104 protein-coding genes (2 of these 104 only partly in view) are annotated in these 115343 nt (G+C 33.7%); 38 read left to right on the forward strand and 66 right to left on the reverse strand.

What is annotated here, in order from left to right:
* A protein-coding gene (locus KWG70_RS17925) for a polysaccharide lyase family 7 protein (RefSeq protein ID WP_317206742.1) crosses the window boundary here: on the reverse strand, positions 1 to 403 show its start. 1652 nt of this gene lie to the left of the window's left edge; only the first 403 of its 2055 coding nucleotides appear in the window; it begins with the start codon at positions 401 to 403; its stop codon lies off the left edge, out of view.
* A 67-nt stretch (positions 404 to 470) separates the two neighbouring features.
* Positions 471 to 1415 (reverse strand): polysaccharide lyase family 7 protein, encoded by a 945-nt coding sequence (locus KWG70_RS02820; RefSeq protein ID WP_230934477.1) that lies wholly within the window; start codon positions 1413 to 1415, stop codon positions 471 to 473.
* Between the two features lie 262 nt (positions 1416 to 1677).
* On the opposite strand from KWG70_RS02820, the gene KWG70_RS02825 reads away from it, so the two are divergent.
* From KWG70_RS02825 to KWG70_RS02840, 4 genes are all read left to right on the forward strand, one after another.
* Positions 1678 to 2091 carry a flagellar basal body-associated FliL family protein gene (locus tag KWG70_RS02825; protein WP_230934478.1) on the forward strand — a complete coding sequence of 138 codons (414 nt, stop codon included), beginning with the start codon at positions 1678 to 1680 and terminating at the stop codon, positions 2089 to 2091.
* A 484-nt stretch (positions 2092 to 2575) separates the two neighbouring features.
* On the forward strand, positions 2576 to 3052 hold the full coding sequence (locus KWG70_RS02830; protein WP_230934479.1) for a VOC family protein: 477 nt from the start codon (positions 2576 to 2578) through the stop codon (positions 3050 to 3052).
* Positions 3053 to 3492: 440 nt separating this feature from the next.
* A complete protein-coding gene (locus KWG70_RS02835; RefSeq protein WP_230934480.1) occupies positions 3493 to 4209 on the forward strand; it encodes a VIT1/CCC1 transporter family protein in 717 nt (238 codons plus the stop codon).
* Positions 4210 to 4339: 130 nt separating this feature from the next.
* Positions 4340 to 5047 carry a hypothetical protein gene (locus tag KWG70_RS02840; RefSeq protein WP_230934481.1) on the forward strand — a complete coding sequence of 236 codons (708 nt, stop codon included), beginning with the start codon at positions 4340 to 4342 and terminating at the stop codon, positions 5045 to 5047.
* A gap of 76 nt (positions 5048 to 5123) precedes the next feature.
* Here KWG70_RS02840 and KWG70_RS02845 read toward each other — a convergent pair whose 3' ends face one another.
* The 13 genes from KWG70_RS02845 to KWG70_RS02905 all read right to left on the reverse strand — a co-directional run bounded on the left by KWG70_RS02845 (position 5124) and on the right by KWG70_RS02905 (position 23608).
* Positions 5124 to 7250: a c-type cytochrome domain-containing protein gene (locus tag KWG70_RS02845; protein WP_230934482.1), complete on the reverse strand. Its 2127-nt coding sequence runs from the start codon at positions 7248 to 7250 to the stop codon at positions 5124 to 5126.
* Positions 7250 to 8035: a chitobiase/beta-hexosaminidase C-terminal domain-containing protein gene (locus KWG70_RS02850; protein WP_230934483.1), complete on the reverse strand. Its 786-nt coding sequence runs from the start codon at positions 8033 to 8035 to the stop codon at positions 7250 to 7252. The genes KWG70_RS02845 and KWG70_RS02850 overlap by 1 nt, the downstream gene beginning before the upstream one ends.
* The gene (locus tag KWG70_RS02855) at positions 8032 to 9075 is read right to left on the reverse strand and encodes an NHL repeat-containing protein (protein ID WP_230934484.1); all 1044 of its coding nucleotides are present in this window, start codon (positions 9073 to 9075) and stop codon (positions 8032 to 8034) included. The genes KWG70_RS02850 and KWG70_RS02855 overlap by 4 nt, the downstream gene beginning before the upstream one ends.
* Position 9076: 1 nt before the next feature.
* Positions 9077 to 10537, reverse strand: coding sequence for a DUF1501 domain-containing protein (locus KWG70_RS02860; RefSeq protein WP_230934485.1), 1461 nt, complete (start codon positions 10535 to 10537; stop codon positions 9077 to 9079).
* A 5-nt stretch (positions 10538 to 10542) separates the two neighbouring features.
* Entirely contained in the window at positions 10543 to 12888 is a 2346-nt protein-coding gene (locus KWG70_RS02865; RefSeq protein WP_230934486.1) for a PSD1 and planctomycete cytochrome C domain-containing protein, read from the reverse strand.
* Positions 12889 to 12972: 84 nt separating this feature from the next.
* Positions 12973 to 14046 (reverse strand): PA0069 family radical SAM protein, encoded by a 1074-nt coding sequence (locus KWG70_RS02870; protein WP_230934487.1) that lies wholly within the window; start codon positions 14044 to 14046, stop codon positions 12973 to 12975.
* A 385-nt stretch (positions 14047 to 14431) separates the two neighbouring features.
* Positions 14432 to 15214: an enoyl-CoA hydratase/isomerase family protein gene (locus KWG70_RS02875; RefSeq protein WP_230934488.1), complete on the reverse strand. Its 783-nt coding sequence runs from the start codon at positions 15212 to 15214 to the stop codon at positions 14432 to 14434.
* Positions 15215 to 15228: 14 nt separating this feature from the next.
* Positions 15229 to 16683: a sensor histidine kinase gene (locus tag KWG70_RS02880; RefSeq protein WP_230934489.1), complete on the reverse strand. Its 1455-nt coding sequence runs from the start codon at positions 16681 to 16683 to the stop codon at positions 15229 to 15231.
* Positions 16684 to 16728: 45 nt separating this feature from the next.
* Entirely contained in the window at positions 16729 to 17277 is a 549-nt protein-coding gene (locus tag KWG70_RS02885; protein WP_230934490.1) for a CopD family protein, read from the reverse strand.
* A 67-nt stretch (positions 17278 to 17344) separates the two neighbouring features.
* Entirely contained in the window at positions 17345 to 20437 is a 3093-nt protein-coding gene (locus KWG70_RS02890; RefSeq protein WP_230934491.1) for a VPS10 domain-containing protein, read from the reverse strand.
* A gap of 48 nt (positions 20438 to 20485) precedes the next feature.
* Positions 20486 to 21838, reverse strand: a complete 1353-nt coding sequence (locus KWG70_RS02895) for an MATE family efflux transporter (protein WP_230934492.1) — start codon at positions 21836 to 21838, stop codon at positions 20486 to 20488.
* Entirely contained in the window at positions 21838 to 22872 is a 1035-nt protein-coding gene (hemH, locus tag KWG70_RS02900; protein WP_230934493.1) for a ferrochelatase, read from the reverse strand. Before hemH ends, KWG70_RS02895 begins: the two co-directional genes overlap by 1 nt.
* A gap of 133 nt (positions 22873 to 23005) precedes the next feature.
* Entirely contained in the window at positions 23006 to 23608 is a 603-nt protein-coding gene (locus KWG70_RS02905; protein WP_230934494.1) for a hypothetical protein, read from the reverse strand.
* Positions 23609 to 23759: 151 nt separating this feature from the next.
* Between KWG70_RS02905 and KWG70_RS02910 the strand changes: the two genes are divergently transcribed.
* Positions 23760 to 27272 (forward strand): TraB/GumN family protein, encoded by a 3513-nt coding sequence (locus KWG70_RS02910; protein WP_230934495.1) that lies wholly within the window; start codon positions 23760 to 23762, stop codon positions 27270 to 27272.
* Here the strand turns inward: KWG70_RS02910 and KWG70_RS02915 are convergent.
* Entirely contained in the window at positions 27269 to 28189 is a 921-nt protein-coding gene (locus KWG70_RS02915) for a helix-turn-helix transcriptional regulator (RefSeq protein WP_230934496.1), read from the reverse strand. The genes KWG70_RS02910 and KWG70_RS02915 overlap by 4 nt on opposite strands.
* 170 nt (positions 28190 to 28359) lie before the next feature.
* Between KWG70_RS02915 and hemA the strand changes: the two genes are divergently transcribed.
* Genes hemA through hemB form a run of 9 tightly spaced genes read left to right on the forward strand, consistent with a single transcriptional unit; the run spans position 28360 to position 36565 of the window.
* The gene (gene hemA, locus KWG70_RS02920) at positions 28360 to 29622 is read left to right on the forward strand and encodes a glutamyl-tRNA reductase (RefSeq protein WP_230934497.1); all 1263 of its coding nucleotides are present in this window, start codon (positions 28360 to 28362) and stop codon (positions 29620 to 29622) included.
* A complete protein-coding gene (gene hemC / locus KWG70_RS02925; protein ID WP_230934498.1) occupies positions 29615 to 31189 on the forward strand; it encodes a hydroxymethylbilane synthase in 1575 nt (524 codons plus the stop codon). Before hemA ends, hemC begins: the two co-directional genes overlap by 8 nt.
* Before the next feature lies 1 nt (position 31190).
* A complete protein-coding gene (gene hemE, locus KWG70_RS02930) occupies positions 31191 to 32216 on the forward strand; it encodes a uroporphyrinogen decarboxylase (protein ID WP_230934499.1) in 1026 nt (341 codons plus the stop codon).
* Between the two features lie 25 nt (positions 32217 to 32241).
* Entirely contained in the window at positions 32242 to 33009 is a 768-nt protein-coding gene (locus KWG70_RS02935) for an EI24 domain-containing protein (RefSeq protein WP_230934500.1), read from the forward strand.
* On the forward strand, positions 33009 to 33542 hold the full coding sequence (locus KWG70_RS02940) for a GNAT family N-acetyltransferase (RefSeq protein ID WP_230934501.1): 534 nt from the start codon (positions 33009 to 33011) through the stop codon (positions 33540 to 33542). The genes KWG70_RS02935 and KWG70_RS02940 overlap by 1 nt, the downstream gene beginning before the upstream one ends.
* A gap of 6 nt (positions 33543 to 33548) precedes the next feature.
* Positions 33549 to 33896 carry a 5-carboxymethyl-2-hydroxymuconate Delta-isomerase gene (locus KWG70_RS02945; RefSeq protein WP_230934502.1) on the forward strand — a complete coding sequence of 116 codons (348 nt, stop codon included), beginning with the start codon at positions 33549 to 33551 and terminating at the stop codon, positions 33894 to 33896.
* A gap of 1 nt (position 33897) precedes the next feature.
* A complete protein-coding gene (gene hemF, locus KWG70_RS02950; protein WP_230934503.1) occupies positions 33898 to 34800 on the forward strand; it encodes an oxygen-dependent coproporphyrinogen oxidase in 903 nt (300 codons plus the stop codon).
* Positions 34801 to 35571, forward strand: a complete 771-nt coding sequence (locus tag KWG70_RS02955) for a hypothetical protein (protein WP_230934504.1) — start codon at positions 34801 to 34803, stop codon at positions 35569 to 35571.
* Positions 35572 to 35575: 4 nt separating this feature from the next.
* Positions 35576 to 36565, forward strand: coding sequence for a porphobilinogen synthase (gene hemB / locus KWG70_RS02960; RefSeq protein ID WP_230934505.1), 990 nt, complete (start codon positions 35576 to 35578; stop codon positions 36563 to 36565).
* Positions 36566 to 36613: 48 nt separating this feature from the next.
* Here the strand turns inward: hemB and KWG70_RS02965 are convergent, their stop codons facing one another.
* Both KWG70_RS02965 and KWG70_RS02970 read right to left on the reverse strand, forming a co-directional pair.
* Positions 36614 to 37825 carry a hypothetical protein gene (locus KWG70_RS02965; protein WP_230934506.1) on the reverse strand — a complete coding sequence of 404 codons (1212 nt, stop codon included), beginning with the start codon at positions 37823 to 37825 and terminating at the stop codon, positions 36614 to 36616.
* 2 nt (positions 37826 to 37827) lie between these two features.
* Complete coding sequence (locus KWG70_RS02970; protein WP_230934507.1) at positions 37828 to 38280, reverse strand: hypothetical protein; 453 nt, start codon at positions 38278 to 38280, stop codon at positions 37828 to 37830.
* Positions 38281 to 38834: 554 nt separating this feature from the next.
* On the opposite strand from KWG70_RS02970, the gene KWG70_RS02975 reads away from it, so the two are divergent.
* From KWG70_RS02975 to KWG70_RS03015, 9 genes are all read left to right on the forward strand, one after another.
* On the forward strand, positions 38835 to 40229 hold the full coding sequence (locus tag KWG70_RS02975; RefSeq protein ID WP_230934508.1) for a sensor histidine kinase: 1395 nt from the start codon (positions 38835 to 38837) through the stop codon (positions 40227 to 40229).
* 8 nt (positions 40230 to 40237) lie between these two features.
* A complete protein-coding gene (locus tag KWG70_RS02980) occupies positions 40238 to 40924 on the forward strand; it encodes a response regulator transcription factor (protein ID WP_230934509.1) in 687 nt (228 codons plus the stop codon).
* 107 nt (positions 40925 to 41031) lie between these two features.
* Positions 41032 to 41673, forward strand: a complete 642-nt coding sequence (locus tag KWG70_RS02985; RefSeq protein WP_230934510.1) for a hypothetical protein — start codon at positions 41032 to 41034, stop codon at positions 41671 to 41673.
* A 64-nt stretch (positions 41674 to 41737) separates the two neighbouring features.
* Positions 41738 to 42868: a CNNM domain-containing protein gene (locus KWG70_RS02990; protein WP_230934511.1), complete on the forward strand. Its 1131-nt coding sequence runs from the start codon at positions 41738 to 41740 to the stop codon at positions 42866 to 42868.
* 1 nt (position 42869) lies between these two features.
* On the forward strand, positions 42870 to 43343 hold the full coding sequence (locus KWG70_RS02995) for a methylated-DNA--[protein]-cysteine S-methyltransferase (protein WP_230934512.1): 474 nt from the start codon (positions 42870 to 42872) through the stop codon (positions 43341 to 43343).
* Positions 43343 to 43864: a PaaI family thioesterase gene (locus KWG70_RS03000; protein ID WP_230934513.1), complete on the forward strand. Its 522-nt coding sequence runs from the start codon at positions 43343 to 43345 to the stop codon at positions 43862 to 43864. The genes KWG70_RS02995 and KWG70_RS03000 overlap by 1 nt, the downstream gene beginning before the upstream one ends.
* A 10-nt stretch (positions 43865 to 43874) precedes the next feature.
* Entirely contained in the window at positions 43875 to 45035 is a 1161-nt protein-coding gene (locus KWG70_RS03005) for a serine hydrolase domain-containing protein (protein WP_230934514.1), read from the forward strand.
* A 75-nt stretch (positions 45036 to 45110) separates the two neighbouring features.
* Entirely contained in the window at positions 45111 to 47342 is a 2232-nt protein-coding gene (locus tag KWG70_RS03010; protein ID WP_230934515.1) for a S41 family peptidase, read from the forward strand.
* A gap of 29 nt (positions 47343 to 47371) precedes the next feature.
* On the forward strand, positions 47372 to 48085 hold the full coding sequence (locus KWG70_RS03015) for a 3'-5' exonuclease (protein ID WP_230934516.1): 714 nt from the start codon (positions 47372 to 47374) through the stop codon (positions 48083 to 48085).
* A 79-nt stretch (positions 48086 to 48164) separates the two neighbouring features.
* On the opposite strand, the gene KWG70_RS03020 is transcribed toward KWG70_RS03015, so the two are convergent.
* Both KWG70_RS03020 and KWG70_RS03025 read right to left on the reverse strand, forming a co-directional pair.
* The gene (locus KWG70_RS03020; protein WP_230934517.1) at positions 48165 to 52859 is read right to left on the reverse strand and encodes an immunoglobulin-like domain-containing protein; all 4695 of its coding nucleotides are present in this window, start codon (positions 52857 to 52859) and stop codon (positions 48165 to 48167) included.
* 240 nt (positions 52860 to 53099) lie between these two features.
* Positions 53100 to 55322, reverse strand: a complete 2223-nt coding sequence (locus KWG70_RS03025) for a M43 family zinc metalloprotease (protein WP_230934518.1) — start codon at positions 55320 to 55322, stop codon at positions 53100 to 53102.
* Positions 55323 to 55489: 167 nt separating this feature from the next.
* Between KWG70_RS03025 and KWG70_RS03030 the strand changes: the two genes are divergently transcribed.
* Positions 55490 to 57181, forward strand: coding sequence for an ABC transporter ATP-binding protein (locus KWG70_RS03030; RefSeq protein ID WP_230934519.1), 1692 nt, complete (start codon positions 55490 to 55492; stop codon positions 57179 to 57181).
* Between the two features lie 387 nt (positions 57182 to 57568).
* On the opposite strand, the gene KWG70_RS03035 is transcribed toward KWG70_RS03030, so the two are convergent.
* The 6 genes from KWG70_RS03035 to trhO form a co-directional block, all read right to left on the reverse strand.
* A complete protein-coding gene (locus KWG70_RS03035; protein ID WP_230934520.1) occupies positions 57569 to 58222 on the reverse strand; it encodes a CoA transferase subunit B in 654 nt (217 codons plus the stop codon).
* A gap of 2 nt (positions 58223 to 58224) precedes the next feature.
* Positions 58225 to 58926: a CoA transferase subunit A gene (locus KWG70_RS03040; protein WP_230934521.1), complete on the reverse strand. Its 702-nt coding sequence runs from the start codon at positions 58924 to 58926 to the stop codon at positions 58225 to 58227.
* Between the two features lie 86 nt (positions 58927 to 59012).
* Positions 59013 to 61370, reverse strand: a complete 2358-nt coding sequence (locus KWG70_RS03045) for a penicillin-binding protein 1A (protein ID WP_230934522.1) — start codon at positions 61368 to 61370, stop codon at positions 59013 to 59015.
* Positions 61371 to 61372: 2 nt separating this feature from the next.
* Complete coding sequence (locus tag KWG70_RS03050; RefSeq protein WP_230934523.1) at positions 61373 to 61876, reverse strand: gliding motility lipoprotein GldH; 504 nt, start codon at positions 61874 to 61876, stop codon at positions 61373 to 61375.
* Positions 61863 to 63038: a PSP1 domain-containing protein gene (locus tag KWG70_RS03055; RefSeq protein WP_230934524.1), complete on the reverse strand. Its 1176-nt coding sequence runs from the start codon at positions 63036 to 63038 to the stop codon at positions 61863 to 61865. The genes KWG70_RS03050 and KWG70_RS03055 overlap by 14 nt, the downstream gene beginning before the upstream one ends.
* A gap of 143 nt (positions 63039 to 63181) precedes the next feature.
* Positions 63182 to 64246, reverse strand: a complete 1065-nt coding sequence (trhO, locus tag KWG70_RS03060; RefSeq protein ID WP_230934525.1) for an oxygen-dependent tRNA uridine(34) hydroxylase TrhO — start codon at positions 64244 to 64246, stop codon at positions 63182 to 63184.
* Between the two features lie 447 nt (positions 64247 to 64693).
* Between trhO and recA the strand changes: the two genes are divergently transcribed.
* The 4 genes from recA to KWG70_RS03080 all read left to right on the forward strand — a co-directional run bounded on the left by recA (position 64694) and on the right by KWG70_RS03080 (position 68390).
* A complete protein-coding gene (gene recA, locus KWG70_RS03065; protein WP_230934526.1) occupies positions 64694 to 65692 on the forward strand; it encodes a recombinase RecA in 999 nt (332 codons plus the stop codon).
* Between the two features lie 128 nt (positions 65693 to 65820).
* Complete coding sequence (locus tag KWG70_RS03070) at positions 65821 to 66231, forward strand: hypothetical protein (protein ID WP_230934527.1); 411 nt, start codon at positions 65821 to 65823, stop codon at positions 66229 to 66231.
* A gap of 21 nt (positions 66232 to 66252) precedes the next feature.
* Positions 66253 to 66795, forward strand: coding sequence for an RNA polymerase sigma factor (locus KWG70_RS03075; protein WP_230934528.1), 543 nt, complete (start codon positions 66253 to 66255; stop codon positions 66793 to 66795).
* A complete protein-coding gene (locus KWG70_RS03080; protein ID WP_230934529.1) occupies positions 66795 to 68390 on the forward strand; it encodes a hypothetical protein in 1596 nt (531 codons plus the stop codon). The genes KWG70_RS03075 and KWG70_RS03080 overlap by 1 nt, the downstream gene beginning before the upstream one ends.
* Positions 68391 to 68471: 81 nt before the next feature.
* Here the strand turns inward: KWG70_RS03080 and KWG70_RS03085 are convergent, their stop codons facing one another.
* The gene (locus KWG70_RS03085) at positions 68472 to 69209 is read right to left on the reverse strand and encodes a lysophospholipid acyltransferase family protein (protein ID WP_230934530.1); all 738 of its coding nucleotides are present in this window, start codon (positions 69207 to 69209) and stop codon (positions 68472 to 68474) included.
* A gap of 111 nt (positions 69210 to 69320) precedes the next feature.
* Between KWG70_RS03085 and trpS the strand changes: the two genes are divergently transcribed.
* Positions 69321 to 70289 (forward strand): tryptophan--tRNA ligase, encoded by a 969-nt coding sequence (gene trpS, locus KWG70_RS03090; RefSeq protein ID WP_230934531.1) that lies wholly within the window; start codon positions 69321 to 69323, stop codon positions 70287 to 70289.
* Positions 70290 to 70310: 21 nt separating this feature from the next.
* On the forward strand, positions 70311 to 70829 hold the full coding sequence (locus tag KWG70_RS03095) for a hypothetical protein (RefSeq protein WP_230934532.1): 519 nt from the start codon (positions 70311 to 70313) through the stop codon (positions 70827 to 70829).
* Here the strand turns inward: KWG70_RS03095 and dprA are convergent.
* Entirely contained in the window at positions 70822 to 71925 is a 1104-nt protein-coding gene (gene dprA / locus KWG70_RS03100) for a DNA-processing protein DprA (RefSeq protein ID WP_230934533.1), read from the reverse strand. The genes KWG70_RS03095 and dprA overlap by 8 nt on opposite strands.
* A 97-nt stretch (positions 71926 to 72022) precedes the next feature.
* Here dprA and KWG70_RS03105 point away from each other — a divergent pair, with 97 nt between their 5' ends.
* The 3 genes from KWG70_RS03105 (at position 72023) to KWG70_RS03115 (ending at position 73877) form a co-directional block, all read left to right on the forward strand.
* Positions 72023 to 72961, forward strand: a complete 939-nt coding sequence (locus tag KWG70_RS03105; protein ID WP_230934534.1) for an HU domain-containing protein — start codon at positions 72023 to 72025, stop codon at positions 72959 to 72961.
* Positions 72962 to 73101: 140 nt separating this feature from the next.
* Positions 73102 to 73611, forward strand: coding sequence for an acyl-CoA thioesterase (locus tag KWG70_RS03110; protein WP_230934535.1), 510 nt, complete (start codon positions 73102 to 73104; stop codon positions 73609 to 73611).
* 53 nt (positions 73612 to 73664) lie between these two features.
* Positions 73665 to 73877, forward strand: coding sequence for a DUF6515 family protein (locus KWG70_RS03115; RefSeq protein ID WP_230934536.1), 213 nt, complete (start codon positions 73665 to 73667; stop codon positions 73875 to 73877).
* Between the two features lie 126 nt (positions 73878 to 74003).
* On the opposite strand, the gene KWG70_RS03120 is transcribed toward KWG70_RS03115, so the two are convergent.
* From KWG70_RS03120 to KWG70_RS03230, 24 genes are all read right to left on the reverse strand, one after another.
* Complete coding sequence (locus tag KWG70_RS03120; RefSeq protein ID WP_230934537.1) at positions 74004 to 75221, reverse strand: murein hydrolase activator EnvC family protein; 1218 nt, start codon at positions 75219 to 75221, stop codon at positions 74004 to 74006.
* Positions 75211 to 75993: a DUF4292 domain-containing protein gene (locus KWG70_RS03125; RefSeq protein ID WP_230934538.1), complete on the reverse strand. Its 783-nt coding sequence runs from the start codon at positions 75991 to 75993 to the stop codon at positions 75211 to 75213. The genes KWG70_RS03120 and KWG70_RS03125 overlap by 11 nt, the downstream gene beginning before the upstream one ends.
* A 5-nt stretch (positions 75994 to 75998) precedes the next feature.
* Positions 75999 to 77360 (reverse strand): tetratricopeptide repeat protein, encoded by a 1362-nt coding sequence (locus KWG70_RS03130; RefSeq protein ID WP_230934539.1) that lies wholly within the window; start codon positions 77358 to 77360, stop codon positions 75999 to 76001.
* A 39-nt stretch (positions 77361 to 77399) separates the two neighbouring features.
* A complete protein-coding gene (locus KWG70_RS03135; RefSeq protein ID WP_230934540.1) occupies positions 77400 to 78419 on the reverse strand; it encodes a sugar phosphate nucleotidyltransferase in 1020 nt (339 codons plus the stop codon).
* 19 nt (positions 78420 to 78438) lie between these two features.
* Positions 78439 to 78873, reverse strand: a complete 435-nt coding sequence (gene dut, locus KWG70_RS03140) for a dUTP diphosphatase (protein WP_230934541.1) — start codon at positions 78871 to 78873, stop codon at positions 78439 to 78441.
* 26 nt (positions 78874 to 78899) lie between these two features.
* Positions 78900 to 80330 carry an oligosaccharide flippase family protein gene (locus KWG70_RS03145; RefSeq protein ID WP_230934542.1) on the reverse strand — a complete coding sequence of 477 codons (1431 nt, stop codon included), beginning with the start codon at positions 80328 to 80330 and terminating at the stop codon, positions 78900 to 78902.
* 57 nt (positions 80331 to 80387) lie between these two features.
* Positions 80388 to 80849: a hypothetical protein gene (locus KWG70_RS03150; RefSeq protein WP_230934543.1), complete on the reverse strand. Its 462-nt coding sequence runs from the start codon at positions 80847 to 80849 to the stop codon at positions 80388 to 80390.
* Between the two features lie 27 nt (positions 80850 to 80876).
* Positions 80877 to 81335, reverse strand: coding sequence for a hypothetical protein (locus tag KWG70_RS03155; protein ID WP_230934544.1), 459 nt, complete (start codon positions 81333 to 81335; stop codon positions 80877 to 80879).
* Positions 81336 to 81478: 143 nt separating this feature from the next.
* Positions 81479 to 82033: a hypothetical protein gene (locus KWG70_RS03160; RefSeq protein WP_230934545.1), complete on the reverse strand. Its 555-nt coding sequence runs from the start codon at positions 82031 to 82033 to the stop codon at positions 81479 to 81481.
* A complete protein-coding gene (locus KWG70_RS03165; RefSeq protein WP_230934546.1) occupies positions 82030 to 82518 on the reverse strand; it encodes an RNA polymerase sigma factor in 489 nt (162 codons plus the stop codon). Before KWG70_RS03165 ends, KWG70_RS03160 begins: the two co-directional genes overlap by 4 nt.
* Positions 82519 to 83364, reverse strand: a complete 846-nt coding sequence (locus tag KWG70_RS03170) for an alpha/beta fold hydrolase (RefSeq protein ID WP_230934547.1) — start codon at positions 83362 to 83364, stop codon at positions 82519 to 82521.
* A 148-nt stretch (positions 83365 to 83512) separates the two neighbouring features.
* Positions 83513 to 84373: an ATP synthase F1 subunit gamma gene (gene atpG, locus KWG70_RS03175; RefSeq protein WP_230934548.1), complete on the reverse strand. Its 861-nt coding sequence runs from the start codon at positions 84371 to 84373 to the stop codon at positions 83513 to 83515.
* A gap of 51 nt (positions 84374 to 84424) precedes the next feature.
* The gene (gene atpA / locus KWG70_RS03180; protein WP_230934549.1) at positions 84425 to 86005 is read right to left on the reverse strand and encodes a F0F1 ATP synthase subunit alpha; all 1581 of its coding nucleotides are present in this window, start codon (positions 86003 to 86005) and stop codon (positions 84425 to 84427) included.
* A 39-nt stretch (positions 86006 to 86044) separates the two neighbouring features.
* Positions 86045 to 86581, reverse strand: a complete 537-nt coding sequence (gene atpH / locus KWG70_RS03185) for an ATP synthase F1 subunit delta (RefSeq protein WP_230934550.1) — start codon at positions 86579 to 86581, stop codon at positions 86045 to 86047.
* Positions 86582 to 86586: 5 nt separating this feature from the next.
* Complete coding sequence (locus KWG70_RS03190; RefSeq protein WP_230934551.1) at positions 86587 to 87081, reverse strand: F0F1 ATP synthase subunit B; 495 nt, start codon at positions 87079 to 87081, stop codon at positions 86587 to 86589.
* A 77-nt stretch (positions 87082 to 87158) separates the two neighbouring features.
* Positions 87159 to 87368 carry an ATP synthase F0 subunit C gene (atpE, locus tag KWG70_RS03195; protein ID WP_230934552.1) on the reverse strand — a complete coding sequence of 70 codons (210 nt, stop codon included), beginning with the start codon at positions 87366 to 87368 and terminating at the stop codon, positions 87159 to 87161.
* Positions 87369 to 87387: 19 nt separating this feature from the next.
* Entirely contained in the window at positions 87388 to 88473 is a 1086-nt protein-coding gene (gene atpB, locus KWG70_RS03200; RefSeq protein ID WP_230934553.1) for a F0F1 ATP synthase subunit A, read from the reverse strand.
* Between the two features lie 127 nt (positions 88474 to 88600).
* Entirely contained in the window at positions 88601 to 88999 is a 399-nt protein-coding gene (locus KWG70_RS03205) for a hypothetical protein (RefSeq protein ID WP_230934554.1), read from the reverse strand.
* A complete protein-coding gene (locus KWG70_RS18005) occupies positions 89000 to 89284 on the reverse strand; it encodes an AtpZ/AtpI family protein (protein ID WP_394801618.1) in 285 nt (94 codons plus the stop codon).
* Entirely contained in the window at positions 89199 to 89660 is a 462-nt protein-coding gene (locus KWG70_RS03210) for a bactofilin family protein (RefSeq protein WP_230934555.1), read from the reverse strand. Before KWG70_RS03210 ends, KWG70_RS18005 begins: the two co-directional genes overlap by 86 nt.
* 10 nt (positions 89661 to 89670) lie before the next feature.
* Positions 89671 to 92229 (reverse strand): type IX secretion system periplasmic lipoprotein PorW/SprE, encoded by a 2559-nt coding sequence (gene porW / locus KWG70_RS03215; RefSeq protein ID WP_230934556.1) that lies wholly within the window; start codon positions 92227 to 92229, stop codon positions 89671 to 89673.
* A 125-nt stretch (positions 92230 to 92354) separates the two neighbouring features.
* Positions 92355 to 93062 carry an ABC transporter ATP-binding protein gene (locus tag KWG70_RS03220; protein WP_230934557.1) on the reverse strand — a complete coding sequence of 236 codons (708 nt, stop codon included), beginning with the start codon at positions 93060 to 93062 and terminating at the stop codon, positions 92355 to 92357.
* A gap of 16 nt (positions 93063 to 93078) precedes the next feature.
* Positions 93079 to 94560, reverse strand: coding sequence for a DUF5687 family protein (locus KWG70_RS03225; RefSeq protein WP_230934558.1), 1482 nt, complete (start codon positions 94558 to 94560; stop codon positions 93079 to 93081).
* Between the two features lie 27 nt (positions 94561 to 94587).
* Positions 94588 to 94992: a DUF2059 domain-containing protein gene (locus tag KWG70_RS03230; protein ID WP_230934559.1), complete on the reverse strand. Its 405-nt coding sequence runs from the start codon at positions 94990 to 94992 to the stop codon at positions 94588 to 94590.
* 111 nt (positions 94993 to 95103) lie between these two features.
* Here KWG70_RS03230 and KWG70_RS03235 point away from each other — a divergent pair, with 111 nt between their 5' ends.
* Positions 95104 to 96159: a ferredoxin--NADP reductase gene (locus KWG70_RS03235; RefSeq protein ID WP_230934560.1), complete on the forward strand. Its 1056-nt coding sequence runs from the start codon at positions 95104 to 95106 to the stop codon at positions 96157 to 96159.
* A gap of 190 nt (positions 96160 to 96349) precedes the next feature.
* On the opposite strand, the gene KWG70_RS03240 is transcribed toward KWG70_RS03235, so the two are convergent.
* Both KWG70_RS03240 and KWG70_RS03245 read right to left on the reverse strand, forming a co-directional pair.
* A complete protein-coding gene (locus KWG70_RS03240) occupies positions 96350 to 97369 on the reverse strand; it encodes a glycosyltransferase family 9 protein (RefSeq protein ID WP_230934561.1) in 1020 nt (339 codons plus the stop codon).
* 48 nt (positions 97370 to 97417) lie between these two features.
* Positions 97418 to 98026 carry a DUF4254 domain-containing protein gene (locus KWG70_RS03245; protein WP_230934562.1) on the reverse strand — a complete coding sequence of 203 codons (609 nt, stop codon included), beginning with the start codon at positions 98024 to 98026 and terminating at the stop codon, positions 97418 to 97420.
* 71 nt (positions 98027 to 98097) lie between these two features.
* On the opposite strand from KWG70_RS03245, the gene upp reads away from it, so the two are divergent.
* The gene (upp, locus tag KWG70_RS03250) at positions 98098 to 98757 is read left to right on the forward strand and encodes a uracil phosphoribosyltransferase (RefSeq protein WP_230934563.1); all 660 of its coding nucleotides are present in this window, start codon (positions 98098 to 98100) and stop codon (positions 98755 to 98757) included.
* Here upp and KWG70_RS03255 read toward each other — a convergent pair.
* The gene (locus KWG70_RS03255) at positions 98746 to 99669 is read right to left on the reverse strand and encodes a DUF6427 family protein (protein ID WP_230934564.1); all 924 of its coding nucleotides are present in this window, start codon (positions 99667 to 99669) and stop codon (positions 98746 to 98748) included. The two genes, upp and KWG70_RS03255, sit on opposite strands and share 12 nt — an antisense overlap.
* Positions 99670 to 99767: 98 nt before the next feature.
* Between KWG70_RS03255 and KWG70_RS03260 the strand changes: the two genes are divergently transcribed.
* Positions 99768 to 99995, forward strand: coding sequence for a DUF6341 family protein (locus KWG70_RS03260; protein ID WP_230934565.1), 228 nt, complete (start codon positions 99768 to 99770; stop codon positions 99993 to 99995).
* Here the strand turns inward: KWG70_RS03260 and purD are convergent.
* Entirely contained in the window at positions 99990 to 101261 is a 1272-nt protein-coding gene (gene purD, locus KWG70_RS03265) for a phosphoribosylamine--glycine ligase (protein ID WP_230934566.1), read from the reverse strand. The two genes, KWG70_RS03260 and purD, sit on opposite strands and share 6 nt — an antisense overlap.
* Positions 101262 to 101317: 56 nt before the next feature.
* Here purD and KWG70_RS03270 point away from each other — a divergent pair, with 56 nt between their 5' ends.
* Together KWG70_RS03270 and KWG70_RS17930 are read left to right on the forward strand one after the other, a co-directional pair.
* Positions 101318 to 102655, forward strand: coding sequence for a phenylacetate--CoA ligase family protein (locus KWG70_RS03270; protein ID WP_230934567.1), 1338 nt, complete (start codon positions 101318 to 101320; stop codon positions 102653 to 102655).
* Between the two features lie 51 nt (positions 102656 to 102706).
* Positions 102707 to 103864 (forward strand): glycosyltransferase family 4 protein, encoded by a 1158-nt coding sequence (locus KWG70_RS17930; protein ID WP_230934568.1) that lies wholly within the window; start codon positions 102707 to 102709, stop codon positions 103862 to 103864.
* Here KWG70_RS17930 and KWG70_RS03280 read toward each other — a convergent pair.
* From KWG70_RS03280 to KWG70_RS03325, 10 genes are all read right to left on the reverse strand, one after another.
* Entirely contained in the window at positions 103861 to 105216 is a 1356-nt protein-coding gene (locus KWG70_RS03280) for an undecaprenyl-phosphate glucose phosphotransferase (protein WP_230934569.1), read from the reverse strand. The two genes, KWG70_RS17930 and KWG70_RS03280, sit on opposite strands and share 4 nt — an antisense overlap.
* A gap of 1 nt (position 105217) precedes the next feature.
* Positions 105218 to 106204 (reverse strand): UDP-glucuronic acid decarboxylase family protein, encoded by a 987-nt coding sequence (locus KWG70_RS03285; protein ID WP_230934570.1) that lies wholly within the window; start codon positions 106202 to 106204, stop codon positions 105218 to 105220.
* Positions 106205 to 107515: a UDP-glucose dehydrogenase family protein gene (locus tag KWG70_RS03290; protein ID WP_230934571.1), complete on the reverse strand. Its 1311-nt coding sequence runs from the start codon at positions 107513 to 107515 to the stop codon at positions 106205 to 106207.
* A 74-nt stretch (positions 107516 to 107589) separates the two neighbouring features.
* Positions 107590 to 108804, reverse strand: a complete 1215-nt coding sequence (locus tag KWG70_RS03295; protein ID WP_230934572.1) for a WcaI family glycosyltransferase — start codon at positions 108802 to 108804, stop codon at positions 107590 to 107592.
* Between the two features lies 1 nt (position 108805).
* A complete protein-coding gene (locus KWG70_RS03300) occupies positions 108806 to 109345 on the reverse strand; it encodes a putative colanic acid biosynthesis acetyltransferase (protein WP_230934573.1) in 540 nt (179 codons plus the stop codon).
* Positions 109346 to 109523: 178 nt separating this feature from the next.
* Entirely contained in the window at positions 109524 to 110606 is a 1083-nt protein-coding gene (locus KWG70_RS03305; RefSeq protein WP_230934574.1) for a glycosyltransferase, read from the reverse strand.
* A 27-nt stretch (positions 110607 to 110633) separates the two neighbouring features.
* Complete coding sequence (locus KWG70_RS03310; protein ID WP_230934575.1) at positions 110634 to 111368, reverse strand: O-antigen ligase family protein; 735 nt, start codon at positions 111366 to 111368, stop codon at positions 110634 to 110636.
* Between the two features lie 505 nt (positions 111369 to 111873).
* Positions 111874 to 113193 carry a hypothetical protein gene (locus KWG70_RS03315; RefSeq protein ID WP_230934576.1) on the reverse strand — a complete coding sequence of 440 codons (1320 nt, stop codon included), beginning with the start codon at positions 113191 to 113193 and terminating at the stop codon, positions 111874 to 111876.
* Positions 113194 to 113300: 107 nt separating this feature from the next.
* Complete coding sequence (locus tag KWG70_RS03320; RefSeq protein ID WP_230934577.1) at positions 113301 to 114557, reverse strand: oligosaccharide flippase family protein; 1257 nt, start codon at positions 114555 to 114557, stop codon at positions 113301 to 113303.
* Positions 114558 to 115343, reverse strand: partial view of a CDP-glycerol glycerophosphotransferase family protein gene (locus tag KWG70_RS03325; RefSeq protein ID WP_230934578.1) — the 3' portion only. 408 nt of this gene lie beyond the right edge of the window; 786 of the gene's 1194 nt are visible here — the last part of the coding sequence; the start codon falls outside the window, past its right edge; the stop codon is at positions 114558 to 114560.

The following is a 115343-nucleotide window of genomic DNA, read 5'->3' on the forward strand; positions in this document are numbered from 1 at the left end:
CAACATTCATTACTTTTAGAGTAGCATTCATTTTAGCTTTGGTCATAGGTGACCACTTTTTTAATTGTGCTAATTCGGTTCTTGTATTGTTAGAAGTACCATGAGTATTGCCTGCATTGGGTGTTTTAAATACGACCCAATCTTCTTTGTCATCATGTGCAGTGTAAAAGAAGTCTTTATGCTCATAATTGACAGCCTGACCTACATTAGAACCATCACCTAAAATTAAATTCCAATGTTGAAAAAATGGTATTATATCATTAGCGTTACTAACTTTCACTATACTTTCAGAATTGTTTGTACCATTTTGTTTTTTGCTTTCAGCACAACAATTAAATAGCAAAACGATGCTTATCATTAATGGATAAGAGATAAAAACTGATTTGAATATTTTAAAGCTCATAGTGTTCGGTTTATAGCGTAATAACTTTACTAGGTTGTGTGTTTGAAACTACATCAATTAAATGTATTTAATGAGTTATTGTTAAGTTGTAATACTTCACATAGGAAAAAGCATTTTCATCTGTTGATGTTAGATAATTGCCTGCTTTAAAATAATTCTCATATGGCCATTTATCAAGGCTTATATCTTGATAAACATAAGGCGTTTCATTATTAAGTTGTATTTCTATTCTCGCATCTGTGGCAGAAATTCTAAAATCAAAAGCATCAAAACCTACATAACCTAAGTTCACCTTAATATCATACCATGTATTATTAGATGTTTCAAGCAAATCATCACCATCTGTATCCTCATCAATAAGTGATTTTTTATGAGACCAGACATAACCATCTTTCCAATAGATTTTAATTAATGGTGGACCGTTATTAGATGAAAAGCCATGGATATCCATATCTTCTTCTGAAATAATCCCATGAATTTGCATGACGATAACTTTATGATAATCATCACTAGATTGGTTATTTTGAGACACCTCAGAAACTTTAAGTCGTCCAATCATTTCTCCTCCTTCAAGTAATGTCCAATTTTCACGTGCATTATCTGGGTTTATAAGTTCTCTTAATTCTGTTCTAGAATATGAACTATTGGTAGTAGATACATCTGGATAGGTATAAAAAACAAGAGACGAATCGATGGTATCATCGTACATAAATGGTTGAACCGGCTCTAGCGTTTGGTATCCAAAATTCATTAATTCATCAGGTTGATACTCGTCTGGACTTCCGTTATTATTTGCATCAATGGGAAGTGTGACCTTCCAATTAGAAAAATCGATATCTGCATAAGCAGGTGTTTCCTCTTCCTCTTCTTCCTCTTCTTCTTCATTTTCAAGAACCTCATCTAAAATATCAGTATCATTAGGTGTTTCGTTTCCACTTGAACACCCAACTATGACTAAAAGGAAAAGAAAAAAGACTAATCTAGAGCTATCTGTTTTTATTGTTAATCTCATGGGTTATTCGTGAATTATAAAATTGGTTTACCAGATTGGTTTACCAAATATAAATATATTTTTGAATTGAACAAACTTTGCACCCATAATTAACAGGTCTTGTCTTATGAATATGTTGATGCTTAATCTTATTCGCTACAGATACTAATGTTACAAATTCTGTAACTACCATCAAAACTTCCTGTTTTTGGGAACATAGACCTCAAAAACGTGTATATTTATCTCCATATATCCAGTTGTGAGCACATTTAAAAAACTCTGTATGAAAAAAATAACACTTCTGTTAACCTTACTAATTTTGCTCAATTGCAAATCTAAAAACGATTTCGAAGGACAATTTCTTTCTGTAATGGAAACGACTACTCTTGATGCTAATGGAAATACAGTTGAATTTAATATTGGATTTACTGTGGAATTTGAACAAACAGAAAATCAAGACTGTTTGGTGGAATCAAAAGATGAACTAAACTCAACGCTAATCGAACCTATGATTAGAAATGTAATTAGAGGTTACGTTGGTAAACTAGACAATGAAGGAATTGAAACAATAGACAAAGAAGACGTAAAAGCTGAAATTAATAACCAATTGTCCGAAGGAAATATTTCATTGAATGCAAAAAGTTTTGTGGATTGTCCTTTGAAAATTTCCATGTTCACAATAACCAGACGGAACTAAAAAAACGTGCTACAACAATGCAATAATTCATTGAGGTATTATACTTAACTAAAATAAAAATATTATATGAAAAAGCACTTTGCTTATTTAATTATTTCGATAGTTTTTGTGGTCACTTCAATATTTCGATTTAATTATATCATTAATAATCAAGATTGTAGACACGGATGCATACCAATAATTGCAGTTTTTCTTTTTATAATTGGCATCATCCTGCTTTGCAAAGGAATCTATTCTTATTTTAAAAATAAACACGCATAAAATATAATTTCAACCAATTTTATTAAACTCCTTGGATTGAACATTTAATGATTATATTAGTCTTAGATGAATAAAAACGTGCTACAACAACGTGTATAGTTAATAGTGTTTAATGTTAGTTCGGTAAATTCAGTAGAATTTCCGCGCTCTTCATTCTTTTTGCTAACTTACTGTTTCAACACTACTAACCATACACAAACACGTTAGCCACAATTTATAAGAAATGAGAAAATTAATAGTTGTTTTAAGTTTGATATTAATGTCTGTAACGAGTCATGCCCAACAGGAAGACATTCCTGAACTTAAAGCTCATTTTTCGGCTATTATTGTTACAGAGATAGATTCTTCAATAGTTTGGTATACAAAAATGTTAGGCTTTGAAATTATTAATAAAAGAGAATTTGCAGAAGCCGGGTTTAAGCAATCTAACTTAAAACGCGGAACTATACTTCTAGAATTGATCGAACTCGACTCTGCTCTTGAACCTAAAAAGGTTATTGCCAATTATAGTTCAAAAACTCGAATGACTGGACTATTTAAAATTGGGTTCCTAGTTTCAGATTTTGATAGATTAATACAACATTTAAAAGAAAACAATGCCAAGTTTCATGGAAATATTGTCGTTGATGAAAAAACTGGAAAGCGGATGGTAATTATTAAGGATCCTGACGAAAATAGGATTCAACTATTTGAAAATTAAACTTTGGTACCAACAACGCATATAATTAATACTGTTTAAAAATGATTTGGAAAATTCTACCCAATTTTCACACGCTTCATTCTTTTTTCTAACTAACGGCTAACACTACCAATCTTGCACTAATACACTCTACACCATTTAAAAACAAGGCATTAGATGATTAAAATCATTTCATAAGGAGACTCACTTCAGTAATTTGCTCTTAAAACATATTATATCATGAGAGCATTAATTTTATCTGTCTGTTTCGCACTACTCTTTAATTACTCCTTTGGTCAAGCAGATAATCAATCAACAAAAAATATTAGCATAGGTTTTGAGCTAGATGCTGTACCATATATATTCCAAGTGTATTACTCTTACAAGAGCTGGAACTATGATTATTGCTGGATCGGCTAAATATCACTTATAAAATTAATTCAAAAAATTAAACAGCACAGATGGTAGAAAAATTAGAGGAAATAGATGATTATCTAGATCCACATTATATACAGCGAAGTAATTGGTTAAGAGCTGCTGTTCTAGGAGCAAATGATGGAATTTTGTCAACGGCAAGTATTGCGATTGGTGTGGCAGCTGCAAGTGACATAAGAGACCCTATAATTTTGGCAACATTAGCTGGATTAGTTGCTGGCGCCTTATCAATGGCTGCTGGAGAATATGTTTCTGTAAGCTCACAAACAGATGTAGAAAAAGCCGATATAGAACGTGAAAGACAAGAACTAAAAGAAATGCCAGAAATTGAATTACAAAGACTAGCGGAGATTTATGAAAAAAGAGGGCTAAAAAAAGAAACAGCAAGAAAAGTTGCGCAAGAATTAACCGAACACGATGCTTTAGGAGCACATGTTAGGGACGAATTAGGAATTAATGACATTAGTCAAGCCAAACCTATGCAGGCAGCATTGGCATCTGGAGCGGCATTTACAGTAGGAGGTTTACTTCCCTTTTTAGTCACGCTCTTTATTCCATTGGAGAGTTTGGAATATTCACTTTACGGTTTTTCCCTATTATTTCTAATAATATTAGGAGCATTGGCAGCAAAAGCAGGTGGCTCTAGTATTGGAAAAGCAATTCTTCGTATCACATTCTGGGGAACTGTGGCCATGGGACTGACTGCTTTAGTAGGACATTTGTTTAATGTAAATGTCGGTTAAAATCCTACAGATGTTCCTCTGGTTCGTTTTCTTTTACTAATTTCGTTCTAATTAACACAACACAAGAGCATAATAAACAGGTAAAGTATCGCATACACGAACTCCTTGTAGATCATTAAAACCCCTAAACTTGAAACATAAAATCAGATTAAGATTTAAGAATTGGAAAAAATATGTATTCGAATTTCTATCCGTTTTTTTTGCAGTTACTTTCGCTTTTTTATTAGACAGATGGAATGAAAACAGAAAAGAAAGATTTACAGAAAAAACAATTCTAACAGAAATCTATAATGGTTTAGAAAGAGATAGTATTGATTTAGATAATGACGAGAAATCAATAAAATATAATATTAAGGCTGTCAATTATTTTAGAAAAATTGTTGACAATATAGAAGTTGATAATGATTCCTTGCCAACGTATTATTTTTATCTAACTAGAGATTTTTTAACCATTCAAAATACATCTGGATATGAAACTTTAAAATCTATAGGTTTAGAAATAATAGAAAATGACTCTTTGCGAAAAACGATAATTGATTTATATGAAGTGCGTTATAAATTACATAGAAAATTTACCGAGGAATATGATGAAAATAAGTATATGAGGAATTATTTTGAAAAAATCAATACCTCAATTTCTCCCAACTTTATTTATGACATTCGTGGCAATATAACTGGAATAAAGCAGCCATTAGACTTAAACGAAAAAGAAAAAAACTTGATAAAAAGTTATTTATGGAAACTAGAAATTAACAGACTTGACCGTGAAAGTGCCATAAAAAGGAATAAATCTAGAATTGGAGAAGTAAGAAACTACATTAAAGAAAATTTAAAATAAAGCCTAGTATTCTAATAGGAGTGTAAGTTAAATAGTAAAATCATCAAGTAAACACATAAAAGTTAAAGAATCTTCGCTACCAAAAATAAACCTCATCAACAAAAAGCCAAGATGGATTACCAGCACTTGGATGCCAACTAGGTAAGGCGTCATGGTTATTAACAACAATCTTAAAGTACCTTGCCGTGGTCTCAGGTAATGCTATTGTGAATTTTTCTTTTCGAGGGTCTACATTTTTGGTGCTAGGTGCATTTTTTAGGTCTCCCACTTTTTTGTAAACGCCTTTTTCGGTAGTAGATGTAAAAACAGTAATATCTGTTGGGTATAAAATCCAACTCCCAATATCTTCAAGACAACTAACAGAAATATGATTTACAGTTTGCTGTTCTTTTAGGTCAATAGTAATCTGCAAATCATTACCAAAATAACCAATCCAATGACCATCCCTAAAATCTGTACTGCCTTCTTTCATATCAAACACCTTTAGAGGATCTGGGTAACGATCGTCAGGCATGTCTTCTACTATAAAGTCTGTCACAGCATACTGCACTTTTGCATAGTGTCTTGTAATCACATCACTTGGCTCCCAGCCATCTTTAAACGCAGCAATTTTGAGTGTTTTTGAAGTGTTTAAAATCAGTTTTTCATTAAAAATTTTAGACGTAGAATCTGGCACATCTCCATTGAGCGTATACCGTATCTCCACATTTTTTAACCGACTCAACACATTCACATGAATTGTATCGTTGAACAAAGTTTTACTCGGACTTATTAGTGGCGGTTCTAACTGACTTCTATCTACAAAACCTACAATATCATTTTGAATGCTAACGCCAAAGGTGTTGGCTAGTCGTCGTGCATTATCATTATCAACATTAGTATTCCAGGAGTAAATACGTTTAGGTTGTATTGCTGTTAATAGGTTTTCAAGTCCGTCTTCGGAAATAGCAGTATTGTGAATATTAAGCACTTCGAGATGCTCTAGTGCTTTAAGGTTTTCAATGGTTTTATCTGAAATTGACGTGCCCTGTAAGCGAAGTGACTTGAGGTTTTTGAACTTTTTAAACCCTGAAGTCAATTCATCTGTTAGTCCCGAATTACTAAAATCTAATTCAATGATTTGTTCATCTAAAGCTAAAAGGGTTTCCATCGTGTTTTTAGTTGGAACACTATCTAAATATTTGACATTAAGTTCTGCTTGACCTGGAACCAATTCTAACACACGAAACCCAGCAGCTTTTACCTCATCAATATCATCTTGAGATGCTTTAGGAATATTTACTTTGTTAAAAACGAGATACTTGTTTAGTTTCTTTTTTAAGGTGTCATTTTCTGAATTAGCAGTCGCATAATTTTCAAAATCTAACCCATTTTCAATCCAATGTTCAATTAACCAAATCTCATCTTTTGTTAATTGATCCTTCCCTTCTGGAGGCATATGCTCCTCATCGGAAATAGGAAGCAACACTCTTGAATACAATAAACTTTCCGAAGCATTTCCACTAATAACACTCAACCCGCTCGCACCACCTTTTAAGATCTGCTCTTTTGTAACTAGTGACAATTCTCCTTTTTGCTTTGAGGCATTATGACATTGAATACATTTTTTATCCAAAATCTTTACAACAACATCATTGTATAGTTTTAAACTATCAATGTCTTCAATCGTTCGCTCTTTTTTCGAAACGCTTATGTATTCGGTTAAATACTGATCGCCATGTGTTAAAACACTTCCATAATGACCAGCAACACTAATACTAATTACAGTTGCTATAAACAATGGAAGAAAGATCTTATTCGACTTAAAAGACGGCTTTAAACTCATAAAGAAAAGAACAACAGCTAATAGTGCTGTAGCAATTCCTGTATAAAAATGAAGGTCTAAGGTCTCCTTTTGATAACCGCCTTCTAAAGATAAAAAGTAACCCAAAAAACAGGTGATGATTGCAAAAAGCGAAGTGAAACCGAGCAAACTCTTTATGGTGTTTTCTGGATAGTTCTTCTGAAATCTTCCTAAAACATCAATAAAAAAAGTGACTATCAATGCACCAATTGGTAAATGTAAAAGCAATGGATGAAAACGCCCTAAGGCTAAAATAAATCGAGGCGATTCATCTGTTTTTATACCATACAATGTTAGTACTCCAAATAGGAGTAATACTATTAAAAAAACACTTTTATATATCTGATTATTATTTGTCATTAATTAAAAATCCATTCGTCCATAAATAACCATGCTTTGAGTCCTTTTCCTGGATGCCATTCTGGTAATTCTTTGGTATTACTTATCATTACCGATAGTGATTCAACATCTTTTTCTATTGAAATTCGAACATCATCTAATGCTAAAACCTCTTTGGTTTCTGGTTGAGGCATTTTTACTTGTACTGTATCTGTTTTATTAATTATTACAGAAACGACCTCTGGCGGAAAAATCCAAGACTTTGTATCCACCAAATAGCCTATAGTCACACTTTTAATGTACGTGTCTTTTGCAAAATAAACATTGGCTTTCACAATAGTATCAAAACCTAACCATTGTTGATCTCTAAAATTTAAAGCAGCTTTTTGATGATTTACAAGCGTTGAATCACCCAAACCTTGATAGGTACTATGTGCTTTGGTCTTCCAATCGATACGAAGAGGCGTTAGTCCTTTTTGATAGACTTTCAATTCTGAAACAGCACTAGGTTTCCAATCGGGATGAAAGGCTTTAAACTTATAACGCCCTTCATCACTTACTACTAAAGCCGATTTATAGGCCTCTGAAGATTGAGATGGTTCGGAACCATCAGATGTATAAAATATCTCAACCCCTTTCATACGTAATTCTGAAGTAATCACAACTGAAGAATCAATAATCGTATTCGATGCTTTTACTCTGGGCTGCTCCAATTGAATATCTTGCTGTTGAACATAAGGACTCTTCTCTTTTTTAGCACAACCAAAAAAGCAAAGCATGACCAAAACCACAATGTTCACTTTCATACTCGTGTTAATTTTATGGGATAGGTTTGACCCGAATTCCATTGTGCAACATACATATTCTCATCATCATCAATACACACATCATGCGGATGTTGAAATAATCGAATCGTTTGATATAACTCTTCCAGATTGTGATTTTTATAAGAAGGAGCTGTAGCTCCAGGACAAGATATGACTTCATTATTCTCATTCATAATTAAGATAAAGCCAGATTTTGAGCGCAATGAATTTTTAGACCTCAACACGGCAAAATAAATGTCCTTTTTATGAATCACAGGACGACAAATTAAAGCGCCAGGCACATTTATAGTTTCTAAAAATTCACCCTTCAAACTAAATCGTTTTAACTGATTTAATTCTCTTGCAGATATTAAAAGTGACGGATTTTGTTTATCTCTATCGTCATAACAAATACCATGAGCATTTAAAAACTGTCCGTTTCCAGTTCCTTGTCCTCCAAAAATATTCAATAACTCCCCTTTGTGATTATAATGTATAATGTGCTGCTTGCCATAACCATCTGCAACATAAAAATCACCATTCTCAACCACAGTAGTCTCCGTTGGTTTGAAGTCTTCTTTTGTCGCGTACTTTCCTGTTTCCGACGGAAAATCTAAAGTAAATACAACCTTACCGTCTATAGTAGTTTTAATAATTTGGTGACGTTCATAATCGGTAATTAATAAAAAATCTGTTCCATTTTCTTTCACTAAGGTTAATCCATGTGCGCCAGGATACTCTGTTCCCCAAGTTTCTAATAAGGTTCCAGATTTATCATAGATGATTACATTATTCTTAATATGATTGGTCAATAACACAATTCGTCCCTTCGAATCTTGAACCATTTCATGACAATCATTAACAGGTGTTTTTAATGAATTAAGCTGTCCCCAATTAAGATTGACTTTATACTTATGAGAGTTGTGTCCAACAATAATATCTTCGGTCTTACTAAACGAAAAAGCACTACTATACATAGGATACGTTAATAATCCCATAGCAAGACATGACGATTGCTTTAGAAATTTCCTCCTACTCATATTAGCTTATCAAATCATTAATAACATGTCCAGAAACGTCAGTAAGTCTAAAACGTCTTCCTTGATGTTTGTACGTAAACTTGGTATGATCTATTCCCATTAAATGCATCATTGTGGCTTGTAAATCGTGAACATGCACTGGGTCTTTTGCAATATTATAACCAAAATCATCTGTTTCCCCATATGTAAACCCTGGCTTCACACCTCCTCCTGCCATAAACATGGTAAAGCATTTTGGATGATGATCTCTGCCGTAATTTGTATCGGTTAATGTGCCTTGACTATAATTGGTTCGGCCAAATTCTCCTCCCCAAACCACTAGTGTGTCTTCTAATAATCCGCGTTGTTTTAAATCCATAATCAATGCAGCAGTAGCTTGATCGATATCTTTAGCTTGTTTTTCAATTTGAGATGGTAAATTTTCATGTTGATCCCAACCCATATGATACAACTGCACAAATCTTACATCCTTTTCTACTAAGCGTCTTGCTAACAAACAATTTGCAGCATAGGTTCCAGGTATTGCCGCATTAGAGCCATACATTTGAAGAATATGGTCTGGTTCGTCTTCAATATTCATAGTATCTGGCACAGATGTTTGCATTCTATAAGCCATTTCATACTGCGCAATTCTACTGTTAATCTCAGGATCACCAAATTCACGCTCTTGCTTCTCATTTAATTCGCTAATATGATCGAGCATTTTACGACGTTCAGACCTTGTCATTCCTTCAGGATCTTTTAGATATAGTACTGGATCTTTACCTGAACGAAACTGTACACCTTGATGTAATGAGCTTAAAAAGCCATTTCCCCAAAGTCTTGAATATAAAGGTTGCGCAAGTGGTCGCCCTGTTCCTCTCGACAACAATACTGTAAATGTAGGCAAGTTATCATTTAAGCTACCTAAACCGTAACTCATCCAAGAACCTATACTTGGTCGTCCTGCCTGCTGAGAACCTGTTTGGAAGAATGTTATTGCTGGATCATGATTAATAGCTTCAGTATGCATAGACTTCACAAAACAAAGCTCATCTACAATCTTGGCAGTATAAGGCATTAAATCGCTAACCCAAGCTCTGGATTCTCCATACTGATTAAACTTAAACTGACTACCAACTAAAGGAAAACTATCTTGACCTGAAGTCATCCCTGTTAAACGCTGACCTTGCCTCACAGAATCTGGTAGGTCTTGACCACGCATTTTATCAAGTAGAGGTTTGTAATCAAATAATTCTAATTGCGATGGACCACCACTTTGAAACAGATATATCACACGCTTTGCTTTTGGTGCAAAATGAGGTAAATTCATGCCAGCTAAAGGAGATCCTTCGGCTTCAACAATTGAAGAGAAGGGATCTAGCATAGACGCAGCAGCCAATCCACCAATACCTAAACCCAATTTTTTGATAAATTGTCGTCTGTTATTATTCAAAAAATGTTTTGAAACTTCATCTTCCATAGTTACTATCCTTTTACAATGGCTTCGTCTAAATTAAAAATCAAACTTGTTAATGTGCTCAATGCATATAATTTTTCTTCTGAAATATCTTCTCGTTTTTCCGTTAACTGAATCCGTTTTGTATCATCATAATTTGCTTCTGAGTCTGATAGAAAGTTTAGAAGGTTATCAACTTCAAATTCCTCTGGAGCTCTAGACGTAATTTTTCTAAAAATAATCTGGATTCGTTTTTTATCTGTTAAATTCTTATCCTTAAGTAATTGAGTGGCCAGAACAGTTGAAGCTTCAATAAGCTGAGGATCATTAAGCATTACTAAAGCTTGCAATGGTGTACTTGTTTTTTGGCGTTCTATGGTACAAAAATCTCTAGTTGCTGCATCAAAAGTGAGCATTGCCGGAGGAGGAACCGTTCGTTTCCAAAAGGTATACAAGCTTCTTCTATATAAATTCTCGCCTGTGTCCATAATATATTCTGTAAGTCCTTGTCCTGATGTCGTTTCAGCCCAAAGCCCCTTGGGTTGATATGGTTTCACACTTGGCCCACCAACTTTTTCTACCAATAACCCACTAACCGCAAGTGCATTATCTCGTATCATTTCTGCAGTTAATTTTTGTCTTGAGCTTCGAGCCAGCCATTTATTATAAGGGTCAATTTCTAGTAATTCTGGAGTAGCTTTTGATGTTTGTTGATAAGTGCTAGACATGACCATTCGCCTCATCATCTTTTTCATATCCCATCCATCTTCCCTAAATGTAATCGCTAACCAATCTAATAATTCGGGATGTGATGGTAGTGCTCCCTGATTCCCAAAATCTGAACTTGAAGCGACAATACCAACTCCAAAAATTTGTTGCCATAATCTATTGACGGCTACTCTGGCTGTCAATGTGTTTTTCTCATCAAAAAACCAATTTGCCAACCCTAATCTGTTTTTTTTAAAACCATCAAAAGGAAGTACAGCTTTTGGTGTTGCTGGCTCGACCTCTTCACCATGCGCATCATAAGCTCCTCTTTTGAGTACATATGTTTTTCTATTAGGCGCATCATCTCGCATAACCATCAAATCAATCTCTGGAATCGAATCTGGTTTATTTATAAATGACAGTACCTCATCAATTTCTTTTTCAGTAATCTTAATATTAGGTTCTGGAATTTCACCATAATCCATTCGTCCTTTTTCCTTAACTTTATTAAAGAAACTGTAAAAACTGAAGTATTCCTTTTGCGAAATAGGATCGTATTTATGATCATGGCATTGTGCGCATTCCATAGTTAATCCTAATAAAGATTTTGAAACTGTATTGGTTCGATCTAAAACATACTCTACACGATATTCTTCATCTATCACACCACCTTCTTGGGTAATCTTATGATTTCTATTAAACCCTGTCGCTAGAATTTGCTCTAATGTAGCATCGGGTAATAAATCGCCAGCGAGTTGCCATTTAATGAATTCATCGTAGGGTATATTTCTGTTAAACGCACTAATAACCCAATCGCGCCAAGGCCACATAACACGCTCTAAGTCATCCTGATAACCATGTGTGTCTGAATATCTAGACACATCCAGCCAACTTGCCGTCATATGTTCTCCATATTGTGTGGAGTTGAGTAAACGATCAACTATTTTTTCATAGGCAGTATTAGAATTATCAGCTAAAAAAGCATCAATATCTGCTAGGCTCGGAGGTAAACCCGTTAAATCAAAATAAACCCGTCTTATCAGCTTTTCCTTACTTGCTTTTTCAGAAAGCGACAATCCTTGTTCTTCTAATTTTTGAATGATAAAATTATCAATTTCATTTACAACAAGGTTGTTGTTTTTCACCTCAGGAATCTTAGACTTCTCAGGAGCAACGAATGCCCAATGATCTTTCCAAACCGCACCTTGTGCTATCCATTTTGTAAGCACTGCTTTTTCATAGGTATTTAATGACAAATTAGAATCTTCAGGAGGCATCATTTTTAAAGGATTAGTAGAATTAATCCTATGAGCCATTTGACTCAAAAGTGTATCTCCTGGGACAACAGCAAATCGGTCTAAGTTTTCACCAATAGCCGCATAAGCACCTTCCTTAGTATCTAATCTTAAATTCGCTTCACGTGTACCATTATCTGGACCATGACACAAATAGCAGCGATCAGATAAAATAGGTTTTACGTCGAAAATATAATCGACAGTTTCGGGTACTTCTTTAGTAGAATTAGCATCGGTTAAACCTGATGAATCAACAGTCACATAGTCGCTCTTTGGCGTCTTTGAAATGTATTTATAACAAAGCACTAAAACAAACGGTATTGCAAAATACAATATCCATTTAAATGGCTTGTTTTGTTCTTTCTTTTTCAATTTTTAGCTGCTTACAAAGCCTTTAGGGGCAATATTAAACTAATGCCCTACAAGATAGTAATCTGTACTAGTAAAACCAAAATATTAGAACAATCGCATCTGTCCATCTTTAAAAGGTTCGTGTAGCTCAATATTTAACTTAGGCATTGTTTTTCCTTTGAAATATTTGAGTCGAGCTAATTTAACTAGATCATGAATTTGTTTTGCAATTTGGCCTTCACCACTCATTCGTTTTCCAAAGCGAGACTCATTGAGTTTACCTCCATGACAATTTTCTATTTGATGTAATACCTTTTCGGCACGATCGGGAAGCGCTTTATGAATCCAATCTGTAAAAATTTCACCAATAGCTCCATTTAATCGTACAATTGTATGCGCTATACTTAATGCGCCAGCCTCAGAAACAGATTTAGCCAAGGGTAAGATCTCATGACTATTAATTGAAGGAATAATTGGCGCTAACATCACATTTACAGGAATACCATGTTCACTCAATATTTTTACAGTCCTTAATCGTTTCTTAATGGATGCCGTTCTAGGTTCTAAGATTCGTCTTGTTGTTTCAGATAATGATGTTATGGATATATTTACACTAACTAGGTTGTCTTTCGCTAATTCTTGTAGAATATCCAGATCACGAAGAATCAAAGCGTTTTTAGTAATGATACCTACTGGATGTTTATACTTCAAAAATACCTCTAAGCATTGTCTAGTAATCTTAAATTTTTTTTCTGCAGGTTGATAGCAATCTGTATTTCCAGACATCACTATAGGATAGGCTTTCCAACTTTTACGTTTTATAAAAGCTTCTAATAACTTTGACGCATCGGTTTTAATTAAAATACGACGCTCAAAATCCAATCCAGCACTAAAGCCCCAATACTCATGACTATTTCGTGCATAACAATAAATGCAACCATGTTCACAGCCTTGGTACATATTCATAGAATAAGCCATTCCTACATCTGGACTTGTGACTTTATTGACAATCGTTTTTGGAAAAACAGGAAGATATAATGTCTTATTTTGATCGGCTTGCTCACCTTCTTTTGCACAATATTCTAAAAAATCATCACGTTGCTCATGACTCAATTCAAAAAAACGATTGTGTACATTCTGTTGAGCGCCTCGGCCTTTTATGATTGATTTTTTAAACATATTTTGTATTTTTTTGTAAAATTACAAAATATTTATGAATCATCAACCTATATAATTAGCATCATTTAAAAGTAATAATAGTTTTATTGGTTATTGGGTTTTAACCAAATAGCTATGTTTATAAATAGTAATGTATTGAGGCCCAAAACAAGAGAAACTACAAACCAACTGTTTATACTTAGTCTATGCTTTTTGCATATTTCAACAATACCAATGGCAACAGCTAATCTTTCAACAAGAATGAATAGCACAAAGAAAACCCAAAAATCTGATGTTAAATTTTCCGCTAAGAAAGGCCTTAAAAATATATAGACAACAAGCAAAGATAAAAACCAAACTAGTATGGGTAAAAAAACGAACGCTGTTTTGTTGCTCATTTAAGTCATTATTTTCCTGGGAAATCCGCTTTACGCTTTTCTAAGAATGCTGTTGTTCCTTCTGTGAAGTCTTGGGTACCAAAGCATTTTCCAAATTGTTTGACTTCGGTTTTATAACCATTAACGCCATCTTTATAATTAGCATTAATAGATTTAATAGCAGCTTTAATAGCCACTGAAGAATTACGCATGATCTTACTTGCAATCTTTTCGGCCAAGGCAATTAATTCACCTTCAGCAGTGACATGATTTACCAAACCATACTGTAATGCTTGATTGGCATCGATCATTCCTGCAGTCATCACCATTTCCATAGCACGACCTTTTCCTACTAACTGAGGTAAACGCTGTGTTCCACCATATCCTGGAATAACACCTAGCGACACTTCAGGCAATCCCATTTTAGCATTAGCACTAGCAACTCTAAAATGACAAGCCATAGCCAATTCTAAACCTCCTCCTAGTGCAAAACCATTAACAGCCGCTATGACTGGAGTTCCTAAGTTCTCGATATAATCAAATAAAAGTTCTTGCCCCTTTGCAGCTAATTTCTCTCCATTCTTGACATCAAAATCTGCAAATTCACTAATATCTGCACCTGCAACAAATGCTTTTTCACCACTACCAGTGATAATAACAACTTTCGTCTCATCACTTTTGTTCGCTATTTTAAGTGCATCGTGCAACTCTTGTATCGTTGCTTTATTTAAAGCATTGAGTTTACTCGGTCTATTAATTGTAATTGTGGTAATTCCGTTATAGGTATTGGATAAGATGTTTTCGTAACTCATGGTGTTTTGTATTGTTATAACTTCGGAAATGTAACTGAAAATGTTGTTCCAGCTCCTTGTTGAGATGTAAAGGTAATATTTCCTTTATAAGTTTCAACAATATTTTTAACCATAGCTAAACCTAATCCCATTCCACTTGTTTTTGTCGTAAATTTAGGTTCGAAGATCAATGGTTTATTCTCTTCAGTAATTCCAACCCCATTGTCTTCTACAGTAATTTTAACCATATCATTTTCGGAAGTGACCTTAACTTCAATTCTTGGGTTTTCTTTATCCTCAGGAATGGCCTGAATTCCATTCTTAACTAAATTGGTAACAACACGTATTAACTGGGTACGATCGAAATTTGCTACAATATCTTCATCTTCGGAAGAAAAAATAATATAATCTTCACTAAAAATATCCAGTCCCAATTTTACAATATTAGTAACGTTTAATGTTTCATTTTTTTGAGCAGGCATTTTGGCAAAATTTGAAAATGCCGAGGCTATAGAGCTCATTGTATCTATTTGCTGAATGAGTGTCTGGCTATATTCGTCTACTTTTTGATGAATATTCTCATCATCTGGATTAAACTTACGCTGAAAACTTTGCACACTCAAACGCATTGGTGTTAATGGGTTTTTAATCTCATGAGCAACTTGTTTTGCCATTTCTCTCCATGCTTGTTCACGTTCACTTGTTGCTAATTTTACAGCACTTTCCTCCAACTCGTCTATCATACTATTGTAGGAGTTAATTAGCGTCGAAATTTCTTCGCTAGAGGATGCAATATCAATTTTCTTATTCCGCTTTTCTAATCGAGTTTCATTTATTTTATCTGCAATAGTTTTTAAGGTTCTAGTGATATATTTAGATAACAACAACGCCAGAATAATGGCAATAAGCATCATAAACAAATAGGCATAAGCAAGTCGCTCTAAAAACTCATCTAATTCTTTATTTAAGAAATCATCATTCTCAAGATATGGTAAATTTAAAATAGCTAAAGGCTTCGATTTAGAATCAAGAATATATCGATACGATGATTGAAACGTCTCACCATTTTTTTGGATCTTTTCTACAAAACGGTGTTCGGCAGTATTTGAAATTTCGTTTAAAACATTAGTATCTATACATTGAGATATTGAGTCATTGGTAAAGCTTGCTTTAGACGTAATGAGCAAAGTCCCATCTAAATCGTACAAATTAATTCTTAAACTGTGAATTTCTGCGATTCTATAGATTTCATCTTTAAAAATCAAAGGTACCTTTTCTGTTTCAACAAGATAGGTCGTTTCTTTAATCACATAGTCTATATCACTAATTATAGCCTGTTCTTTTCGTTCTAAACGGCCCTTATGATAATCTCTAGCTTCTTCATTATATTGGTAAATAGTGACACCTGCAATAAGTATAGATGCAATAAGCACCAATAATATCATGGCAAAAAAGATACGGACTCGTAAAGACAGTTTGTTTAACTTCATCTCAATTTTTGTAGTGCAATAAATGTAACAATAATTAAGCCAATATTAAGCTTCAGGATTTTTACGTCTAATATTCTTATAAATCTTGAAACCTAACATCAATAAAACAGCTAGTACAACAATCCCTATAACGCCAAAGATCCAATTAATAGCATTTTTCAGAATAACTAAAAATACTACAGCAAATAAAATAAAGGTTGCACCTTCATTCCATAAGCGCATAAAGTTTGAGGTTTTCTTTACCTCATCACGTTGTAATTGCTTATAAAACTGATGCGTTTTTAAATGGTATAAAAGCAATAGCACAACAAAAGCAAGCTTAACATGCATCCAAGGTTGTTCTAACCAAACAGGCTGCAATACAATGAGCCAAATGGCAAATAGTGTTGCTAAAATTGCAGATGGCCATGTGATGATGTTCCATAAGCGTTTAGCCATTAGTTTTAATTGTTTTCCCAAGATTTCCTTTTCAGGAGATGGTTTATGGAAGGCTTCAATTTGATACACAAATAATCTAGGAATATAGAATAGACCTGCAAACCACGTTACAACAAAAATAAGATGAAGGGCTTTTATATAATTGTAATATTCCATTTAAATATCATTAGTTAAATAAATTCTTAGTAGAGATATCTCGACTGCGCTCGATATGACAACAAAATTAATCCTCGACAAATAAATAGTTTAAGTTCTTAGCATTAAAGTCTGCATTAAATTGTTTGATTTTATTGGATATCAATGTGTTAAATGCATTCAATTGTTCATCTATTTTAGCCGTCAGTTCATTTTTTACAGCTATATCCTGATCGGTTGGTGGAAAATCTCCCATACTTACTAAAGAGTTCAAATGCCCTAATTTGTTGGTCAACCTAATTGGGAAATTTAAAGGGTCTTGACCACTTCTGTTTTTGGTTTGATACAAAGCTTCTTCAATTGTTGTAAATTCTTCCTTGAGCTTTTTTGCGTCTTCCAATAACTGTTTCAGGTCGTCATTCCCTTTATATTGTGCTTCAAAAGCTGAAAGCTGTTTTTTAATTTTTCTAATAGTCTTGATGGATTTATGAGCGTCATCCATAGTTTTATTGACATCTTTTATAAAATCAAATTGCTTTTGCATATCGGCTTGTGAACTTTCTGCACGAGGATCTGCGACAATATTAAACGACTGTGGAGTTGCTGTTCCATTCACATTAAGATGTACTTTATATGTTCCTGGAATAGCTCTTGGACCATTTAAGCTTGCCCACCACAAAATCATACCATCTAAACGCTCGGCGCCCTCATAAGTCATATTCCACACAAATTGATTCATGCCTTGTTTGACTTCGAGCTTATCCTTTTTTTTGTTTTTAGTTGAAAACGTCTTAATCGTATCGCCCTTAGTATCAAAATAAGTAAGTGACACTTCATCATTTTTTGCGTCATAGCTTTTTAGATTAAAATATGTGATGACACCATTTGGGTGGTTCGTTCCTTCTGTCTTACTTCCTTTGCGACTACCACCACGCATTCTATAGGTATCTTTAGGTTTGAATAACCTGTTGTCTTCCGTATTGGAACTGTACAATTGATGTATAACAGTCAAGTCATCAATAATCCAAAGACTTCTTCCTTGCGTTGCAACAATTAGGTTGTTGTCTTTTAAGGTTATATCTGTAATTGGAACTATTGGAAGGTTTAATTGAAAAGGCTTCCAATTCTTTCCATCATCAAACGAGATATACATACCTGTTTCTGTTCCAGCATATAGCAACCCTTTTTGTTTTGGGTCTTCGCGTAGTACTCTTGTGAAATGTTCTGGATTAATACCATTAGTAATCTTCTTCCACGTTTTACCGTAATCGGTTGTTTTATAAAGGTAAGGTGCAAAATCACCTGTTTTATATTTTGTTCCAGCCACATAACACGTTCCAGCATCAAAAGCACTAGGTTCTATACTATTAATCATCATCCATTCTGGCATCCCTTTAGGTGTAACATTCTCCCAATTTTGTCCGCCATCTCTTGTGATATGAATTAAACCATCATCACTACCAACCCATAGTAAACCTTCAGTAATTGGCGATTCTTGAGCGGCAAAAATTGTGCAATAATACTCTACAGACGTATTGTCTTGTGTAATTGGCCCTCCAGAAGATTTTAATTTTTCCGGGTCGTTTCTAGTCAAATCCGGACTAATAATTTTCCACGACTGTCCTTCATTTTCAGTAACATGAACATGCTGAGAAAATGTATACAATCGATCAGGATTATGCTTAGAGAAAATAATAGGAAAGTTCCACTGAAAGCGATACTTCATCCCTTCGGCACCATGACCCATAGGGTTGTCTGGCCAAACATTAATCGCTCTTACCGTACCTGTTTTATGATTCACTCTGGTTAAAAACCCATCATAACTTCCTCCATAAACAATATCATTATCTTCTGGGTCTACAGCAATATGAGCCGATTCTCCTCCCGCTGTACTTTCCCAGTCGTCTTCAGAAATCGATCTACCATCTGTTCTATGTGGAATTCTAATAGTAGAATTATCTTGTTGTGCTACATAAATACGGTAAGGAAAATGATTATCTGTCGTGACACGATAAAACTGTGAGGTTGGTTGATTTCTATAGGTGCTCCATGTATCGCCTCCATCATAAGTCACTTGAGCCCCACCATCATCACCAATAATCATTCGGTTTGGGTCTTCAGGTGCAATCCACAAATCGTGATGATCTCCATGTGGCGCATTATAAGTGCTAAATGTTTTTCCACCATCTGTACTTTTATGATAGCGTACATTTAAAACATAGACCACATCTACATCTTTAGTATCTGCATATACTCTAGTATAGTACCATGCACGCTGACGCAATTTACGTTCGCTATTAACCTGTTTCCAAGTTTCGCCTCCATCTTCACTTCTATATAAACCACCCTTATCTTTATTTTCTACAATAGCCCAAACACGTTGATTGTTTACAGGCGATACTGTAACACCTATAATCCCTAAAGTTCCTTCTGGAAATCCTTTTTTAGTTGAAATCTCGGTCCAGGTTTCACCTTTATCTGTGCTTTTCCATAACGCAGAACCGTCACCACCAGAACTTAGACTGTAAGGTGTGCGCTGTACACGCCATGTTGATGCATATAATATTCTAGGGTTTGTTGGATCTATAATTAAATCAACAACACCAGCATGTTCGTTAGAAAACAATGTTTTTTTCCATGTCTTTCCACCATCTGTACTTTTATAAACACCACGTTCTTGAGTTGGTTTGTAGATATTTCCGAGAACACCTGCGTATACGATATTATGATTTGTTGGATCAACTGCAATTCGAGGTACGTGACGTGAGTTTTTCAAACCTGAAGATACCCATGTTTTTCCTGCGTCAACACTTTTCCAAATCCCATAACCTGAAGACACATTTCCACGAACTGTTTTTTCTCCTCCACCAACGTACATTACATTAGGGTCACTTTTTGATACTGTAATTGCACCGATACTTCCGCCGAAAAATCCGTCAGAAATATTATCCCAAGACCGTCCGCCATCTAATGTTTTCCATATCCCTCCACCTGTTGCTCCAAAGTAATAGAGGTTTGGTTTATTGGGAACGCCTGTAACCGCAGCACTTCGTCCACCTCTAAAAGGGCCTAAAAGTCGATACTCCAGCGCGTCGTATTGTGATTCATTAAAAGATTGGGCTTCAAGTTGTGCTATATTTCCGAAGAAAAAAAGACACAACAATACAGTGATTAGTCTCATTTTGTTGGTGGTTTTATTAATAGCTTTAAAAATAAGCATAAAAAAATATTATGCCATTGTCTTATTCAATTTTAACGTCACTTCTCGACGTAAAAAGAAGGCTGTTACGATTGTCGATAATACATCTGATATTGGAAATGACATCCAAACCCCTAACTCACCATAATAAGCTGGCAGAATGAAAATTAGAGGGATAAAAAATATGCCTTGTCGTGTTAGTGTTAGCAATAATGCAGGAATAGCTTTTCCTACTGCTTGAAAATATGCAGCACCAATAAGTTGGATAGCTATAATTGGTGTTGCAGCAAATACCCAACGCATAGCTGATGGTGTTTCTTTAATAACTTCGGCATCTGTGGTAAATAATTTAGTGATGGCTTCTGGAAAAATCATAAGCATTATAAAGACCAAAGTTGCTAAACCTGCAGCATATTTTAAAGCTGTATAAATCGTTTGTTTTACACGATCGTACTTTTCGGCTCCATAATTAAAACCTGCTATTGGGAGAAATCCTTGAGTAATTCCATAAACAGGAAAAAGTGCAAACATCAACATACGACCAACAATCGCATAGGCTGTTACCGAAGTTTCACCTCCGAGATCAAATAAGATATTATTCATGAATAAGTAAGTAACACTTACAATAGCTTGTCTTGATAATGTTACAAAACCTAATGAGCCTATTTCTTTAACAATAGGTAGTCGTAATTTAAAATAGCAGTTCGTTAGTTTTAATTCAGAGTTTTTAGAAAGAAAAAACCATAAAATAAATGCAAAACACAAAAGATATGATCCTGTAGTAGCCCAAGCAGCTCCTTCCATTCCAAGATCCATGATATTAATAAATACATAGTCTAAAATCAAATTTCCTATAGACGGAATCATCATAGCATACATGGCAAACTTTGGTTTCCCTTCAGCTCTTATAACTGTATTGCCCATCATACAAAATGCTAGAAAAGGAATACCATAAAGTACAATGGTGTAATAAATTTTAGCAGGTTTGAAAATACCGCCTTTTCCTCCAAAAGCAGGTATAATATCGTTAACAAAATACAGCCCTGGTACAACCAATGCCACTGTGAGTAGTAATGTTAATGTAATTTGATTACCAAATGTTTGAAGTGCTTTGGTCTCGTTATTTGCGCCCAAAGCTCTTGAGATAATAGATGACCCTCCTATACCAATAGCCATACCTAAAGCAGCAATAAAAAAGGATACTGGAAGCACAACATTAATAGCTGCAATAGCCGTAGCACCAATCCATTGCCCTACAAAAATTGTATCAACTAATATATTGAGCGACATCACTAAGATTCCAATTGAAGCAGGAACAGCCTGCTTAATTAGTAATTTGCCAATAGGTTGAGTTCCTAAATCTTGTGATGATACTTTAGCCATTACACAACAACGGTTTCAGTTGTTGCCCACTGGTTAATCCATTTTGATATTAGATCAACAAACTCTTGATCGTCATTTAAACACGGAACAGTTGTAAATTCCTTTCCACCCATTTCATGGAAAATCTCTTCTCCTTCCATTGCGATTTCTTCAAGGGTTTCTAAACAATCACTAACAAATGCTGGTGTAACAATGGCCATTTTTTTCACACCTTCTTTACCCAAGCGTTCAATGGTTCTATCAGTATAAGGTCTTAACCATGGGTCAAATCCTAATCGCGATTGAAAGGATGTAGAATACGTCTCTTCTTTGAGGTTTAGTTTTTCAGCAACCAATCGTGTCACTTCTTTACATTGGTGTCTGTAACAAAATTCATGAGCAGGTGATGCAGTTGCACAGCAGCTCCCATCTATTTTACAATGTGACTTTGTGATATCGCTCTTTCTAATGTGTCGTTCTGGAACACCATGATACGAGAATAGTAAATGCTCGTAATCTTTATCTTTTAAATGTTTAGCAATAGAGTTTGACAACACTTCTATATAATTTGAATCGTTGTAGAATGCCTTTAGATCTTGGATTTTTATCTGCGGAAAATGTGCTTGACGTATCTCTTCGGCCAACACCAAAATCGTTTCAGTTGTTGCCATGGCAAACTGAGGATACAAAGGAATCAAAAACACCTCATCAACGCCCTTATCAACCAATTCTTGGAGTCCTTTTTTTATGGTCATGCTCCCATAACGCATGGCTAAACTCACAGGTAGATCTGTTTTTTTCTGAATTGACTTTTGCAATCGTTCTGAAATGACAATTAAGGGTGAACCTTCATCCCACCAAATTTTTTGATACGCTTTAGCTGATGCTTTAGGTCGTGTATTTAGTATAATGCCTTTAACAAGTAATGTCCTTGCCCAAAGTGGTACATCTATCACGCGTTCATCCATTAAAAATTCCCCTAAATACTTTTTTACATCTTTAGGTTCTGGGCTATCTGGAGAACCAAGATTTACGAGTAAAACTCCTTTTTTCATTTACATATTTTTTGTAGCAAGTCATTAAGACCTGTAATTCGATACTATTTGTTTGAAAATTCACATTAATCGTCATTCCAAAACAAGATATAGTATCACATACTTTTGCATAAACTCATCAATAAAGCTAGGGTTACTTCTTTTCTTTAAGCAATGTTGTTCTTACGCTTTCTGGAATTATTGAATTTACTAATTCTTTCATTGTGTCATCATTACCTATAAACTTCCAACCGTCATATTTTGGGTCTTTTATAGCGAACATATTGGCATCCATATTTATCAATAATGACACTGTTTTTAAATCAGATGTGACATTGGTCTCACCAAATTGAGTTTTCATGATCCCTTCCATAAATTCTAAAAAGGTTTTTTGCTCCTCTTCTGATTTGTCTTTTTCAGAAATAAATGTCATTCTCATTTTACTATTATAAAAAATAGCGGCATAGGTTATATTTTCCACTTCCATCTTATCCGTAACATCAGTTACAGTGTTTGATACAAACTCAATTTTCATGTCTGGCGAATTGAACATTTGTTCCATTCCAGCTTTCATTTGTTCTTTAGATGCCGTATCAAATACCTTTGGATACATGTAATCCAAAACACCATCAAAGTTTTGATTGGTCATATACTCATAATAAGTCTCAGCATTTTTAGTGATTTCTTCTTTGTGAGATTGAGAGAAACTTGAAAATGTAACTAATAAGGCGAATAGTAATGTTGAAAATAATTTCATAATTGTGTTTTAATTTGTTTTTGCAAAAATACGACAGTATTTCATAATAGACAGAATATTTGGACGTTCACTATTTAAAAAGAGGAGTTTACTCATTATAATTTTCACTACTAGTCATCTTATTCTATATTTACAACTCTAATTAAGCTTTATGAAAAAAATAATACTATCAGTCCTAATCACTTTTTTTACAACTTTAGGCTTTACTCAAAATAACAGTTTACTCTGGGAGATTTCAGGCAATGGTTTATTAGAGAGCTCTTACATTTACGGCACAATGCATGTTAGTAAAAAAGTGGCTTTTAGATTAGATGATGTGTTCTATGAAGCCTTAGAAAAAAGTGAATGCGTGGCTTTAGAATCTGATCCAACACAATGGCTTGAGCATTCTTATGAGGATTTAAATATGATGTATAATGACTACAATGGTTCTTATGGCGATAATTTTTATTCAAGATTATTTAAGTTGAAACCTGTTGATGAGCTCATGGTTAGAAATATTATCCGTTTTGACAACAATCTTATAAATGGCTACCTGTATAGAAAAAATTCATTTTCTGATAATTTTGAAGAAGAAACCTATCTTGACATGTTTATTTTTCAGGCTGGAAAGAAAAACAACAAACTAATTGTAGGCCTTGAGGATATTAACGAATCTCGTTTTTTAACCACTAAAGCAGCATACAACCCTATCAAAAAGGAACCTGACGCATGGTTTAGTAAGCTTATAAAAACTGAAAACCCGTATTTACTTCAGGAGAATGTTTACAGAGAGCGAAATATTGCTTTACTAGATTCTATTGGATCTGCTACCAACACAGAGTTTTATAGAGAGCATATGCTTTTTAAGCGAAATGAAAATATGGTTATTGTTCTTGACTCTCTCATGCATAAAAAGACGGTTTTTTCTGGTGTTGGCGCTGCACATCTTGCTGGAGAAAAAGGAATGCTACAAATGCTTAGAGATAGAGGTTACACAGTAAAACCATTAACATCTAAGCAGACGGATTTTGCTAAAAACGAAAAAGAAAAATTAGAAAACTTATTCACTAAACCCGAGTTATCTTACCACTCAACTCCAGATCAATTTATTGAAATTAAAAGCTTTGATAAGTTAAGAGAGTTCACCTTCAATAGAGTAAAATATTATATAGCACCAGATATGACTAATGGTGCTTATTTAACTATCAACAGACTAAGTACTTACGAATATTTACCTAGTGAAAAAGAAAAAGTAAGTCTTGATTATATTAAAAACTTACTATATGAGGATATTCCAGGAGATATTATCGAAAAAAAAGAATTTGATCTTCCTTTTCCTGGTATTAGTATTTTAAACAAAACCAAAAAAGGGGATTATCAAAAATATCATATTTATAAAACCCCATTAGAGATTATAGTTGTAAAATTTGGTGGTAAAAAAGATTTTGTTTTGAACTATCATGAAGAAATCTTTAATTCTATCAAATTCAAAACAACATCTTCAGAATATATTAATTTTACAGATCCTCTTAAAAAATATACCTTTAAGTTTCCTGAGTATTATATTACAGATAACTTAAAAAACTCTGGAAAGAAATCAGTTCAAGGTTATATTGATTCTGACTACTATTTCTTTCAAGAATCACCAAATCACGATATTCAATATATCGAAGAAGATGACTTTGAGGCTAAATTTATTCACACCAATTTTTATAAAGAATTAGATATCGACGAAATCGAGGGAGCTCTAAAAAAAGGGACATACAGTAGCTATGTGTCTTCGGCAGAAATCGACTCTATAAGTCATAAAAAAATATGGTTGAAATCTGTAGTTAAAGACGGAAGCTACTATTTGCTTGGTTATGCAGGAATACAAGAAGATAATGCCAACGCGTATTTTGATTCTTTTGTAGTTAATACGGCTCAATACGAACCATTTGAAACAGTCACAGACACAACCTTATTGTTTACCGTGAAATCACCTACTAAAGCACCTTTGGTGTTTACAGGTTATACCATGCGTAAAAACAAACCTTATGAGCAAAATATTAAAAGGAATACGTTTACCTCAAAATCTAATGAAGAAATATACGTCTCTAGAACTAAGTTTCATGATTTAGAAATGTATGAAAATGTAGATAGCCTTTGGAATAGCATCACTAGGAGAAAACGCCTTAAAAACTACTACAATAAAAACAAAAAAGTCTTTACAATTCATGATGAAAAACGATCCTCTAAAAATGGCTATAACATTTATACCTTAAAATATCGGGATTCGTTAAGTAGCAAAGAGATTCTAGTTAAATACATTCAGAAAAAAGGAACACTTTTTAAATTATCTACTCTTAAAGATAGTATTGCTAAGCCTTCTAAATTTGTAACAGAATTTTACGAATCGTTCACACCAATGGACTCTTTATTAGGTGAAGATATTTTTGCTGACAAAACAGCCAGATTTTTTGAGGCTCTTAAGGCAAATGACAGTATTGTTTTTAAAGGGTACACCAAAATAAACTTTAATAAATCTCATGCATCAGCAATTAAAGATATTATCGAAAATCATGACTTCCCCGAAGACAAAGAAAACATAAAAACAAATCTTGTTGGTCAACTCATAAGAATTGACCAAAGCCCAGCAACAATAGATTTTATAAAGAAGCTTTATGAAGATTCATATGCCAAACCTTCAATTCAAAACAGAATTATAAGCACCTTATTATCTAGAACTTCAAAATCTTCTAACGAACTCATTAAAGAGCTCATGCAAATAGACATTCCTTTAGGTAGTCGATATTCTGGATTTAGTTTTTATGACATTAGTTCAGATTCATTGAAAGTGATGAAACAGTTGTATCCTAACATGTTGCAATACGCCTCTATTCAAGAATACAAAAAACCTGTTTACGGACTATTAGTTAGGCTTTTAGACAGTAATATTGTGAAACCTAAGGTTTACAAATCAACTAAAAAGCAACTCATTAATGATGCTAAAATTGAAATCAAACGAAGTTTAAATAAAAGCAAATACGCAAGGTTTGATGAAAATGATATGTTAGATGGTTATACCAAACTCCTATTTCCGTTTAGAGAAGAAAAATCTGTTGCTGCATTTTATGACAAACTTATTCTTAGTAAAAATATTCAGGCATTAACAACTTATTATGCACTTCTTAAAAAAGAGAGAGCAAGCATTCCAGAACAGCTAAAAAAGGAAACCATTTATAATGAAAAGGCTCAAGCGATGCTAGTTGCCAAACTGCATTTTTTAAAGCTATTGACAACCGATGTTTTAAAAACAATTGATTTAGAGACCTACGCTAAGTCGGGTCTCTTAATTAGTAACAACAGTATTAAGAAAAAAGATTCTATTGTGTTATTTGAAAAGCGTCAATTGGAAACAGATACCAAAAAACCATTAACCGTATTTATTTTTAAAAGAACAAGAGCAAATGAGTCTAGAGAATCTGAGTATCTACATTTTGTAGCTTTTGAAACACCTACTAATGATCGATACAATGTAGAACCGTATTACACATCTAGAAATAATGGACGTTTTATTAATAATGGTACAACTGAAGAAGATATCATTGAAGATGTGTTGTTATTAATTAAACATAAAACACGAAAGCGGGTAAGCATTAATACAGATGATTATATTGGTGGCTTAGATCTCGATTTTTAGCCCAAGGCCATTAAGTATTTTTTTGGCGTAGTACCATATTTCTTTTTGAATGCTGAAATGAAATGACTCGATGTACTATAGCCTACTTTAAGTCCAACTTCATTTACATTATGATCACCAGCCTCTAACAATTTCCTTGCCACTTCCATCTTATAGTCAAATAAGAAACTAAATACAGAGTCTCCATAGATTTGTTTGAAGCCCTCTTTTAGCTTTTTAAGACTTAAGCCTATCTCTTCCGAAAGTTCTTGGAGAGTAGGTGGCTCTGCCATACGAGCAATGATAATATCCTTGGCTTTTCGTATTTTAATCACGTTTGTTTCGTCAACAAGAAACGGACATTGTTCAATATCTGCGTCTTCACTTCTATTAAAATACAAACTCAATAATTCTAAAGCTTTTCCTTTGAAGTATAGATTTTTAATAGAAGAATTCAAATTATAATTAATCAATTGATTGAGTACAATTGCCATAGATGGCGAAATCTTACCGTCCTTATAATACTTCTTATCCTTGTTGTCCTCACTTAAAAATGTGATATAATCTGCTTCTTGAGAAAACAAGCCATGAAACTCTTTAATGGAAACCAAAACAGAAACCAACCAAGAATTTGGATAGACTTCTAAATGAATGGGTAAATCACGCTGAGGGTTGTACAATAATAGTGAGTTTTCCTCTTCAATCTTTAAACGATAATTTCCATTATTGAAAATGAACTCGCTTGAACCTTTAATACAAAAGTGAAATTGAATAAAACTGCTATCAATCTCACGTTCAAGGGTTTGAATGTGAGACGCTTCATTTTGATAGGTTAGTACGAAAAATCCGTCGTCTAATTTTGTTTCATCAAATGAACCTCTAGCGACATTTTTTGGGCCCTGAAAATTAGAATTATTTTTGTTGTTATTTAGATTCATTCTAAACTAATAGCTTTTAAAGTACTGTTATTACTGCAAAAGTATGACATTTATCATATAATATTAAGAAATGAGTTTAAAAAACCACAAACGATACTTAAAGTTCTCCTAGCGTTGTTTTTTTTCGATTGTCCTTTTTATTTTTGCTATCGTAATTTTCCAAATCAGGTATGGAGCACTACAATATGTCGAAAGGCACAACATTTTATGCAATTGGTCTCAGCTATAAAAAAGCCGATGCCGAAGTGCGTGGTCATTTTAGTTTAGATGAAACGTCTAAGCTTGCCGTTTTAGAACAGGCAAAACAAAATGGTATTGACAGCTTAATTGTGACTTCAACATGTAATCGAACCGAAATCTACGGTTTTGCTCAACATCCCTTTCAACTCATTCAATTGCTTTGCGATAACACTAAAGGTACTGTTGAAGAGTTTCAAAAAGTAGCATATGTCTATAAGAACAAAGATGCTATTTCCCATATTTTCAGAGTTGGTTCAGGGCTAGACAGTCAAATTCTTGGTGATTTTGAAATTATTAGCCAGTTAAAAGTTAGTGCAAAACTATCTAAGAAACACCAATTATTTAATCCGTTTTTAGAACGTTTGGTCAATGCCGTTATTCAAGCATCAAAACGAATAAAAACAGAAACCAACATTTCATCTGGTGCAACGTCTGTATCATTTGCCTCTGTTCAATACATCATGAACACGATTAAAAATGTTTCAGAAAACAACATTTTATTGTTTGGAACTGGGAAAATTGGAAGAAATACGTGTGAGAACTTAGTAAAACATACTAAAAATGAGCATATCACTTTAATCAACAGAACTAAAGATAAAGCCGAAGCAGTTGCTGGAAAGTTCAATTTATTGGTTAAGGATTATGCAAATCTTCAGGAAGAAATCAATGCATCAGATATTTTAATTGTTGCTACTGGAGCTCAAAACCCAACAGTAGACAAACATTGCATTCAAACTACAAAACCATTATTAATTTTAGATTTATCCATTCCGAAGAATGTAAATGATAATGTGACAGATTTAGATAATGTGACATTAGTTCATCTTGATGATTTATCTCAAATTACCGATGAAACTCTAGAGCGTAGAAAAGCACATATTCCTGTTGCCGAAACTATTATTGAAGAGATTAAAACCGACTTTAATGCTTGGTTAGCAACTCGAAAATTTGCACCAACAATAAAAGCATTAAAACATAAGCTCACCAATTTTGCTAATGCCGAATTGGATACACAACGAAAAAAAATGAATGATTTTAATGAAGCGCAAGCCGAATTGATTAGCAATAACATCATTCAAAAAATTACCAATCACTTTGCACACCATTTAAAAGGCGACGATGTATCTACAGATGACAGCCTTGAACTCATTAAAAAAGTGTTTCAACTAGAAGCAACTACAGACAATGTCTAAACTTATAAGAATTGGAACTCGCGATAGCGAACTTGCGCTGTGGCAAGCCAAAACCGTTCAACAACAGCTCGAACATTTAGGTTACAAAACACAACTAGTCCCAGTTAAATCAACAGGAGATTTAGTACTTAACAAGCCTATCTATGAACTAGGTATTACTGGCGTTTTTACAAAAACCCTTGATATCGCAATGCTTAATGAAGAGATTGATATTGCAGTGCATTCACTTAAAGATGTACCTACCGTATTACCAAAAGGGATTGTACAAGCTGCTGTTTTGAAACGTGGTAATGTTAAAGATTGTTTAGTGTATAAAAACAATGAAGAATTTTTATCACAACGCAACGCTGTAATTGCCACTGGAAGTCTACGTAGAAGAGCGCAATGGTTAAATCGTTATCCTACACATAGCTTAGTTGATTTACGCGGAAATGTAAATTCTCGGTTACAAAAGCTAGAAGACAACGATTGGAATGCCGCTATTTTTGCGGCAGCTGGCCTAGGACGTATTGGGCTACGACCTGAACAAAGTTTTAATTTAGATTGGATGCTTCCTGCTCCTGCACAAGGCGCAATTATGATTACAGCGCTCGAAAATGATGAAGAAACAAGGGCTATTTGTGCTGAAATCAATCATGAAGACACCGAAACATGTACCTCTATTGAGCGTAAATTTCTAAACCTTTTAGAAGGTGGGTGTTCTGCTCCTATTGGTGCTTTGGCATTTATTAAAAATGAAGAAGTTCACTTTCAAGGCGTATTACTAAGCCTTGATGGCAGCAAAAAAATAGAAGTTCAACGCACAGTCGCTTTAGGTAAGCATGAAGAGTTAGCTGAGTTTTGTGCCAACTATATTATCGAGCGTGGCGGAAAACGTTTAATGGATGATATTAAAGTTGCATCAAAAGACGTAAACATCTACTCTACCAAGACCTTAACCGATGATCAAAAGCAATTATTTCATGATGATGTGGTTTCTGAAAGTTCAGACTTTATAAAGATTAGCTTGAACCGTATGACATCAAAGGTCTTAAGACCTATGCCAAAAAATGTCATTATTACGAGTAAAAATGCAGTAGAGGCATTACTTATGAATTTTGCTCCTCAAGAATTACAATTTGAGAACATCTATTGTGTGGGAAGACGTACCAAACGTCTAACAGAACGAAAAATAGGAAAAGTTAAGCATACAGAGAACAACTCAAAAAAACTCGCCGAGTACCTAATAGAGTATATTGATGGTACAGAGATCACTTATTTTTGTAGTGATATTCGTTTAGACGACTTACCAACGATACTCAAAGACAATCATATTGAGGTTAATGAGATCACGGCTTACGAAACCAAATACGACGCCGTAAAAATTAAAGACTCTGTAAAAGGTGTCATGTTTTATAGCCCGTCAACAGTACAAAGTTATAAACAAGAAAATGATGATGATGTCATTGCGTTTTGTATTGGAGATACCACAGCAAAAGAAGCAAGTAAACACTTTGAAGATGTAAGGATTGCTAAAGTTCCTACTGTTGAAAGTGTTATTGAATTAGTAAACGAATATTACGTTTAACATGATAAAAAACGATTTATTTTTAAGAGCATTAAAAGGAGAAACCGTTGAGCGTCCACCTGTTTGGATGATGCGTCAAGCTGGTCGTTATCTTCCTGAGTTTATGGAAATCAAAGCTAAATATGATTTCTTTACACGTTGTCAAACACCTGAATTGGCAAGTGAAATTACAGTGCAACCTATTCGTCGCTATGGTATGGATGCTGCCATCCTATTTAGCGATATTTTAGTGATTCCTCAGGCCATGAATATCGAGGTACAAATGAAGCCTAATTTTGGTCCGTATTTGCCCAACCCAGTGCGCTCACAAAAGGATGTTGATAATGTGATCGTACCAGATGTCAAAGAAGCATTGAATTATGTATATCAAGCGATAAAAGCCACTAAAGAAAAATTAAATAATGAGATACCATTGATTGGTTTTGCTGGCTCTCCATGGACAATTTTATGTTACTGCGTACAAGGGCAAGGCAGTAAAAACTTTGATAAAGCCAAAGAGTTTTGCTTTACAAATCCAATTGCTGCACATCAGTTATTACAGAAAATCACAGATACTACCATCGCTTATTTAAAAGAAAAGGTAAAAGCAGGTTGTAATGCTGTACAAGTCTTTGATTCTTGGGGAGGCATGTTATCTCCCGTAGATTATCAAGAGTTTTCTTGGCAATACATTCAGCAAATTATCGATGCTTTAAAAGAGGACGCTCCTGTAATTGCTTTTGGGAAAGGGTGTTGGTTCGCCTTAGGTGAAATGGCAAAATCTGGAGCCGCTGCTTTAGGTGTAGATTGGACCTGTTCTGCAAAAAATGCGCGATATTTAACTGGCGGAAATATAACTTTACAAGGCAACTTTGACCCTACACGATTATTCTCTCCTCCTTCTGAAATTAAAAAAATGGTGCACCAAATGATCAACGATTTTGGTAAGGATAAATATATTGTAAATTTAGGTCATGGTATTTTGCCTAACATTCCGTTAGATCATGCCAAAGCATTTATTGATGCTGTAAAAGAGTACAAAGTTTAAAAGTTCTACTTTTTCTCAATATATTATGATAAAAAATATAATTCAAGGTATACAGGCATACACAGGCTCTTTGGCATTAATTTCAAAGCTAAATCTTTGGAAATTCTTTTTCATCCCAATTGCCATTAGTATCATAACCATAATCGTTATTGGGTTCTCTGCTTATGGATTATCTGATAATATTGGAAACTATATCGCTAGGATTTGGCCTTGGGAATTTGGCAAGGAGACCTTCACTTCTATTTCAACATTTATAGGTGCTATTGTAGTTCTAGCTATTGGATTAATTCTTTATAAACATATCATCATGGCTTTGTCTGCGCCATTTATGAGTCCTGTTTCTGAAAAAATTGAATCTTATCTAACTGGTGTAGAGAAACATAAACATAGAAACACAACCTCTAGAGAACAGTTATGGAGAGGTATTAGAATTAATGTGAGAAACTTAGGTAAAGAATTACTGTTTACCATTCCTCTATTAGTACTCAAATTTATACCAGTAATTAATATTTTCTCAACAGCACTTTTATTTTTATTGCAAGCATATTATGCAGGTTTTGGTAATATGGACTATACCTTAGAACGTCATTTTAAATATAGAGAGAGCATTCGGTTTATAAGAAAAAACAGAGGTGTAGCTATTGGTAATGGTATTGTATTTATGCTCCTTTTGTTAGTACCTATTATAGGATGGATTCTCGTTTTACCTCTAAGTGTTACAGCGGCATCATTAAAAACTGTTAAGCTCATTCAGCAAGACAATTTACTTCCAGAACATAAACCAGTAGTGTAATGATTGCGCAATTTGACGGTTTTGAAATTAACCCAATTCATGAAGGTGATGCCTGGAAAACCTGTGACCTTATGGTCGCCAATGCTGATCGTTTTAAACGTTATTTTCCAAAGACATTAGAGCAAAATTTAAACCCAACGCTATCACAGTTCTTTGTTGAAAAAAAAGCCAAGCAGTTTCAAAAAAAAGAAGAGTTTTTATTCACTTTAAAACATTCTGAAACACGCCAACTTGCTGGACTTATATATATCAAAGAATTAGATTGGAACAAAAAACAAGGAGAATTTGCCTATTGCATTGGTTACCCCTTTAAAGGACAAAAATTAATATCGAAATCGATAAACGCTTTGTCTGCATATGCTTTTGAAACACTACAATTAAATACAATGCAAATTATTGTTAACAAGAATAATACCTCTAGTGTTAAGGTTGCAGAACATAATGGTTTTAAATGGATAGAAACATTAAAAAATGAATTTACTCCAATTGGCGAACAACCTTTAGATATGGAATTATACGAATTATATAAATAACTCATTATGCCTCATTTTGTAATAGATTGTTCAGAAAACGTGCTAAACTTAAATGCTCCAGACCATACACTTTTGACAGTACATCAAGCTGCCGTTGCATCTGGATTATTTGATGAAGGTGACATAAAAGTGCGATTAAATCCCTTTAAAGAAAACTATATGGTTGGAGGAAAAGAACAAGACTTTATTCATGTGTTTGGTAATGTAATGGAAGGTAGAACTAAGGAACAAAAAAGCAAACTTTCTAAATTGATAGTGCAGCAACTTAAACATATATTTCCTTCAATAGGTTTTATAGCGATTAATATCAGAGACTTTGAAAAAGCAACCTATTGTAATAAAACAATGGTATAAGATGAAAGATAAATTCTTCAACTATATAAACGAACTTCAAGATACCATCACTTCAAAATTAGAAGCTATTGATGGCAAGGCAAAATTTCAAGAGGATATTTGGAAGCGCCCAGAAGGAGGTGGCGGACGAACTCGTGTGATTGAAAACGGAGGCGTTTTTGAAAAAGGCGGCGTCAATATTTCTGGTGTTCATGGAAAATTACCAGACTCCATGCAGACATATTTTGGTGTTGAAGATGCCGATTTCTTTGCTTGCGGATTAAGTCTCGTACTCCATCCTAAAAGCCCAATGATACCAACCGTTCATGCCAATTGGCGTTATTTTGAAATGTATGATCAAGACGGTAATATTGTAGATCAATGGTTTGGTGGCGGACAAGATCTTACGCCTTACTATTTATTTGAAGACGATGCTACACATTTTCATTCGGTTTGTAAAACTGCATGCGATAACCATCATCCAGAATTCTACTCAAAATATAAAGCCCGATGTGATGAATATTTCTATAATGCACATCGCAATGAAGGTCGTGGTATTGGTGGTTTATTTTTTGATTACTGCAAAGCAACCAACGACATGAGTATGCAAAATTGGTGTGATTTCGTTACTGAAGTTGGCGATAGTTTCCTAGACGCTTATGTGCCTATAGTAGAAAAACGTAAAGCTTTAGAGTACACAAAAACACAACGTGATTGGCAGGAGATTCGTCGTGGTCGTTATGTAGAGTTTAATTTGGTACATGATAAAGGCACATTATTCGGACTCAAAACCAACGGACGTATTGAGAGTATTCTTATGAGCCTACCGCCTCATGTACAATGGGTTTATGATCACCATCCTGAACCTGGCAGCGAAGAAGAAAAATTAATTAATATATTAAAACAACCTAAAAACTGGGTGTAAATGAAATTACTTAAACGTGCATTTTTAATCATTAACTGGAAAACATTTGTTATCACAGGATTAGCAATAGCTTCAACAGCATTTTGCATACATTTTGAAATCAAAGCCGATTTTCCTTTAACACTTATTGGTACAGCCATTGTATTTCCAATTGTATTCTCTATTGGTGGTGCTTATAAACGCCGTGAAGTTGCATTGGATGAATACGGATCTATAAAAGCTCACGGTAGAGCACTGTATTTTGCAGTTTCCGACTGGCTGGAAAATCCGCCTCAAGAACTCAAAGATGAATTAAAAAGTCATCTTAAAGGGCTTTTAAACTCTTGTAAGCATGTATTTAATAATCCTATAAATGAGCTAGATGAAAACGAAAAAGCAGTGTATACTAGTTTTGAAGGTTTATCTAAATTCATCAAAAGTATGCGATCTCATGGTTTACCATCTGGAGAAGCATCGCGTTCCAATCAGTTTTTAAGTAAAATGATGATATCTTTTGAACGTATTAAACACATATATCAGTATAGAACACCAAGAACCCTTAGAACCTATAGTGATATATTCATTGTAATTTTACCTGTTATTTATGGACCACACTTTGCGCATAATGTGACGAGTTACAATTTTGGATTACAATATGCTGTGCCTATCATGTTTAGTGTTATTTTGGTAGCCTTAGATAATATTCAGTCACATTTAGAAAATCCATTTGATCAGCAAGGTGAAGATGATGTTTATATCAATGAAGAAAAGTTTATAAGAAATTTAGATTAGAACTATGTATCCATTAAGACGAAACCGAAGATTAAGAACCAACGACGCTATTAGAAGCTTAGTTCGTGAAACAATTATTTCTCCAAACGATTTTTTAGTTCCACTTTTTATAGTTGAAGGTAAAGGAATCAAGCAAGAAATCGCTTCTATGCCAAATTACTATCGTTATAGCTTAGATCTATTAGAACAAGAAGTAAAAGAACTCTGGAAACTAGGGTTAAAATCTGTGCTCTTATTTGTTAAAGTTCCAGACCACCTAAAAGATAACAAAGGCACCGAAGCTTTAAATCCAAACGGACTCATGCAACGCGCCATCAAAACCATTAAAAATGTGTGCCCAGGAATGTTGGTGATGACAGATGTGGCCTTAGATCCTTATTCATCATATGGTCATGATGGTATTATTGAAAATGGGAAGATCGTCAACGATGATACGGTTGATGTTTTAGCGGAAATGAGCTTATCTCATGCTCAGGCTGGAGCAGATTTTGTAGCGCCAAGCGATATGATGGATGGTCGCATTTTGACCATTAGAGAAGCTTTGGAAGACGACGGATTTACAGATACTGGTATTATGAGCTACTCGGCAAAATATGCCTCTGCTTTTTATGGTCCGTTTCGTGATGCATTAGATTCGGCTCCTGCTGATGTTAAAGATATTCCGAAAGACAAAAAAACCTATCAAATGGATTTTGCAAATCGTTTTGAAGCGCTTCGAGAAACCGAAATGGATATTGATGAAGGTGCAGATATTGTGATGGTAAAACCAGGTTTGTGTTACTTAGATATTGTTCGTGACATTAAAAATGAAGTTGATGTTCCAGTAGCAGTGTATCAGGTTTCAGGCGAATATGCCATGCTTAAAGCTGCTGCCGAAAAAGGATGGTTAGATCATGATGCCGTGATGCTTGAACAAATTACAGCCATTAAACGCGCTGGAGCAGATGTAATTGCAAGCTACTTTGCGAAGGATGTCGTGAAGCTATTGTATTAAAAATAAAAGGATTAATTCACACGCCAAACCAATCCTTTTTACTTTACACTATTTAGAGGGCAAAGACTCGTTGGAAGTTAATGCCCAATTTATACCAAGAACTGTAATTAGATTGTCCTCACCAACAGGAAAATCTTTACCAAAACCTCCTGTTAAGCTCATTTTTTTATTGATTTGATACGTAATATTACCCACAGATCTGTATTGTTCATCATCACCATCACGTTGTAAATATTCATAGGATAAATTGAACTTTCCTAACTCCAATTCAAGTTTTCCTCCAATATCCCAAAAACTTGTATCAAAATAATTCTGCTCGGCATCGATGTTAAAGCCATTATCAATATATCGGCTAATAGCATATAAATGGAAGTAGTTTTTATCATTAAACGGAAGTGCCAAATCTAGTGTAACCCATCCTCCTAAACGCTTTGCTGTATTACTATCAAATGTGTTTTCTTTAAAAAGTAAACTGTATGCTACAGCACCATCCAATCGTAAAACCGGTTTAATGTTTTTAGGATTATAATAGAACTTCACAATTCTCTCAGTGATTTCATCAAAGTAAGCAGTCGCTAAACTTTTCCCATCTACATAGGTTGACTTATAGTCTGGATTTTGATTTAAAACGGTATTAGCAATATCAACATAATTTTGCGGTATCGTTTTATTCTTGACGTACTCATCTGCTATTTCCCTAGTTACAATAACATTAGAAAAAACTAAGGTTCCATTATATTTATTAAGTGCATCATTAGAATAAGGCTGACCAATATCACTTAAAATATTAACTATTTTATCCGTTTGTTTTCTACTAAATAATTGAAATAAGGTCGTTCTCAAACCTATTGCTGCAACCTTTTTTTCTTCTTCAAACCCTTGAAACTCTTTGTTGGTATAGGCTATTGAAAAAGACGTGTTGGTCTGTAGTGCCTTAAACGGATCAATAACGTATTCCCCTTTTCTATTTTTTTTTAATCCACGATAGTCTTCGTAAGATTTATCCTTTGTATTGGGAATAAGCCAGTAAGGATTGGTCTCTAAAGCAATGTTTCCATTAGAAAATCCATTAGACACATACAGAGCTAAGCTCTTGATGTTATCAGGTGTATTAATTGCTGTTGGCGACTCTTCGATAATTGTAAATGCAGGGTTAGCAGTACTCTCGAAATTGAAATCGTTAATTGATGCTTCGTTTTCTTCTTGCGCATTTACAATTAATGCACTTAAACTAAACAAAAAGATAAGAACTCTTTTCATAATTACTGATTTAATGATTTAACAAATTCTCTATGGTTATTCTTCAGGTCCTCATTTAAAACAATTTCAATAGTCTTTTCCACTGAAAACTGTTCAGCAGAAATATCTTTAAACTCATCTTCAAAATCTACAAGAGTAGAATAATAGGTTTTACGATTATCCTGGTCATAAACGCTATATCGAATAAGTGTTCGTTCTTTAGCTTTCTGTTTGTTTGGCTCTTGATTTACATCTACAATAAAAACAAATTTAGCAGCTAAAATTGCACGCTGTAGAGCCTTCTCTTTTGAGAAAGATGCAGAATTAGAGACATTATCCAGAATTTCAAAATCCATAGGGTCACTCTTTTTTTTAAGTGCAAAGACTGTAGGTCCAACTTGTTTCGCAATGGATTCCACATCAGTGATATTTATCGTTATCTTCTGATTGTTGTTGAATGTTTCAAAGGTTTCCATAATTATATGTTGATTATTGATTGGTTTCTATTAAATCTTAAGTACTAGACATGTGGTTACTCTTTCAGGAGTAACTAGCTACTAAATTCTATATTAGGGAGGAAAAAATCAATACCTGTAACAAGGTATATTGATAATTATTATAAAGTTACAAAAATAATCCATTGGTTTTAGTGAAACCTTGAATGTTAACAGAAAACATACAATACCATCAAACACTTATAATACCTACTGTTTTATGTATACCTAGGTTAATGCTAGGTTAACCTATAGTTTTTTTAGGGTTTTTCTAAATCTTCGCTCTAGATTTGTATCATCATCAATCATTAAAATCAATATATCATGAGAACTTTAAACAATGATCTAATCACAGAAACAAACCAAGGAACTAAATCACACAATTGGAATTCTAAAAGGCGTTACAGGTCTATTAAATAAAACCTTATGAATTCATCAATCAAACAATCAACCTTTATGACGAGCATAGTGTCTTTTTAGACAATATGCTCTCATTTATCAAAGACGATTCTTAATTTTAAGGCACTATGAACCGCATGAAGAAAAAAATAAACCTCTTAATTATTGTTTCAGTTCTGGGACTAATAGCTTTATCTATTATTCAAGGCTACTTGATTAATAACACCTACAAGCTAAAAAAGGAGGCTTTTATTACAGAAACAAGACGGTCCATTTCACAAATTGATGACTTTTCTCCTGCCTTAGATTCGTTATCAGATATTTGGCAAGATAACTTTCTAAATACCATAGCAGATTATAAAGCCAATACAGCTACCAGAGCTGATATTTTAGATGGGTTACAATTTGTAATTGATTCTATTAACGATACCTATCGCAGCGAGTATCAAAAAGAATTAGTTAAAAATAATATCCCTTATGGTATTAAGTTTCATAAAAGGGTAAAAGCTATTGTTTTACAAGATTCTATTAAGAATGACACTATTTTCGATTTTGAAAAAACACCTAAGCGTATTGTTTTAGGCGATCCTATTTCCGAAGATAAAGAAATTGGCGTAAGCACAACATTATGGCAAACAGACCATACTTCAAGTAGAATAATTAATGGTGAAAACAAAGAAATTGTATTTTACTTATTGTTCCAAACTCAAGATAAAATGGATATAGACGGCTGGGAAAAGATTGTCTTTAAACAAATGTCTGGATTACTTCTACTCTCGCTTTTAATCTTCTCTGTTGTGATTGGATTATTATATTATTCTATAAAAAGTTTAATCACTCAGAAAAAGATCGCAGATATTAAAACCGATTTTGTCAATAATATTACGCACGAGCTTAAAACACCATTAGCCACCTTGACATTGGCAACAAAAATGCTAAAAAGCAATGAGGTACAGCAACAACCTCAACTTGTTGACAATACAGTAAATACCATTGAACGCCAAAATAAGCGACTTCAAAAACTCATTGACCAAGTTTTAACCAATAGTTTAGGCTATAATGAAATACAACTACACAAAGAAGAGGTGCATATTGAAAATTATATCAATACCATTTTAGATGATTTCTTACTAGCAGTCAAAACAGAGCATGTCACTGTGAACAGACAATTTCTAGGATCAAAACAAACAATTCAACTCGATAAATTCTATATCACTACAGCTTTACTGAATATTCTTGAAAACGCTGTAAAGTATGCAAGTGACAACATTATCATTGATTGTAAAGTTAAACGTAATAACGAGTTGAAGATTTCAATAAAAGATAATGGTGTTGGTATTTCAGAAAAAGATAAAAAACAAGTCTTTGATAAGTTCTTTAGAGCTGGAAATAAAGAAATTCACGATGTCAAGGGCTTGGGCTTAGGCTTGTATTATACAAATCAAATTATAAAAGCGCACCACGGAAATATTACGGTTGAAAGTAAAGAAGGGAAAGGGTCAACGTTTATCTTAACTATTCCATTTAATTAATTTAAAGCATGAAACATATTCTTTTAGCAGAAGATGATTTAGACTTCGGACATATTTTAAAGCAATATCTAGAAATTTCGGGTTACCAGATTACTTGGGCAAAAGACGGAAAAGAAGCGCTGGAACAATTTAAAAAAGAGCATTATAATATTTGCGTTTTCGATGTTATGATGCCAAAAATGGACGGGTTCACATTAGCTGAGAATGTCATTAATATCAATCCAGAAACACCTTTCATTTTCTTAACAGCTCGTAAACTTAAAGAAGATAAAATAAAAGGCTTAAAATTGGGCGCCGATGATTATATCGTTAAACCTTTTGAAGCCGACGAATTGGTGTTGAGACTCAATAATATCCTAAAACGTACCGAAAAAGTTGTAAATCAATTACCACAACAAGATACCATCAAGATTGGCAACTATACATTTGACACTAAGCGTTTAGAGCTCTCGTGTAATGACTATAATAAACAACTCACGTTAAAAGAAGCTGAGTTAATTATCTTTCTTTTCGATCATAAAAATCAACTTTTAAAACGCGAAGACATTCTTAAAGCGGTTTGGGACAGTCATGATTTCTTCTCAGGACGAAGTATGGATGTTTTTATAAGCAGACTTCGAAAATATTTTAAACAAGACCCTTCAATTTCTATCGAAAGTATTAGAAATGTTGGCCTAGAATTTAAAGTAAGTTAATACAACACAACGTGTTGGTTAATGCTAGGTTAACGCCTAGCATTTTCTTTTTTAGACCCTTACTGTCCTGTACATTTGTATCAAACAATCATTAAAAACGAACAGTTATGAATTTTTCAAAATCAAAAGACAGACAAAACAGCATCAGAATTATTGATGTAAAAAAAGGATTAAGTTTAGCAATTATTTGTGCTTTTCTCTCAATACACACATTAAATGCACAAACAACTCCAGAACCTCCAACACCTCCACAAACCAACACAACTTCTGGAACATCATACTCTATTTCAATAGATAATGATGATGACGAAACTTCTAATAGTTCAATATCTATAAAAACAACAGATGAGTATTATAAGTTCAGGGCAAGTTTTCACAAGTCTAAAAATGAACGCGTAAAATCTATGATCATCAAAAATTTAGGTAATAACAATTTAAAAGTTGAAGGTAATACCTATCTATGGACCGATAGTAAAAATGGAGACGAGGTTTTTGAATGTAAGTTAACTAAAGGCCATTTAAGAATGTCATTAGATAGTGAAGTAGCATCTCAAGGTTTTACACAAAAAATCACCGAGCTTGGAAGAGAATTAAAATATTTCATCTCTGGTACAGATCGTAAAAAAGAAGAGCTTAAAAAAGCAGAGAGAGCCAAGCGTGACCTAGAGAGAGCACAAAGAGATTTAGAGCGTGCAAAGCGCGATTTAGAACGTACTGAAAGAGATGCTAAACGAGCAAAAGGCAATTAAAACCAATCAATCAAAAGAATATTCTATAATATTCTATAAATTAGCCATTAAATAAACTTATTTAATGGCTTTACTTTTATTATTTGCATTTGTTTCTATTTTCTTTTCTTTTTTATGTTCTATTCTAGAAGCTGTATTGCTAAGTGTAACACCAACATTCATCAACGTTAAGAAGAAGGAAGGCAAAGCCTATGCAAACGCTTTAGAAGCCTTAAAGAAAGATGTTGACCGCCCTTTAATTGCCATACTAACATTAAACACTATAGCGCACACGGTTGGTGCTATTTTAGTTGGTGTGCAAGCCAAGGTTGCTTATGTCGAATTATACGGTTCTCAAACTAGCCGTATTTTTGGCATTGAATTTACCGAAGAATTAATGGTTGGTGTTGTCTCATCCATTATGACTGTTTTAATTTTAGTTGCTTCAGAAATTATTCCAAAAACCATAGGAGCTACCTATTGGAAGCAGTTAGCAAACTTCACCACCAAAGCTTTAAAGCTTTTGATTATCCCATTAAAATACACTGGGATTTTATGGATCTTGCAATTGACCACAAAACTTATTGGTGGTAAAGGGCATCATGGAAGTGTTTTAAGCCGTGAAGACTTTCATGTTATGGCAGATATGGCACAAGAAGAAGGTGTGTTTCAAGAAAGCGAAAGCAAGATCATCAAGAACCTTTTAACGTTTAAAGAAGTCTTTGCTAAAGATGTCATGACACCTCGAACTGTAATGAAAGCCGAAGATGAAACAACAACTGTTGAAGATTTTTTCAACAAAAATATGAACCTGCGATTTTCAAGAATCCCAATTTATTTAGACAATCCAGATAATATTAAAGGCTTGGTTTTAAAAGACGAAGTATTCAAAGAAATGGCGCTTAATAACGGTTCTAAAAAATTATCTGAACTTAAGCGACATATCATTGTTGTTGAACGCAATCTACCTATTCCTAAATTATTTGAACAGCTCGTTGAAAGTCGAAACCATATGGCTTTAGTTGTCGACGAATACGGTTCGGTTAGTGGTTTAGTTACGATGGAAGATGTGATAGAGACCTTACTAGGTATGGAAATCATGGATGAAAGTGATAATGTATCCGATCTTCAACACATGGCAAGAAAAAGTTGGGAAGCAAGGGCAAAAAAACTAGGGATTTTAGACGACACTAATTCTGAAGATAAAGAGGAATAATATGGAAACCTGTATCATCAACTCCCCTTTAGGATATACCAAAATTATTGGTAATGAAGATGGTATTGCCCAAGTCAGTATTTTAAATTCTGAAGAAAAAGAAACAGATATTATTCCAACAGCCTTAGAAGATTGCGTTATTCAACTTAGAGATTATTTTGAAGGCACACGAACTAAATTCGATTTAAAATTAAATCCGCAAGGCACCGAATTTCAGAAATTAATATGGACGCTTCTTGAAGAAATTCCATACGGAAAAACCATCTCATATTTACAATTATCAAAACGCCTTGGAGATGTAAAAGCCATAAGAGCTGTTGCCAATGCTAATGGTAAAAACCCTTTGTGGATTATTGTACCATGTCATCGCGTGATTGGAAGTGACGGAAGTCTCACTGGTTATGCTGGTGGATTGCATAGAAAAAAATGGTTGCTAGAACATGAAAGTCCGTACAAACAGCAATCCCTATTTTAATGTACAAAGTTGCTACACGATTTTTAGAGCGTTTTTTTAAACCTGCTACCATTTATAAATATGGTTTTAATTGGTCTCCTATGTATAGGCGAACCACAGCGAAAGTCATTGAGGTTAGTGATGACCTATATAAAGTTGTCATTATGATGAAACCTAATTGGAAAAATCGAAATTTTGTAGGTACAATCTTTGGCGGAAGTATGTTATCTGCCACAGATCCCATTTATATGATTCAGTTGATGCAAATCTTAGGTGAAGACTATGTCGTTTGGGATAAATCGGTTGAAGCACGTTATAAAAAACCTGCAAAACATAAGATTTATGGAGAGTTTATATTTTCTGAACAGGAAATCGAAACCATTAAACAACAGATACTAAATAAAAATGAAATAGATATCGTTAAGACTATGAGTCTTGTAGATGTCAAACAAAATATAATTGCTACTTTTAATAAAACACTATATATCGCAGATAAGCGTTTTTATAAAGAGAAACTAAAACAACGTCAAGCTAACACATAACTTACTTCCTATGAAATTTATTAAAAAATTCCTTAAAGTCTTAGTATTGCTTTTCGGCTTAATCATTCTTGTGTTATATATCACAGATACCGATTACCTTATAAAAGCAGTAAGAACCATTTATATGAAAGGTCATACTACAGCTTTTTTAGAAGATTATAAAGAATTTGACAATCAAGCGATAGAAGCCTCAGATGCTCCTCAACCTTGGGTAAATCACAAAGACTATAATTCGGTAACTACAACTCCAAAGCTTGAAAAAGTGAACCAAGAATGGGGCACAATTGCTTACCTCATTATTAAAAATGACAGCATTTGGTTTGAAAAGTATTATGATGGCTTTAATGAAGACTCTAAGTCTAATTCATTTTCTATGGCAAAAAGTTATGTTTCTGGATTAATGGGAAAGGCAATTATGGATGGTTATATTAAGAGTTTAGATCAGCCAGTATGTGATTTTCTCCCAGCGTTCTGCGACGGAAAAGCAGCGAAAATGACTGTTGGAGACTTATCATCAATGGCATCTGGAACCAATTGGGATGAAGCCTATTATTCGCCTCTATCCATTACAACACGCGCATATTTTGATGACGATCTCGCGAAAGTGATGAACGGCTTAAAAGTCGTTGATGAGCCAGGACAAGGGTTTAAATATGCTAGTGGTGACACCCAAATGCTAGCCATGGTTATTGAAAAAGCAACAGGTAAAAAACTGTATGATTATTTCGAAGAAAGCTTCTGGAAGCCTCTAGGATCTGAAAATGCCACGCTTTGGCAAGTTGATAGTGAAGATCATGATTTGGTAAAAGCCTATTGCTGCATTGCTAGTAATGCAAAAGATTTTGCGCGTTTTGGTAAACTTTACAAAGACCATGGTAAATGGAATGGTAAACAAATTTTGGATTCTGCATTTGTTGCAAAATCTGTTAGACCTCGTTTCCCTGAAAGCCCAGAATATGGTTATGGTTGGTGGCTTCGTCAAATGGGTGACAAACACTTTTTTATGATGCGCGGTCATTTAGGACAATATGTTTTTGTAGAGCCAAATGACAATGTTATTATTATACGATTAGGGCATCAAAAATCACCAGATATTGGTACAAAAACATTTACTGACGACATTGGTCTGTACATCGAAGAAGGCTACAAAATGCTGAATGCAAAGTCTTAATGTTTTGTTATTTAACAAATCGTTAGACGAGCTTCTACGTAATTCTTTCTTTTTTTGATTTAAAACTAATCAATCATGAAAAACATATTACTTACACTATCTTTTGTGAGTATTGCTTTTATTAGTATTGCTCAGAACAACCTTAACTTAGATTTTGAAACTCTTGACAATGAAACATCCAAAGACTGGACGTCATTTGGTGATGGTAGTTATAAGATAGGTTTTGACACCTCTATTGTTCAAAACGGAACGGTTTCAGGAACTATAGAAAGCATCTCAGGTCAAAAAGGTTTTAGAGCGTTATCTTATAAAATACCAGCCAATTTTGGAGGAAAAAAGATAAAACTTACCGGCTATCTTAAAACTGAAAACGTCGAAGGTGGATGGGCAGGATTATGGATGCGTATTGATCCAAATGTAGGGTTTGACAATATGCGATCTAAGAGACTTCAAGGGACAAACGAATGGGAAAAATATGAAATAGAACTCAAATTAGAAGATAGTGCTGAAGAGGTCCTTGTGGGAGGTTTACTTGTAGGTACTGGAAAAATATGGGTTGATCATCTCGAAGTTACAGTAGATGGAAAACCGCTGGATCAAGCACCTAAAAAAGCACTGTCCAAAGCACAAATGGATAAAGAGTTTGACAAAGGCTCTAATATTACATTTAATGCTTTAAGTAATACACAAATTAAAAATTTAGAGTTGTTAGGGCGTGTATGGGGCTTTTTAAAATATCATCATCCTGAAATTGGTAAAGGGAACTACAACTGGGATTATGAATTGTTTAGAATACTTCCTAAATACCAAAAAGCAACAACTCATAAAGAGCGAGATAATATTCTTGTTTCTTGGATAGAAAACTTGGGAGAGGTAGCACCATGCAAAAATTGTAAAAAGACGAATAAAGATGCCTTTTTAAAACCAAATATAGACTGGATAAAAAGTGATGAGATCTCAAGTACATTAAGTGAAAAACTGTTGTACATCCAAAAAAATAGACATCAGGGAACTCATTTCTATATTGGTATGCAACCTAGTGTAGGAAATCCTAAGTTTAAAAATGAAAAATCATACTCTGGAATGAAGTATCCTGATGCTGGTTTCAGATTGCTTTCTGTGTACAAATACTGGAACATGATTAATTATTTCTTCCCTTACAGACATTTAATGGACAAAGATTGGGACACGTGTTTGGAAGAGTATATTCCTAAGTTTATCAATGCAAAAAATGAACTTGAATATGAGTTAGCAGCCATTCAAATGATTGGTGATATCAAAGATACACATGCTAATCTTTGGGGTGGAAATAATAAAATTCAAGAGGAACGAGGTGATTATTATGCGCCTGTTCACGTCAAGTTTATTGAAAACAAATTAGTAGTTGATGATTTATTTGATGATGAAAAAAGTGAATCTTGTGGTCTAAAATTAGGCGATGTAATTACATATATCAATGGAAAACCTGTTGCCGAAATGGTTTCAGAAATGAATCCTTACTATCCAGCATCTAATCAACCTACACGATTACGTGATATTAGTTTTGACATTTTACGCTCTGTAGATAATACGATAAACCTCAAAGTTAAACGTCAAGGAAATCATTTTGACAAAACCTTAGATCTTTATTATAAAAATAATATAAAAGGTCACTATAGTTGGTATAAGGAACGAACAGAATCTAGCTTTAAAAAGCTGAATGATAATATTGGTTATGTAACGTTGCAAAACATCAAAGAGCAAGATGTTGATGCACTCAAAGAAGCTTTTAAAGACACTAAAGGTATTATTGTGGATATACGAAACTACCCTTCTACCTTTGTTCCATTTACGCTTGGAAACTATCTCAACTCTAATCGCACAAATTTTGTTAAATTTACATCTGGAAGTATTGATAATCCTGGTGAATTCACTTTTAGAGATGGTGCCAAAGTTGGTATAAAAAGAAATTGGTCTTACAAAGGACAAAAGGTCATTATTATTGTTAATGAAATCTCTCAAAGTCAAGCAGAATATACTGCAATGGCATTTAGAGCTGGTGAAAAAACGACCATAATTGGAAGCACAACAGCTGGTGCAGATGGTAACGTTTCTCGAATTGATCTTCCAGGTGGATTACGAACAATGATTTCTGGAATTGGTGTATATTATCCTGATGGAACTGAAACGCAACGTATAGGTATTGTTCCAGATGTTGAAGTAAAACCAACCATTGAAGGCATTAGACAAGGTCGTGATGAATTGCTTGAAAAGGCCATAGACCTCATTAATCAATCAATTGCAACAAACCAAAAAATTAAAGATTAATTAAACATTTCATTTAAACCGAAATAGGCATGATAACAAAATTAAATATAGAAAATATTCTATTTTTAGATATTGAAACGGTTCCAGAGTCTGAACAGTTTTCTGATCTTGACGAGACCAAACAAGAACTTTGGGAACATAAGTCTCAATACCAAAGACGTGATGAATTTACTGCAGAGGAATTCTATGAACGCGCTGGTATATGGGCAGAATTTGGAAAAATCATCTGTATATCTGTTGGGTATTTTAAAATGGAAGGAGATATCAGAACGTTTAGAGTGACGTCTTTCTATGGTGATGAAATAAAGATTCTGAAAGATTTTAAAAACCTATTGATTACACATTTCAGTAGTAACAAACACTTACTTTGTGCGCACAATGGGAAAGAATTTGATTTCCCGTATATCGCTCGTCGTATGATTATTCACAACATAGAATTGCCATATAAGTTAAATCTCTTTGGAAAAAAACCTTGGGAAGTACCTCATCTTGACACTTTAGAGCTTTGGAAATTTGGAGACTATAAAACTTATACCTCATTAAAGCTATTAACTAATGTTCTAGGGATACCATCACCAAAAGATGATATTGATGGTAGTCAAGTGTATCACGTCTACTACAAAGAAAAAGAAATCGATAGAATCATCACGTATTGTGAAAAAGACACCATTGCTGTTGCTCAGATTTTCTTGAGGCTAAGAGGTGATGACTTATTACATGATAACGAGATCATTCATGTTTAAGATGGTATTTATAGCTGATGCAATAAAAAAAGTCCAGACAAAATATCTGGACTTTAAAAATTAGTTAGTTAATTAATTTTTATTGTTTTATAAATCGTTTAGTAAACGTTTCGCCTTCCGAAGTAAATCGTATTTGATAAATAGCACCATCTAAATGACTTATATCTATGATATCATTTTTAACGATTCCTTTTCCTACGAGCTGACCAACTGTATTATAGATTTCGTATTGAATATCTGAATAATCAGACTTCACATTTAACACGTTTCCTTTAACAGGGTTTGGATATAAAGTAATGTCTTTAACATCGCTTAGTTCTGGTCGAGCAGTTACTCCTTTTGCAGTACCTGTTGATAGGTTAATATTATCAATTGCAATATCTGCCTGCCATGTACTTCCAGTTAATCTGTTAAAACGTAATTGAACACTTCCACCAGTATAAGCAGATAAATCTACACTTGCTGATTGCCATGAGTTTCCTAAGTTACCTGAACTATTCCAGATACTTACCCAACTTGCACCATCATCATTACTAGCTTCTAGGTCAATTGTTCCCATATTACTAGAACCAAATTGGTGGTAATTGAAACTAAATGTTGCTGTAGTTTCTCCACTCAAATCAAAACATGGTGAATTAACGATAGCTCTTTTATTTGGGTATCCAGTATTATTTCCTGAGGCCTCCACATAAATATAGAATGAGCCCTCAATAGCACTTGATGGTCCAGTACCACTTGACGGTGTACCATTAGCATCTCTAGTCCAATTTAAATCATCTGCTCCAGACTGTGTCCAAGCACCTAAAGAGCTTTCAAAACCTTCAGTATAAGGATATGAAGTAATTCCTCCAGAACAGCCGTTAACCACAACTTCTCCATCAATTAAACTAATATCATCAATGGCGATATCTGCTTGCCAAGTACCTCCAGTAACTCTGTTAAAGCGTAATTGAACACTTCCTCCAACATAAGCATTTAAACTAACGTTAGCCGTTAACCATTGGTTACCTTGATTACCTGTACTATTCCAAATAGAAGTCCAACTAGCACCATCATCATCACTTATTTCTAAGTCTATACTTCCCATATCTGATGAGCCAAATTGGTGGTATTTGAAACTAAATGTTGCTTCAGTTAATCCAGACAAATTAAAACAAGGTGAATTTAATATGGCTTGTTTATTAGGGTAACCAGTGTTATTCCCAGAAGCTTCTACAAAAATATAGAATGACCCTTCGGTAGCGCTTGATGGTCCTGTTCCATTAGATGGTGTTCCATTAGCATCTCTTGTCCAATTCAAATCATCACCTGTTGCTTGGGTCCAAGCTCCAAAAGAACTCTCAAACCCTTCAGAATAAGGGAATGTTGAAATTCCTCCTGAGCACCCTGATGATGGATCTGATACATTTACTGTTCTTACTGCTTGTGCATTGTTTCCAGCAGAATCACTTACACTATAGGTCACTGCATAAGATCCGGCATTTGCAGTATCTACAGTTCCTGAAATAACAATACTAGAGGTTAAGTCCCCATCTTGATTATCTGTTGCTGTTGCGCCTTGCTCGTTATAGGTATCTCCAACTGTTAGATTTATAGTTGATGCTCCTATTAAAGTAATTACAGGTGGCGTTGTATCTGCCGTTACATTAACAGTTCTTGTAACTTGATTTGCTGTATTGCCAGATGAATCACTTACATTATAATTCACAACATACGTTCCAGCTGTGGATGTATTAACTGAACCTGTAATAACAATATTTGATGTAAGATCACCATCAAAATTATCTGTTGCTGTTGCACCTTGTTCATTGTATGTGTCTCCAACATTTAGATTAATAGTTGCAGCTCCAATAAGTGTAATAACTGGTGCTGTTGTATCAGCAACTACAACTGTTCGAGTCACTTCAGTTGCAGCATTCCCAGCAGCATCGCTCACATTATAGGTCACTACATATGTTCCAAGTATATTAGTGTTTACTGTGTCACCAGCAATGATAATATTTCCTGAAATATCTCCATCAACATTATCGGTAGCTGTTGCTCCTAATTCGTTATATGTATCTCCAGGGTTTAAATTAATTGTTGATGCACCATTTAAAGTAATTACTGGAGCTTCAGTGTCTGGTCCAGAACCTTGGATTATAACTGTATAATCTTCTACTTCTCCATACGTGAATGTTTCACATGATGTAGGTAAAGCATTATATTTCATTGACACACGCATTCTCGTTGAATTTTCAACCGCTCCAGATGGAATTGTAAAACTTCCACTTACTGAAGTAGCTTGCGTGTTTCCTTGTGTAAATACTTGCTCTCCTGCATCTGTAAAATCACCATCTCTATTATAATCAATCCAAACAGAATACGCTTCATTATAGACTGTCCCAGTCCACGTTGGTGTTACAGTAATAGTATATTGAGAACCTTTAGTTAAAGTTGTTGAAATACTAGTGAAATCTGAATAAAATTGTGGGCCAGAAGCATTATCAATTGTATTTAATTGTACTCGACTTATATACTCATCATTTGTATTTGTACTTGCAGAATTACAATAGTTCAATTGCACATCTGTTGTCGTAAAGTTTACAGAAGAGCTATACGCTGAATTACTGCCTCCAGAACATTTACTTCTTACTTGCGCCTCATATTGAGTTAATGTGGTTAATCCAGAAATATTTGACGAGATTCCAGTAATAGCAGTTGTTGTCCAAGTTGATGTTCCTGTTTGACGGTATCTTAGATCGTAAGTCGCTCCAGGAACGGCATCCCAACTTAATGTTGCCGTTGTAGCTGCCACATTAGATGCAGCAAGACCTGTTGGTACATTTGCATTACAAACAACTTGGCCTGCGATAGTAAAATTAGAATTAGAAATATCAAAGAAAATATTGTTAGCTCCTTTTACCATGACTCTATTTTGATTTCCTTGATTATTTGGAACAACAATATCATGAGACCCATCATTAGCAACTCCAGAAGCAAGCGTTATAGGGTAAGTGTCACCTCCATCAGTAGATAAGAAAATATCAACGTTTGCTGCATTAACACCATTTCCAGTAGTCCCTGCAACATTCCAAGTTACCGTTTGAGTAGTCCCTGCATTCCAGGTTACATTAGTATTTGGCGAGTTCACTACAAAAGGTCCTGCAGTACCATTAACAGTTACAACCATATCGTCACTATTGTTGGTTGCTCCACCTGCTCTATTATCTCTTACTGTTAATCTAAAATTTAAGTTACGAGCTACATTAGGAACTGCTTCCCATTGCCAAGATGTGGCACCTGTTTTAATAGTCGATAATCTTGGGAAATATCGTTTCGTATCTGTAGTAGGATTGAAAGATCTAAACGCCACTCCAGATGTTGCATTAACACTTGGGTTGGTTGTTGCTGCATTGTTTTCATCATACTGCTCCCAACAATAGGTCAATACATCTCCTGCATCTGCATCTGTTGCCGAACCATCCAATACAAATGCTGTTCCTCGTGGAATCGTATAATTAGCACCCGCATTCACTGAAGGCACTGAATTCCCTGTAGCTGTGTTGGTTTGACAGCTCGTTGTTTTTATATAATTTGTGATTTGCTCTATTGATCTCGCATGAAAATACGGATCACTATTAGATTGTACATCTGTTGCTCCAGTAATTCCGGCATAACCCATAATTGTAGATCCGCTTCCTGGTTCCATTTGGGCATTAGTTCCTTCATTTCCTCCATGCGTCCAAGTATGGTTTCCTCCAAACTGATGTCCCATTTCATGAGCGACATAATCAACATCAAAAGGATCTCCTTCAGGAATCGTAAGAGATGTCCATCCACTTCCTTTTTGTCCATTTACACAAACACAACCTATACAACCTGCATTACCATTATTTTGCAAGTTTGCAAATAAGTGCCCGATATCATAATTAGCTTCTCCAATTACATTTGTCAATGTATTTTGAAGTTGTGTATTATATCCTCCTGTTGTATTTCCATAAGGATCACTCCCTGAATTTGTATAAATCACATCATCAGTATTACTAATGAGAACCATAGTCACATTAAAATCATTCTCAAAAATACCATTAACACGTGTCATGGTCGTATTAATTGCTGCTAAGGCTAAAGCCTTAGTTCCGCCGTGATACGCCGTATATTCACCAGTGGTCGAAACAGCTAATCTATAGGTTCTTAAAATACCATCATCGGCATTTCGCAATGCAACATCTCCGTTATCCAATTTTTGATTGACTTGGTCAGTTACCTCACACTCAAAATCATTGTTATAATTTAATTTGTCTGCTCTTTTGTAAGCCGTGTATAGTGTTAAGTCTTCGGTATATGGTTCAATAAATGTCGCAGGCATATTTGCTGATAAGCGCATACTTTGAAACCCTAAAGGGGACACGCTAAATCTAATAATCGCAGATGGATCATCAATCCCTTGTCCAACATAAGATCTAATTTCAGGATATCTTGCTTGTAGATCAGGAGTCATTGTCGAAGCTTCGGCTATTTTAAACCGTTCAAGCTTACCTTCATCATTTGGAAATGATAATACAACTCCAGAAGATATGCCGTATTGGCTATTTCGCTGTGGCGCATTAGCTAAGGATTGTTTTAAGGCATCTATATTTAATGTAAATGTCTGTGTCCTTGGTAAGTCTTGCTTACTTGCCTTAACTTGTTTTGAATTGTCAATTGTTTGTTTTTGCCAAAGTGTTTTACTTTGTGACATTGCAAAGGATACGCTCATTATAAAAATGAGCAAAAGTAGTCTCTGTTTCATCTGTCGAAGGATTTAAAATTATAAATTAATAGCTTTGAAAGTTTATTCAAATTCACTTGAAGTTAAATATATTTTATTGTAACATCTATAGACAAATCCTTAAAATTTTACATTTAACCTAATATTTGTGGTTTTTCCGTAAGTCATTTTCGGATTTTACTTACAAAACTTAATAAATACGTAAAAAAAAAAGTCCAGATTTAAAATCTGGACTTTTGACATTAAGTAAACGGTTAGTGTTTATTGCTTAATGAATTTTTTAGTCATTGTTTCTTCACCATCATTAACTTCAATGAAATACATTCCTGATTTCAGACTAGAAACGTTAATCTCTTTCACAGAATCTCCTTTCATCATTGTTTGACCTAACATGTTCATGATTCTATAAGAAGCACTTACATTTCCTGATAACTTCACAAATAATGTGTTTCCTTTTACAGGGTTAGGATGGATAACGAAATCTTCCTCAGACATAAATGAATTATCTGGTCTGTGATCCGTTCCAAGTGCTCTAATAGTATCTACTCTACCTGCACCATTGATACCTCTAATAGTTACTTGATCAATATAAACTTGATCTGCATTAGCTGATGCATCACACTGGAATCTAAATCTAGAATTGGATGCAAAATTAACATCTGAAGCATTTAATGTTACTGTCGCCGTATAGAACGTATTGTTATTAAAGTTAGTTCCACTAGCATAAGATGCCACTGTACTATAAGACGATCCATTATAGTAACGCAACCAGAAATCTTCTCCTGTTTCCATACTGTTTGCATAGAAATAGAATTCTACTTCAACTTGATCATAAGATGTCAAGTCTAAAGCTGAAGATGTCATTGCCGATGCCGTTCCAGAATTATCTCTTAATCTAATTGAATAGTTCCCTTCATAAGACCTAGTTCCAGAATATCTGAAGCAGTCACTTCCACCATCAGACCATCCGTCCCATCCAGTCTCGAAGTAACCTTCACTTAAAACTGTAGTTCCAGGTGTTGAACAAGGTGCACAAGATGAACCTCCACAGTCTATTCCTGTTTCATCGCCATTTTGGATTCCATCTGTACATGTTGGTGCTGGTGCTCCTCCTAAACAGAAATCTGTTGCTTGAGAGCTTGTAAACGATCCTCCAGAGGCAAGAACTCCTGATGAACCTGTAAGGCTGTAAGAACCATTTCCGTAAGAACAGCAAATACCATCTCCATAAACATCTGTGATTGTAAATGTATAACATCCATCAGGTAAACATAAATCTTCTGTATATGTAGAACCGTCTGCCTGGCTACCATATGTTCCTCCAGAGGCTACTGTTTGTCCGCCACTGTTTGTTAATGTCCAAGCAGTTTCTTCTGGGTAGTTATCGAAAGTAATTGATAAATTTACTTCATTATCAGAGCAAGCTGTTTGGCAAGGTGCACATGATGAACCTCCACAATCTACTCCTGTTTCATCACCATTTTGGATACCATCTGTACATGTTGGTGTTGGTGCTCCACCACCACATTTATCAGATAAAGCTAAGCTTCTTCTCACGCCTCCAGCTTCTAAAACTGCACGCATTCTATCTTTTTGACCTTGAGTGAATAAGTTCATACAAGAATCGTCGGTATAATCCATATAGTTCTGTACCATATCTGTAGAACCACAAGATACTTGTCCAACAGGACATCCGCCATTAGAAGTTTGGTGTGTTGGTGTATCTGCTACAAAATCATTTCCACAGTTAGAATCTCCCCAAATGTGACGCAGATTAAAATAGTGACCAACCTCGTGAGTCGTTGTACGACCACCATCAAAAGGTGCAGAAACATTTCCTACTCTTCCAAAGTAATTGTAAGCCATTACAACGCCATCAGTTGCAGCATTACCTCCAGGGAATTGTGCGTATCCTAAAATTGTTCTTCCTCCACTTGTCATTCTTGGTACAATCCACATATTTAAATACTCACTTGTATCCCATGGATCAACACCTCCAGAAGATGATCTTTTCATATCGTCACTGGTTCCCCAATCTTGTCGTGTTGTTGACTTTCTTGTAATACCAGTCGTTGCATTTCCATTTGGATCTACCGTTACTAAACAGAATTCTATCTCAGAATCTGCAGCTTGAGACCATGTATTATCAGCATCTGGATTTGTACGTCTAAAATCTTCATTTAGAACATCTAGTTGTGATTGGATTTGTGCAACACTAATATTTTCAGTGCTATTGCGATATAAAACATGTACCACTACTGGAATAGTAATGATGTTACCATCAACTCTATTCATTTGCATTTCTTGAACCTTGTTTTGAGTAAAGGTTTCAATTTTTTGCATTCGAGCTTCTAAGCCTGGATCTAATTGTTTTCTTAATTCTAAGTTTTCCATCGCTCCACAATTTCGTTCAAGAGTCTCTTGAGCAAAAACGGAAAACATTGATAGAAAGCACAATAGTGTTAGTGTAAATGTTTTTTTCATGTTAAATGTTTAAAAAATTAGTGTTAATGTTAAATTTTCGATCGTGAAAGTATTAAAATTTTGTTAATATCAAAATTTAACTATTACGTTTTCGTTGAACTGCAATCATAAAAAATTTGGTTACGGTTTTTCCGTAAATCAATAACAGAAATTGACTACATTTACCTATGCAAAAACCAAAATTGTTAGACATAAAAGATCTCTCTATTTCTTTTTTTTCGGAAGGAACTGAGAATGAGATTATTCACAACATATCATATCATTTACATACTAATGAAGTCCTGGGTATTGTTGGAGAGTCTGGCTCTGGAAAATCGGTCTCGTCATTGGCTATTTTGGGTTTACTTCCGAAGAACATTTCAAAAATCACAAAAGGATCAATACAATTTAATGCACAAGACCTCACCTTACTCAATCAAAAACAGTTTCAGAATATAAGAGGTAAAGAAATCGCTATGATTTTCCAAGAACCCATGAGTTCTTTAAACCCTTCGATGACCTGTGGAGAGCAAGTATGTGAAATAGTATTGCGCCACACTAAACTTTCAAAATCTGAGGCTAAAACTGAGACCTTATCGCTTTTTGAAAAAGTAAGACTTCCCTTACCTGAACGTATTTATAAAGCCTATCCTCATGAAATTTCTGGCGGACAAAAACAACGTGTAATGATTGCCATGGCTATTTCGTGTAAGCCAAAAATTCTAATTGCCGACGAGCCTACTACGGCATTAGATGTGACTGTACAAAAAGAAATTATTTTACTATTGAAACAGCTACAACAGGAAGAACAAATGAGTATTATTTTCATTTCGCACGACTTGTCATTAGTTTCAGAAATTGCAGATCGCATTGTGGTAATGTATAAAGGTGATATTGTAGAACAAGGTAATGTATCTCATATTTTTAAATCTCCCGAACAGCTATATACTAGAGCGTTGATAAACTCTAGACCTTCTATGGACAGCCGATTAAAACAATTACCAACTATTGATGATTTTATAAATGGTACGGCAAATTCTGAAATTATTACTTCGGAAGAAAGAGCGTTACAACATAAGCGAATCTATAATGAGCACCCTCTTCTAGAAGTTAAAAATCTAGAAAAGGAATTCATCTCAAAATCGGGTTGGTTTTCAAAACCTGAATCTTTTAAGGCTGTTAATAATGTATCTTTTAAATTATATAAAGGTGAAACTCTGGGCTTGGTAGGGGAATCTGGTTGTGGTAAATCAACACTTTCAAATGCCATTCTACAATTAGATAAAGCTACTGCTGGTTCTATACACTATAAAGGAGAAGATATTACTAAGCTCTCTAAGAGTGCCATACGAAAACTTAGAAAAGATATTCAAATCATATTTCAAGATCCTTATGCCTCTTTAAATCCGAGGCTTACAGTGGGTAAAGCGATTATGGAACCTATGAAAGTACATGGTATTGGAAGTAATGATAAAGACAGAAAAGCAAATGTTTTAGAACTACTTTTAAAAGTTGGATTGGACGACACTTATTTCAATCGATACCCTCACGAATTTTCTGGTGGACAACGGCAGCGCATTGGAATCGCCAGAGCGATTGCTTTAAAACCTCAACTTATAATTTGCGACGAATCAGTTTCTGCATTAGACATTTCTGTTCAGGCTCAGGTATTAAATCTATTGAACGAACTTAAAGATAATTATAGTTTTACATACATCTTTATATCTCATGACTTGGCAGTTGTGAAATACATGTCAGATCAATTGATTGTTATGAATAAAGGTGAAATTGAAGAACTAGATGATGCAGATGAAATCTATAGTAATCCGAAAAAAGAATACACTAAAAAACTTATTCATGCTATTCCAAAAGGATTATAGCATGAATATTTTTTTAGTTAAAGTTAAGATGTTTTTGAGCAATCTTAGGGTGTTTTGAAAACCAGTTATAAACTTGTTTTCAGTAGGTGTAGGTTTTGGTAGATTTGGGGCAAAAAAGTTCATTCGGTTAAAATTTATGATAGATTTGGGGCAAATCATAAATGTTAGTAAATAGTAAATTTGGTTGTTTCGATTTGGTTCTGCTAATATGAAACTTATTTTCAATTAATCAGTTAAAACGCCTAATAAATCGATGAAATACATGTTTTTTTAACATTTATCTGTCGTAAAATAGAATTTTCCTACAATTAGCATTGTTCTTTTTTATTTAATAATAAAAAAAGCCACTTAAAAAAGTGGCTTCATGTTTTTATAGAACTCTTCTTTTTATAAATTCATTTCGGGAATGTCGTCTTCAATAATTAAGGTTCCCTCTGTTGCATTTTTTATATCATCTACAGAAACTCCTGGAGCACGTTCCAAAAGTTTAAATCCGTTAGCAGTTACTTCTAAAACTGCAAGATTAGTAACAATCTTTTTTACGCAGCCTACACCAGTCAAAGGAAGAGAACATCGCTTTAATAATTTAGAAGCACCTGCTCTATTCGTATGCATCATAGCTACTATAATATTCTCTGCACTAGCTACTAGATCCATAGCTCCTCCCATGCCTTTAACCATTTTTCCAGGAATCTTCCAATTGGCAATATCGCCGTTTTCTGCTACTTCCATTGCACCTAGAATAGTTAAATCTACATGTTGTCCTCGTATCATCGAAAAGCTAGTAGCCGAATCAAAAAAACTAGCGCCTGGTAAGGTGGTAATTGTTTGCTTACCAGCATTAATTATGTCTGCGTCTTCTTCACCTTCAAAAGGAAATGGTCCCATTCCCAATACACCATTTTCACTTTGAAACTCAACTTCTATATCATCTCGCACATAGTTAGCCACTAATGTCGGGATACCAATACCAAGATTAACATAATACCCATCTTGAACTTCTTTCGCTATTCGTTTTGCGATTCCATTTTTATCTAACATAATTAATCTCTTTGTCTAACAGTTCGTTGTTCGATTCTTTTTTCATAACGTTCTCCTTGAAAGATACGCTTAACAAAAATGCCTGGAATATGAATTTGGTTTGGATCTAATGTTCCAACCGGAACTAGTTCTTCAACTTCGGCAACAGTTATTTTTGCCGCACCGCACATATTAGGATTAAAGTTTCTAGCAGTTCCTTTAAAAATGAGGTTTCCTGCTTCATCTCCTTTCCATGCTTTCACAAAAGCGAAGTCTGCCTTAAAAGCATACTCTAACACATACATTTTCCCATCAAACTCTCTGGTTTCTTTACCTTCAGCAACTTCAGTTCCATAGCCTGCAGGAGTATATACAGCCGGGAAACCCGCTTGTGCAGCTCTACAACGTTCGGCCAAAGTGCCCTGCGGAATCAACTCGACCTCTAATTCTCCAGACAACATCTGTCTTTCAAACTCGTCGTTTTCTCCAACATATGAAGACGTCATTTTATCTATTTGCTTGCCCTGTAATAATAAGCCCAAACCAAAATCATCTACGCCTGCATTATTAGAAATACATTTTAAGCCTTTGACGCCTAAACGCACCAGTTCGGCAATAGAATTTTCAGGAATTCCTGATAATCCAAAGCCGCCAAACATAAATGTCATATTATCTGCAACACCTTTAAGTGCCTCTTGGACATTAGCTACTTTTTTACTAATCATTTGTCTTTAATTTAGCATTGGAAAATTACGAAATAAAAAAGCCATTCAAAAATGAATGGCTTGCGATTTTATAATAAAATAAAGCTTTAAAAATCGAGTACATCATCAAGTTCATCTGAAGGATCTGTACCTTCTCCATCGTTACCCTTCCACTTACTACAATCTACTTCAATAGAAAGGTTCGCAGGTTTTTCAAAATTATCTTTTGAAATCCCTAGTTCTTCATCTGCATAACATGCCTTCATGTACAATGCCCAGATTGGTAAGGCCATAGAAGCTCCTTGTCCATACGCAATTGTTTTAAAGTGTGCAGCTCTATCTTCGGCACCTACCCATACACCTGTAACTAGGTTTGGAACCATTCCCATAAACCAGCCATCACTTTGATTTTGTGTTGTCCCTGTTTTACCTGCTATTGGGTTATTCAATTCGTATGGGTATCCAGTAATAATTTCTTTGTATAATGCTTGACTCGCTCTCCAACTGCCTCTTAATCTACTTCCTGAACCAGACTCTACAACACCTTGCATTAAATTAACGGTTGTATAAGCTACTTCGGCACTCAAAACATCTTTGGTCTCTGGAGTGAATTGATATAACACTGTTCCGTTTTTGTCTTCAATTCGTGTGACCATAACAGGTTTGTTATAAACACCTTTATTCGCAAACGTAGAATATGCTGCCACCATTTCATAAACACTAATATCTGGTGTGCCCAATGCTATTGCAGGTACGGGAGGTATATCAGAATCAACCCCTAAGTTTCTGGCCATATCAATTACGGGTTCTGGCCCAACTTTATCCATTAAACGTGCGGTTGCTGTATTAACCGAATTAGCTAGAGCATCTTTTAATGTCAGAAAACCATCATATCGACCATCTGAGTTTTTTGCTGTCCACGGTTCTGGATTTCCATATTTATCAGCTTCAATAGTAATTTGTTGCCTTGGTATTGTATCACATGGTGATAAATGCAATTGATCAACTGCTGTTGCATACACAAAAGGTTTGAATGTTGAACCTACTTGACGTTTACCTAATTTTACATGATCATACTGAAAGTGTCTAAAATTCATACCACCAACCCAAGCTTTCACATGGCCTGTTTGAGGGTCCATAGACATCATTCCAGGTTGTAGGAAAGACTTATAATAACGCATAGAATCAATAGGTTTCATAACCGTATCTATTTCGCTAGGCTTTCCGTCAATCCAAGCAAATACACTCATTTGTGTTGGTTTTTGAAAAGAGTCTCTAATTTCTTTTTCAGACTTACCATTTGCTTTCATAACACGCCAACGCTCTGATCGTGTCATGCTTCGGTTCATTAAGTCTTTAATTTCGTTTTCATCAAGCTCTAAAAAGGGTGCTGTTTTATTACGCTTAGGTGTATTTTGATTGTCAAACTCTGCTTGCAACCTAGGCATATGGCGTGCTACAGCATCTTCTGCATATTTCTGCATACGCGAATCGATGGTCGTGTAAATTTTGAGTCCGTCGTTATACAAATTATACGTCTCGCCGTCTGGCTTTGGATTGTTTTTAATCCAGTCTTTCATAAACTTATCGAGATACGCTCTAAAATAAGTTGCTGTACCTTCGCGGTGTGTTTCTGGAGAAAAATTAAGATCTAGCTCTGTTGCTTGAAGACTATCTTTTTCTGTTTCTGAAATGTATTCATACTTATACATTTGTGCTAAAACAACATTACGTCTGTTCTTTACGCCAACAGGATTACGAGATGGTATTGGATTGTACAATGATGAGTTTTTGAACATCCCAACTAACATAGCAGACTCTTTTAAATCGAGGTCTTTAGGTTCTTTTCCAAAGTAAATACGAGTTGCGCTTCTAATCCCGTCGGCATTATTTCCGAAGTCATAAATATTGAAGTACATCGCAATAATTTCCTCTTTAGTATATTGACGTTCTAAACGAATGGCAATAACCCACTCTTTTATTTTTTGAGTAACAGCTTCAAATAAATTTTTTGAACGTACACCAACAAATAATTGTCTTGCTAATTGTTGAGAGATAGTACTTGCGCCTCCTTTTCGGCTCAAGTAAGCAAAAGCTCTTAAAGTTCCTCTAAAATCAATACCAGCATGCTCATAATACCTAATGTCTTCGGTAGCTACTAAAGCATCGACTAAGTTCTGAGGTAATTCATCATAATCAACAGGTGTTCTATTATCATCTAAGTAAAATTTACCTAAAGTTTTATCGTCAGAAGAAATAATCTCTGTCGCTAAAAATGTTTTAGGGTTTTCGAGAATCGTATGGTCTGGCATATCACCAAATGCGCCCCATGATGCTAGTAAGAACATTAAGAAGAATGCGAAAACGCCTCCTGCAAAAATCATCCAAAAACGTCTTACATATTTTGAAAAATCTTGAGCTGAGCTATTTGTAGCCTTCTTTTTTTTAGTCGTTTTTTTTGCCATAATCAATTTGTTTTTGAATGCTCTATTCTAAAACCTATATCTGTAATCCCTTCTAATTTGTCGATGCCGTCAACACTTCCATTTTGTCTCATGGCGTGTTGTATATTGATTGTATATTCTCCTAATTCGTCAAAAACAAAAGGGTCATCATAACCTTTATACCACAATTTATTTTCTTTAACATCGGTAAAACCTGTTCCTAAAAACGTACCATCGGGATTTGCCATATCATACTCTAGAGTATCTTTTAAGGTTTTTCCGTTTGGGTAATTAAGCTCGATTATGAGAAATAAATTACTGTATTTGTAATCTTCGGTGTTTCTCAAATTAACGAATAAATTATAGTTGTTTATTGAATCTGGAGGTGTGACCTTAAATTCAATCAAATTATTCTTATCCCATTGATCAGGAACAGATTTGTATTCGTCAAACACTTGACTAGAGTCACAAGAGATTGTAATGACTCCTAATAATAAACAAATGAACCAATACTTATTTTTTTGCATTGTTATTATTCGATTTATGACGTCGTCTTTGTTTCCCTTTATTATTTCTACGTTTGTTTTTACGTTTTGGATTATCAAAACGCGTTAAACTATCTTGACCAACAACGTTTTCAAACTCTGTTTTAGTATCTTCAATTAGTTCTGAAGCGTATTCTTCTAGACTAGCTACTTTTTCTTTCCGCTTGTTTTTTTCTATAATTTCATTGGCTTGGGTTGTGGTTAGTTTATGCCAATTCATCCATTCACCTTCATAAGCATACCACATATGTCCTTTGAAAATATCTGTTTTTTGACAAACAGCTTTTCCTTTCTCTGTATATAATCTTGTTTCGGTTTTAGGAAATGCTTTTAAAGCATCTAAATACGCATCGAGCTCGTAATTTAAGCAGCATTTTAATTTTCCACATTGGCCTGCAAGCTTCAATGGGTTTAAAGACAATTGTTGATATCGTGCGGCAGAGGTACTTACCGATCTAAAATCGGTCAACCAAGTTGAACAACATAATTCTCTTCCACAAGAACCAATACCACCTAATCGTGCAGCTTCTTGACGAAAGCCAACTTGTTTCATTTCGATACGTGTTCTAAATTCGCGAGCAAATACTTTGATGAGTTCTCTGAAATCTACACGTTCTTCTGCCGTATAGTAGAATGTCGCTTTACTTGCATCGCCTTGGTATTCGATGTCTGAGATTTTCATCTGAAGTTTTAAATCAATTGCAAATTGTCTTGCTTTGACTTTCATTGGTTCTTCTTTATCTCGTGCTGAAGACCAAATGTCGATATCTTTCTGACTAGCCTTGCGATAAATTTTTAAGACATTTTCTTCGTCGTCGATATTGATTTTTTTACGCTTCATCTGCACCCTCACCAACTCTCCAGTAAGTGTCACCATGCCAATATCATGACCAGATTTGGCTTGTGTGGCTACAATATCTCCTATGCTTAGTGTAAGGTTTTCGGTATTTCTATAGTATTGTTTACGTCCGTTTTTAAAACGAACTTCAATCCCTTTAAAGGGTTCTTGTCCTTGTGGTAACGACATATTGGCTAACCAATCAAAAACAGTAAGTTTATTACAGCTATCGGTGCCGCAGGTCCCATTGTTTTTGCATCCTTTTGGTTGTCCATCCTTTCCAGTTGAGCAACTGTTACAACTCATGAAATTTTATATATAATTCGGCAACTTAGATAGTTGCCGAATGACGATTAGTATTTATTTTCAAATGTAAAGATACTATTATTTATTAAGTAAAATAAATGAGCTTCTAAGTCTTAAACTTATACTAATTAAGGCTATATGACTTATTTAGAAAATGAGTCAAAAATATTTCTCAAATCCTTTTTATAAGGTAAATGATCTGCACGTCCTTTTTTAAAGATATCGTTACTATTTCCTTGACCTTTTCGTAATGCTTTTTGTTCTTCATAAGGTAATCTATTGACTTCCATACAAGATGTAGAACAACAGTTTTCCATTTTTTCCTTACATGCATCACACTGAATAAATAGTAAATGACAAGCTTCATTAGCACAATTGGTATGAAGATCGGCAGGTTCACCACATTGGTGACAGTTGGCAATGACATGATCACTAATACGTTCTGAGCGTCTTTGATCAAACACAAAGTTTTTGCCTAGAAATTTATTCTCTAAATCATTAGCTTCTACTTGCCTCACATAGTTGATAATACCACCTTCTAATTGAAACACATTTTTGAACCCTTTATGTTTGTAGTAGGCACTAGCCTTTTCACAACGAATTCCGCCAGTACAATACATCACAAGATTTTTATCTTCTTTATGTTCTTTTAAATCTTCTTCTATGAGATCTAACGATTCTCTAAACGTATCTACGTCTGGTGTTACTGCATTTTTAAAATGACCAATCTCACTTTCATAATGATTTCGCATATCAACCAAAACAGTATTTGGATCTTCGATAAGTTCGTTGAATTTTTTGGCACCTACATGAACGCCTTTATTGGTGACATCAAAAGTGTCGTCATTTAAACCATCAGCTACAATTTTTTTACGCACTTTGACTTTCAGTTTTAAAAAGGCAAAATTATCATGCTCAACAGCAATATTTAATCTTACATTTTCTAAAAAGGTAATCGTGTCTAAGTGGTTTTTAAAGGTTTCAAAGTTTTCTGCAGGAACAGATAATTGCGCGTTGATTCCTTCATGAGCGACATAAATACGGCCTAAGACCTCTTGTTCGTCCCAAGCTAAAAATAGGTGGTTTCTAAAAATTTCGGTGTTGCCAATTTTGGCGTACTTGTAGAAAGAGATGGTCAAGCGTTCTTTTCCTGCTTGTTCGATAAGTTCTGCTCTTTCTTTAGCACTTAAGTTATTGTACAGTTGCATGCTATACTAATTTTAAGGTTAAAGATTGATTTAAGTTGCAAAGGTATTATTTTTAGTAGAAAAACAAATAAACAGCATAAAAAAGCCCTTTAGTTTGACTAAAGGGCTTTTTTGAGGACTAACTCGTTATTAATATTTTTAAAATGTTCATCTTAAAAATAATACGAGTTAACCTCCATCGGCTTTACAGTTACTGTTTACTGTTACAGCTCCTGAAACACCTAATGTCTTGTTAAAAATAATTTTTCTAAAAAATCTCATCCCTCTGTAAGAATTGAATTTAGGATAAGCCAGTTAAGGCTTGGTTATCATAGCAAGATTTCCCAATCTCAATTAGTAGATGCAAAAAGTTAAAAAAGGTTGCGTCATAACCCTAAAAAAAATTAAAAGTTGTTGTATTTTAGCTATCCGCTTCAAACAAGTATTCAATTAAAAATATTCAGATCGATGAGCAGTGAAAAAGACGCAAAATTAAAAGCATTAAAACTAACTTTAGACAAACTAGACAAGGCCTACGGAAAAGGAACCGTTATGAAAATGAGCGACCAAGCAGTCGTTGATGTAGATGCGATTTCTTCGGGATCTTTAGGACTAGATATCGCTTTAGGCGTTGGTGGTTATCCTAGAGGAAGAGTGATAGAAATATATGGTCCAGAATCATCTGGTAAAACCACATTAACCTTACATGCTATTGCCGAAGCTCAAAAAGCTGGAGGTATAGCTGCCTTTATTGATGCAGAGCACGCCTTTGATAGAACATATGCTGAGAATTTAAATGTAGATATCGATAACCTCATCATATCTCAACCAGATAATGGCGAGCAAGCTTTGGAGATTGCAGATAATCTGATTCGTTCAGGAGCGATTGACATTGTAGTGATTGATTCGGTTGCTGCATTAACACCTAAAAGTGAAATTGAAGGTGAAATGGGAGACTCTAAAATGGGGTTGCATGCACGTTTAATGTCTCAAGCACTTAGAAAATTAACCGGTTCCATAAGTAAAACTAATTGTACCGTTATTTTCATTAATCAATTGCGTGAAAAAATTGGTGTGATGTTCGGAAACCCCGAAACGACCACTGGAGGAAATGCGCTTAAATTTTATGCTTCGGTTAGATTAGATATTAGACGATCTACACAGATAAAAGAGTCTGATGGTAATGTTGCAGGAAACAAAACAAGAGTAAAAGTGGTGAAAAATAAAGTAGCTCCTCCTTTTAAAATGTGTGAGTTCGATATTATGTATGGCGAAGGTATTTCTAAAGTAGGTGAAATATTAGATATTGCTGTAGAACTTGAAATCATTAAAAAAAGCGGCTCATGGTTTAGCTATGGTGACACCAAGTTAGGTCAAGGTAGAGATGCCGTTAAAGCATTAATCAAAGATAATCCAGAATTGATGGAAGAACTTGAAGAAAAAGTTCGAGAAAGCATTAATTCTTAAGTCGAAAGACTAACATAATATAAAAAAATCCCTCTTTTTGGGATTTTTTTTGTTTTTAGACGCAACCTTTTGTTATGTTGTGCATCTAATAATAGAAATCGATACGTATTTCTAAATTTTAAATGAATATGAAAAAGATATTTTTATTAAGTTTTTTGATGTTTTCGTTGTTCTCATGTAATATCTCTGACGACAACAACCCAAATTTTTATTATGAAGCGCTACCTATTGAATCTGTGGTTATTCCAGAAACATTTCAATTTGGTGAAACCTACGAGATTTTGTTGACTTACATTAAGCCAACAGATTGCCATGTTTACAATAACTTATTTTATGAAAGTGATTTAAATCAACGTGATATTGCAATAGTAACTGCTGTATTTCCAGATAATGGCTGTAATGATCTTAATGAAGAAGAAGAAGTCTCTTTTAATTTTAAAGTGACTAACACAGGAACTTACACCTTTAGGTTTTGGCAAGGTAATGACGAGAGTGGTCTAGACACGTATTTAATTGTTGAAGTTCCAGTAGAAGAATAAAAACTAACTAAACCTAACCATTTGAGTTTAGAACAACTCATAGAGCGATGTAAAAAAAATGATGCTCAAGCACAAAGTCAACTATATAAGCTATATGCGAGTAAACTGTTTTCGATTTGCTTGAAGTATTCACGTAACTATGCAGAAGCAGAAGATAACTTGCAAGACGCTTACATTACGATTTTTAAAAAATTTGATCAGTTTAAAAATCAAGGCTCTTTAGAAGGTTGGATGAAACGTATAACCATCAACACTGCTCTTCAACGCTACAGAAGTGCTGGTGTTTTTGACATTATTAATGAAGATCAAATTGAAGATGTAAGCGTAGAAGTTGATGATGATAATATAAGTATCGATTTTTTGCTGAATATTATTCAAGAATTACCCGATCGTTATCGGTTGGTATTTAATTTATATGCTTTGGACGATTATTCGCACAAGGAAATTGCAAACCTGTTAGATATTTCGACAGGGACATCAAAATCAAATCTAGCTAGAGCTCGATTGATTTTAAAAGATAAAATAGAACAATACAAAGCGAGACCCAACTCGCAAAGTTTATAATGAGTGAAAAGAAAAACATAGACAAACTCTTTAAGGAGCAACTCAAAGATTTTGAGGTTGCACCTCCTGAGGCTGTCTGGGAAAATATAGAACAAGAACTCCACAAAGACAAACGTAAACGTAGAGTTATTCCTATTTGGTGGCGAATAGCAGGTGTTGCTGCTGCATTACTATTGTTGTTTACTGTAGGAAACACTTTATTTAATACTAATGGTGATAATACTATCGAACAAGAAGTTGTTGATACTGATAAATCGAATACTAATTCTATCAATGATAGTAATGATGTTACAAATCCTTCAGATTTAAACACATCAAACAATCAAGATAAGAACCCGATTGTCGATAACGATAGTTCTAAAAATGAAGAAGGCATTAATAATTCTTCTGAACAGTTAAATGATAATTTAACGACTACTGACGATTCAACCACTAAAACTAATGTTGCATCTTCTAATGAAGACGAGAAAAAATCATCATCTAAAAACTCCTCTTTAATTAAAAACAAATCTTTAAAAGAAAATGCTGTTGCAAATCAAAACAACATTAAGCTTAATACTACGAATAAAGATAAAACTAAGGTGTCTATTGATAACGAAAAGAATGCTGTAGTCAATAGCTCTAATACGCCTAGATCGAATAACAATATAGATTTGAATCCTGTTAAAAAGGAAAAGTCTGAAATTGACAAGCTTATTAAAAAAACAACATCATCTAAAGAGACTCAGGTAACTTCGGCAAATAATTCTGAAAAAGAAAACGGGACTACTACTATAGATACATCTAAAACAAAAGACGTTTTTAAAGAAGAAAATGCTATTGAAAAAGCTATTGTCGAAGCTGAGCAAAATAAAGATGAAGTTGATGAAACCGAAGCGCCTATAAAACGTTGGAGTATCGCTCCTAATATAGCGCCTGTTTATTTTAATACCTTAGGAAAAGGGTCACCTATTGATGATCAATTTATAAACAATACCAAAGAAGGTGATATCAATGTAAGTTATGGTGTTAAAGGTAGTTATGCGATAAATAAAAAATTAAAAATTAGAGCAGGAATTAATAAGGTAGATCTAGGATATACTACAAATAATGTTGTTGCTTTTAGTAGACCAAGTAGCTCTGGCTCAAGCCGTCAGTTACAAAACATTAAATTACACGATACTACAACAACATTTATAAGTGCAAATAGTATAAGTTATACAACTGGACCTGAAATTTTGTTTACAAAAGAACAAGGCTCAATAGATCAGCAGTTAGGTTTTATTGAAGTTCCTATTGAGGTTGAATACAATTTAATAGATAAAAAAATAGGCCTAAATCTTATCGGAGGTTTTAGCACATTATTTTTAAGTAACAATGAAATTTACTCCGTTCAAAATAATGGTGATAGAGCGCTTTTAGGTGAGGCTACAAATATTAATGATATGAGTTATAGTGCCAATTTCGGAATTGGAGTTAACTATAACATTTCAAAACAATTACGATTTAATCTTGAACCCACGTTCAAGTATCAAATTAACACATTCAATGATACGTCTGGTGATTTTCAACCATTCTTCATTGGTGTTTATACAGGACTTAGTTTTAAGTTTTAGGTTTTTTAGTTGGTTAGATAGTTATTGCAAACTTCGCAATGATGACGAAAAGCTGCTCTGTGCCAAGAGCAGCTTTTTTGTTTAAGAATTATACGTTTCTAACTGATTTAACAGTAAGGTGCGTGTTTCACTATTTATACGTTTTGTATCATCTATTGTCAGACCTTCGGTTGAGATAAATCGATGTACTTTAGCTCTCATTTTTCCTGGACTTCCACTAAAAAATGTATACGGAAATCGCTTTTTATTATCGCCAAACGTAATAGGAACAATTGGAATGTGATGATTAATAGCCATTCTAAAAGCACCATCTTTAAATTCGTCTAATACAATATGCTCATCAGGCACACCGCCTTCAGGAAAAATACAAATGCTCATACCTTGTTGTAATCGTCTTTGGGCTCTCAAAAACACACCTTGTCTACTCTTAGAGCTACTTCTATCTACCAGAATACTAGTACGCTTATAAAAGAATCCGAATAATGGGATTTTTGCCAATTCCTTTTTTCCAACAAACACAAATGGGTTTTTTACAGTAACTAACATGAGCATAATGTCTGTCATCGATGTATGGTTAGCCACAAACATGTAACTCTTTCCTGGTTCGAGTGTTTCTTCATATTCTATAGTCACATTAAAACCCATACCAATTAAAATAAAACGTGCCCAAAAACGAGCGAGTTTAAAAAAGAATGGATACCAAGACTCTTTTAAAATTGAAATGATCAAAATAGGAAGTAGTACAACAATAGGCAGTGCTACTAAAATGTAGAACCAAATACGATAAATTAACCAAAAGATGTACTTAAAAAAAATCATATCCGCCAAAAGTACATAATTGTTTTGAGCTATTTAATTAAAAAAAATACCTTTGCTGACGATATAAGTTTAATTTACTAAAACAGATTTCTGCTTTCGCGGAAAATGAACATGGCAAGAATACTTACAGGAATACAAAGTACAGGAACACCTCACTTAGGAAATATACTAGGTGCTATTTTACCTGCTATAGACATGGCAAATGACGATAAAAACGACTCGTTTTTATTTATTGCAGATATGCATTCGTTAACTCAAATCAAAGACGCTGAAACGCTACGCCAAAACACGTATTCTACTGCTGCTACTTGGTTGGCATTTGGATTAGATATTAATACTACTGTGTTTTATAGACAAAGTGATATTCCGCAAGTAACAGAATTATCTTGGTATTTAAGCTGTTTCTTCCCATACCAACGTTTGACTCTAGCACATAGCTTTAAGGATAAAGCCGATCGCTTAGAAGATGTTAATGCAGGACTATTTACCTATCCAATGTTGATGGCTGCAGACATTTTATTATATGACTCTGATATTATTCCAGTAGGAAAAGATCAACTGCAACATATAGAAATGACGCGCGATGTAGCCTCACGTTTTCATGCAAAAGTAGGAGATACATTTGTCATGCCTGAAGGAAAAGTTCATGAAAACACCATGCTGGTTCCAGGAACAGATGGTGCTAAAATGAGCAAGAGTAAAGGGAATATTATCGATATCTTCTTACCAGAAAAAAAATTGCGCAAACAAATCATGTCTATCGAAACCGATAGTACGCCTCTTGAAGATCCTAAAGATTGGAAAACATGTAACTGTTTTGCTTTATATAGCTTATTAGCTTCAAAAGAAGACATCGCTACAATGAAAACTAACTACGAGAATGGTGGTTATGGTTATGGCCATGCCAAACAAGCGCTATATGAATTAGTCTTAGATAAATTTACCGTACAGCGCGAACGTTACAACCACTTCATGACAAACCTCAACGAGATTGATGATGCCTTAGCTATTGGAGCTAAAAAAGCAAAACATGTTGCTGACGATGTCTTGAAACGTGTGCGTGAAAAAGTTGGATATTAATTTTATATAATCAAGACTTAGATGGGTATTATCGTTGGGCTATTAATTCAAATACTAACATTTCCTGGAATTATTTTTGATCAATTTGCAAATAAAATAGTTTGTAATCTATTAGACATAGAAGTTCATGAAGTGAAATATCTGCAATTTGAAAGTCCAGCTGGATATCTCATTCATGATATTCCAGAAAGTTATTTAAAAGTCTTCTTAATCTCTATTGGTCCATTTTTTATCTCAACCCTCATTGCAATATTAATGTTTGTTTTGGGTTACTCGCTAGATCAAAATGATGGCGCTTTAAGGTTAATTTTTAATTGGTTAGGTATCTCTATTGCAGCACATGCATTTCCTACAAGTAAAAATGGTGATTTACTCTGGAAACAGAGCCTTATGGAAGTTAAAAACAAAAACTACATTGCTTTAGTTGGTTTTCCATTGGTGTTAATTATCTACTTGGCGAGACTATTACACTATTTCTGGTTAGATGTTATTTATGGTCTTATTCTGTTATTACTTATTGTAGAACCTTGGTTTAAATAATTTCGAATTGTTTTCCCGGCAATGGTCTGATCACACCCTTCAATTCCATTGTTAACAGCATACTTGCAATTTTAAAAATAGGCATTTGGCAGTTTAGAGCAATCACATCCAACAATTGCTTTCCGTGTTCTTTGAGATACTTATAAATGACTTTTTCTTCGGAAGTCAATTCTACAAACAACTGCTTTTGTATTGGTGTTTTTTTATGGTCTTCCAATTGCCAATTAAGCATGTAAGCAATATCTAACGGATTAGATAATACATGCGCTTGTTGGGTTTTTATCAAATTATTACAGCCAATACTTTGGGTATCGGTTACGCGACCTGGAACTGCAAACACGTCACGATTATAGGAGTTCGCAATATCTGCAGTAACGAGGCTACCACCTTTTTCTGCAGATTCAATCACAATGGTAGCATCGCTTATACCAGCAATAATTCGGTTTCGTTTTAAAAAGTTATTTCTATCAAAAGCAGCACTACTCCAAAAATCGGTTAGAAATCCACCATGCTTTTCCACATCAACCCTATATTTTTTGTGTGATTTAGGGTAAATTTGATTTAAACCATGTGCTAAACAACCAATGGTTTGCAAATTATTTTTAATCGCAGATTTATGAGCTGTGATATCTGTTCCGTAGGCAAAACCTGAAACGATTACAGGATCAAAAGAGCTGAGTTGCTCAATGAGTTTTTCGCAAAAGGCAACACCATAAGTCGTAATTTTTCGTGTACCCACAATACTAATAATTGGCTTATTCTTTAGTGCAATATGCCCTGATTGAAATAGTAAAATTGGACTATCAATACAGTGTTTTAACTTTTCGGGATAGTCATCATCGGTAAAATACAAACTGAAGATATCATTAGCCTTAATAAATCGCAGTTCATCTTCAGCAGCTTTTATATGTGTCGAATCATAAATACCCTTAACCGTTGTTAATCCAATACCATCTATTTTGAGCAGATTCGCTTTCTTTTCTTTTAATACGCCTTCAGCAGAACCACAATGGTTAATCAATTTCTTGGCGATTACATCTCCTATTTTTGGTATATGTTGTAATGCTAACACATGAATTAAATCTCGATCTGTCATATAGTATATTTTCTATATGCAAGAAACAAAATTTACTTGTTAATAAATACTTAATGGGAAGTTTTATTCGCATTTAAAAATTTTTAACTTTGTTTTTATGCAATTAGAGACTTACATCAGCGATTTATTATATAGATACGATTGTGTTATTGTACCTCAGTTTGGTGCTTTTTTAACACATCGCGTTTCGGCAAAAGTGCACGAAACTACACATTCATTTTATCCACCTAAAAAAGCATTGTCTTTTAACGAGCAATTGCAAAATAATGATGGGTTATTAGCTAATTATATAGCTGAAATTGAAAAAATCCCATATCAGGTTGCTGTTGAAAAAGTCGCAAAACAAGTCAAAGCAATTAAATCGTATTTAGTTGAAGGTGAAACAATTGCACTACATAATATAGGTGACTTAATTTTAAATACTGAAGGAAAGATAAATTTCGAACCTTCTCATCATATCAATTACCTTACTGATGCATTTGGTTTATCTCAATTAACGTCTTCTCATATTACCAGAGAGGTTTACAAAGAACAGGTTGAAGAGCTTGAAGATACTATTCCGCTAACTATTACACCAGAAACACGTAAAACTAGACCTTATCTTAAATACGCAGCTATTGCATTAATCGCTTTAACGCTTGGTGGTTTTACGGCGTCTAATTATTATGTAAATCAAATTGAAAACCACAACGAATTAGCACAAGATGAAGCTAATCAACAATTAGATGCCAGAGTACAGGAAGCAACATTTATCATTGATAACCCTTTACCTGCTGTGACTTTAACAGTTGAAAAGCCAACAGGAAACTATCATATTGTAGCTGGAGCGTTTCGTATTGAAGCTAATTCAGATAAAAAGGTCAAGCAACTAAGAGACAAAGGATTTAAAGCACGCAAAATTGGTGTTAATCGTTATGGACTCCATGAAGTCGTGTATTCTAGTCATACTGACAGAGTTGAAGCTTTAAACGCCCTACGAACCATAAAACGAACTCACAATCGTGATGCTTGGTTATTGGTGAAGGCATTAGACTAATTCACGAAAAAACCTTCTTACTGTCGATCATTCGAAATGACAGTAAGATGGCTTTCTTTTATTTCTTTATAATTTCATTAAATCGTTTAGCTAAGATTTAAATTCATCTTACCTTTGCACGAAATTAAACGCTTATTTTAATGGAGCCAAGAACAGCTTTTCAGTCTAAAACTATCATGACCGATTTGGTACTTCCTAGTGAAACCAATCCTATAAACAATCTTTTTGGAGGTGAACTTTTAGCACGAATGGATCGTGCTGCTAGTATTGCTGCGCGTCGCCATAGTAGACGAATTGTGGTGACAGCTTCTGTAAACCACGTAGCTTTTAATAGGTCGATTCCTTTAGGAAGTGTTGTGACCATTGAAGCTAAAGTCTCTCGAGCATTTACAAGCTCTATGGAGGTTTATCTCGATGTTTGGATTGAAGATAGAGAGTCTGGTGAATGCATTAAAGCTAACGAAGCTATTTATACATTTGTAGCTGTTGATGAAACAGGTCGTCCTGTAAAAGTACCTCAGCTTATTGCCGAAACTAAACTAGAAAAAGAGCGTTATGATGCCGCTCTACGCCGTAAGCAATTAAGCTTGGTTGTTGCTGGCAAAATGAAGCCTGCCGATGCTACAGAATTAAAAGCTTTATTTGAATAATTAAACCTTTTTTCAAGCTAAAAGTCTTATAGTAGAATCAAATCTAAAATACTATGAGAACTTTAATCCTTATTTTTTCGGCCGTATGCCTATTGAGTTTATCATCTTGTGCTACTCGTGTAGTTACTAGACCTGCAACTGTAACGGTTATAAAAACACCTCCGAAACATTACAAAATTGTAAGAGTTAAAGGGAAGCGTTATTACTTCTGGAACGGGAAACACTATAAAAAAACTAGAAAAGGATATGTGGTTGTGAGAGTGTAGCTCTCACATTTTGTAAATCCCTAATAATGCGTTTCAAAATGCTATCACATTTTGTAAATCCACAATAGTATGTTTCAAAATGCTATCACATTTTGTAAATCCACAATAGTATGTTTCAAAATGCTATCACATTTTGTAAATCCAATTCGCTGGATTTTGTGGTTTGGCATCTTTAAATATGGCAAAACCTAAAATGGTTTCGCCTTGTCCGTTAGTAAATACTTCACCAATCACTTGATTTGTAGTTACCTTATCGCCTTTCTTGACGTAAATCTTAGACAAGTTTCTATAAATGGTGATGTAATTACCATGTCTAAGCATGATAATCGGGTTTCCATTTTTAACCACAATTATTCTAGAGACTTCACCATTAAAGACTGCCTTTACTTGTGTGTTTTTGGCTGTGGCAATCCTAACACCATTACTTTTAATAGGCACTGTTCTATCAATAGGTGAAGGCTGTGTGCCGAAACGGATTTTCACCACACCTCTTTCTACAGGCCAAGGTAACTTCCCTTTGTTAGATGCGAAATTCTTAGCAATTAATTTAGATTCAGGTGTTAGAGCAAATCCTTTAGAGGAGGATGATTTTCCTGCTTTTCTATTAGATTCAGCTATAGCTTCTCTAATAATACGATTAATCTCTCTGTCGATCTCATCAATTTCCTGCTGCTTCTTTTTAATCTTAGTGGTATACGAACTCATACTTTTTCGTATCGTAGCCATAAGTTTTTCTTGCTCTTTGAGTTCTTTTTCAAGTTCTTTTTTAGCAATTCTATTTTCAGCAACCAATTGTTCTTTATCTTTTTTCTGACGTAATAGATCGGTATTTAACTCTTGAAGTTTTTTAGTTTTAGCCTTAATCAAATCCCCTTGTTCCTTTTGATAATCTGCATACTGCTTGATATATTGTAACCTTTTATACGCTTGTTTAAAATTTTCAGAAGACAACAAAAACATCACTCTACTCTGCTCAGATTTATTCTTGTAAGACTTTACAACCATCTCAGCATATTGTTTTTTTAATGTCGTTAACTGATCTCGCAAACTTGAAATTTCATTCTGATTTGCATTTATCTCTCGTGTTAGCAAATTAGCTTGATCATTAGTAACTTTTATTAAGTTTCGTCTTACGCTTACTTTGTAGTTGAGATCTTCAACTAAAGAAATTACAGATTTCTCTTCTTTCTTATTAGAAAACAATAATGCATTTAATTGCTTTAGTTCCTTTTGATATTTAACACGTTTGGCTTCTAAAGCTTTTTGTTTATCACTTTGTGCTGTAATAAAAAAGCTGTTGAACAGTAAAAAAAGAAACGCTATGTAAATAGATCTATTTCGCATCTTCTAATATGATTTCATCAAAACCTGATGGGATTTTAAAAGGAAACCTAACGTCTTCATTTACTGAGACCGACTTGTACTCCATCACTACATTGAGCTCTTCACTGTCTTCTACTGCGATAATCTTCATGTTTTGTGGTAAAATTTCCTTATCTACTTTTTGATACCCTAAATAATCTATTTGAAGGAATCGTTTTTTTGAAGGTTGTAATAATTGTTGCGAATCCATTTTAAAATGTGATGGATTAAGTAGTAAAAACAACTCTAAAAACAAGTCTTGATTTTTAGGTTGAAGGATATAAGAACTCTCATTAGTTGAAATGATATACTTATCATCATTTAAATCATACAATGGCTCTCCAATTAATAAACTCTGTACTTTAGTAAAATTGAGTTCAATTCCTAAGAGATCACTCAACAACTTATAATCACCATCAAAATATTGGTTATTTATCTTATCATAAAACCTTACACTATTTGGTGTGATTATAGCTCTGGCTAAGCCTAGCGTAGCACTAATCCAAATGGTTTTGTCTTTTTCCATTCTAAGATTGAGCGTATATGATGACTCTTTAAGGTCTTGAATAACATTAATTTTAACTTTAGCTTGAAGTGTTTTAAACTTGGCATCACGCTTTCCATTTTCCTTTATTAATTGTTTTGCCGACAATTTATCATCTACTTTTCCTGATGCAACAACACTTCGTGCTGATCTACATGAAATGCCTAATGTAATGACCAGACAAATTAAACTGATTTTTAAAATCCTCATATATATTATTGATCTTTCAATAAGGCTGCTGCCTTTTTAGCAAACGTCTCAGATTGTGTTATATTATTAATCTGTTTATATGCTTCACTTAATTGCTTGTAGAAATCGGCTTCCATTTTAGGGTTTTCAACCACATAATCAACACCCATTTCCAAACTTTCAATGGCCTTTTCAGGCTGTTTGATTTTATTATTAGCGACACCATTAATTAAGTATAGAATAGGTTGGGCTGGAAAGATGTCGAGGGCTTCCATACTTTTTTGAGCGGCTTCTTTATCCTTATTCAAATCTATCTGAAGTAGAAGTACATCTCTGATAATTTTGAACTCATTTGGCTCTTGTTTTAAAGCATCTTGATAATACCCTAAAGCTTTTTCTTTATCGTTAGATTTTAAGTAATAGTCGCCGAGTTCTAACAAAGTTTTGACACTTTTATCTTCACTTACCAATGATGTGACTTCAATCAAATCTGCTTCGTATTCTGGGTTTTCTCCTACAAATTTCACAAAATCATTAAGCACTTTAGCCTTGGCTTCGGGCTTAATTACTGGGCTTGTCAAAACCACTTTCATAGATGCAATAGCGCTTGTAGCATCACCTTCATCTAAATAAAATTTATATAAAGCTAAATGTACTAATTGTGATTCTGGATTTAATTTTAACAGACGTTTTGCTGCATCAAATGCTTTTTTAGTCTCACCTGTTTCACTATATCTAAAAATAAGGCGTAAGTAATTTGATTCGTCTTCTGGATTACTTTTTACGCGTTCCTCAAGGTTTTCTATGCGATCTTCATCATTTCCTGTTATATTATATATTTGGTTTCGCAAGTAATCTCTATCTTCACTATAGCCCAATTGTTCATCCATTTCGTCAAGTAACTTCAAAGCATCTTTATACTTTTTTACTCTAATGTAAAGCGATGCTAAATCTTGTTTATAATCTGGATGAAACTTAACCAGTTGCTTAACTGTTCTAAGCGCTCTGTCCATATCATTTTGTATGATATACACATCATACAACTCGTCTAAAAACCATTCGTTTTCAGGTGATTTTGAAACCGCTTTTTTTAAAGCGTCTTCTGCCGCTCCATAATTTTTAAGTGCTTTGTAATTTTTTCCTAGCTCAAAATATAAAACAGGGTCATTATCTTTTAGTTCGATACATTTGAGAAGCGCATCAGCAGATTTTTGATAGTTTTCAATGCCCTTTTGTTTAAGAGCTTCAAAGAAATATTCTTGAAATTTATCTTCTACATTTCCCAAATCATCATCTGGACGCTTGTTGAAATCAACTTGCGCAACACTATTCTGCGGAAACATAAGTATTCCGAAGACAAGAAGCAGGGTATATAGTTTAGTTTTCATTATAAAATTCTTCGTATGCTTTGAAAGATAATTCAAGAATTATTCCAAAACAGAGTAATCACCAATACTAATGGCTTTAAAATCACCATTGTACTTTACATGATTACCAATCATAGCATGGTCTAAATTAGCGTTTTTAATGTTAGTATGGTTTTGAATTAAGCTATTTTTAACGCTTGAATTCTGGATAACACAATTGTTACCTATAGAGACATTTGGACCAATGGTTGCATTATGTAGCTCTACATGTTCACCAATGTAACAAGGCTCAATAATAGTTGAACCATTATTTTTGATAGAATTTGCAATCATTTGCTCTTCACCATCAGCCTTTAAAAACCTTAACATTTTAGTATTGGTTTCTAGTGTAACAGTCTTGTTTCCGCAATCCATCCACTCATCTACCGTACCTGTTTTAAAGACCTTTCCATCGGCCATCATACGTTTGATACCGTCATTGATCTGATATTCACCTCCATTCATAACGTTTTGATCAAGAACTTCTTGTAGCTTATCCTTTAAAACGGCTACATCTTTAAAATAATAAATACCTATAACGGCTTGATCGCTTACAAAGGTCTCTGGTTTTTCAACAAGTTCTACAATCTCTTGATTATCATTAAGTTTTACAACACCATATGCTTCAGGGTTTGCTACTTTTTTTGTCCATATCACACTATCTGCATTAGGATCTAAGTCAAATTCTGCGCGAATAAGTGTATCGGCATAAGCAACTACAGCCGGTCCAGATAAGGATGGCTTTGCACACATAATGGCATGACCTGTACCTAATGGTTGGTCTTGACGGTAAATAGACGGTTTAGCGCCTAAGCTTGTTGCCAAACTTTTTAAACTATCAACAACATCGTCTCCAAACCAAGCTGGATCACCCAAAACAAATGCAATTTCATCAATAGGTTGCTTCAACACTTTAGCAATATCTTTTACTAAACGATGAACAATAGGTTGACCTGCAACTGGTATTAATGGTTTTGGTACTGTTAAACTATGTGGTCTTAATCGAGAACCTCGACCAGCCATGGGTACTATTATTTTCATTCTATAAGTTGATTCATTTTTATTTTACTCCTGTACTTCCAAATCCGCCTTCACCTCGTGATGTTTCTGAAAGTTCGCTAACCTCAATCCAATCTGCTCTTTCATGTTTAGCAATCACTAATTGTGCAATACGTTCGCCATTATTTATAGTAAAATCTTCACTAGACAAGTTGACTAAAATCACGCCTATTTCTCCTCTGTAATCGGCATCTACAGTTCCTGGAGCATTGAGCACAGTAATCCCTTTTTTAGCAGCTAAGCCACTTCTAGGTCTAACCTGGGCTTCGTAACCTATAGGAAGTTCTATAAATAGCCCTGTACCCACAATACTTCGTTCAAGAGGTTTAAGAATTCTAGATTCAGATAAGTTGGCTCGTAAATCCATACCTGCTGACGCAATAGTTTCGTAGTGTGGTAAATCGTGATTAGATGTATTAATGATCTTTATTTGCATGCTTTTATTTATTTCTGCTATAAAATCTAGCTTCTTTTAAGTAATAATTGTAACTCTTTTTTTTCTAAAAAAGCGATTAACGCTATGTAGAATAACAAAAATACAGTTCCTATTAAAATATCTCTATCAAAATAGTAATAAGTTATAAAACTTAATCCGGCACTTAACAACAAGTATATTCCAATTCGATTAATGTCATAAGGTACAGGATAGTATTTTCGACCTAAGGCATATGATATAAGCATCATTAAACCATAAGCAATTAATGTAGCATAAGCACAAGCCATAAAACCTATTTTAGGAATGAAAATAAGATTAAATGCAATGGTTATTGCGGCTCCAACAATAGAAATATACATACCAAAACGTGTTCTATCTGTTAACTTATACCAAATAGATAGGTTATGGTAAATACCTAGGCATAAATTTGCTAATAATACAATTGGTACAATATCCAAGGCTAATAAGTAGCTTTCTTTCTTTATAAAAATAGGTCGTAATACATCAATATATATCACCACTATCATTAACCCTAAAGCGCCAACGATAGTAAAGTATTTTAATATAGTTGCATAGGTTTGTGTCGCATTTTCTTTATCTGAATGATTAAAGAAAAATGGTTCTGCTCCCATTCTAAATGCCTGAATAAAGAGCGTCATAAATACAGCTAACTTATAACATGCACTATAGGCTCCATTTACAAATTCACCTTCCATTTCTGGTAAGAGCCATTTATCTAAATTCTCATTAATTACGAATGCTAAGCCCGCTACCATTATAGGCCAACCATAATTTAATAATTGTTTTAAAATATGAGTATCAAATTGAAGTTTGGCCTTAAAAAAATAAGGTGAAACCAATACTAGCACTACAGCACTTGCAATAAGGTTTGCAATAAAAATATACTCCACATTATTATCAACATTAAATAGTTGTCTTAAACGTTCTGAGCCGTAGGCTTTAGAAAGCAAAAGCACATTTAATGCGACAATGACAAGTACATTTAGCAGCTTAATTAAAGCAAACTTAATTGGTTTACCTGTTACTCTTAAATAGGCAAAAGGAATGACTATCAATGTATCAATAAGCGTAATTCCAACAAGTAATGTATAGAATTCAGTATTGATTCTTAGTGTTTCAGAAATAGGAATTCTAAACAAAAACAGTAATGCTCCAAAAATAAAAGTACTCAACACAATGGTAATCATTGCAGTAGATAATACTTTGTTTTTGTCTTTGTTTTTACTAAAAAACCTAAAAAACGAGGTTTCCATGCCATAGGTTAAAATGACATTAAAAAACGCGGCAACTACATAGAACTCGGTATTTTCAGAATATCCTTCGTTTGGAAGTACATCAGTATGCAGTCGTACCAAAAGAAAGTTAATAAGTCGCGGCAAAACAATTGCCAACCCATATATAACAGTATCTTTAAAAAAGGATTTTAGTACGCTCAAGAGTTCTATTTTGTTCTGCTAAAATTACGTTTTTAGCAAACGCCAACCAAAGATAAGTTATTGCATTACAATTGGTCCATCCTTGTAGTAAATACCTTCGTTTTCAATAAGATTACTTATTTTAAAATATTTGGTCTCACCATTTTCACGGTAACTCACTACACATTCTCTATTTGTTATTTCAAACGGAAACTCTTTCATTGTATTAAGTTCATGTCCTTCGGAAATAGGCTTGCGTTTTACCAATTGTGATACGTATTTTCCTCTACTAGGAACTAATTTTCCTTTCAGGTTTCTGAAAAATACGCTATCAATTACTACATTATTAGCAGGTGTAAGATTGGCTATATGGAAATTGATTCCTGAACTCCCTACTTTTATTGGAGCTGTCCAATGTTGATAATATGCGCGACTATATTGGATTGGTGCAGCTTTTTCTAGCTTGTAGGCATTTGAGCATCCTAGCAAGGAAAAAACGATTAAGAGGCAACAAAACTGGGCAAATTTTGAAGTTTTCATTTTGGTTAAGTTTTAGATTTGGTTAAACTAGTTTTTATTTGGTGGAGCACTTGGATAATTTAGTGGCTCCTTTTGTTTCACATTTAAAATTTTATAATATAATGTTTTATTGTTTTGTTTGTAACTCACAACGCATTCGTCGTCTTTCAATTCAAAAGGAAATGGTGTCATTGCACTTGGCATTTGATTAGCATACTCTTCTTTTGAATCACTACTCATAACTATGTCTTTTGGCGAATTATTGTCTGTCCTAAAAGATCCAACTAACAATTGTGAATTCTGTTTTACTTCTAACTTTGAGACTCTACCTCTAAAATAAACACTATCTAGCTCAATTGTATAGTCTCCAACAGGAATATATATATTCAACCCAGATCCGCCACCTTGAACACCAGCATTCCAGTTTTGACAATACACTTCACCAAAGGATAGAGGTGCTTCTTTTTGAAGTTTTTGTGCACTTGAACATTGTGAGAAACTAGCCATAAGGACGAGCATTAGTAGTAAGGTAGATATGTGTTTTAGGGCATTCATTTTATTTATTCCATGCTATAAATATACAATTTCAAAATTAATGCCATAAAAAGAGACGAATTGAGTAGAATGCTATCTAACAATAGCTTACGATTTTAATTACTTATTTCTTTTAATATAGAAAGTTCTTTTTTGATTTGTTTTCCAATAAAAAGCACCATTACAACTAAGATAATTATCGATGAAAATACAATATAAGTATAAAATCCACTCGAAAGGTGTTTCTCAAAAGAAGGAAGCATTAATACAAAACCTATACAATACGCCAAAATAATAATTGGTGTAGCTATATAATGTATTCTTATTCTCTTCTTGTAATATGAAACCATGTTTTTACTGAAAACAGAGGCGCTTAAGGTAACGTCTATAGCTTTTAGTTTTTTTATACTAAAGTACTCTATACCAATTCTAATCAATAAAGAGCCAATCATTAAAGATAGTGCAAAAGATATCAGTCCGTTATTATAAGCTTTTATATATGTAAAAAAGACGATTAAAATAAGTACAGTAGCTCCCAAAATAACATTCGTTATTATTTGTTTTCTTTTGATACCGCTTAACTTCTTTAGTATTGATTCTGAACCATCGTTAGGTATATCTTGTTGTGGTTGATTTTTCCATTGGGATTTTAAATCTTCAAATGTTGTCATTTTCTAACGCATTTAGTTAATTCTTTTTTAATTCTATATATCCTTACTCTAATCGTCTCATGAGACAACCCGGTAATTTCGGCTATTTCTTTTTGAGGCACACCCTCTAACTCTAGAAGTATGATACTTTTGTTTTCAGGTTTTAAACGTCCTATACAATGATATAATTTATTGAATTCAAGCTCTTTATCATTGTTTTGGTTTTCTGTAGACGCTTCTATATGATTAAGATGATTAGATAGCCTAACAGGTTTTTTCTTTCTTAACTCCAAAAGGCAAGTATTAACAGCAATCCTATAAATCCAGGTAGTAATATTAGACTCATTTCTAAACGAATCCAAATGCTGCCATACCTTGATAAAAACATCTTGAGTTAAATCTTTTGAAAGCATTGCATCTCCATTAGTATAACCTAAGCATAGACGATTTACTTTAGCGTAATTAGCTTCGTATACCTCTTTAAATTGTTTCTCTAATGATTTCATTTACTCTTGTAACTCTTCATGTATAGCTTTTAATAACCATTTTGGCTGATCAAACATTATAAAATGAGCAGATTCTTTAGCATATTTAATTGAATATTCTTTTAAGTTTTTATACTGTTCTTCATATGTCTTCTTAACAACGCTTTCTCCATAAGGTTGTGTTGCGGCAAGAACAGTTACTGGTATTGATATTTTAGCTATAGATGTTCTTAAGTCTAATTTAAGCAAATCTGTATAACCGTAGACATATGTTTTTCGGTCTGCTTTTATAATCCACTCTTTAATTAAAGCGTGCTTTTCCTTGTTTAAAGACATTCCTCCTGCCATTTGCGATGCCATAACTTCAAAGCTATTAGCATCCATATCTAATAACCTTTGGTTGTATGGGTTATCATACACAATGGTTTCACTATTAAAATTTGGAATCATCAAAGCACCTGCTGATGGCAAAGCATCTACAACAATAATCTTTTTGAATTTAGAACTTTGGTCTGTTGCTAACCACAAGCCTAGAGTTCCGCCCATACTATGCCCTACTATAGTTGCTTTTTGTAATTTATTTTTAGTAATATAGGTATTAACTCCTTCTTTAATTTTGGTGAGCCAAGGTGTCTCTATTGCAGGAACATCACCAAAGCCAGCAAAGGTAAACACATGGCATTCATTTGTTTTCGATAGTTCTTTAACCGTATCGTTCCAAACATCTCCTGTGCATGTAAATCCAGGAAACAATAATATTGGTTCTCCTTTGCCTTCAACCTTAACATCAAAAGGTTTGTTTTGTGCTTCTAAGGTTATACTAAATACAGAAATAGTTAATAGTGCAATGATTTTAAATGTTTTCATGTTGTATCTTTTTAATTAATTTTCCCTTTAGATACAAAATCATAAAAATGTTACAGACTATATGTGAAAATAAAAAAACCCAACTCATACGAGTTGGGTTTATGATTTATGTGAGATGCTGAAACAAGTTCAGCATGACAAAAAATTATTAATTATTTAGTGCTTCTGCACCACCAACAATTTCTAAGATTTCGTTAGTAATCGCAGCTTGACGTGCTTTGTTATACGTTAATTTTAACTGATCTCTTAATTCTGTCGCGTTATCAGTTGCTTTGTGCATTGCTGTCATACGTGCACCATGCTCTGAAGCAAAACTGTCTCTAACCGACTTATACAATTGTGTTTTTAATGATTTAGGTATAAGTTGTTCAACGATTTCCACTTTTGACGGTTCAAAAATATAATCAACGTTGGTATTTGCCTCACCTTCTATTGGTACAATTGGTAAAAACTGCTCTGTCATTACAATTTGCGTAGCAGCATTTTTAAATTTATTGTAAACGATTTCAATTTTGTCAAAATCACCTGCAACAAACTTGTCCATTAACATCTGAGCAATTTCTGCAATATTATCAAAAGTTAAATCGTCATAGACTTCACTTTTATTAGCAATAACATTGTTAGTTTTTTTAAATGCATCATTAGCCTTTTTACCTATAGCCAAATAAGACACCTCTTGATTTGCATAAGTATCATTAGTAAGGTTTGTAACTTCCTTAATAATGTTAGAGTTAAAAGCACCTGCTAGACCTCTATTAGAGGTCACCGCTACAATTAATACTTTTTTAACTTCGCGTTGTGATGCAAATTTACTTCCTGAGTCTCCATCTAAAGTAGCGCTTAAGCTTTGTAAAAGCTCTGTCAATTTATCTGAATAAGGACGCATTGCTGTAATAGCATCTTGTGCTTTCTTCAATTTTGCAGCAGATACCATTTTCATAGCACTTGTGATCTGCATCGTTGAAGACACTGAAGATATTCTATTACGTATTTCTTTTAGATTCGCCATATTTTAAAATATGAAAACATCCTACGCTCAAATTGAACGTAGGACTATTAATTATGCTCTATATTTAGCTGATAAGTCACTTGCTACAGTTGTTAATGTATCTGTAACCTCATCAGTTAATTTTCCTGCTTTCAAAGTGCTTAATACATCTTCATGCTTAGCTCTTAAGAATTCAATGAAATCTCTTTCAAATTCTTTTACCTTATTTACAGGAACGTCTTTTAATAAGTTTTTAGATCCAGCATAAATGATTGCTACTTGATCTTCAACAGTAAACGGATCGTTTTGTGCTTGTTTTAAGATCTCAACATTACGCTTACCTTTTTCAATTACATTCAATGTCACAGCATCTAAATCTGATCCAAACTTAGCAAACGCTTCTAATTCACGGAACTGAGCTTGATCAAGTTTTAATGTACCTGATACTTTTTTCATCGATTTGATCTGAGCGTTACCACCAACACGAGATACCGAAATACCTACATTAATTGCTGGACGAACACCAGAGTTAAATAAATCTCCATCTAAGAAGATTTGCCCATCTGTAATAGAAATTACGTTAGTTGGGATATATGCAGAAACGTCACCCGCTTGAGTTTCAATGATTGGCAATGCCGTTAAAGAACCACCACCTTTTACGATTGGTTTTAATGCCTCAGGAAGGTCATTCATTTCTTTTGCAATCGCATCATCATTAATCACTTTCGCAGAACGCTCTAATAATCTTGAGTGTAAGTAGAAAACGTCACCAGGATACGCCTCACGTCCTGGAGGACGACGTAATAATAAAGATACCTCACGATACGCAACCGCTTGCTTTGATAAATCATCAAATACAATTAAAGCAGGACGACCAGTATCTCTAAAATACTCACCAATAGATGCTCCAGTCATTGGCGCATAAACTTGCATTGCAGCAGGATCTGATGCATTAGCAGCTACTATTGTTGTGTATGCTAAAGCTCCTTTTTCTTCTAAAGTCTTAGCAATGTTTGCTACTGTTGAGGCTTTTTGCCCAACAGCAACATATATACAATATACAGGATTTCCTGCATCGTAAAATTCTTTTTGATTTAAGATCGCATCGATACAAACCGTAGTTTTACCTGTTTGACGGTCACCAATTACCAACTCACGTTGACCTCTACCTACTGGAATCATAGCATCAATCGCTTTAATACCTGTTTGTAATGGTTCAGTTACTGGTTCTCTATAGATAACACCTGGTGCTTTACGCTCTAAAGGCATTTGGTAAGTTTCGCCAGTGATTGGTCCTTTTCCATCAATAGGGTTTCCTAAAGTATCTACAACACGTCCAACTATACCTTCACCTACATTTACAGAGGCGATACGTCCAGTACGTTTTACAGTAGATCCTTCTTTTACTCCTGTAGATCCACCAAGTAATACGATACCCACGTTATCTTCTTCAAGGTTAAGTACAATACCTTCTAGTCCTCCTTCGAATTCTACTAATTCTCCGTATTGAGCATTAGCTAATCCGTAGGCACGTACAATACCATCACCTGCAGTTAATACTGTTCCAACTTCGTCTAATGAAGCACTTGCTTCAAAACCTGAAAGTTGTTGTTTTAAGATTGCTGATATCTCAGCTGGTTTTACTTCTGCCATCTTATTCTATTTTGACCCTTCGCTTTACTTAGGGCAAGTTTAATTTAATGTAAATTCTCTTTTTAATGTATTTAATTTATTTGCTACGCTAGCATTGTATTGAATATCTCCAACACGTAAAATGAATCCACCTAAAATAGTTTCATCAATAATATTTTCAACTTCAACATCTTTACCTGTAAGTTCTTTAACCTTAGCTAAAACTTTAACTCTCAAGTCGTCAGTTAAAGGTACAGCAGTAGTTACTTTTGCTACTTGTGTTCCTTTTAACTCATCAAACAATCGGTTATAGCTTGCTGCTACATCATTTAAAAGTGCTAACCTTTTGTTTGAAATTAAGGTGTCAATTAAATTTGTTGTCATACTATCAGATCCTTTAAAAACCTCTAACAGTACTGCTTTTTTATCTGATGATCTAACTACAGGACTTTGAAGCATATCGCTTAAGTCTTTACTTTCTGCAATAGTAGTTGCGATTAATTTCATATCATTATTAACAGCTTCAGCTGTATTTTGATCTGATGCTAATCTTAAAACCGCCTTTGCGTAACGTAGTGCTGCTCTTGCTCCTGCCATTTTTTTTAGTTTAATGTTGCTTCACCTAACATAGACTCAACTAATTCTAATTGTTTGTCTTTGTTTGATAATTCTTGACGCACTACTTTTTCTGCAATTTCTACAGATAATCCAGCTACGTGATTTTTCAATTCAGCCATTGCAGATTTCTTTTCACTTTCGATAGCTGCTTGAGCTTTCTCAATGATTTTATTTGCTTTCTCTTGAGCTTCTGTCTCGGCATTAGCGATCATTTGTTCTTTGATCTCACGTGCTTCTTTTAGCAATGCTTCTCTTTCAAGTCTTGCTTCTTTTAAGATACGCTCATTATCTGCTGTTAAGTTTTCCATCTCTTTACGAGCATTTTCAGCAGAAGCCAACGCATTTTTAATACCTTCTTCTCTGTCGCTTACCGCTCCAAGAATTGGTTTCCAAGCAAATTTTCTTAAGATTAAAAGCAAAAACAAAAATGTTATTGCTGTCCAAAATACAAGACCAAATTCTGGTGTAATTAAATCCATTTCTTTGTTGTTTTTTAAATAACTTAAATTTTAAAGACACAGAAGCAACCAACCGTTACTTCTGTGCTTTGATTGTTTTACCCTTGTAAGAAAGCAACAACAACACCAAATAGTGCTACCGCTTCTACGAAGGCTGCTAAAATTAATGCAGAAGATTGAATCTTTCCGTGCATTTCAGGTTGACGTGCCATGGCATCCATAGCTGATCCACCAATTTTACCAATACCAACACCAGCTCCAATAGCTGCTAAACCAGCTCCAATAGCTGCAATTCCAGTAATAGTCATAATATAAAATTTAAATTAATTAATGATGTGCTTCTTCTGTTGCCATCCCAAAATAAAGGGCTGACAATATTGTAAATATATATGCTTGTATCGCTGTTACAATAATTTCAATAACTGTAATAAACAATGAGAATGCTACAGATACTGGAGCTATTGCCACAGACTTGAATACAAATATTAATGACATTAATGCTAAAATAATAACGTGTCCTGCTGTAATGTTTGCGAACAAACGTATCATTAACGAAATTGGTTTTACAAACATTCCGATAATTTCAATTGGCATTAAAAATATTTTCATAGGTACAGGAACTCCAGGCATCCAGAAAATATGTTTCCAGTAATTAGAGTTTCCACTTAATGTTGTGATAATAAAGGTAAATACTGCTAATGTACAAGTAAAAGCGATATTTCCACTAAGGTTAGCTCCGTTTAAAATTGGAATTAACCCAAATATGTTATTGATCCATATAAAGAAAAAGATCGTTAAAAGATATGGCATATATCTTTTGTATTTGTGTTCACCAATCATTGGTTTTCCAATTTCATCTCTAACAAATACAACAAGAGGCTCTATAAACCCGGCAATTCCAGTAGGAACCCCATCTTTAGATTTTTTATAACTTCTAGCAGCAGTAATAAATATGAGCAATAATACAGCTACAGAAACCCACATCATAAACACATTTCTAGTGATTGAGAAATTTAAAGGTCTGTGCGCATTAGTTGGGTGGTGCTCTTCATCAAAGGCTACAGAGGTTGCATTAGCATCTAGTTGATAGATTTTTTCATGAAGCTTAACAAACTTTCCGCCATTGGCCTCTACTATTTCTTTACCTTGATCATCATGATGGAACTTACTTGAAGAAAAAGTAGTTAATCCATTATCAGTCCATAATATAATAGGTAATGATAATGAAACTGGCTTCCCTTTCCAATCCCACAAGTGAAACTCATGAGCATCTTTGACGTGATGCAAAATCATCTCTTTTGCATTGAACTCTTCATCCTTATTCGGATCACTATCTTCTGATGCATATCCAGCAAACGAAATTGCTAAAAATAACATCGAAAATAATACGTTTTTAAAAGTGTTTAATATCATCCTGTATTGCTTAAAAATACGCTGCTTTAAATTCGGTGCAAATGTACGCACATTATATTAATTGTCAAACAATAATTCAATGATTATTTAATGACTTATTTTAAAGAGGTTCAAGTCTTTGTATTCCTTACTTTTTCTGAAGAATTTTCACTACTGAATAGACTTCAAATGCAAGAAAAATAAAATATGGAATGAAAAAATTAGCGAGATCATAACCTTTTTGTTCTGGTTTAGATAATATCCAAGGCAATAAAAACACCATAGTAAGTATCATCTTTACAAGCATTCCAAAAATGAACGTATTGAATACTTCGGTCTTACCTACAGATTCACGATAATTAATTAATGTATAAATAATAATAACTGTAACAACATGAAATAAGTAAATATGCCAGAGCGGGAAAAATAAGATAACCTCTCCAGCGAAATGATAATTTAAATAACTGTGGACCGCAAATAGCAAACCGCTTAGGGCAATGAGTTGAATAAGAAAGTTTGTTTCTCTCTTTTTAAAAACGTCGTTCATTTATTTATCTTCTTTTGAAATTGCAATAATACGTCTTATTATGTAAACAATAGATAGTATTACAGACAACAATGAGCCCGCAAGTGTATATAAATTATGAGTATTAGGATAGTGTTCATCAAGCTTGTAGCCAATGAATGTCCCAACTGCAATGATAGCAAACATTTGAATTGCTATTCCCGAAAACCGCGCATAGGTGTTAAGCGGTTTGACCTTTTTCTGGTGGTCTTGTTGGTGTTGTTGGTGTTGTTGGTTTGATTGTTGTTTGTTGTCCTGCTCCTGCATTACTTGATTCTTTTAGGCTGCCTTTCATAGAACATGTTGCGTTAAAATTAGCTCCAGGCTCAACGGCCAGTTTACCAACAATAACTTCACCTTCAACATGTGCAGAAGATTTTAAAGACAAGGTATCAGAAAGCATTAATTTGCCTTTGAATTTTCCTTCAATATCAGCATTGGCACTTTTAAGAGTTCCATTAATGATTCCTGTTTTACCAATAACCACCTTTCCGGGTGTTTTGATATTTCCTTGAATTGAGCCTTCAATTCTGAAATCGCCTTCGCTAATGATGTCACCTGTGATGACAGTTCCTTTAGCAATCGTGTTCTGTTGTGAAATTGTTTCTGAAGCCATACGTCCTGTTTTTTTGTCTGAAAACATAGGTCTAAGTTTATTGAGATTCTAGGTATTCGTTTAAGTTTTTGTGTCGTTGTACAATTTCGTAGTTTGGCGAAGAAATTGAATAGAAATTTCGGTCAATTTTATGTTTACTCTCTTCTAGGATTTCAGCAAAACCTGAAGCTCCTTGAGCGCTAGTTAGTCCATGAACTACAACAAAAAGTGTATTAGTATCATAGACATCAATAGAGGTCGATAAATCAAAATAGTTGATTTTGGAAATAGCTTCGTTAAGCTCTTTTACAAAGTCTTCTATTTGATCTTTCTCATTAATATTGAAAGGGTATAGTACATTAAAGTGTTTCGCGGTATCATTACTCACAAATTCTTTTTTTGCTAGAATAGGAATCACTGTCTTCATAATCTCTTGCGCTTGTTTTCCTTCTTCTGAATTTGGATACGTAAGGGCAATAAAATTAACCCCTTTTTTATAGGCTTCGAATCCATTTAATCGACCATTGGCCGAAGCTTTTAAAATTTCAAATTTAGGTACCATTGGGTCACCTTCAAACTCGGTAATATATTGATCTGCTTTTGAAATAACCTCAGCATATTCTTGATTACCAAATTTACCAAATAAGCCTTCATAGAGACTCTCTGGGCTATTTTCATCTTTAGCAAATTCTGAGCGTGGGTTTAATAATATTTTTGCATATCGAGAATCAGGATAATTACTAACAATATCTGCTTTCATCGCATTAGCTTTTCCACTTAATCCTAATTCGGTATAAATCTTTTGTAAATTATATTTAGACGGTAATATGAGACGCTCTTCTGGATTGTTTTGTAATAGGGTTTCTAATTTACCCATTGCTAATTCATACTCTTTGAATTTTTCCTTATAAATCACTCCTAATTGGTAGTAAGCATAATTGCGGTTTTTTGCTAAGCTATCAATAACTTTTTGATCTGTAGGGATTTTAGAAATGTAAAATTCTGGATCAAATCGTTCATCTTCCGACGTATTTGCTGCAAGGTCATTAGCTCCTGGTGTAGCTCCTGGTCTAGATTTAGAATCGGATAGTCTCCAGTTATCTTTTAATTCTCTATCTCCCCAAACTTTAATAAATTCATTTTTACCAAAAGCAACGGTTGTTGAGTTATAAAAATAAAACTCTTGCTTTTGTGCATTATTTGCTGTTGGATCTGCTCTTTGTGATTTTCCAGATTTTGTATTAGTTGTTACTGAGCCAGCGTTGACAGATTTACGACGTTCTTCGGCCTCGGCCTTTTCTTTTTCTGCTTCGGCTATTGCTTTCTGTTCTTCAGTATATGTTGTGAAATATGTCAATCGGTCATCATCAGACATATTAACCAGTCTTAAAATACTATCGTGAGATTGTGCAATATCCTCATAGTAAATGACATCTTCTAAGTTTTCTCGCTTACGTTTAACAACACGATAAGGTTTTGAGTTAAGCTTCATGTTGGTCATAGTACTATCATAATAAGCACCTGCCATTTTGTATTGGGCATCATCAAAACTCATATCTCCAAGGGTTGCATAATCTCTAGACATAAGTTCTTTATCTCCAAGATTTGTACGTAATGACTTATTATAGTATGCAACGGCTAAAGAATCACTTTGATTTGCTCTATGGAATTCGGCAATTCGATAGTAAATCTTATCTAAGAATGGGCGATTTTCCCTGTCTTCTTCAAGTGTTGTTAAATACTCAAGAAACTCAATCTTATTACCACTATCCATATCAAAATTATAGGATTTAGTTAAATGTGCATTGATATAGTATGGTCTTGGTATTTTACGGTGCATATCAATCACTTTATCAAAAGCAATATTGGCACTGTCTTTCTTGCCAAATTCATTGTAAAGTTGCCCAATGATATAATTAAAACGTGCTTTTTCTTTATTCTTCTTAGTGAATTCGGCCGCTATTCCTAATTCAACCAAAGCACTATCTTTAGATTTTACATTGATATAAGCTTGAGCGAGCATTGATGTTGCATCTGCCAAGTCCTGATCTTCTAGCTGTTCTTGCTCTAAAAGGCGTTTTAAATTTTTTATAGCCAGTTCATTATTCTCCATTCTAATATTGGCCTTTTCTCTCCAAACTTTAGCTGTGTTGATTTTATCACTCGCTGGGTATTTATACAGAATGTAATTAAAAGCCTCAAGTGAAGGCACAAAACGTTGATCGAAATAACGGGCTTGACCTAATAAAAGGTAGGCTTCATCAATTTGAGGGTTGTATTCTTTCCCTTTGATGTTCATGCCGTGTTTTTGAACCGCTTTAATGGCTTTTTCCTCAGCACGTTCAAAATCTTGGTTTTTAGATTGACCAGGCAAGATAATCTCTTCAGAGAGTTGCATGCGTTCTATTGGTAATAATTCCCAATAGTTATCTGTTGCTGCATTATCAACTGTTTCTCTTCCTTTCTCTAATGCAATATTTCCGTTGTAAAGAATATTATACTTTGTCCCTAGAGCATGAAAATTTCGGTTAATAAACGTGTCTTTTTTACGCGAACAACTTGTGATAAAAAGTGTCACGCAAAACAGTGATATAATAACTTTAAAAGATGTATTCAAGTGGTTTAGTTTTTTGTAAATACTATAACTAAAATCGCTTGCATATATTATGCAATGCTGTAAAAATAAGCATCTTTTTGAATTATCACCGAAAAATGGTCGGTTTTTAGACGTATAGTAAGGTCTTAAACCTGCTCAGATCCTGAAAAATGTGCTTCCAATTCTTTAAGCGTTGCTTCATTGGTTTCGAGATCTTTAACCACTTCTCCTTTTTCAAGCACTACAATACGTTCGCAAACATCGGTAACATGCATTAAATCATGGCTAGACACAAGAACGGTAACGCCTTGCTTTTCTGCTAAATCTTTAATAATCCCTTTGAGTCGTATTTGTGTTGTTGGGTCAAGATTTGCAAATGGCTCATCCAAAATAATCACATCGGGACTACCAATAAGTGCAGCAACAATCCCAGCTTTTTTCTGATTCCCCTTACTAAGATCCCTAAGGTATTTTTTCTGGCCTAATATTTCACCATGAAAAAAATCTTCAAACTGAGCAACTAAGCTATCTACGTCGGCTTTGTTTTCTCCACGAAGCTCACCAATAAAGTAAAAGTATTCTTCAGGGGTTAAATATCCAATTAAGAAACTCTCATCAATAAAAGCTGATGTAAATGGCTTCCAATCTTCACTTTGGTCTACAACAACGCTATTATTAGTGATGTTTCCAGTCGTTGGTTTTATGAGGTCTAATAATAAACTAAAGTAAGTGGTTTTTCCTGCTCCATTATTTCCTACTAGCCCGAAACTTTGCCCTTTCGGAATCCCTAGTTCATCAATTTTTAAAACACGTTTTCCACTATATGCTTTTGAAAGGTCTTTTGTATGTATCATAATGTTTTATATCGTATTAAGTATCTTGACTAAAAGCGTCAATCATTTTATATTTTGAATCGAGGTATTTCTTGGTGATTAGTGTCATTAATTTTTTATGAAGTACGATTCCTAAAACACCAAGTGCAATTAACAATCCTACAGCAGCTTCAAAACCAACAAGCCAGTTAGTAAGACCAAATAATGCCATCGGCAATATCATTAAAGGAATTCCAATTATCCATTGTACAGCTCCAGTTCCTTGATAATTAAATGCCGCTTTTTTATCTAGATCTATTTTTTTTCTATTAAACGATCCTCCATAAAGAATCACATGCGAATTAACGCCTATGTTGTATATCGCTGTTGCGAAATGCGCTATTAAAATTTTCCAACCGAAATACACATAGGGTATTCCTAAAACAAATAGAATAACAACACTCATGATCATGAGTACAAATTTGGATCTTAGGTACTGTTCATATTTGATGTTTTGGCTCATGAGCATTTTGTAATATCCGCTATCCCAAGCTGGAATAAATTGACCAAAATTGATGAGAAAAAACCCAGTAGAGAATACTCCAATGAATGCGAACATAAATTCCATATCTCTATATATAGGTTGAGGGTAGAAGAATAAGCCATATAACAACCCAATTGCTAAAAGCATAGTCATCGACTTGGTACGTTTATTTCTCCATATCAATTTTAAATCCAATTGCATAAAAGGAGCAATGTCTCCAAAACGCTTGGTCCATTCCATATTAGAGGCGTTGACTACAGCAACTTTTGTTTTTAAAGAGCTATCAAGATACAGTTTGGCCTTTAATTGTTTAAAGTTTATCACGTATAATCCAACCAAGACAACAATTGGTATCAATACAAAAATTGGATTGTTGTAGATAGCTGTGAACCCTTGTGCGATTAAATCTGAAAATGAAATAACATTAAAGTAATTTAACGCAAACAAACTTCCAACAAGCACAATTACTGGTAGAAAGGACAATTCTCTTTCCGAAGAAAAACTCTCTAAGATAAAGTTTAAGAAGTTAATAATCTGTACAACTACTATTGCTGTTAACAACCAAGCTAGTACTGAGGTTACTGGATAATCATTTACGATTAGGGTAATACTAAAAGGAATAAAAGCAAATAACGGTAAAATATTAAAAAATGAAAATGCCGATTTTCGTAAGACATAATTAACCACTTTACTGCGCTTTACTGGTAAAGGCAATAAAGGTTTTACAGACATGACTGGTAACTTTTGAAAAAAGAATCGAATCGCAACGTCAAATAATATATAAAAAAACAAAAAGCTATTTAACGTAGTTAATGCATCTTGATCTGGATTAACTTTCCCTAATATTTTATATAAAAAGATACCAATAAATAAAAATATCCCAATAAAATACAGTGCCAAAAAAGCCATTAAAATATTGATAGCAATACTCTTACCGAAACTTGCTGAACGGAAGAATTGTTTCCATTCTAAGTTTAAAAAATGTTTGAGTTTCATATTTAATTTGGTTAGTTAGTCTCTAGATTAGTTAGAGTGTTTTTGAGCAATCTGAGATAATTCCATTCCCCATGATTGACCAATAGACATTCCTGCTTGAGCGAGGTCTGTTTGCTTTGATGCTAATTTTTTTCCTAGGTCTGACTTATAAAATACGACTAATTGTGCAATGTCTTCTTTTGTAAACTCTTTCATGTAAACATCTGCCAACTGACTATATAAATCCTCCAAGGTACCATTAGCTTCTTTGGTGTAGGCTTCCTTCTTGTCTTCAGGAACCATAGCTCCAATTTGAGAAATCGCGTTATTAAAAGCATCTGCGGTTCCTGTGAGTTTAATGAATTCTATAGTTTGGGTTTTAAATTCTGTATTATCCTGTGCTTGGATAGTAAAGGCATATAGAAATGCAATAACATAGATTAATTTTTTCATGGCTTGTGTTTATGTTTGATTATTTAGAAATGTTAGTATTGCTAAACTGGATTTTGTTACAACTAAAATACAATTCCTAGTTCGATTTGTTATTTTTACAAAAAAATATTTATGTCACAGTTTCATAAACTCACTATAAAAGAAATCACTAAAGAAACCGAAAAAGCAGTCACCATTAGTTTTGATGTGCCTCAACATCTAAAAGATGATTTCGGCTTTAAAGCAGGACAATATATCACTCTAAAAACCACGATTAATGGTAATGAGGTAAGACGCGATTATTCGTTATGTACATCACCTAAAAGCGACGAACTTAAGGTTGCGGTGAAAGAAGTTCAAGATGGTACTTTTTCGGCCTATGCCAACAATCAACTTAACGTTGGTGACACCCTAGATGTTGCGCCTCCTAAAGGACGGTTTATATTTGAGCCTAACGATTCTAAAACAAAAAATATCGCGCTTTTTGCTGCAGGAAGTGGGATTACTCCTGTTTTAAGCATTATTAAATGTGCATTAGAAGAAGAAGTATTAAGTAAGGTTATACTAGTGTATGGAAATAGATCTACGAGAGACACCATGTTCTTAAATGAACTATTAGAGTTGCAACATCAATACAGTTCACGTTTTTCAATACAGTTTGTGTTTAGTCAAGCCGAAGAAGAGAATGCGATTTTTGGTCGTATTGAAAAAAGTACCGTCAATTATGTAATGAAAAACAAGTATAAAGACATAGAGGTTGACGCCTATTATTTATGTGGTCCAGGCGGCATGATAAATACTGTGAAAGATGTTCTAGCCCAACATAACATCGATGAGAACCGTGTGCATTTTGAGTTGTTTAAAGCGGCGAAACCTGCCGATATAGATGATTCATCTGTGCCAGATGGTAGAACAAAAGTTACCGTTTTGTTGGATGATGAAACCCTAACCTATGAAATGTCTCAAAAGCAATCTGTATTGGAAGCTGCTTTAGATGAAGATATTGATGCTCCATACTCTTGCCAAGGCGGTATTTGTAGTAGTTGTATTGCAAGAATTACAGAAGGTAAAGCAACAATGCGACAAAATAATATTTTAACCGATGGTGAATTGGCAGATGGACTCATTTTAACTTGTCAAGCACATCCCACAACACCAACACTTTTTGTAGATTATGACGATGTTTAAGATACACATCATCTATTAAAATTGTCTTTAGTCGTAATAATCAACCTTTTATCGAAAAAACCTAAGATATTCTTACAAATTCTTGACGGCTAATTTTAATCAAAATAACTTAGTCCTCGATTAGAATTTAATCATAGGGATTATCTAAAAATTCTAAATCTTGCCTCACTCTTTTGGAGTGAGGCTTTTTTTATTTTAGAGCGTCATGGATTTTAGAAATAATGGTCTCTGGAGCAATAGATCTCATCACCTGCTCATATCCTTCTGGGAGTTTATTTCCATATACAGATGTTGGGATTTTAGGGTAACGTTCTCTATTAGCTAAGATGGCAGAATCTATAGTTTGATGAAATGGTAAAAAACCGGCATATGGATGTGTTACTCCCCAAACTGTAATTACATTTACACCTAGCATAGCCGCAAGGTGAGCATTTCCAGAATCCATAGCAAGCATGACATCTAAATTTGATATGATATCCAATTCTTCGCCCAATGTAAAACGACCAGCAAGATTGATAACGTTTTCAAATTGACTAGCTATGGTATTTAATTGTTGGGCTTCATCATTCCCTGCTCCAAAAAGTAATACCTGATAGGTTTTCGAAAGTATGCCAACAACTTCGGTCATCAAATCGATGGGATACATCTTTCCTTGAAAAGCAGCAAATGGAGCAATCCCAACCCATTGTTTTTCATTATTCCCGGTAACATCCAAATGTTTTGAACTCAATTTTACTTTTTCTGGAAAAACAGGTTGAGATAAATCTAATGGATATCCCAACTTTTCAAATACATCTACATAGCGTTGATGTGTTGTTTTAAGCTGTTTAAAATATTGGCCAGAGGTCAATCTCTTTTTTTCCTCACGTCCTTTATCTATTTGAACTACTTTTTTTCCGAAGAGAAAGAATTTTAAAATCTTGCTTCGCAGAACATTATGTAAATCGGCAACAAGATCAATATCTAATTGCAGTAATTCACGTGATAGTTTCCAAAGTCCGAAAACCCCTTTATGCTTCCCTTTAATTTCGGCTGCAATGCAATTAACATTAGGAATGTCTCTAAAAAAAGCTTTAAAAAAAGGCTTGGTTAAAACGGTAAGTTTTACATCTGGATATTGTGATACAAAAGCTCTCAACACAGGTACGCTCATAGCAACATCACCCATTGCTGAGAGACGAATAACGAGAATGTGCTTTGGCTGTGGCATCTCAACAATTTGAATAACCCTCTAGACTAAATTGAGGATAATTGTTACTTACTTCTGAGAGCGTAATACTGGATTAAGCTCATCATCATTGTACATTTTCATCTGTTTATAGACCTTCATGTACTTATCCCCTTTGTTTATATCATCAAGAAGTGTATCAATAGCAGTAGATAAATCTACGCGTTGCTCTAATAAGATATTAAGCTTCTTTTGGCAAGCCTCTCTATGCGCATCTGAAGCGTCTTCACGAGTAGCTTCTTCATTCATGTGATAGATCTTAAGGGCTAGAATAGATAATCTATCTACTCCCCAAGCAGGACTTTCGGTATTAATTGTTGCATCGGCTTTAGGTGATATCTCTTTATATTTTTCCAGGAAATAACTGTCAATATACTCTACCATATCTGTTCTGTCTTGGTTTGAAGCATCAATTTGACGTTTCAATTTTAAAGCAGCAACAGGATCTATCTGTGGGTCGCGAATAATATCTTCATAATGCCATTGAACAGTATCTATCCAACATTTTCTGTATAATAAATGTTCTAATAAATTAGCATCCTTATCATACACGTTTGTAAATGGTTGGTCAACCGTGTTAATAATGTGGTATTTTTCAATAACCTCCTGAAATATTTTATTTGCGTCTTCTGAAAACATAATCTCTTAATTTAAAGTGCAAATATAGAAGTTATTATTAACTTTATCTCCCTTAAAAAAGACTTCAAAACATGCATATCCATAATCTATCACAAGACAATTCTATTTTAAATTCTTTTATTTCTGAAATTAGAGATGCTCATATTCAAATTGATCGCATGCGCTTTAGACGAAATATCGAACGCATTGGTGAAGTTTTATGTTATGAAATGAGCAAGACATTAGATTATAAACCAGAAACTATTACTACCCCTTTAGGCGAAAGTCATACACAACTCTACAATGACGATATTGTATTGTGCTCTATTTTAAGAGCTGGTGTACCATTACATAGTGGACTTCTTAATTACTTTGATGATGCCGAAAATGCGTTTATATCTGCTTACAGGCACCATAAAGCCAATCCTGAAACTTTTGAAATTATTGTTGAGTATTTGGCTTGTCCTAGCTTAGAAGGAAAAACACTTATTTTAGCAGATCCAATGTTGGCTACAGGACAATCTATGGTTGCTACTTTTGAAGCCTTGAAACCTTTTGGAACTCCAAAAAACATTCATTTAGTAAGTGTTATAGGAGCACAAGATGGTGTTGATTTTGTAAATGATCACTTTGGGAAAGACACACATCTCTGGATTGCTGCCATTGATGATACATTAAGTGACAAAGGTTATATTGTTCCTGGATTAGGAGATGCTGGTGACTTAGCCTTCGGAAAAAAACTACAACAATAATATTGCTATTGGCGTCACTATTATTACCCATAACAATGTTTCCCTGAACCATTTCTCTGAAATAACTTCAAGATAGTTGGTCATGATAATTGATAATGGTGCAAATAGAAAGATAAACTCACTTCCATTTTTTGATGGTGCTAAGGCTATGATGACTATTCCTAATATAGCTATTAATATGACGAGTTTAAATGATGGCCTATAGCTTTTCATTTGAGACCTTATATTTTTGATGTAATAGAATAAAGCCCAAAGCCCAAAGGACAATAGTATTGTTGAGCCTATGATAATTTGTTTAGAGTTTAAGGCGCTAAAGTCTAAACTAAAACCAAATAAGTTACTTGCAAATTTAAACACGTCAATTTCAAGTATGATAAAACACGACGCTGTAATTACAATAACAGTAGCTATGCCAACGAGCGGGATAATGTAGTTTTTCACATCTACAATCGCATATACTATTAATGCTGCAAAAATCAGTATAAAAAACACTGAGGACCAAAAATAGAATAAAGTGGCAATTGCAATCCAAAAAGAGGCATCGAACAGCTTCTTTTTAATTGCTTTATGAGATCTTAAACTTATTAGACGACGTAATGCTAGCAATATGAAAAAGTTTGCTACAAGGATTTGAGAATTTAAAATGGTTGGTGGAAGAATAGCAAAAAACAATACATATAAGACAATATGGTAACTGTTGTTCTTAGCTAAACTGTTACGCGTCACTAGGAAATCAAAAACAAAGACAGACATTAAGCATACTAAAAATATAGCCGTTTGTTTAAAAAAGATGATAAGATCAATATCGTTAGTTAAGATTTTAAATTTTGAAAGCACAAAAACCAGTAATAGCATAATGCTAACTACGATGTAGTGAATTGGTTTTGATTTGCTAAAAAAATTTGAAATCATTGATCTGGTTTAAAATGAAAAAAATATGTAATTTTGCACTGTAAATATATGATTATACCAACGAAGCTCACAAAGAGATTCTAAAAAAATATAATTTAATGAAAGACTTTTTTTACGCTATAGAAGATTTATTCGTAAACATATTGTTTGCTCCATTTGATGCGTTAAGAGCATTAGAATTAGAAAATTGGTGGACGGCTAACATGCTATCTTGGATTTTCATTATCATAGGCATTGTTGCTATGGTATACTGGATGCTACAACTCAAAAAATTTAATGCAAATAATGAAGAAGATAAAAGTGTAACTTCTCATTCTTACTTATAAATCGAAACCTATATCTTTTCGATAATTCATCTTATCAAAATGTAGTTTGTCTATATTTTGATAAGATTTTTTTATAGCCTCTTGGTAGGTGTTTCCGTAAGAAGTAATAGCCATTACACGCCCTCCAGAGGTCACGATCTTATTGTCTTTAATAGTTGCTCCAGCATGAAATGGTATAGAGCCTTCAATCTGTTCTAAGCCTGTTATCTCCTTCCCTTTATCATAGGCCTCAGGATAACCTCCAGATACTAGCATTACAGTTGTCGCAGCTCTATCATCAATGTCAATATCGATATCATTTAAACGGTTTTCAGATATGGCTTTAAATATTTCAACGATATCATTTTTCAACCTTGGTAAAACAACTTCGGTTTCTGGATCACCCATTCTTACATTATACTCAATTACTTTTGGGTTATTCCCAACCTTGATCAAACCAATAAATACAAACCCTTTGTAAGGCAAATTGTCTTTTTGAAGTCCTAAAATTGTTGGTTTAACAATTTGTTCTTCAATGGTATTTAAAAACTCATCTGTAGCAAAAGGAACTGGAGATACTGCTCCCATTCCTCCCGTATTTAGTCCAGTGTCACCTTCTCCAATTCGTTTATAATCTTTAGCAGTAGGTAAAATTTTGTAATGTTTACCATCGGTTAACACAAAACAACTTAATTCGATACCGTCTAAAAATTCTTCTATAACAACTTTCGAACTCGCATCACCAAACTTAGCATCTACAAGCATGTTTTTAAGTTCTGCCTTTGCTTCATTTAGATCATTAAGAATTAAAACCCCTTTCCCTGCTGCTAAACCATCGGCTTTTAAAACATATGGAGGACTTAACGTTTCAAGGAATTTATAACCTTCTTCGACATTGTTAGCATTAAAACTTTGATAAGCAGCCGTAGGGATGTTGTGTCTAAATAAAAACTCTTTAGCAAACTCTTTACTTCCTTCTAATTCTGCTGCTGCCTTTTGTGGACCAATAACTGCAACATGTTTTAATTGGTCATCATTTAAAAAGAAATCATGAATTCCTTGAACTAAAGGGTCTTCTGGACCAACGACAACCATGTCAATATGATGTTCTAAAACCAAATTTTTTATCGCTTCAAAATCGGTAACACCAATATTTACATTTGTTGCTATTTGAGCCGTTCCAGAATTTCCAGGTGCCACAAAAAGGGCATCACATAATGGGCTTTGAGCTATTTTCCAAGCAAACGTATGTTCTCTTCCTCCAGAACCAAGAATTAAAATCGTCATGTTTTCAATTTGTTTGCGCAAAAATAATTGCTTTTACGCTTAAAAAATAATTAGTTTTGAAAAAATATCTAATGACACTCTACAACTCATTGCTAAAGCATTTTATTTTACCTATTGGTGATGCGTTTACTAATGGAAGTTATTTAAAGTATATTAAAGAGTGGAAAACAAATGATCTTAAATCTAATACAGAACTCAGGAGTATTCAAAATCAAAACCTGCAACGTATTTTAGATCATGCCGTTACCAATGTTCCTTTCTATAAAGATCAAAAGTCAACGGTTTTAACTGATTTCCCTATTTTAACTAAGGCTGTTTTAAGAACACATACCGAAGACTTGGTATCTTCATCCTGTAACATTTCAAAATTAGATAAGCATCATAGTAGCGGAAGTACTGGACAGCAATCGTTTACTTACATGACTAGAGATCATACGTTTTATTTACGAGCACTACAAACACATTGGTGGCAATGGAGTGGGTATCGTTTTGGGGATTCGTTGCTCCAGTTTGGAATTTCGCAAAAGCGAAGCACTTTGAAATATCTAAAGGATCTTTTTTTTAGAACGACCTATGTCAAAGCTTTTGGTTTATCTGAAACCGAATTAAAAGCTATTTTACGCAAGGTGAAAAAGAAAAAATATATATATATAGCTGGTTATCCTTCTGTCATAAATCAATTGGCTAAAGCAAGTCTATCTCATCACATACGGCCAAACGTAAAAGGGGTAATCTGCTTTGGTGATAAATTATTTGACCATTATAAAACTACCATCAAAAATGCCTTTGGCTCTGACATCTCTTTAGTTGATACTTATGGTTGTGCTGAAGGTTTATTAATGGCGTGTAAACATGATGCTGATTATTACAGTATTATGTCTCCTCATGTTTTTATTGAAGTGGTTGATGATGACGGAAAGCCTGTCGATGATGGAGTTATGGGACATGTATTAGTTACTTCCCTCACAAACTATGCAATGCCTTTAATACGTTATCGCTTGGGAGACCTAGCTATCAAACTTCCTAAAGACAAGTATCCTGAACATATGTCATTGCAGTACCCTTTATTACAAAAAGTTGTTGGAAGGGAAACTGATATCATAAAAACAACACAAGGAGTTACACTTAATATTCATAGTTTTACGGGTGTTTTAGAATATTACCAAGCTATAGAACAGTATAAAATTATTCAAAATGACTTAGAACGTATTCGAATAGAATACATTGTTGATAAAACAAAGCCATTTGATATGAGTATACTAAACGACATTAAATCTAAGCTTCAAAAATTAACTAAAAACTGTTTAGATATCGTATTTGAAGAGGTTGATGTGATTAAGCCAACAAAGTCTGGCAAACCTCAGATTATAGAATCCAACTTGAAAAAAACTTAAACACCAGTTGTTTTTTCATTGAGCTAAAAACCTCTATACAACCTAATTATAGTGAAAGATATTCTTATTATAACAAGTTACTTTCCTCCCGAAATTGGAGCGGCTTCTAATCGAATTTTTCAGTTAGCAGACGGACTACAAAAAAGAGGCTTTAATGTCAATGTTTTAACGCCCTTACCTAATTATCCCACTGGTAAAATCTTTAAAGATTACAAAGGGAAGTTCAAGCATATTTCAGTAGAAAATAACATTACAGTTAATCGTCTTTGGATTTATGCTAGTAACTCAAAGAATAAATTATTGCGCCTAATCGCTATGCTGTCATATAGTTTTAGCTTGGTTTGGTTTTTTATATGGCATAAAGTTCCAAAAACAGTAATTGTACAATCACCACCGCTCTTAGTTGCGTTTACATGTTTGTTCTTTTTAAGAAAAAAGAAAAGAAATCTCATTTTAAATGTGAGTGATCTTTGGCCAATAGCTGGTCTAGAATTGGGTGCTTTTAAAAAGAACTTTAGTTATAAAATGCTTGAAAGAATAGAACGTTATAATTACAAAAAAGCAAGTTTAGTTTTAGGACAAAGCGAAGAAATATTGACTCACGTGACCTCTCTTTTTTCAAAAAAACGAACGTTTCTATATCGTAATTTTCCCGAGTTTGACCCTCCTGAAATCGTAAAAGGCACCACAACACACAAAAAACTTAAAGTCGTTTATGCTGGCTTATTAGGTATCGCTCAAGGCATCTATAAACTCTGTCAAGAATTAGATTATAATGATATTGAGTTACATATTTATGGTTCTGGAGCTGAGCAATCTAAAATTGAGGACTTTTTATCTAATCATCCCGAGTTGCCTGTTTTTTATCACGGCCATGTCACTAGAGAGGAATTGCATGGTCTTTTAGTGCAATATGATGTTGCAATTATTCCGCTATTAAATAGAATTTATGGTAGTGTTCCTTCAAAAATATTTGAATATGCTCGTTTAGGACTACCAATGCTTTATTTTGGAGGCGGCGAAGGTGAGAGCATTATTGAAGCCCATAAACTGGGATGGGTAGCAAAGTCGGGAGATTATAATAATTTAAATAAGGTCATTTCTAAAATTAATACATTTTCGGCAGAAGAAAAAAGAAGTATTCAAAAAGAGGCCTTAGTCCATTTCAATTTTAGCAATCAATTAGAAAAGCTTAAACCACTTCTCTAGTAGGCTTTGTCTTCCCCTTTTACGGCATTTAAAAATGTTTGGGTAATTATTTTTAAATCTAATAAAATTGACCAATTCTCGATGTAGAAGATGTCGTATTTCACACGACCAATGATATCTTTATCTGTTTCTATTTCTCCTCTAAATCCGCTTATTTGTGCTAAACCAGTAATGCCTGGTTTAACAAAATGTCGTACCATAAACTTATCAATTTTTTTGGCATACATATTTGTATGACTCACCATATGAGGCCTTGGTCCAACTACAGACATATCACCAAATAGAACATTAAAAAATTGAGGAAGTTCATCGATACTTGTTTTTCTAATAAATTTCCCAATTTTAGTAATTCGTTGATCACCGCGTGTTGCCTGATACAGGTGTGCATCCTTATTAGGTGTCATTGATCTAAATTTATAACAATCGAATTCCTTATAATTAAAACCATTTCTAGACTGTTTAAAAAATACAGGTCCTCTTGATTCTAACTTAATCAAGATTGCAATTATTGGGGTTAACCATGATAAAATAAAGATAATCACTAAACTTGAGAAAATAATATCAAAAGTTCTCTTAATCACCATATTAAATGACTCTTCTAACGGTATGTTTCTAAGCGATAAAATAGGTATATAATCATAATACTCATATTTTAATTTCTTAGAATAAATCTCCTTGTTGTCTGGTAAAAACTTTAATATTTTAAGATTGTTATCTGCAAAATTAGCAATATCACTAATTTGTTGGTTGGACAATTCGGAAATAGAACAGTAGATTTCATCTATATCCTCTTTTTTGATATAGGCGAAATAATCTTCTAGTGTTTCCTTTTTTTCTTTAATGCTAAATGTATTGACGTGAACGTAACCATATTCAGGGTTTTTGTTGAAAAAGGTTTCTAGGGCTTGTGTTTTTTTGTTGGCTCCAAAAATCACTGTTCGCCTAAAGTTTCCACCAAATGATACACGGTATTTTTGAAGTAAATAATAAATAGCAAACTTAAAAAACGTTATCCCTAAAAAGACCGCAAAAATATACTTGAATATTGTTATTGGATAAATGTTTAAATCATGATAATACCCTGAAAAAGCAAATACTATTAAGGTAAATAGTACCATTTGTGTAAGAATTAAAGAAAAAATCTTTACCTCTCTTGTATACCTATAAACATCATAAAACTTAGAATAAACAGACAGAGTCACCCAAGACACTAACGCGAACACTATAAAAATAATCGGATCCGTATTTTGGAAAAAATATAAGATAGCAAGACCATTAACAATACTTAAATCAATTAAATATGAAATTGGCCTTAAATATCCCGAATATCGTCCTTGTTTAAATAAGCTCAAATTATGGTTTTATGTGTTTAGAAAAATCTCTGTGATCTCTTTTAAATAAATCTTCTTTTGATAGGCTCTTAAAATACGCATAAGTCTTTTTCATGCCTTCCTCTCGACTCACTTTTGGCTCCCAATTTAACAACTTTTTTGCTAAGGAAATATCGGGTTGCCTTTGCATTGGATCATCAACAGGCAAATCTTTATACACTGCTTTTTGCGATGTATTGGTAAGCTTTATTATTTCTTCGGCAAAATCACTTATAGAGATTTCGTTAGGGTTTCCAATATTTACTGGATACACATAATCACTAAGTAATAATTTATAAATCCCTTCAACTTGATCATCAATATAACAAAATGATCGTGTTTGTGAACCATCTCCAAAAACAGTTAAGTCTTCTCCTCTAAGTGCCTGCCCCATAAAGGCAGGTATTACTCTTCCATCATTTAGTCTCATTCTTGGGCCATAGGTGTTAAAAATACGAACAATTCTAGTTTCTAATCCATGAAACCTATGGTATGCCATTGTTATCGATTCTTGAAAACGTTTGGCCTCATCATAAACCCCTCTAGGTCCAATAGTATTTACATTACCATAATAAGATTCGTTTTGCGGATGCACTAGAGGGTCTCCGTAAACTTCTGATGTTGAAGCAATTAAAAGCCTTGCTTTTTTTACTTTTGCTAAACCTAATAAGTTATGTGTTCCTAATGAGCCTACCTTTAAGGTTTGAATTGGGATTTTTAAATAATCTATTGGACTAGCAGGCGATGCAAAATGTAATATATAATCTAAAGGTTTTTCAATAGTAATATGTTGTGTTACATCATGTTCTATGAACTCAAAATTTGGATGAGACTGTAGGTGTTCTAAATTACGGATATCACCAGTAATAAAATTATCCATACCAATAACATAAAACCCTTCTTTTATGAAGCGATCACACAAGTGTGAGCCTAAAAAACCTGCGGCTCCAGTTATAAGTACATTTTTCATTTAAATTTCAGTATTTCTTCCTATTGATGCGTAGTGAAATCCTTCATTTTTCACATCTTTTACGTCATATAAGTTTCGTCCATCAAAAATGTTTAGTGCTTTCATTTTTGATTTTAACTTATTAAAATCTGGTGTTCTAAATATACTCCATTCTGTACAGATAATCAAAGCATCAACATCATCTAAAACATCATACATATTCTTTGCATAATAGAGTTTGTCTCCTAATTTCCTTTCAACATTAGACATGGCCTCAGGGTCAAAAACTCGCAATGAAGCACCTTGATTTAACAACTCTTCGATCATGTATAACGATGGTGCTTCTCTAATATCATCGGTTTCGGGTTTGAATGCTAGTCCCCAAATACCAAATGTCTTTCCTTTTAAAGAGTTACTAAAGTGAGACATAATCTTTGGCATTAATATTTTCTTTTGAGTATCATTAACTTTTATCACCGATTTTAAGATATCAAACTCATAGTCGTTATCTTGACCAGATTTGAATAATGCCTTAACATCTTTAGGGAAGCAAGACCCTCCATATCCAATTCCTGGGAACAAAAAGCGTTTACCAATACGAGAGTCTGTACCCATTCCTACACGTACCTTATCAACATCTGCTCCAACTTTTTCGCAAAAGTTAGCAATCTCATTCATAAACGTAATTTTAGTCGCTAAAAATGAATTTGCTGCGTACTTAGTAAGTTCGGCAGAGCGTTCGTCCATTATGATAATTGGATTTCCAGATCGCACAAAAGGTTTGTATAGTTTTTCCATGAGTTTTGTGGCTCTTTCTGAACTAGATCCAACCACAATTCGTTCTGGTTTTAAAAAATCGTCTACTGCAAATCCTTCTCTTAAAAATTCTGGATTAGAAACCACATCAAACTCTACTGTAGTTTCATTAGAGATCGTTGCTTTTACTTTATCTGAAGTTCCTACTGGGACTGTGCTTTTGTCGACAATAACTTTATAGTCTTTTATATGTTTTCCAATGTCTTTAGCTACCCCTAAAACATAAGATAAATCAGCTGATCCATCTTCATCTTCAGGTGTTGGTAATGCTAAAAAAATGATATCTCCATGATCTAATCCTTCAGCTAATGATGTAGAAAACTTTAGTCTGTTAGCCTTGATATTACGTTCGAACAAAACATCTAAATGGGGCTCGTATATTGGAACGATGCCTTTTTGCATTTGTTCCACTTTGCTCTGGTCAATATCTATACAAAGTACTTCATTTCCTGTTTCTGCTAAACATGTCCCTGTTACTAAGCCTACATAACCAGTGCCAATTACTGATATTTTCATTAATTATATTATTTAAAAGCAAAAATAGAAAAATAAAGGTGGTAGATAATAATAATTTAATCTAAAAAGAAGGTTTACTTTTCTAGTTCAAGAATAAAGCGGTCTAAGATGTTTTCTTTTGAGTAGTTTTTCACCACATAAGTCTCGGCATTTTCGCCTAGATTTTCGCAAAGACTCTTATCGCTTTTTAATGTTTTAATGCAATTCACTACTTCATCTACTGAGTTGTCACTAAAGTAATATCCACCTTGAGAGTCTTTATATACTGTAGCGACTTCTGAGTCTTTGTTTCCTGTAACAATTGATGGTTTTGAACTTGCCATCATACCTAATAGCTTTGAAGGCATTACAGTATCTATGACATCACTTTTTTGAAATAGAAAATGAACATCTGCGCTTGATAAAAGTAAAGGAAGTTCTTCATAAGGCACCAAGTTAAAATGTTTAACAAAGTCATATGTTTTGATCTTCTCTACAACTTTTTCTTTTTCGGCTCCTTCACCTACAACGATTACTTCTATATCGCTAAGTGATTGTAGTTGGTCCAAAACTTTAAAGAAAAAATCCCAGTCTTGTTTAGCACCTATATTTCCAGAGTATAAAATTTTAAATTTTTCCGAAGTTAAATGTGCGTGAGTTTTATCTGTTTTTACTCTAAATTTTGAGGTGTCAAGCCAATTGGTTAAATAGTATGTTTTTCTATTATTGACCTTAGAGTTTAATTTTTTAAGCATTCCGTTACTTATGGTACTAATGGTATCTGCTTTTTTAAGTAATACTCTTTCTAGCCAAAGTATCATCTTTATAAAGATCGATTTATTGCTACTTAATAAACCAGAATCTATAGCGGCATCAAACTCGAAATCTTGTATATGAATCCACAATTTTGATCGATATCTCAGTTTTAAAAACCAACCAAGTAAAATAGACGAGGTAAAAGGAACGATACAGATTACGTGATCTGGTCTATCAATTTTAAATAGGTTAATGATATTTCCGAAGGTGAAACTAAGCAAATGTATAATCCGTTTGGAAAAAGAAGGGTTTGAAGGTACATATTGCTTATATCTGTAGACCGTTACCTCATTAATAACTTCTTTATACCATCGTTTTTTATCCTTATAATCTAATCTTATTTTCCATTGCGGGTAATATGGGAAACCAGTTATAATTGATACGTTATACCCTTTTGAAACTAAGTATTCAGCTTTTTGAGTTGTATATAAGCCAATGGCACTATCCTCGGGCGAATAGTTAACTCCAATAACAGTGACATTATTTTTCTTCAAGCTATCGTTTCTTTAAAAATTTAGCAGGAGAGCCAACGAAGACAGAAAAACCATCTAAATTATCGATAACTGAACTTCTTGCTCCAACAACAGTGCCATCACCAATAGAAATTCCTGGTGCTACAAAAACATCTGTAGCTAGCCAACATTCATTTCCTATGCTAATCTTTTTAGCATATATCGGAAAATCTGTTTTGTTATAATCATGAGAGCCTGTACAAATATACCCTTTTTGAGATATGACTGTATTACTGCCAATTTCTATTTCTCCTAGAGAATACAAGACAACGTCATCACCAATCCAACTGTTATCTCCAATAGAGACCTTCCATGGATAAGTCATTTTTACACTTGGCCTAAGCAATACATTTTTACCAATTTTAGCTCCAAAAAGTTTAGCCAAAAAGCGTCGCCACCCATAAAAAAATTGAGGAGACCAGGCAAAAAGTGTTTTTTCCACAATCCACCAAAGTTGAACAACAATTTTTGATTTTCCTCTAAAGTCTTTTGGGACTTTAAATTTTTTTAGGTTTTGATACATCAATTATATGCTTTACTCTAATTGTAAGGAATTGTAGTTTCTTGTTCCAAATTTCAAGGTAACCTAGCAATAACTTATTCAACTTTAAAATAATCCCAAAGATAAAATTATCCTTTGTTTATCTGTATACAAAATAGAAAAACTCGCGTTTTATTAAATCTAATAACAAATTAATGGCTTATTTTAACATACGCTTGTATAGTTTAAGCCAATCTTTAAATCGATATTGCCAAGAATACTCTTTTAAAACGAAATCATGCAGTTTAAGTCCGTTTTGATTTCTTTCTTCGAATGTCCAAGCAAGTACTGTTTTTAACGCATATTCTATCTCGTTTAAAATAGGGTTAACTAACAGCCCTCCGTTGTTAGACCATTCTTTTTTTAATCCCGTTTGGAATGTTGTAATAACTGGTGTTTTGAATATAGCTGCTTCTAGGTTGACCATTCCAACAACTTCAGAGTGTGAAGGTGCAACAAAAATAAAAGCATCTTTAAACAGTTTTACTTTCTCTTCGCCAGTAATTAAACCCAAAAACTCAACTTTGTTTTTTAGTCCAAGTGTATCGACTAGTTCGTCTAGCTCTTGTTTATAATCATTAAAAGTTCCTGCGATTTTTAACTTAAAATCTATAGGATTTAAATTTGCAAAAGCTTTAATTAAAAGGTCTATTCCTTTTTTAGGATCTAGCCTTCCAACATACAAAACATACTTTTCCTTATTATTGTAATAATCTTCAATGACAGTATTAGATTCTATTAGATTTGGAATCTCTACAATTGGTGTTTTAGGGAATAGTATTTTTATTTCTTTAGCTTCATTACTTGTAATAGCATGTAAAAAATCAGCCTTAGAAAACACAGATTTGACAACCAGATTAAAATATAATTTCTTTTTTAGTGTTCCTTGAAACCATAACCAAGGTTCATACATCCCATGACAAGTAATTAAAAAGGGGATGTTATGTTGTTTTGCAAATTTTGCAGCGGCATATTGTGGATACATCCAAACACCATGAATATGAATAAGATCGATTTCATTTTTTGCAAGCAAGTGCTTTAAAGTGCTTTTTAAGTTTTTTGAATATCGCCAAGGTGCTGTATCTCCATCAACTTTTATGATCTCATCTCCTTCTTCTTTTTGAGTGCTTAATATTTTAGAATTGACATTGTTGTTTAATAGTCTTGTATGTAGATCTAAAACGACAGTTCTAATACCCCCACTTTGGAATGAAAAATCTTCTAATACGTGTATAACGTTCATTATAAAAATTTGATAAAATAATTGGCACTATTGCTCTTCAGTTATTTTGTCTGTTTCCGTTTCTGAATTGAACAAAAATAAATTAATAAAAAACGAAAAGAAAATAACACCATCTTCACGCTCTAGGATGTTTTCAGAAAGCATATTTAAACCAAAGTACAATAATAGAAAAAACAATAAGTGATTACTATTTTTATTCGAAAATTTAAAGAGATAATAAAAATAAAACAAGAAGACTATTAGCCCAATGATACCTGTAGATAAAAGAACACTTAAAAATTGATTATGGGTATTATAGTTTTTTAATAACAAGTTAGGGTTTTCTTCCTGATAGCAATCATCTAAAACACCTTTTACATCTCCCCAGCCATAGCCTATAATTGGAGATTTAACTGCTTGTTTAAAAGCGCAATTATAAATACTAAGTCGTAAAGCTGTAGACGAGTTAGGGTTTGTTTTTAATCCTTCAATATCTATTAGTTCTTTAAATCTATTTATATTATTAAACTTAGGAATAAATAACATTGCTAAAATAAAGACAGCGGTTAAGGTCGACACGTATACTACTGCTTTCGTTTTAACTTTACTTCTAATAAGATAGATCGCCCCAACGATACCTATTGCTATTACTGGGCCTCTTTTATTTAATACGGCTAGAAAAACAAAAAATAGTACAAGTAAAAGTAAATGACAGAAAATCTTAGTCTTTTTTGTTTTGGAAATCATCTCTATCAAAAAGAGGATTCCTACTCCAATGTGCATTGATAGGTAAATAGAGTGTATTTCGTAACCAATAATTCTTAGGTCAACTAAAGTATGGTAGTGAATAATAGTACCCTTAAATGTAAAGTATGGTTCGGTTAAAAAATAGTACGTAAAGGTTGAAGTTAAGAAAAACGCTAATGTGATAATAAACACCCACTTTAGGGTATTTATGACCCTTTTATCTAACTTTTCTTTACAGTTATATAATAGCATAAATACCAAAGGGTATGCCAAAAGAGATAAGCTCGTCTCTAATTTTCTAAAGGCGTAACTAGTGTTTTCTGAATATGAAATACTTATTAATAAAACGAGAAAGAAACTGGTCGCTATTTTGAATAACTTAAGATTGAGACTTTTGTCTGATTTATTAATTATAAAATAAAATATCGCACTCAGTAAAAGTCCAATAACAGGAATCCCTTTGAGTTTATCGGGCACTAAAAGGATTGCACTATTAATTATTAAAAAAAAAATTAATAATGAGTTTGCTAATTTGGATTTACTATTCGGCATTTTGCGATTGTTTTTTTAATGCGGCTCTAAATAGAATAAAATAGAGTTTTGGTATTACTAAAATAACGAAAAAGCTAGCTGAAAGAAAAGCAAAACCACTTGTAAAATCTCCTCTTAAGAAAAATAGCATGTGCATTGATGCATAAAATCCTGCGGCTATTTTAAGCGGGTCAAATCCATTTAACCAAATGACCATTATATATAAAAAATAAGCTAAAGCTATGGCAAATATGACAACACCTAATAGTCCAAAATTAATATATCCTTCTGAAACATATGGATTAGACAGATTGGTAAAGCTTCTTTCGTCACCATATTCTTTTTTCAAATATTCACCCACAAACTCACCAGATGATATAGGCTTATTCGTCCATATTTTTCTGGGGACAAAGAAAAAGACACCTCCAGATAATTGTTCTCCATAAGACAAACGGTCTCCCTCAACATATTCTATTGTGGCAGCAAAATTTATAAAGGCATCATAGTTTAAAGTTGTAAAGGTGTTAGAAATACCATGATTTCTTAGTTGGTAAAATAATAGCTCAGGTTTGTTTTTTAACTGTTCTAACGAATACCCTGAATGTGTTATGAGTGAAATGGTTGGAAAAACTATAACCATAGCAAAGAACAGAAAGAGTAACGACTTAAAGTTTGTATTAAGCAATTTTGGCATTACAAAAAAGATAATGGTCAAATATATAGGTCCTAACGCATTTCGTTTTTCGGTTAGTGGGTTTTTTATGGCCAATAATAAAACAAGAAATAATACTGATAAAATGATTATTAAGTAATAATTGTTGCTTTTCTTTTTAGTTTTTCTGATATAGTAAACACTCAAGAGAAAAGGAGGAAATGGAATCATTAAAAGAATTTTCTCTTTAAGTAAAAGTGCAGATTTTGATATCTCTTTATTGACCTTGTAGTTATGTTCAATATACTCTGTAGTAATATAATCGTAATTAAGTGCAAAAATGATTAAGCAAACGCCAAACAAAACTATAAGATGCACCGGTAAGTATTTATCTTTTTTATAAGGTTTCAAAACAACTTTTCTCGAAATAAAATAACGATAAGAGACAAAGAAAACAATATTGAAAATAAGTATAAAAACACTGGTTTTTATCATTAAGTGATCCTTGTAAATAAGTTTAGTAGGCATTCTTAAATCGTTTGTCACAAAAACCTCATGTATTTGAAGCATAGGCGCTATAATAAAAAACAAGAAGTTAAAAACAATATAAGCAGCTAATATTGGAGAATATCTTCTGTCTTTAAAAAGATACATGACAGACATAATAAATATCGCCATGAAATTAAGTGAAAAAAGCACTTTGAGTATTATAGGAACTTGCGTAAAAATGAGCAAAGGCATAAAAATGACAAAGTAGAGTAATAAAAAAAAGACCTTTCCTCTCATTATACAGATGTTTTTTGAAACAGAACTTTTCTTTTAATTGAATAAAAAGCTCTTATACATACAAGAACGAAATCTGAAAAGACCCTTAAATAAATTAAGTTCCAAAATGTGATTTCATCAACTAAATATAAAAATAATACGATGACTATATAGACAACCGATGAAATTAATAATGAAAAATTATATTCTTTAAAAAACCCAAAAGCAACTAAGCCACAACTACCTAGTATAAATGTGACAGATATAATAGGTGTTAGAAGGCTTAAAAAATTCAACGTATCTGTATAAACTAACAGTTCTTCGCCTCCAAAAAGGAGCACTAATTGAGATGAGAATAAATTAATTGCTATCATAAAAATTAACCCAATCCCAAAACTAAAAAAGACAAGTTTTGTTAATAGTTTTTTATCCATCGTTCTAGATATGGTAGGAAAAACTGCCTGTTGCAGCATTTCAAAAGGAATGACGGTTAACATCACTATTTTTGATGCAATATCAAAACCTGTTACATCATCCATAGAAGCATAAACACCAATTAGAAAAATAGTACCAAAATTAAATACCAGTAATAAAAACCGTCCAAAAAAGAACATTACTGCAGCATTAAAATACTTTAAGATGGTTTTGACCTTTACCAAGTAAAAACTAATGTCATAATATTTCTTAATGGTATAAACCCCTAAAACACCCATAATAACATTAGAAATAACAATTAAACCTACATAAAGAAAAATATCATCAGGGCTGTTTACAAATAGAAATGTAGTTACTACAATAAACAATCTCGAAATAAAAACGATTATAGTTGCTAGTTTTAATTTTTCTATGCCTTGGAAAAACCAAATTGGAAATAACACTTCACCAATTCCCATAATTAGCATAAGATATAATAGATCTAGGCTTTGAGCAATTGGATCAAATATTGCCGTTATTAAAAGCAATAAAAATGAGGATAGAAAAAGAACAGATTTAATTATGTATATTGAAGATACAACTTCATTTATAATCGATTTATCATCTCTATGATCTACAATATATTTTGCTGCATAGACATTAAACCCAAAATTTATATACATCAAAAAGAATTGGATTATAGAATCAGACCATGTTAAAACACCATAAAGTTCTGTGCCTAAAACTCTAACTAAGTATGCTACTAAAATAAATTTAAACCCAATATTAAAAACTTTCAATACACTCAAGTATGAAAAGTTTTCTATTATTATTCGGTAATCTTTATTTTTTAAAAAATTCATCTAGTTATTCTTCGACGTTAGATTTTCTCCTTCTATTAGCTTCTCTAACAAAGCTTTTGAAAAATTATTATTGTATTCATGAAAGTTATTTTTAACAGCCTTTCTTTTATCGGCATAATCATCTTGACCAGACTCTATTGTATTAGTTAAAAATACTTCTAATTTGTCTAAAGTCGTTATTATTTCACCAGGCATATGTTTTATTGGGTCAGGAAATAAGAAGCCTCTAGAGTTTTTAAATGCTTCGTAATCTGAAAACACAAATCCAATAGGTCTATCTAGAAGCAAAAAATCAATATAAATTGAAGAAAAATCGGTTAATAGAATATCAACTGAATTAAATGTAGAGTACATGTTGATTGCCTTATCCTCAAAAGAAGAGTTGTCTATAAAACGAATATTAGAATAGGTTTTAAACGCATCAATTGTTCTATAATCCATTGGATGCAGTTTAACGTAACATATTGAGTTGTTCTTTTCTAATAATCCATTAATTTTACTCAAACTTGATTCGTTAAAGAAATCATTTTCACCATCTATTTCACCATCTACCCTTAAATCTCCAACCACAGATTTTCTAAACGTTGGCATCCATAATATGGTTTTATTATACTGCTTTGTATCGTTGAATAATTCGTGGATTGAAAATTTATTTTCAAATAAAAAATCATTTCGTGTCTGACCTGCAATTAATATTTCATCTTGCGTAACACCAAAGGCTTTTGCTAATATTTTTTGATAAAATGGTGATGTTGCTAAATGGACATTTGAAAGCTGTACATTTTT

Source organism: Psychroserpens luteolus (genome assembly GCF_021032705.1).
Classification (GTDB): Bacteria; Bacteroidota; Bacteroidia; order Flavobacteriales; family Flavobacteriaceae; genus Psychroserpens; species Psychroserpens luteolus.

Coding starts and splice junctions, on each gene's coding strand:
- KWG70_RS02820 (WP_230934477.1), bottom strand. CDS start 1,415: ATGAGATTAACAATAAAAACAGATAGCTCTAGATTAGTCTTTTTTCTT.
- KWG70_RS02825 (WP_230934478.1), top strand. CDS start 1,678: ATGAAAAAAATAACACTTCTGTTAACCTTACTAATTTTGCTCAATTGC.
- KWG70_RS02830 (WP_230934479.1), top strand. CDS start 2,576: ATGAGAAAATTAATAGTTGTTTTAAGTTTGATATTAATGTCTGTAACG.
- KWG70_RS02835 (WP_230934480.1), top strand. CDS start 3,493: ATGGTAGAAAAATTAGAGGAAATAGATGATTATCTAGATCCACATTAT.
- KWG70_RS02845 (WP_230934482.1), bottom strand. CDS start 7,250: ATGACAAATAATAATCAGATATATAAAAGTGTTTTTTTAATAGTATTA.
- KWG70_RS02850 (WP_230934483.1), bottom strand. CDS start 8,035: ATGAAAGTGAACATTGTGGTTTTGGTCATGCTTTGCTTTTTTGGTTGT.
- KWG70_RS02855 (WP_230934484.1), bottom strand. CDS start 9,075: ATGAGTAGGAGGAAATTTCTAAAGCAATCGTCATGTCTTGCTATGGGA.
- KWG70_RS02860 (WP_230934485.1), bottom strand. CDS start 10,537: ATGGAAGATGAAGTTTCAAAACATTTTTTGAATAATAACAGACGACAA.
- KWG70_RS02870 (WP_230934487.1), bottom strand. CDS start 14,046: ATGTTTAAAAAATCAATCATAAAAGGCCGAGGCGCTCAACAGAATGTA.
- KWG70_RS02875 (WP_230934488.1), bottom strand. CDS start 15,214: ATGAGTTACGAAAACATCTTATCCAATACCTATAACGGAATTACCACA.
- KWG70_RS02880 (WP_230934489.1), bottom strand. CDS start 16,683: ATGAAGTTAAACAAACTGTCTTTACGAGTCCGTATCTTTTTTGCCATG.
- KWG70_RS02885 (WP_230934490.1), bottom strand. CDS start 17,277: ATGGAATATTACAATTATATAAAAGCCCTTCATCTTATTTTTGTTGTA.
- KWG70_RS02890 (WP_230934491.1), bottom strand. CDS start 20,437: ATGAGACTAATCACTGTATTGTTGTGTCTTTTTTTCTTCGGAAATATA.
- KWG70_RS02895 (WP_230934492.1), bottom strand. CDS start 21,838: ATGGCTAAAGTATCATCACAAGATTTAGGAACTCAACCTATTGGCAAA.
- hemH (WP_230934493.1), bottom strand. CDS start 22,872: ATGAAAAAAGGAGTTTTACTCGTAAATCTTGGTTCTCCAGATAGCCCA.
- KWG70_RS02905 (WP_230934494.1), bottom strand. CDS start 23,608: ATGAAATTATTTTCAACATTACTATTCGCCTTATTAGTTACATTTTCA.
- KWG70_RS02910 (WP_230934495.1), top strand. CDS start 23,760: ATGAAAAAAATAATACTATCAGTCCTAATCACTTTTTTTACAACTTTA.
- KWG70_RS02915 (WP_230934496.1), bottom strand. CDS start 28,189: ATGAATCTAAATAACAACAAAAATAATTCTAATTTTCAGGGCCCAAAA.
- hemA (WP_230934497.1), top strand. CDS start 28,360: ATGGAGCACTACAATATGTCGAAAGGCACAACATTTTATGCAATTGGT.
- hemC (WP_230934498.1), top strand. CDS start 29,615: ATGTCTAAACTTATAAGAATTGGAACTCGCGATAGCGAACTTGCGCTG.
- hemE (WP_230934499.1), top strand. CDS start 31,191: ATGATAAAAAACGATTTATTTTTAAGAGCATTAAAAGGAGAAACCGTT.
- KWG70_RS02935 (WP_230934500.1), top strand. CDS start 32,242: ATGATAAAAAATATAATTCAAGGTATACAGGCATACACAGGCTCTTTG.
- KWG70_RS02940 (WP_230934501.1), top strand. CDS start 33,009: ATGATTGCGCAATTTGACGGTTTTGAAATTAACCCAATTCATGAAGGT.
- KWG70_RS02945 (WP_230934502.1), top strand. CDS start 33,549: ATGCCTCATTTTGTAATAGATTGTTCAGAAAACGTGCTAAACTTAAAT.
- hemF (WP_230934503.1), top strand. CDS start 33,898: ATGAAAGATAAATTCTTCAACTATATAAACGAACTTCAAGATACCATC.
- KWG70_RS02955 (WP_230934504.1), top strand. CDS start 34,801: ATGAAATTACTTAAACGTGCATTTTTAATCATTAACTGGAAAACATTT.
- hemB (WP_230934505.1), top strand. CDS start 35,576: ATGTATCCATTAAGACGAAACCGAAGATTAAGAACCAACGACGCTATT.
- KWG70_RS02965 (WP_230934506.1), bottom strand. CDS start 37,825: ATGAAAAGAGTTCTTATCTTTTTGTTTAGTTTAAGTGCATTAATTGTA.
- KWG70_RS02970 (WP_230934507.1), bottom strand. CDS start 38,280: ATGGAAACCTTTGAAACATTCAACAACAATCAGAAGATAACGATAAAT.
- KWG70_RS02975 (WP_230934508.1), top strand. CDS start 38,835: ATGAAGAAAAAAATAAACCTCTTAATTATTGTTTCAGTTCTGGGACTA.
- KWG70_RS02980 (WP_230934509.1), top strand. CDS start 40,238: ATGAAACATATTCTTTTAGCAGAAGATGATTTAGACTTCGGACATATT.
- KWG70_RS02985 (WP_230934510.1), top strand. CDS start 41,032: ATGAATTTTTCAAAATCAAAAGACAGACAAAACAGCATCAGAATTATT.
- KWG70_RS02990 (WP_230934511.1), top strand. CDS start 41,738: ATGGCTTTACTTTTATTATTTGCATTTGTTTCTATTTTCTTTTCTTTT.
- KWG70_RS02995 (WP_230934512.1), top strand. CDS start 42,870: ATGGAAACCTGTATCATCAACTCCCCTTTAGGATATACCAAAATTATT.
- KWG70_RS03000 (WP_230934513.1), top strand. CDS start 43,343: ATGTACAAAGTTGCTACACGATTTTTAGAGCGTTTTTTTAAACCTGCT.
- KWG70_RS03005 (WP_230934514.1), top strand. CDS start 43,875: ATGAAATTTATTAAAAAATTCCTTAAAGTCTTAGTATTGCTTTTCGGC.
- KWG70_RS03010 (WP_230934515.1), top strand. CDS start 45,111: ATGAAAAACATATTACTTACACTATCTTTTGTGAGTATTGCTTTTATT.
- KWG70_RS03015 (WP_230934516.1), top strand. CDS start 47,372: ATGATAACAAAATTAAATATAGAAAATATTCTATTTTTAGATATTGAA.
- KWG70_RS03020 (WP_230934517.1), bottom strand. CDS start 52,859: ATGAAACAGAGACTACTTTTGCTCATTTTTATAATGAGCGTATCCTTT.
- KWG70_RS03025 (WP_230934518.1), bottom strand. CDS start 55,322: ATGAAAAAAACATTTACACTAACACTATTGTGCTTTCTATCAATGTTT.
- KWG70_RS03030 (WP_230934519.1), top strand. CDS start 55,490: ATGCAAAAACCAAAATTGTTAGACATAAAAGATCTCTCTATTTCTTTT.
- KWG70_RS03035 (WP_230934520.1), bottom strand. CDS start 58,222: ATGTTAGATAAAAATGGAATCGCAAAACGAATAGCGAAAGAAGTTCAA.
- KWG70_RS03040 (WP_230934521.1), bottom strand. CDS start 58,926: ATGATTAGTAAAAAAGTAGCTAATGTCCAAGAGGCACTTAAAGGTGTT.
- KWG70_RS03045 (WP_230934522.1), bottom strand. CDS start 61,370: ATGGCAAAAAAAACGACTAAAAAAAAGAAGGCTACAAATAGCTCAGCT.
- KWG70_RS03050 (WP_230934523.1), bottom strand. CDS start 61,876: ATGCAAAAAAATAAGTATTGGTTCATTTGTTTATTATTAGGAGTCATT.
- KWG70_RS03055 (WP_230934524.1), bottom strand. CDS start 63,038: ATGAGTTGTAACAGTTGCTCAACTGGAAAGGATGGACAACCAAAAGGA.
- trhO (WP_230934525.1), bottom strand. CDS start 64,246: ATGCAACTGTACAATAACTTAAGTGCTAAAGAAAGAGCAGAACTTATC.
- recA (WP_230934526.1), top strand. CDS start 64,694: ATGAGCAGTGAAAAAGACGCAAAATTAAAAGCATTAAAACTAACTTTA.
- KWG70_RS03070 (WP_230934527.1), top strand. CDS start 65,821: ATGAAAAAGATATTTTTATTAAGTTTTTTGATGTTTTCGTTGTTCTCA.
- KWG70_RS03080 (WP_230934529.1), top strand. CDS start 66,795: ATGAGTGAAAAGAAAAACATAGACAAACTCTTTAAGGAGCAACTCAAA.
- KWG70_RS03085 (WP_230934530.1), bottom strand. CDS start 69,209: ATGATTTTTTTTAAGTACATCTTTTGGTTAATTTATCGTATTTGGTTC.
- trpS (WP_230934531.1), top strand. CDS start 69,321: ATGGCAAGAATACTTACAGGAATACAAAGTACAGGAACACCTCACTTA.
- KWG70_RS03095 (WP_230934532.1), top strand. CDS start 70,311: ATGGGTATTATCGTTGGGCTATTAATTCAAATACTAACATTTCCTGGA.
- dprA (WP_230934533.1), bottom strand. CDS start 71,925: ATGACAGATCGAGATTTAATTCATGTGTTAGCATTACAACATATACCA.
- KWG70_RS03105 (WP_230934534.1), top strand. CDS start 72,023: ATGCAATTAGAGACTTACATCAGCGATTTATTATATAGATACGATTGT.
- KWG70_RS03110 (WP_230934535.1), top strand. CDS start 73,102: ATGGAGCCAAGAACAGCTTTTCAGTCTAAAACTATCATGACCGATTTG.
- KWG70_RS03115 (WP_230934536.1), top strand. CDS start 73,665: ATGAGAACTTTAATCCTTATTTTTTCGGCCGTATGCCTATTGAGTTTA.
- KWG70_RS03120 (WP_230934537.1), bottom strand. CDS start 75,221: ATGCGAAATAGATCTATTTACATAGCGTTTCTTTTTTTACTGTTCAAC.
- KWG70_RS03125 (WP_230934538.1), bottom strand. CDS start 75,993: ATGAGGATTTTAAAAATCAGTTTAATTTGTCTGGTCATTACATTAGGC.
- KWG70_RS03130 (WP_230934539.1), bottom strand. CDS start 77,360: ATGAAAACTAAACTATATACCCTGCTTCTTGTCTTCGGAATACTTATG.
- KWG70_RS03135 (WP_230934540.1), bottom strand. CDS start 78,419: ATGAAAATAATAGTACCCATGGCTGGTCGAGGTTCTCGATTAAGACCA.
- dut (WP_230934541.1), bottom strand. CDS start 78,873: ATGCAAATAAAGATCATTAATACATCTAATCACGATTTACCACACTAC.
- KWG70_RS03150 (WP_230934543.1), bottom strand. CDS start 80,849: ATGAAAACTTCAAAATTTGCCCAGTTTTGTTGCCTCTTAATCGTTTTT.
- KWG70_RS03155 (WP_230934544.1), bottom strand. CDS start 81,335: ATGGCTAGTTTCTCACAATGTTCAAGTGCACAAAAACTTCAAAAAGAA.
- KWG70_RS03160 (WP_230934545.1), bottom strand. CDS start 82,033: ATGACAACATTTGAAGATTTAAAATCCCAATGGAAAAATCAACCACAA.
- KWG70_RS03165 (WP_230934546.1), bottom strand. CDS start 82,518: ATGAAATCATTAGAGAAACAATTTAAAGAGGTATACGAAGCTAATTAC.
- KWG70_RS03170 (WP_230934547.1), bottom strand. CDS start 83,364: ATGAAAACATTTAAAATCATTGCACTATTAACTATTTCTGTATTTAGT.
- atpG (WP_230934548.1), bottom strand. CDS start 84,373: ATGGCGAATCTAAAAGAAATACGTAATAGAATATCTTCAGTGTCTTCA.
- atpA (WP_230934549.1), bottom strand. CDS start 86,005: ATGGCAGAAGTAAAACCAGCTGAGATATCAGCAATCTTAAAACAACAA.
- atpH (WP_230934550.1), bottom strand. CDS start 86,581: ATGGCAGGAGCAAGAGCAGCACTACGTTACGCAAAGGCGGTTTTAAGA.
- KWG70_RS03190 (WP_230934551.1), bottom strand. CDS start 87,081: ATGGATTTAATTACACCAGAATTTGGTCTTGTATTTTGGACAGCAATA.
- atpE (WP_230934552.1), bottom strand. CDS start 87,368: ATGACTATTACTGGAATTGCAGCTATTGGAGCTGGTTTAGCAGCTATT.
- atpB (WP_230934553.1), bottom strand. CDS start 88,473: ATGATATTAAACACTTTTAAAAACGTATTATTTTCGATGTTATTTTTA.
- KWG70_RS03205 (WP_230934554.1), bottom strand. CDS start 88,999: ATGAACGACGTTTTTAAAAAGAGAGAAACAAACTTTCTTATTCAACTC.
- KWG70_RS18005 (WP_394801618.1), bottom strand. CDS start 89,284: ATGCAGGAGCAGGACAACAAACAACAATCAAACCAACAACACCAACAA.
- KWG70_RS03210 (WP_230934555.1), bottom strand. CDS start 89,660: ATGTTTTCAGACAAAAAAACAGGACGTATGGCTTCAGAAACAATTTCA.
- KWG70_RS03220 (WP_230934557.1), bottom strand. CDS start 93,062: ATGATACATACAAAAGACCTTTCAAAAGCATATAGTGGAAAACGTGTT.
- KWG70_RS03225 (WP_230934558.1), bottom strand. CDS start 94,560: ATGAAACTCAAACATTTTTTAAACTTAGAATGGAAACAATTCTTCCGT.
- KWG70_RS03230 (WP_230934559.1), bottom strand. CDS start 94,992: ATGAAAAAATTAATCTATGTTATTGCATTTCTATATGCCTTTACTATC.
- KWG70_RS03235 (WP_230934560.1), top strand. CDS start 95,104: ATGTCACAGTTTCATAAACTCACTATAAAAGAAATCACTAAAGAAACC.
- KWG70_RS03240 (WP_230934561.1), bottom strand. CDS start 97,369: ATGCCACAGCCAAAGCACATTCTCGTTATTCGTCTCTCAGCAATGGGT.
- KWG70_RS03245 (WP_230934562.1), bottom strand. CDS start 98,026: ATGTTTTCAGAAGACGCAAATAAAATATTTCAGGAGGTTATTGAAAAA.
- upp (WP_230934563.1), top strand. CDS start 98,098: ATGCATATCCATAATCTATCACAAGACAATTCTATTTTAAATTCTTTT.
- KWG70_RS03255 (WP_230934564.1), bottom strand. CDS start 99,669: ATGATTTCAAATTTTTTTAGCAAATCAAAACCAATTCACTACATCGTA.
- KWG70_RS03260 (WP_230934565.1), top strand. CDS start 99,768: ATGAAAGACTTTTTTTACGCTATAGAAGATTTATTCGTAAACATATTG.
- purD (WP_230934566.1), bottom strand. CDS start 101,261: ATGACGATTTTAATTCTTGGTTCTGGAGGAAGAGAACATACGTTTGCT.
- KWG70_RS03285 (WP_230934570.1), bottom strand. CDS start 106,204: ATGAAAAATGTACTTATAACTGGAGCCGCAGGTTTTTTAGGCTCACAC.
- KWG70_RS03290 (WP_230934571.1), bottom strand. CDS start 107,515: ATGAAAATATCAGTAATTGGCACTGGTTATGTAGGCTTAGTAACAGGG.
- KWG70_RS03300 (WP_230934573.1), bottom strand. CDS start 109,345: ATGTATCAAAACCTAAAAAAATTTAAAGTCCCAAAAGACTTTAGAGGA.
- KWG70_RS03305 (WP_230934574.1), bottom strand. CDS start 110,606: ATGAACGTTATACACGTATTAGAAGATTTTTCATTCCAAAGTGGGGGT.
- KWG70_RS03310 (WP_230934575.1), bottom strand. CDS start 111,368: ATGCACATTGGAGTAGGAATCCTCTTTTTGATAGAGATGATTTCCAAA.
- KWG70_RS03315 (WP_230934576.1), bottom strand. CDS start 113,193: ATGGCGATATTTATTATGTCTGTCATGTATCTTTTTAAAGACAGAAGA.
- KWG70_RS03320 (WP_230934577.1), bottom strand. CDS start 114,557: ATGAATTTTTTAAAAAATAAAGATTACCGAATAATAATAGAAAACTTT.